The following is a 111,323-nucleotide window of genomic DNA, read 5'->3' as shown; positions in this document are numbered from 1 at the left end:
TAGGTTCATCTCGGCCGCTACGCGCTGCATCCACGTCTCGTCCGGGAACGTGTCCGCGTCGAGCACGACGACGCCGGCCGGGTTGCCGCCGAACGGCCGGTCGGTGAACGCGTCGATGATCCTTATCCGCATACCGGCACCTTAACCTGGTCGTCGTCGGCCGCGGCACGGCCAATCGCGTGTCGGTGGACCGGTCCGTGTCGCCGCGCCGGGCCGGGTCAGCCGTCCTGCTGCCACAGCTCGATGTCGTCGTGCCCGGCCCGCGACTGCGACAGGTCGGGCGCGGGGCGCCCGGATCGGCGGGCGAACTCGGCCACGGCCGCGGCGAACCCCTCGTCGCTGTCGAGGACGGTCAGGTAGTGGCCGTACACGAGGTCGACGGTCAGTTCGAGGTGGTCGATGTCGGCGATCTCGACCACGAACCGGGAGACCGAGGCGCGGTGGACGTCGCGCCATTCGACCTCGAAGATCGAGCCGTCGTGCTCGACGCGTACGCCCCGGTCGTCGACGGCCACCGCGCGGCGCGGCGGCGGCGCCGGGTCGGGCCGGGTGCCGGTGCGCAGCGGGCGGTAGTAGGAGTCGACGGCGGGCTGGCCGGTGTAGTTCGGGCCGGCCTGGTCGTCGGCTCCGGCGTACTCCAGCGGCAGGTCCAGCACGGCCGGGCCGGTGCGGGTGACGATGCGGCGGCGGGCGTCGTAGGCGACCCCGGCCTCGCGCAGCAGCCGCCGGACCAGCTGCGTCGCCGGTGTCCCGTCGACCAGCCGGATGCTCGCCAGGTCCAGGTGCGCGGCGAACACGCCACCCGGCGCCAGCCAGGTCAGCGCACGGGCCAGCACGCCGAGCTTGTCGCCCACGTAGTGCAGCCCGTGCACGCAGGTGATCAGGTCGAACGTCCGGTCCGGCTGCCACTGCGAGAGCGAGGCGGTGACCAGAGTCAGGCCGTCCACCCCGGTCGCCTGCGGGTCGAAGTGGTCGACCAGGTCCACGCCGACCAACTCCAGGCCGTCCGGCGCCTGCCGGGCGGCCTGGGCCAACGCCCGGCCCTGGCCGCAGCACAGGTCCAGCCACGCCGCCGCACCGTGCTCCGCGAGGCGCGACCGGAGCCGGTCCAGCGGATGCAAGCCCAGGTCACGGGCGTAGCTGTTGACGCCGTCGAGCCCGCGTTCGCGGTTCATCGCGTTGTTCGCCACCACCGAGGACCGCTGCAGGGCCTCGTCGTCGAGAAGACGCATGGCCGCAGATCATGCCACGGTCGTCCGGCGGCCGCGCCCCGCGCGGGGCGACGGTCAGCGCCAGCGGCGCAGCAGCCACCGGCGCAGCAGCGGCGGCACGACCCACGAGTAGACGCACAGCGCGAACCACGCCAGGCCGGCCACCGTCGCCAGCGGGTACAGCCCGAGCGCACGCAGGCCGTAGATGACGACGATCGCGGCGATCCACGTCTTGACCGCCCCGAACCGGGCGAAGGGGCGCACCGGCAGCATCAACGGGTGCAGCGCGATCCGCGCCTCGTATGCGGCCTTCGCGTAGTCGCGGTCGGCCGGGTCGTTCGCGACCGCCTGGCGCAGCCCCGAGTAGGCCGAGCGCACCTGCCCGCGGGCCGCGCTGGTGCCGCCGAGCAGGGCGTGCGCCTGCGCGTTCTCGGGATGCGCGGCGACGAACTCGCGACTGATCCGCTGCGCGAGCGCGTCGTCGCCGCTCGCGTGGGCGAGCTGCACCCGGGTCGCGTACACCGTCGGGGCGTCGGGTTGCTGCGCCGCGGCCAGGTCGACGAGGCGGCGGGCCTTGTCGAGCTGCCCGTGCTCCAGGCACAGCCGGGCGTACACGCACAGCAGGCTGACGTCCTCCGGCGCGATCGCGAGCCCGTCGAGCAGCGCCCGCTCGGCGGTCTCGTGCCGGCCCAGCCGGTACTCGGCGAAGCCGAGTTGGCAGAGCAGATCCGGGTCGGGGCCGCCGGCGGCGAGCCCGGCCCGGGCCGCGTCGCCCGCCTCGGTCCAGCGTTCGAGCTGGAGCAGCGCGGCCGCGCGCAGCTCGAACACGATCGCCGACACGGCGTCGGACTCGGGCAGCACCGCGAGCTCGCGCAGCGCCTCCTCGGGCCGGTCGGCCGCCAGCAGTGCGTGCGCGCGCATCAGCGCCGGGGCGTAGGCGTGCTCGGTCATCAGTCCACCACCACTGCGATCAGGATGTTCTCGAGGATGCCGCAGCCGATGACGGCGGCCAGACCGGGGCCGAAGAGGCTCGCGGGTTCGCGGTCGCCGTACTCGTACGCCCGGAATGCCTTCTTCTGGGTCGCGGCCACGACGCCCCAGACGGCGAGCCCGAAGAGGGTGCCCAACGTCCGGGCCCCCGCCTGCCCGCCGAACAGGCCGGCCACGACCAGCCGGGCGACGACGGCGGCCAGCCCTGCCGCGGCCACGGCCAGCTGCTGGTTGCGGCCCAGCGCCAGGCGGCGCGCGTTGAGCACCCCGAGCACCGTCACGGCCAGCGGGCCGCCGAAGAACGCCGGGTAGACGATCGAGGAGGGCCGCCACGGCGGCACGGCGAGCACCTGGCGGGAGCCGATGGTCGGCTGGAACAGGTCGTCGTTCATGAGGGGTCCTAGGGCAGGGGCGTTGCCGGTTCGAGTCGGCACAGCATAATGGCACGCCATGAGCTCCTCGCTGATCGAAAGTCTGCTCGCGGCCGTCGCCGCCCGCCCCGACGACGTGCCGCTGCGGCTGCACGTCGCCGAGCTGCTGGTCGCCGCGGACCGGTCGGGGGAGGCGATCGCGCAGCTCGCGGCGGTGCTGGCGCAGCAGCCGCAGCACGAGCAGGCGCAGGCGCTGATGGCTCGCGCCCTCGGCGGCCCCGGACCCGCTGCCGTGCAGACGCCTGCCGACGTGCAGCCCGGTCCGTCGGAGCCGGACACCGATCGTGCCGAGGGCGGGCGGCCCGCCGCATCGCGCGGCGACCTGGACTGGAAGGCGTACGAGGAGCAGTTCGCCGACTCGGTGCCGCCGCGTTTCGCGGCCGCCGACGACGAGCCCGAGGCTGTGCAGGGCGACGGCGACCGGGTCATCGACGTCGAGACCAGCGACGTGCGGCTCGCCGACGTCGGCGGCATGGTCGACGTCAAGAAGCGCCTGGAGCTGGCATTCCTCGCGCCGATGAAGAACCCGAAACTGCGCGAGCTGTACGGCAAGAGCCTGCGCGGCGGCCTGCTGCTCTACGGCCCGCCCGGCTGCGGCAAGACGTTCCTGGCCCGCGCGGTCGCCGGGGAGATGGGCGCGAAGTTCACCACGATCTCGCTGGTCGACGTGCTGAACATGTGGATCGGGGAGTCCGAGCGCAACCTGCACGAGATCTTCGAGACGGCCCGGCGCAACGCCCCGTGCGTGATCTTCCTCGACGAGGTCGACGCGCTCGGCCACAAGCGCAGCCAGATGAAGTCCTCGGCGATGCGCACCCTCGGCAACCAGCTGCTGGCCGAGCTGGACGGCATGGAGGGCGCCAACGAGGGCGTGTTCGTGCTGGCCGCGACCAACGCTCCGTGGGACGTCGACCCGGCCCTGCGCCGCCCCGGCCGGCTGGACCGCACCGTGCTGGTCGCCCCGCCCGATGCCACCGCCCGCCGGTCGATCATCGAGTACCACCTGCGGCAGCGGCCCATCGCGGGCATCGACCTGAAGAAGCTGGCCGCGTCGACGGAGCAGTTCTCCGGCGCGGACCTGGCGCACCTGTGCGAGACCGCCACCGAGTACGCCATGCACGCGTCCATCACCAGCGGCGACCTGCGGATGATCGAGCAGCGCGACTTCGAGGCGGCGCTGCGCGAGGTGCGCCCGTCCACGGGGCCGTGGTTCACCACCGCCCGCAACGTGGCGATGTTCGCCAACGAGGGCGGCGCGTACGACGAGCTGGTCACCTACCTGAAGAAGCAGAAACTGCTGTAGGCGCACTGGCGCCGGGCGGCTACGGTCGGCGTCTACACCGGCTGGACGCATCGGGGGCTCGACGGCGTGCATCACTTCGGGACGACTTTGCGCCATGCGTTCCTTGAACAGCCCGGCGTGCCGCGGAGCGGTCGAGCATGAGTCGGTGGTGGACGCCGATTCGTGAGTGGAGCTTCGTGGGCACGGCTTCCGGGTTCTGCTTCCTTTGCTATGTCTGCCTTCACCTGTTCGTGCCGGACGGGTTCGTGCGGTCCCACCTGTTTCTGCCGCTGATCGCGGCCATGCTCGGCCTGGGATCCGTGCAGCGACATCTGTCGGACCGTGAGCCGATCGAACCTTCGCCCCGTCCGGGGTCGACGCCGCTCCGCAGGTACGGAATGTGGGCGGTTCCGGTGCTGTACACGCTGGGAATCGTGCTGATCGACCGGCTCGTGCCCCTCGCCGAGGGCGGGGTGTGGCGCGAAACGCTGGCGCTGGTGCTCGCGGTGATCGCGCTCGGCGCGGTGGCGCTCGCGGCCTACCGGGCGATGGCGGCCACGCGCCCGCGCCCGGCCAAGCCGCTGGAGCCGGCGGCCCCCGTCGCGGAGCGGGCGAAGATCGTGCGAGAGCCGCTGGCGAAACCGCATGTCGTCCGGGTCGTGTCATGGCGGGCGACGCCGGTGAACCAGGACGGCGGCGGGGTTCTGACGTGGGACGACGGCACGCGATGTCGTAAGGTGCGGACTTCTGCGCAGCTGCAGGCAGAGTTGTTGCGGCTGCACCTGAGCACGGTCACCCTGCCGAGGTTCGCCGAGTTCACACCCGACGAAGGCGTGACGGTGCGGATCAGCCTCGGCGTAGAGCGGAGTGTGCTGGTGACCGAGCCGGGCGACCTACGGCGGCAGCAGGTGGTGACGATGGACGGGTTGAGCACGTTCTGGGTGGCCTTCGCCGACACGCGGGTGCATGTCTATCCGCCGGAGGCGTACCTGCCCATGGAACTCGCGATGGAAGTCCTGCGCAGGTACTGCGCGACCGGCGAACTGCCGGGCGTCACGATGGAGCCGGCGGTCGGCGAGCGGGCCGAGTAAGTCGGCGGATCCGCCTGTCAGTCCGTGGCGAGGGCGGCCGCGATGGCGAGGGTGTGCTGGTATTCCCGCCACCGGGCGATGCGGCCGTCGCGGACGCGCAGCACGCCGATGAACGGCGCGGACGCCCGTGCGCCGGTGGTGGTGATCGTGCCGCCCAGCTCGTACTCCACGACGATGACGTCCGGGTCGGCGGTCCCGTGCGCCGCGGTGATCAGGCACTGGTCGAACCGCACCGGCAGCGCGGCCCGTCCGGCCTCGGCGAACGCCACGAACGCGGCCCGGCCCTCGACGCGGTCGGGGTGGCCGGGCGCCGCGAACGGCATCTGCACGACGACGTCCTCGGTGAACAGGTCCGGGTCGAGGGTGGGCTGGTCGGACAGGAACCACTGCTGCCGCAGTCGGGCGAACGCTTCGTGGGGCGTGGACATCGGACACCTCCGGCTAAGATGAGCGGCGACTCGACTTCGTACGATAATGAGTGGCGACTCACTTTTTCAAGGGGGAGGGCCGTGCCGTCCGACGACAAGCCGCTGCGCGCCGACGCGCTGCGCAACCGCGTCCGCATCCTGGAGGCCGCCGAGCAGGTGTTCTCCGAGCGCGGACCGGCCGCGTCCACCGAGGAGGTCGCCAACCGGGCCGGGGTCGCCATCGGCACCGTCTTCCGGCACTTCCCGACCAAGGGCGACCTGCTCCGCGAGATCATGAAAAGCCTGCTGGCACGGCTGGTCTCCGATGTGGAGACGCTGCAGCGGGACAGCCCGCCGGGCGCGGCCCTGTTCGCCTTCTTCACCGCCCTGGTCGCCCAGGCGGCACGCCAGAAGACCGTGCTCGACCTGCTCGCCCAGGCGGGCACCGAGTTGAGCATCCCCGATGCGGTCGGCATGCTCGAACGCTCCGTCGACGGGCTGCTGCACTCGGCGCAGGACGCGGGCACGGTCCGCCGCGACGTCCGCCTGCCCGAGGTGATGGCGCTGCTCAGCGCAGTGTGCCAGGGCGCGGTCACGGGCGGCTGGGACGAGCGGCTGCAGACCCGTACGCTCGCCGTGGTCTTCGCCGGGCTGGCTCCGTGACGGAGCTGCCTGGTACGAAGGCGGCATGAGCATCCGCCGGGACCATTACCACGACCCTGACGCGCCGACGGCCGCCCGCATCGTGCCCGGCGGGGTCGCCGTCATCGTCGACGAGCAGGCACGGGTGCTGCTGCAGCGGCGCGCCGACTCTGGCAACTGGTCGCTGCCCGGCGGCACCATGGAGATCGGCGAGACCCTGGAGCAGTGCGTGGTGCGCGAGGTGCGCGAGGAGACCGGCCTCGACATCGAGATCACCGGCCTGGTCGGCGTCTACACCGACCCCGGGCACGTCATCGCGTACGGCGACGGCGAGGTGCGCCAGCAGTTCAGCCTCGTGTTCCGCGCCCGGGTCGTCGGCGGCGTCCTGGCGCTCAGCGACGAGTCCACCGACCTGCGCTACGTCGACCCGGCCGAGTTCGACGCGATGCCGATTCACGAGTCGACCCGTCTGCGGCTGCGTCACCACCTGGACCGCCGCCCGACCCCCTACCTGGGGTGAGGCCATGCCACGCGATGACACGCTCGTCGGCGAGGTGACGGCGCTGGCCGGCTGCGTCGGCGTGCCGGTGCCGGCCGACCTGCGCGACGAACACCAGCGCTGGCCGCTATACCAGCAGGCGATGTGCCGCCCCGAGTGCCACGGGCAGCTGATGGCCACGACCGCGGCCGACCCTGTCCTGGTGATGTCGGTCGTGGTGCAGATGCTCGCGATCGATCGCGAGCGCCGGGACCGCTGGGTGGCGCTGGCGCGCGACGACAAGGACCGCGCGTACGCCTCCCGCCGCGCGGCGGAGCACGCGATCCTCGAAGTGCGCGGCGACGTGCCCGGCCTCGGCCCCGAACTGCTGGCGACCTGGAGCGACTGGTTGCAGCGCGGTCTGTCCGAAGGCTCGACGATGCCCGCGGTGCTGGACCTGCTGGCGCGGCACGGCCGCACGAGGCGGATCCGGAACACGGCGTCGAGCAGGAGCGGCGCGGCACCGGTGCGGGTGAGCAGGTTCCGGCAGACGGTGGTCACCAGGTGCGTGGAACACCTCGGGACGGCGTACCGCAGTCCGGTGGCGCCGAATCGTTCGTTCGTGACCGCGGCGGTGGACCGCCTGCCCTATCGCGATCTGTGTCACGAGCTCGCGGCGCTCGGCCGGGTCGCCGACGACACCGACGTCAACTGCGACGTGTCGTTCACGCTGGTGCTGCACGGTCCCGAGCCGCTGATGGTCAGGCTGTCCATGGTCGGCCCGTACGCCGTGGTGCTGCACGTCGGGGATGCGCTCGCGTCGGGGCGGCTGCTGCTGCCGCGGCGACGCGGGAACAGCGAGACCGCCCAGCACGTGCTGCACCTGCTCTCCCGGCACGGGCTGATCCTGCTCGACGAGGGCGAGTTGGCCACCCGGGTGCCGCTGGCGCTGACCGGACCCGGCACCGACGCCACGCTGTACGCGGCCCTCTTCGAACCCGAGGCCGACCTGCCTTGGCTCCGTTAGTGCCGCAGGCCGTCCCGGGTCGGGCCGCGTTGCGGCACCCGGGTGCCGCGGGGATCAGGCGAACGTGACGCCGTCGATGTCGATCGTGACGAGTTCGATGTCGCGCGCCACTGCGCCGTCCTTGCCCAGCGGGTGCACGCGCCGCCTGGTGGGGACCATGATCCCGTCGAACTCGCGGTGGTCGGAGCAGTAGTGTGCGGCCGGCCCGGCGTTGATGACCTCGGCCGTGTAGTCGTGTCGGCGGAGCAGCCCGTCCTGGTCGTAGTAGAACGTCTGCTCGCGGCAGTGGGTGGCGATGTGCTCGGGGAAGGTGACCTTGAGGCGGTGCCAGGTATGCCCGTCCTCGGTCACCGGGGTCAGTTCCTCGGTCTGGAAGTCCGGCGTGACGAACGAGAACGGGGCCGTCAGGTACGTCCACATGGCATAGCCGGCGAAGTAGGCGACGTGCAGGTCGTCCCAGGGGGTGTGCAGGGTGTGCCCGGCGAAGGCGGCGCGGGGGTGGAGGCGTTCGGCCTTCACATCGCCGGTGTCGCTCTCCACGGCCACGCGCTGCGCCGTGAACGAGGTGTGCAGGTCGGGCGCGGTGAAGGGGCGGTGGCCGGCGTGCTGCCGGTGCAGGTCGACCCGCACGTCGGCCTCGTTGAAGATCCCCTCCTGGCCCTTGATCGCCCACAGTGCTCCGCCCGAGCGGAAGTGGGCCGTGGCCGAGCGGAACTGCCGGTAGCGGTCCAGGCCGCCGTGGGCGTTGATGGCGAATTCCGTCAGGTCGTGCACGGTGCTGCCTCCGTTGTCAGGTGAGCCGGCCCGGCTGTCAGGGTCGACAGCGCAAATATGACCGGTCGTCTTAGCGGGGGCAACGAGGGCTGGATCACGGTGGGCAAGCCTTGACGCTGGCGAGACGACCGGTCATATTGAGCACGGAGGTGCTGCTCATGGGCAGGAAGAGCATGCGCGAGGAGATCGTCACGGCTGCGCTCGATCAGTTCCATCGTCGCGGCTACCACGCCGCGGCGGTCAAGGACATCACCGATGCCGCCGGGGTGCCGAAGGGGTCTTTCTACAACCACTTCGACAGCAAAGAGGATCTTGCCGTCGTGGCGCTCGAGCGGTACGGCGCGGGCCGCCGGCTCGAAGACCTGGCCGACCCCGGCACGCCGCCGCTCGACCGGCTCCGGGCGCACTTCGAGTTCCTGCGCGATGACGTCGTCCGGCACGGCTACCGGCGCGGCTGCCTCTACGGCAACTTCGGCGCCGAGATAGTCGACCACATGGACACTGTCCGCGACGCCGTACGCGGCAGTTTCGAGACATGGGCGGCCCTCATCGAGGCGACCCTGAGCGAGGCCCAGCGGACCGGGACGATCCGCGCCGGCCTCGATCCCGCCATGACCGCCGGCTTTCTCCTCAACGCGTGGGAGGGCACCCTTATCCGGGCGCGCACCGACCGTTCACCCGCCGCGTTCGAGGCCTTCCTCACCACTGTGTTCGACACCCTGCTCGCCCCGGCCTGAACCCGGACCGGTGTCACCCGGTACGCGGCTTCGGCGGGCACAGAGCGTCGCCGGCCGGGCCGCCGCAGGGGCGCAGCCGGATCTCGGTGATCGCGTGCCGGTCCACCGACGTCACCTGTGCGGTCCAGCCGTCCAGGTGCACGATCTCACCCGGCCGGGTCGGCACGTGCCCGAGCATCGCTATGACCAGCCCCGCGATGGTGATGTAGTCGCCGCCGGGCCGCTCGTCCAGGTTCACCCCGATGTCGGACAGGTCGTGGATCGGGAACGTGCCGGGCAGCAGCATGTCGCCGTCGTCGCCCTGCTGCACCGCCTTCACGTCGCGGTCGGTCTCGTCGTAGATCTCGCCGACGACCTCCTCCAGCAGGTCCTCCAGCGTCACGATGCCGTCGACCGCGCCGTGCTCGTCGACGACCAGCGCGAACTGCTGGTGCTCGACCTTGAACCGGCGCAGCGCGTCCGCGGCGTGCAGGGAGTCGGGCAGCAGCAGGGCCGGGCGGGCGAGGTCGGCCAGGCCGGCCGCGTCGTCGGCCAGCAGGTCGCGCAGGTGCACGACGCCGAGGGTGTCGTCCAGGTTGCGGCGGCGCACCACGGGCGCGCGCGAGAATCCGGAGCCCGCGAGTTCCTTGCGGGCCACCTCCACCGGCAGGTCGGCGTCGAGGGTGAACACGTTGCGGCGGGGGATCAGCACCTCACGCAGGACCCGTTCGGTGATCTCCACGGCGCCGGCGATGATCAGGCGCTGCTCGGCGGTGAAGCCGCGGTGCACGCTGACCATGTCGCGCACCTCGGCGGGGGTGATCTCGTCGCCGCGGTGCCGGTGCGGGTCGCCGCCCATGAGGCGTACGCCCAGGTCGGTGGCTTTGCTCAGCACCCAGACGAACGGCCGCGAGATGCTCGCGAGCACGGTCAGCGGGCGGCCCGCGACGCGGGCCCACCGCTCGGCGTGCTGCATCGCGACGCGTTTGGGCGCCAGTTCGCCGAAGACCAGGGTGAGGAACGTCAGCAGCAGGGTCACCACGATGACGGCGACCGGCCGCGCGGCGCGGCCGAGGAAGCCCAGCGCGGGTTGGAGCACCTCGGCCAGTGCGATGGCGGCGGTCGCCGAGGCCAGGAACCCGGCCAGGGTGATGCCGATCTGGATGGTGGCCAGGAACCGGTTCGGGTCCCGGGCGAGCGCCGCGGCGGCCGCGGCGCCGCCGCCCTGCTGCTCCATCCGGCGCAGCTGGCCCTCACGCAGCGAGACCAGCGCCATCTCGCTGCCGGCGAACAGCGCGTTCAACACGATCAGTACGGCTACCAGAACGAGTTGGATCCAGTGGTCGCCCACCATCGATCACCTGAGGCCCGCCTGGAGTGCCGGCCGGTACGCGCAGGCCGGGCATCGGCCCGGCCCGGTATCACAGCCTTCCATTCGGTCAACGGTAGCAGCAGGTCACGGCCCTGGGGCCGGGTCTGCGGGACCGGGTCAGCGGCCGCCGCGGGGCTGGTTGCCCTTCTTCAGGCGCATCACGCCGGACTGGCCCACCGACAGCTGGGTCCGGGTGGCCTTCTCTCGCGCCGCCATGGCGCGCTGGCGGGACTGCTCCTGTGCGTGCTCGGAAGCCCAGGCGGCGTGCTCGCCGGGCGCGTGGTCGTGCTCGGCGTGCGGCGTTCCGGGCTGGTCCTGCTCGACACGCGGCTTGTCCTGGTGCGGGTGCCGGCGGGACTGGTTGTTCTTGGGCATCGCTCCTCCTCGACGGATCACTTCCACGCTAGGAGCGCGGGCGGCGGGCCGCAGGCGGTTGGCGAATCAGCACTCGATCAGGCGGGACGCAGCAGGTCGGGAAGGGCGTCGAGGCTGTCGACGATGGTGGCGTGGCGGGCCGCCTCGGGCTTCTCGGAGCCGAGGTAGCCCCACGGGCCGCGGCGGACCAGCACGGGTTTCATGCCGGCGCGGGTGGACGGCAGCACGTCGTTGTCGACCCGGTCGCCGACGTAGCAGATCGCCGCCGGGGCGAGGTCGGCGACTTCGGCGACCTTGGTGAAGAAGCTCGGGTGGGGCTTCTCGATGCCCCACTCGGCCGAGGTGTAGATCGCGTCCACGGGCAGGTCCATGCGCTCCAGGGCGGACTTGGCCTGCGGCGGCTGGTTGCCCGCGATGATCACGGTGAGGCCGCGGCGGCGCAGCTCGGCGAAGGCCGGGCGCACGTCGGGGTAGAGGTCGACCTCGTCGAAGTTCTCGCGCAGCCCGTCGGGCTCGTCGGTGGCCCAGGCGGCCATCTCGGCGTCGACGTCGAGGCCGGGGCGCAGCAGCGCGAACGCGTCGCCGTGCGGGCGGTCCATCGCGGCCATGCCGCCGAGCAGCCCGAGCATCGCGAAGCGGGGCACGCCGAGGCGGTCGGCCCAGCGGCTCCAGATGCGGGTCTCGTCGATCAGCGTCTCGCCCACGTCGAACACCACGGCCTTGATCATTTGACCAGGATATCGGGCGCGAGGGCGCATACCCCGCACGGGTGCGGCGCGGGTGCCGCCGGTCACCGGCCGCCAACGGCTGGTGCGCCGACCCGGGGACGCCGAGCCGTCTAAGCCGCCAGGTTCGGGCGGCCGGCGTCCCCGGGTCGGCGCGAGGTGTCCGTGGAGCCGGCCCCTCCCCCGAGTGGCCCGGCTCCACGGCGTCTCAGCGCCGCCCGGCCAGGGCGGTCAGGGAGCGGGCCGCCGTGGCGGCCGCGGTGTTCACGAGCGTGTCGAGCAGCTCCCGGTATGACATGCCGGCGGCCTGCCAGATACGCGGGTACTGCGATGCGGCGGTGAACCCCGGGAACGTGTTGACCTCGTTCAGGACCGGCTCGCCGCCGTCGGCCGGCAGGAAGAAGTCGACGCGCAGCAGGCCGCGGCATTCGAGGGCGGCGAACGCCTGCAGGGCCCGGCACTGCAGCAGCGCGGTGACCCACGGGTCGAGCCGCGCCGGGATGTCGAAGATCACTTCACCGGCGGTGTACTTGGCGTCGTAGTCGAAGAAGCCGTGCCCGTCCGCGACCCGGATCTCCAGCGGCGGCCCGGCCTGCAGCGAGCCGTCCGGGTGCTCCAGCACCGCCACGTCGACCTCGCGCCCGACGACCCCGGCCTCGACGAGGACCTTGCCGTCGCACTCACGGGCGGCGGCCAGCGCCGCGGGCAGCTGTGCCCAGTCGTCGACACGGGTGACGCCGATGCTGGACCCGGCGCGTGCGGGCTTGACGAAGACGGGCAGGCCGAGGCGTTCGCGGTCGGCCGGGCTGACGTCGTCCTGGCCGGGGCGCAGCACGACGCCGTCGGCCACCCGCAGCCCGTCGGCGGCCAGGATCTTCTTGGTGAACTCCTTGTCCATGCCGGTGGCGCTGGCCAGCACGCCGCTGCCGACGTACGGCACACCGGCCAGCTCCAGCAGCGACTGCACCGTGCCGTCCTCGCCGTAGGGGCCGTGCAGCGCGGGGAAGACCACGTCGGCGCGGCCCAGCGTGCGCAGCGCGTCGCCCATGCTCACCGGGATGCCGTCGACGTGCCAGGCGCCGTCGCGGCCGATGACGACCTCGGTGATGTCGTACCGGGCGCGGTCCAGGTGGGCCAGGATGCTGCGGGCGCTCTTGCACGAGACGTCGTGCTCCCCGCTGCGCCCCCCATAAATGACGGCCAGCTTCATCGACGCTTCCTTCCATGGTGCAGGAAAGGAAGGGCGCCTTCTACACGGACGTCCGCTGTGAAGGCGCCCTTCCCATCGTGGCGGCGGGGCACGCGGGTGCCGATGCCGGTGAGGATCTCGTGGGGGTTGGTGCCAGCCCAGGCCGCCCAGTCGGCGGCGGTGGGTTCGCCGGAGTCGCCGGGGCCGAGGACGGTGACGGGGTCGCCGATGCGTACGTCCAGCTCGCCGGCGTCGACGACGCACTGGTCCATGGCGACGCGGCCGATGATCGACAGTCGCCGCCCCCCGAGCAGGACCTGTGCGTGGCCGTCGACCCCGCGCGGGATGCCGTCGGCGAAGCCGAGCGGGATCAGGGCGAGGGTGGTGGGGCGGGTCGTGACGTGGGTGTGTTGGTAGGAGACCCCGGTTCCGGCGGGCACCCGCTTGGCCATGATCACCTGGGTACGCAGGGTGAGCGCCGGACGCAGCCCGAAGGCGCGACCGGGCACGGGCTCGACGCCGTACACCGCGATGCCGGCGCGGACCAGGTCGAAGTGGGTGTGCGGGGCGGTGAAGGCGGCGGCCGAGTTCGCCAGGTGCAGCAGCTCCGGGTCCAGCCCGGCGTCTCGGGCGTACGCCACCGCTTCGGTGAACGCGGCCGTCTGCGCGGTCACGCCGTAGGGCGAGGAGTCGGCGGTGGCCAGGTGCGACCACACGCCCCGCACGGCGAGCACGCCCTCGCGCTCGTACTTGCGGGCCCAGGCGACCAGCTCCGGCCAGTCCTCGGCGGTGGCGCCGTGCCGCGACATGCCAGTGTCGATCTTGAGGTGGACCTGGGCCGTGCGCCCGGCGCCGCGGGCCGCGGCGGCGACCGCGTCGAGCAGCTCCGGGGCGGCCACGGAGACGTCCACCTCGGCGGCGGCCAGTGCGGCGAAGTCGGTGCCGGGGCCGTGCAGCCAGCTCAGCACCGGCGCGGTGAGCCCGGCGGAGCGCAACTGCAGCGCCTCGGCGGCGCTGGTGACCCCGAGCCAGGTCGCGCCGCCGGCCAGCGCGGCCCGGGCCACCGGCACCGCGCCGTGGCCGAACCCGTCCGCCTTCACCACGGCCATCACCGCGGCGGTCGTGGCCCCGGCGATCCGCTCGACGTTGCCCGCGATCGCCGCGAGGTCGACTACCGCCTCCGCCAGCTCTCCAGTCACGTTCGGTAGCCAACAACAGGGCATGTGAGGGTGCCGAGAGGGATTTCACTAACGCTGCGCTAACAACGCCCGTGCATACTTGCGATCGGTCGGTCGAGGAGGTGGCGGGGTGCGGGTCCTGGTCGTGGAGGACGAGGAGCTGATGGCCGAGGCCATCGCCGAGGGGCTGCGGCAGGAGGCGATCGCCGTCGACGTCGCCTACGACGGGGCTGCGGCGCTGGAGAAGCTCGCCGTCAACGCGTACGACGTCATGGTCTTGGATCGGGACCTGCCGCGGGTGCACGGGGACGAGGTGTGCCGGCAGGTCGTGGCGCAGGGCCTGGACGTGCGGGTGTTGATGCTCACGGTGTCGGTGACGGTGGCCGAGCGGGTCGCCGGGCTCAGCCTCGGCGCCGACGACTACCTGCCCAAGCCGTTCGCGTTCGCCGAGCTGGTGGCCCGGGTGCGGGCGCTGGGCCGCCGGGCCCGCCCGGCCACGCCGCCGGTGCTGGAGCGGGCCGGGATCCGGCTCGACCCGCACCACCGCGAGACGTACCGCGACGGGCGATATGTCAGCCTGTCCCGCCGCGAGTTCGCGGTGCTGGAGGAGCTGCTGCGGGCCGAGGGCGCGGTGGTGTCGGCGGAGACGCTGCTGGAGAAGGTCTGGGACGAGCACATGGACCCGTTCACCACCATCGTCCGGGTCACCATCAGCGGCCTGCGCCGCAAGCTGGGCGACCCGCAGCCGATCGAGACGGTCACCGCCGTCGGCTACCGGATCCGCTGATGGGCGAGTGGCGCGGCAACCTGCGGGTACGCCTGACCGTGGTGTTCAGCCTCGTGTTCGCCCTGGCGGGCGGGTCGGTGCTGGCCGGCATGCTGATCATGGTCAACAACGCCATGGAGTACAGCATGAGGATCGTGTTCGCCGACCAGTACTCGCGTTTCAAACCCGGCGATTACCAGAGCACCGAGCAGGCCTTGACCTCGCTGGAGGCGTCCAAACAGACGATCATGGACTCGATGCAGGCCAACCTGCTGTTCAAGGGCGGCCTGACGCTGCTGGCGATGTGGGTGGTGGCCACCGCGGCGGGCTGGTTCGTGGCCGGGCGGCTGCTGCGCCCGCTCAGCATGATCACCGCGACCGCGCACCGGATCGCCGGACGCACCCTGCACAAGCGCATCGACCTGGACGCCCCGCCCGGCGAGGTGAAGAGCCTCGCGGACTCGTTCGACAGCATGCTCGACCGCCTCGACGAGGCCTTCGCCGGCCAGGGCCGGTTCATCGCCAACGCGGCCCACGAGCTGAAGACCCCGATCGCGCTGAACCGCACCCTGGTCGAGGTCGCGATGAGCCGCGCCGACAGCCCGCCGCAGGTGCACCAGCTCGGGCAGAACCTGCTCGCGGTCAACCAGCGCCACGAGCGGCTCATCGACGCCCTGCTCACGCTCGCCCGCGCCGAGGACGCGGTGACCGAGCGCCGCCTGGTCGACGTCGCGGAGCTGGCGAACATCGCCGCCGACACCACCGAGGGCCTGGCCCGGCGGCTGGGCGTGCAGATCGGCCGCGAGCTGACGCCCGCGCCGGTGACGGGTGACCCGATCCTGCTGGAGCAGATGATCCGCAACCTGATCGACAATGCGACCCGGTACAACGTCGAGGGCGGCTGGGTGCGCGTGCAGACCGTCGCCCGGCCCCGCCACGCCGAGATCGTGGTGAGCAACACGGGGGCGGTGATCTCGTCGTACGAGGTGCCGACGCTGTTCGAGCCGTTCCGGCGGCTCACCGACCGGGTCGGCTCGTCGCGCGGCAGCGGCCTCGGGCTGTCCATCGTGCGCGCGGTCGCCCAGGCCCATCGCGGCGACGCCGTCGCCGTGCCCCGCCCCGGCGGCGGCCTGGTCGTGCGCGTGATCCTGCCCCGCTCCGCCCACCCCTTGGCCGAGCCAGTGATCATCGCCCCGGCCCACCCCGAAAACCACGAGCCCGCCCACCCCTGAGGCTGCGCTGACCGGCCGGGCTGGGCCCGGGGGCGGTGGGCAGGGTTAGAGCAGGCCGAGGCCGAGGGTGAGGGTGCCGGCGGCAAGGGATGCGCCGCCGAGAGGGACGAGCCAGATGAGTTTGTTGGGCTTGGTGTCGGCGGGGCGGACGACGGACAGGAAGAAGCCCAGCGACATGACGATCGGCGGGGCCACCAGCAATGCCCGGACCAGGGTTTGCGTGCTCGCGCTGTAGCCGGTCTCGTCGAGGTAGGGCAGCGCGACCAGCGCGAAGATCACCAGGACGCCGGCGTGTGCGTGCCCGGCGGTCCAGAGTGCCCGGCGGACCGGGTTGTCGAGGTAGCCGGGGATGCGCTTGACGATGCTCATCAGCAGCGACAGCCCGCCGAAGACGATGGTCGACACGGTGACGAGCAGGATCCCCGCGGTGAAAAGGGTGGCGTTGGACATGGCGACCTTCCTGGATAGCGGATAGTTTCACTATCCAGGAAGCCCGCACGCCCGTCAATCGACTACCGGTCCTGCTCGGTTGCCCACCCGGCTAGATCGTCCGACTTGCCGGGCACCTGTGCGTATCTTGAGGCGACATTCGCCCAGGTGCCTGGCAAGTCGGTGGATCATGGGCCGCGCCGCGCTGCGCCCCGTCTCGGCGGGGGCGGGGCGCGGGGGAGAGGTCAGCGGCCGCCGGAGACTTTGAGGGTCGCGCCGGTGGTGTACGACGCCTCGTCGCTCAGCAGCCAGACGATGGCGTTTGCGACCTCCTCGGGCTGCCCCGAGCGGCCCAGCGGGGCGGCCGGACCGAGCCGGTCCGCGCGGCCGGGCTCGCCGCTGCCGGCGTGGAATCCGGTGTGGATGACGCCGGGGGAGACCGTGTTGACCCGGATCCCGGCGGGGCCGAGCTCCTTGGACAGGCCCACGGTCAGCGTCTCGACGGCCGCCTTCGACGCGGCGTAGTGCACGTACTCGCCGGGGCTGCCCAGGGTCGCGGCGGCCGAGGAGACGTTGACGATCGCGCCGCCGGGGCCCATCCGGCGGGCCGCCTGCTGGGCGCAGAGGAACGCGCCGACGACGTTGACCTCGACCACGCGGCGCAGGTCGGCTTCGGACAGCTCGGTGAACGGCCCGATGGCGCTGCTCACCGCGGCGTTGTTGACCAGTCCGGTGGGCGTGCCGAGCTCGGCCTGCGTACGGTCGAACAGCTCGCGCACCTGCGTGCCGTCGGACACGTCGACCCGCACCGCGACCGCCTTCCGTCCGGCCGCCACGACCTTTGTGACGACCTCCGCCGCCGCGTCGGCGTCGCCGCGGTAGCCGACGACGACGTCATGTCCCGCCGCGGCGAGCTTTACGCAGGTGGCGGCGCCTATGCCGCGGCTCCCGCCGGTCACGATGATGATCCCCATCGCTCCATTAGAGCAACCGCGGTGCGGCCGTGACAGACCGCGACAATGTCACCGCCGACACACCCGGTGCGCGGATCGGGTGGGTGCTGCGAAGATGTCCCCACTTTCTGCATGGTGTCAGTGCCGGTGTTGTCGGTGGGCTCTGATAGAACATGCGTATCAAACATGTGTTCGGCGAGGGTGTGGGAGCGCGGTTATGGCACTGTCGACTCAGGAGTTGACGCAGATCCAGGAGACGCTTGCGACCGGCAAGCGGCCCAGGGTCATGTTCACCGAGGCGGCCGGCCAGATCGCGGGCCAGCTGGGACAGGTCGTGCAGCTCGACGACCCGGCCACCCACGATGAGTGGATCATGGTGAAGTTCGGCAGCGACGTGCTGCCGTTCGCGCCCGGCGATCTCATCATCGCGCCCAAGGGCGCCACGGGCCGCAAGCCCGCGCCCGAGCCGGTTCCGGAGCCTGTCGCCCCGCCCGAGCCCGAGTTCATGATCATCCGTGAGAAGCCTGTCCGTCAGGAGCGACCCGTGTCCGTAAATCCCGAGGTGTCCGAACAGGAGACGCCCGCCGTGGCGCCCGCCCCGCGCAGGCCCGCCGCCGGCAAGGGCCCCAAGGTCAAGCCGCCGGCCGGGTTGACCGTGACGCTGGCGTACACCGAGGGCGAGTGGACGGTCGGCGCGGTCCAGGGCACCAAGGCGCTCGCCAAGCCGTACATCATCAAGGCGCAGGAGGCGCTGAAGATGGTGTCGATGCTGGACGTGCCGGGTGTGCAGGAGGCCGTGGAGCACATCCTGGCCGCCGAGCGGGCCGAGGCCGAGGCGCACGCGCTGAAGCTGCGTGCCGAGCTGGCCGAGCTCGAGGCCAAGCTCGCCGAGCTGGGCGCGGCAGGCGCCTGAGGTTTCCCGGAAGCGGGGTGGCCGTCACGGCCACCCCGCTTCTTCGTGCGCGTGATCAGCGCACGTCGCGCCCGGCGGGTAGGCCGCCGTGCGGCGGGTGCATCCTGGTGTATGCACCCGTCCCGAGCTGCATACGGATCACAGTGCCGTGCAGGTCACCGTGGTGCCGGCCGGCACGCCGTTGGCCTGGAAACCGAACTCCGTGTAACCGCCCGCGGCCAGCTTGCCGTTGTAGCTCAGGTTGCTCACCTGGACCGTGCCGGTCGTCCCCGTGAACTGCCCGTTCCAGCCGTTGACCAAGGTCGCCCCGGACGGCAGCGCCAGCGCGACGCGCCAGCCGTTGATCCCGCCGCTACCCGCGGTGACCCGCACCGCGGCGACGAACCCGCCGGTCCAGGCGTTGCTCACGGTGAACGCCGCCGTGCAGCCGCCGGTCGCCGGCGGCGAGCCGCTGGGTGAAGGCGACGGTGACGGCGACGCGCTGGGCGACGGCGGCCGGGACGGCGAGGGCGACACCGACGGCGACGCGCTGGGCGACGGCGGTGTCGACGGGCTCGCCGACGGGCTGGTTGTGGTGTTCAGGCCGAAGAAGGCGACCGCCGCGCCGTACTGCACCGGCAGGTTGTGCGGGGTGTTGGCCATGCTGACGGCCTCGACCAGCACCTGCCCGGAGCCGTTGGCGTAGCGGGTGCGGGTCCAGCCCGACTGCGGGGTGTCGGTCGAGGTCGGCGTCTGGCTCAGGCCGTGCACGTTGGTCCACTGCTCGATCGCCTCGCCGAAGTTGACGTACGACAGGACCTCGTCGTTGACGCCGTGCCACAGCTGCATCCGCGGTCGTGCCCCGGTGTAGCCCGGGTAGGCGTTGCGGACCAGGTCGCCCCACTGCTGCGGGGTCTTGACGACCTGCCCCTGGGCGCAGGCGCTGTTCCAGCTCTCCGTCCCGGCGAAGCAGCCGAACGGCACCCCGGCGAAGGCCGAGCCGGCCCGGTAAACGTCCGGGTACGCGCCGAGCAGGACGTTGGTCATCATGCCGCCGGACGAGACGCCGGTGACGTAGGTGCGGGCCGGGTCGGCTTGGTGGGTCTGCTGCACGTACTTCGTCATCGAGACGATGCTCAGTGAGTCGCCGCCGCCGTTGTGCGTGAGCGTGGCGGCCGAAGCGACGTCGAAGCAGCCGTCGCCGCGGGTCACCGACGGGTAGACCACGATGAAGCCGTACTGGTCGGCGAGCCGGGCGTAGTCGGAGCCGTTGTACATCGCGGGGCCGTCGCCGTGGCACCAGTGCACCGCGACCAGCAGGGCCGGCCGGGGCGCGACGGTGTTCGGGACGTACAGGAACATGCGCAGGCTGCCGGGGTTCGCGCCGAAGCCGGTGACCTCGGTCAGGGTCGCGGCGGCGGCGGGGGAGGCCACGGTGAGGACCACCGCGGCGATGAGGGGTACGACGGCGAGCCACAGGGCGTGCAGGGCTCTGCGTGGGGTCATCGAGCTTGCTCCTTGCCGAGGAGACGCGCACGTCCCGGCCGGATCTGCCGTGGGCCGGGACACGCAGGGGGTCGCTGCCGCCACGCGGGCTCGGCCCGGTGCGCCCTCGGCAGGCGGATGATGCCGTCCACCCGGGTGGACGGTCGTTGCTCCCGATCCGCGAGTGTAGTGGCGGCGATGAATGTCCGTCAGCGCCGCATCGGCGAGCGGCGGCCCCCCTGCGCCGAGCGGTCCGAAGGAAGGGCACCTTCACATCGCCATGCGTTGTAGCAGGTGCCCTTCCTGGCGCTGCACGTCCGTGAGCTGCGCCGCGTCGGCCGTGTTCAGGTTGCGCGGCCGCCGGCGGCGGGCACCGGGGCCGGTTCCTCGGGGATCTGGCTGGTGCCGATCCGCTTGCGGAACACCCAGTAGGTCCAGCCCTGGTAGAGCAGCACGATCGGGGTGAAGACCAGGGCCACCCAAGTCATGATCTTGAGGGTGTACGGCGTGGACGACGCGTTGGTCACGGTCAGGCTGTTGGTGAGCGGGTCCACCGTCGACGGCAGCACGAACGGGTAGAGGTCGGCGAACAGCGACGCCACGGCCAGCGCGATCGCCGCGGCGGTGCCCGCGAACGCCCAGCCCTCGCGGCGGCCCTGCGGGTCGGTGCGGGACGGCATCCGGTTCGCGATCAGGCCGCCGACCAGGCACAGGGCGGCGAGCACGGCCAGCACGACGGCGGCCGGGGTGGCGCGCCGCAGCAGGGTCACGCCGAGGAACAGCACCGCGGCGATCGCGGCGCACACGCCCAGGCGTTCGGCCAGCAGGTTGGCCCGGTGCCGGATGTCGCCGGTGGTCTTCAGCGCCACGAAGATCGCGCCGTGGGTCAGGAACAGCGCGACCATGGTCAGGCCACCGAGCAGGGCGTACAGGTTGAGCAGGGTGAACAGGCTGCCGGTGTAGTCGTGGCCGGCGTCCAGCGGCACGCCGCGCACGATGTTGGCGAAGGCGACGCCCCACAGGAACGCCGGCACCACGGAGCCGAACACGATGCACCAGTCCCAGCGGCGCTTCCACGACGCCGCGGGACGCTTGCCGCGATACTCGAACGCGACCCCGCGCAGGATCAGCGCCAGCAGGATCAGCAGCAGCGGCAGGTAGAAGCCGGAGAACAGGGACGCGTACCACTCGGGGAAGGCGGCGAACATCGCCCCGCCCGCGGTGATCAGCCAGACCTCGTTGCCGTCCCAGACCGGGCCGATGGTGTTGATCAGCACGCGGCGTTCGCGGTCGTCGCGGCCGAGCACGGGCAGCAGCATCCCGACGCCGAAGTCGAAGCCCTCCAGCACGAAGTAGCCGATGAACAGCAGCGCGATGAGCAGGAACCACAGCGTCGACAGCTCCACGGCGATCTCCTAGTACGCGAACGCCAGCGGCCGGTCCTCGTCGGACTCGGTGGCCGGTGGCGGGGTGACGTCGGGCAGCCCGGCGCGGGCGAAGTGCAGCAGCAGGCCCACCTCGACGACGGCCAGCGCGCCGTAGAGCAGGGTGTACACGATCATCGAGGTGATCACGTCGCCGGAGGAGGCGGCGGGTGACGCCGCGATCGCGGTCTTCATCTGGCTGAACACGATCCAGGGCTGCCGGCCCATCTCGGTGAAGATCCAGCCGAAGGAGTTCGCGGCCAGCGGCAGCAGCGGCAGCGCGATCATGCCCCACATGAGCAGCCGGGTGCTGGGCTTGTGCGGCGCGGGGGAGCGGCCCTTGCGGATGGACCACAGCGCCCACAGGGCCAGGAGCGCGGCGAGGACGCCCAGTCCGATCATGAGGCGGAACGACCAGTAGGTCACCGGGATGTTGGGTTTGTAGTCGCCGGGGCCGAACCTGGCCGTGTACTCGGCCTGCAGGTCGTTGATCCCCTGCACCCGGCCGTCGAAGGTGCCGGTCGCCAGGAACGACAGCACCCGGGGCACGTCCAGCGACCAGACGGGCCGGCTGCCGTCGAGCGTGCCGATGGTGAACAGGGAGAACGGGGCGGGCTGCTCGGTGCTGTAGAGGGCCTCGGCGGCGGCCATCTTCATCGGCTGCACCTCGGTCATGATCTTGCCTTGGATGTCCCCGGTGATGAACAGCAGCGCCATCGCCACCAGCGACGTCCACGAGCCGAGCTTCACCGCGCTGCGGAACGCCTCCGTGTCGCGCCCGGGACGGCGCACCAGGTGCCACATGGCGACCGCGGCCATCAGGGCGCCCGCGGTCAGGAACGCGCCCGTGACCGTATGCGGGAGGGTGATCACGGCGACCTTGTTGGTCAGCACCGCCCCGAAGTCGGTCAGCTCGGCCCGGCCGCGTTCCGGATTGATCCGGAAGCCGACCGGGTTCTGCATCCAGGAGTTCGCGGCCAGGATGAAGTACGCACTGAGCACCGTGCCGACCGCGACGATCCAGATGCAGGCCAGGTGGATCTTCTTGGGCAGCTTGTCCCAGCCGAAGATCCACAGGCCGAGGAACGTCGACTCCAGGAAGAACGCGAGCAGCGCCTCCAGGGCCAGTGGCGCGCCGAAGATGTCGCCGACGAAGCGCGAGTACTCGCTCCAGTTCATGCCGAACTGGAACTCCTGCACTAGGCCCGTCACCACGCCCATCGCGAAGTTGATCAGCAGCAGCTTGCCGTAGAACTTCGTCAGTTTGAGCCACTTCTCGTTCCCGGTGCGCGACCAGGCCGTCTGCAGCCCCGCGACGAGGAACGACAGGCCGATCGTGATCGGGACGAACAGGAAGTGGTACACGGTGGTGATGCCGAACTGCCAGCGGGCCAGTTCCGTCGCGTCCATGCCGTGGACCCCCCACTTGCCGGATCGATCCCTTTTTGCCGACCATACGCACAGCTCGGCGGCCCGGTGGGCGACTTCGGGGACCCTGCGTCGAACAAGTGCCCGGGCCCGTGACGGCGCATGGCAGGATCGTGCACCGTGAGCCCCTCGACGAGCTGGTCCCCGCCCCCGCTGCTGCGTTTCGCGATGCTGCTCGCCGAGGGCGTGGTGCGGCTGCTGACCCGCCTGGAGGTCACCGGGGACATCCCCGCGGGGCTGCGCGGCCGCCCGCTGATCCTCGCGGCCAACCACATCAGCCCCTTCGACCCGATCGCGGTCGCGGCGGCGTTCCGCAGGCTGGGCGTGTACCCGCGGATCATGGCGAACGCGGGCCTCTTCCGCACCCCGGTGATCGGGCCGCTGATGCGCTGGCAGGGCCACATCCAGGTGGACCGCGGCGAACCGACCGCCGGCAACGCCGTCACCGACAGCGTCACCGCGCTGAACGGCGGCGCGCCGCTGATGATCTACCCGGAGGGCCGGATCGGTCTCGACCCGGCCATGTGGCCCGAGCGTGGCCGCACCGGCGTCGGCCGTCTCGTGCTGGCCACCGGCGCGCCCGTCGTGCCGATCGCGATCTGGGGCAGCCACGAGGTCATCCCGTACGCCGCGCCCACCGGGATGTGGCCGATGATCTGGCGCTCGGTGCGGCGCCGCCCGCGGGTGCGCGTGCACGTCGGCCCACCGGTCGACCTGTCCGGCATCGACGCAGCGCGGCCGGGCGCGGCGCAGCGCATCGCCGACCGCATCATCGACGCGATCACCGTCGAGTTGGCCCCGCTGCGCGCCGACGAACCCGACACCCCGCGCTTCACCGACCCTTCCCGGCCCACCGAGACCCGGCGCGCCCGGCCGCGCAGCGCGCGCTGACCGAGGTCAGGCCGGTGACGGCCGTCGCGGGCTACCCCCGGCGCGAGCGGTAGGCGGCCACCAGTTCACGGGTGGTGGCCAGGCCCAGCTCCTGGCGTAGGTCGGCGATGCGCCGGTTGGCCGTACGCAGCGACAGGTACTCCGCGGCGGCCGCCGCGGCTATCGTCGCGCCGTCAGCCAGCCGGTCCAGCAGTGCACGCTGGACCGGGGACAGCTGTCGCAGCCAGTCCACAGGGTCGTCGTCGGCCACCTGAGCACCCCTTCAAAGCATCAACTCCGCTAGTGGCTCGTCCCTGCGATCCGTCTGGACGGCGGATCGCCGAGGACTTCCCACCAGCGGCCCCGGAGAGATCGATTTGTTTCGACGCGGTGGTGCGGACATTCTCACCGATGTCGCCCGTTGTTGGCGAGCGGTCAGTACGCGGGCCATCCATCCGCACCCGGCAGTGGCAAGCTTTCCCAGATGGAGACGCCGCAGGGTCACCCCCATCCGTATCTCGCCGCGCCGCCGCTCGCCTTCGCCCATCGGGGTGGCGCGGCGGAAGGCGACGAGAACACCGCCGACGCCTTCGACCGGGCGGTGAAGGCCGGCTACCGGTACGTCGAGACCGATGTGCACGCCACCCGCGACGGGATCGCGGTGGTGCTGCACGACGCGAACCTGCGCCGGGTCGCCGGTGACCCGCAGGCGGTCGCCACCATGACCTGGGCGGACCTGAAGACGGTGCGCGTCGGCGGGGCCGCCGCCGTGCCGCGGCTGGACGAGGTGCTCGACGCCTGGCCGGAGATCCGGTTCAACATCGACATCAAGGCCGACGCGGCCGTCGCGCCGACCGTGACCGCGGTGCACGAGCGGGCCACCCCGGATCAGGTGCTGCTGGCGTCCTTCTCCGACGCGCGGCTGCAGCGGGCGCGGGAGCTCGCCGGTCCGGCGTACGCCACCTCGCTGGCGCAGCGGGAGACGGCGCGGCTGTGGCTGGCCTCGCGGCTGCGGCGGCGCATCGTGCTGCCCCCGTCGGCGGTCGCGGCGCAGGTGCCGATCCGGTTCGGCGCGGTGCGGCTGGTGGATCGCCGGTTCGTGGACCACGCGCACGCGCTCGGGCTCCAGGTGCATGTGTGGACGGTCGACGATCCTGCCGTGATGGAGGGGTTACTTGATCTCGGTGTGGATGGCATCATGACCGATCGCATCGACGTGTTACGGGAAGTTTTCACGCACCGGGGCCTCTGGAAGGACCATGCATGAGCGAGCGCAGCGAGCGAATCGACGGGCTTAGCCATGCCGCCGACGAGCGAAGCGAGGAGAAGGCATGACCGCTGATGTCAGCGCACCCCCCGCGCCTGCCGAAGGGTATGGCGAGAGCACCAAACGTGAGCGGGTCGGCTGGTACTTCTACGACTGGGCCAACTCGGCGTTCTCCACCACGGTCGTCACCGCGTTCCTCGGCCCCTACCTGACCGCCATCGCCGAGAACGGGGCCGACGCCGCGGGCGACGTGCACCTGCTGGGCATGTCGTTCAAGGCGGGCTCGCTGTTCGCGTACACGACGTCCTTGTCGGTGCTGCTGCAGGTGCTGCTGCTGCCGGTGGTCGGCGCGATCGCCGACCGGGCCGCCAGCAAGAAGATCTGGCTCGCGATCTTCGCGTACGCCGGTGCGGCGGCCACCTGCGGCCTGGTGTTCCTCACCGGCGACCGCTACCAGCTCGGCGCGGGGCTGTTCCTCGTGGCGAACCTGGCGTTCGGTGCCAGCATCGTGGTCTACAACTCGTTCCTGCCGCAGATCGCCGACGAGAACGAGCGCGACGGGGTGTCCAGCCGCGGCTGGGCCTTCGGCTACCTCGGCGGCGGCCTGCTGCTGCTGCTCAACGTGATCGTGGTGCTGATCGGCGGCGACGAGAACCAGGGCGAGATCGCCCGCTGGTCGCTGGTGTCGGCAGGTCTGTGGTGGGCGGGCTTCACCACGCTGCCGCTGCTGTGGCTGCGCGACCGCCCGTCGCCGGCGGGCACCGCGCGCGGCTCGGTGCTGATCGACGGGTTCAAGCAGCTCGGGCACACCCTCAAGGAGATGCGGGCGTTCCCGCTGACGCTGTTCTTCCTGGGCGCGTTCCTCATCTACAACGACGGCATCCAGACGGTCATCGCGATGGCGGGCACGTACGGGTCCAAGCAGCTCGGCTTCGACAACACCGTGCTCATGCCGACCATTCTCATGGTGCAGTTCCTGGCGTTCGCGGGCGCGATGCTGCTGGGCCGGCTGGCCAAGACGTTCGGCGCGTGGAAGACCGTGCTCGGCAGCCTCGTCGGCTGGACGGGCATCCTGATCGCGGCGTTCTTCCTGCCGTACGGCCAGGCGGTGCCGTTCGTGATCCTCGGCGGCGCGATCGGCATCGTGCTCGGCGGCAGCCAGGCGCTGAGCCGCTCGCTGTTCAGTCAGCTGATCCCGCGCGGCAAGGAGGGCGAGTACTTCGGCCTCTACGAGATCTCCGACAAGGGCACCAGCTGGCTCGGGCCGCTGCTGTTCGGTCTCGCGTACGACCTGACGGGTTCCTACCGGGTCGCGATCATCTCGCTGATCGTGTTCTTCGTCGCCGGGTTCATCATGCTGATGATGGTGCCGATGGCACGGGCCATCGCCGCCGTCGGCAACACCCCGCCCGAGAAGCTCTGACACGCCCGGCGGCCTGCGAATCGCCGTCATGGATTCCCGATAACGGAGGGGTAGCCACTAGGCTGCCCCTCCGTGACCGCTGCTGACGAACCCACCATCGCCCCGGCGCACTGCCAGTCCGCGGGGGACGGCCGACTGCGCCACGGGGCCGCGCTGAAGTTCTTCTGGGGCCCGATGGACTGCGGCAAGTCGACCCTGGCCCTGCAGATGGATCACAACCACGGCCGCCAGGGCCGCCGCGGGCTCGTGCTGACCCGCAACGACCGGTCGATGGGTCCGCAGGTCACCACCCGGATCGGGCTGGCCCACGCGGCCGTCGAGGTCACCGACGACATGGACCTCATCGCACTGGTGCGCAAGGAGTGGGGCGACGGGGCCCGGATCGACTACCTGATCTGCGACGAGGCGTGCTTCTACACCGTCGAGCAGATCGAGCAGCTGGCCGACCTGGTCGACTCCTACGACGTCGACGTGTACGCCTTCGGCCTGGCCTCCGACTTCCGCTCGTTCCTGTTCCCGGCCGCACAGCGGCTGTTCGAGCTGGCCGACGAGGTGAACCGGCTGCAGGTCGAGGTGCTGTGCTGGTGCGGCCGCGAGGGCCTGCTCAACGCGCGCATCGTCGGTGGCGCAGTGGCCCGTGAGGGCGAGCAGGTCGTCATCGGCGACACCGCTGCCGCCGACCAGTCAGAGGTCCGGTACCAGGTGCTCTGCCGCCGTCACTACCGCTCCGGGGACCTCGGCCGGTAGCCGCCCCACCCGGGGTCTGCGGTGACCCGTGCGGCGGCCATGGCGCCGTTTCGGCCCGCGGCATCCATGGTTCGGTCACTATGGTGACGAAACGGACTTTGTGAGGTGACGCGGGATGGCCCAGCGCGAGCCGGCGGACGACGAGACGACCGGCGACGCCCAGGCGGAGCAGCGTGGCCGCACCGAGCGCGACGCGTACCGGATGAAGGTGCAGGAACTGCGCGCGCTGCTGCGGGAGAAGGGCGTGCCGGGGACCTCGCAGATGCACAAGGACGAGCTGGTCCGCGAACTGGTCAAGACCATGCACTCCGACCAGCGGGCGCGCCCCATCGCGAAGGTCGCCACCGGCAAGAAGAGCGTGGTGCCGCCCGACGACCAGGCGCCCAGCTCGCGGGTGCCGAAGCCGCCGCGCCCGGCCAAGCGCGTGCCCGCCGCGGCCCACCCGTCGCCGCCGCCCTTCGACCCCGGCGACGTGATCGACGTGCTGCTGGTCCAGCACCAGCAGCTCGGCGACCTGTTCGACGAGCTGGAGGCCGCGCGCGGCGCGCGCCGCCGGGACCTGTTCGCCGAGCTGGTACGCCTGCTGGCCGTGCACGAGAGCATCGAGCAGCTGCTGGTGCATCCGCTGGCGCGGGCGCGGCTGTCCGACGGCGACGCCGTGGTGGACGCCCGCACCGAGGAGGAGGACCAGGCCGAGCAGGACCTGCTGGAGCTGTACGAGCTGGGGTTGGCGCACGACGACTTCGCGGACAAGCTGGCCAACCTGCGGGACGCCGTGATCGAGCACGGCGAGCTGGAGGAGGAAGAGGAGTTCGACGCCCTGCGCGGGCAGGTGCCCGCCGAGGAGCTGCGCCGCCTGGCCGCGATCGCGATGGCCGCCACCGAGGCGGTCACCTCCGCCGACGACACCGCCGCGCCGGACGAGATCTTCGCCCTCGCCCGCGAGTCCTTCCCCGAGCCCTGACCCTCGACGCGGGCGATCACTGTGCGCGGTGTGCTGGTCGCGCACGCAGAGTAATACATCGGTATCTATTGACTTCGGATCCGTCCACAGTAAAGTCTGTTTCTTGAGAGCGCTCTCACGCCCTGATCCGTCCTACCCCTGAAGGACTCGACGTGAGACTCACTGCGCTGACCAGCGCGGCGGTGCTCGCCGTGGCGCTGATCGCCCCCGCACCCGCCTACGCCGCCCCCACCCCCGACCCCGCCCTCGGCATGCAGCAGGCGCTGCAACGTGACCTGGGCCTGACCGCCGACCAGGCCCGCGTCCGACAGGCACACGAGGCCGCCGCGCCCGTCGTCGAGCGCGACGTGCGCGCCCGCCTCGGCAGCCGGTTCGCCGGAGCCTGGTACTCGCCCGACGACGGCCGCCTCAAGGTCGGCGTCCTCGACGAGGTCGCCGCCGCCCAGGCCCGTGCCGCGGGCGCGCTGCCCGTCCGGGTCGACCGCAGCGAGCGGCAGCTCGACGCCGTCAAGGCCAGGCTCGACGGCAAAGCCGCCGCGGCCCCGCGACGTGCACGGCTGGTATGTCGACGTCGCCGCCAACACCGTCACCGTGAGCGCGGCGACCCCGGCCGCCGCGGGCCGGTTCATCCGGGATGAGAGGACGGTGCGCTGCCGTGTACCCGAGCTGTGGATCTGCGGCGCGGGTCAGTGCGTCGCCGCGGGGACTCCCGCCCCGTCCAGCAGTTCGTGCAGCGTGGCCGCGTCGAGTGCGGGATTCGCCGCGGCGTGGCGCGCCAGGCCGGTCCCGAGCAGCTTGCGCAGGCGGTCGGCGGGCAGGCGGGGATGAGCGGCCGCGGCCGAGCGAACCCGGCCGTCCGGATCGGAGACGAACCGGTCGACCAGGTCCGGTGGCACCTCGGGGTCGAGCAACGCCAGCAGCCGTAGTGCCGGGTCCGGGTCGCGAGCGAAGCGGACCAGGTCGGTGACCGGGAAGCCGGGGCGGGTCGTCAGGTGCAGCCGGTCCGGCCCGTCGTAATCCAGGTAGCTGCGCAGGAGCAGCGCGGGCGGTGGGGCCGGGTGGCGGAGCGCGAGCCGGACGCGTACGCCCTGATCCGGGTCCTCGGCCAGCCGGACGGCGACGGCCTGCGGTAGCCGGGTGTCGCTCGCGGCGCGGCGGCGCAGCAGCAGATTCACTGAGTAGGCGTGGGCGATGCTGACCGCGAGTTCCGGTATCAGCCCCGGCTTGATCCGGTTGAACGAATCCTGCGGCCAGCGGTCGACCGCGATCGCCGCCCGCTGGGTCTCGCTGAGCCCGGGATGCGTCGACACCGAGATCCGCACCGACTTGTCCTCATCGACGGTGAGGCGTTTCAGCTGATCGGCGGTCAGATCGTCACGGTCGGCGGCGGTGCAGCGGACGCCTGTGTCCGGATGGGACATCAGCGTCTCCACCACGTCCGGTGGCAGGTGGGGGTTGTACGCCAGGAATTGGAGATCGCGCTCGTCGCCGTGGGCGATCAGATGGTCCAGCAGCGCCCGCGAAAGGCGCCGGCTCTGCAGCAGTTGCCAGTGATAGTGGCCGCGATACGGCGGCAGGTCGGCGGGTTCCATCACCTGTGCGTAATAGGCGATCGTGTCGGCGGTGGCCGCGCGTACCTGCGGGTCAGGATCGCGCTGGAGGGCGAGCCACCGCTCGTCTGACAAGGCACGCCGGTATCCGCACGCCGCAGCACGGATCACGGGCAGCGGATGGGTCGCCGCGACCTCGCAGGCCTGCCGTCCGAAGAGCGTGAATGTCAGCTCGTCCAGCAGCTCCCCGGGGGACAGCAGCGGGTGAGGGGTGCCGAGCAGCCGCCGGATGACGTCGTCTGGCAGGGGCCGCGGGCTGGTCCCGGCGGGCCACTGCCGTGGATCGCGGATGATGGCGACGGCGGTCATCGGATCCGGGTGGTCGATGAGACGCGCTCGCTGCCCCGGGCCGAGGTGGGGGTTGTGGGCGATGCGCTTGCGCACGTGGCGGTCCGGGTGGGCCAGGACGGCGTCGAGGAGCTCTTCAGGCAGGTCGCGTTCTGTGCACAGGATGTCCCAGCATGCCTGTGCCTCGGCGGCCAGCAGGCGCAACAGCACGTCGACAGGCGCCCCGGGGTTGGCCGCCACCCCGCACAGGATCTCGTCGTGCACCCGGCTCCCTCCCCGCTGATCTCAGCGGGCAAGTGTCGCACCCAGGTCCTGTCTCCGCTGTCCCCATGACGTGGCGGACCCCGCGCGGGGCGGGTAAAGGCCGGACGGGGTGTCGCGCGTAGTCCATGCGAGAGTTCCCTTCCCCGGCCACAGGTGGTGTCGATGGACGATTTCGGCGAGTTCTACGCGGCGCGCAAGGACGCCGTCTACCGGGCGCTCCTGGTCGCCACTCGCGGGCAACCCGGTGCCGAAGACGCCGTCGCGGAGGCGTTCACCAGGGCGTACGCCCGCTGGGAGACGGTGGGAGCGCATCCCAACCCGACGGCGTGGGTGCTACGCACCGCGCTGAACGAGCAGCGGACCTGGTGGCGACGGCTGCGCCGGGAACTGCTCGGCGACCCACCCGACGTCGGCGGCGTCGCCGACCGCGACCCGGGCGGGCTCGACGCACGGCTGCGCGTGCTGGTCATGGCGCTGCCCACCCGGCAGCGCCAGGTGGTAGCGCTGCGACTGCTGGCGGACCTGTCGGCGGAGGAGACGGGGCGGACGTTGCGCATCGGCGCGGCCACCGTGCACGTCCACCTGCACCGCGCGCTCGCGACCCTGCGCGCCCAACTCGCCGTCGCGGTCGGCGACGGTTCGCTCGTCGGGGAGGAGCTGTGATGACGGAGTTGGACGACGAGCGTCTCGCGGACCTGGTCCGCGCGGCGCACCGGGACACGCACCTTGCCGTGCCGCTGGCGCGGATCATCGGGGCCCGTCCGCGGCTGCGGCCGGCCGCGGTGTTGGCGCTGGCCGTGGGGGTGCTGGTCGGGGTGGTCATGCTCGGCGCGGCCTTCCTGCTGCTGGCCGCGCCACGGTCGCACGAGGAACCCGCGGTGCCGCCGCCCTCGGCGTCGGTGCAGGGCAAACCGCCCCGGCCCACCAGCAGCGCGACGACGGCGCAGGGGCGTTGCACGGACTACGCCGCCGGCGAGCTGTCCCAGGCGGGGCTGACGGAGCTGCCGCCGCTGCGCTTCGAGGTGGAGCCGGTGCCGGGGCGGCTGCGGCTGCTGATGTACGCCGACGACAGCGGCAGCACCGCGTGCTGGCTGGGTTCGGAGCAGCACGCGGTGCAGATCGGCCTCTCCGATCTGACCACCACGATGCGGCCGTCGCACCCGCCGGGCCGGTTGAGCAACGCCTCGTCGGCGTTCGGGTCCGAGCCCGCGGCGGCGTACACCTTCGGGCGCGCGCCGGCGGGCGTCACCCGGGTGGAGGTCCACTTTCCCGGCGGCGTGGTGCGCGAGGCGCAGGTCGACGGCGAGTGGTATCTGCTGACGGGCGCGGCCCAGGAGTCCTACGACTTCTCCGAGATCACGAAGATCGTCGCGAGCACGCCGGACGGCCCGAAGGAGCTGCCGATACAGCACGGCTGACGGCGCAACGTGACAGGTGGGGCGTGGCCACGGCCGCGCCCCACCGGTCTGTCGAGGTGAGCGCGCGTCCGGCCTGGTGCCGCCGTGACACACTGTCGCCCCGCGGACAGTTCATGTTTCGCGTTCACCCCCGGAAGAAGGACACCCCCTCGTGGATCTGGCCACCCTGCAGGCTCAGCAGACGCTGTTCATCAAGCAGCGCTTCACCATGATGATCAACCGGTACGAGGTCACGTCGGTGCAGCCCGACGGCACCCCCGGCACGCAGCTGGCGTTCGTCGAGCAGAAGCGCATGGCCTTCAAGGAGCAGGTCACGCTGTACCGCGACGACAGCAAGACCGGCGTGTTCGCCGCATTCAAGGCCCGCAGCGTGATCGACCTCGGCGCGACCTACGACGTCACCGACGAGAACGGCGCGCCGATCGGTCTGTTCAAGAAGGACTTCGCGAAGTCGCTGCTGCGCTCGACCTGGCACGTGGAGCCCGCCGGTGGCGCACGCATCACCGGCCAGGAGCGCAGCCTGCCCATCGCGCTGCTGCGCCGCTTCGCCGACCTGACCTTCTGGCCGTACCACTTCGACTTCGTGCGCGACGGTGTGCCGGTGTTCTCCGTGGTGAAGAAGTTCGCGCTGGTGCGCGACAAGTACACCGTCGAGATCCACGACCCGGCCATCGACCGCCGCCTGGTCGTGGCGATGGCGGTGGCGCTGGACGCGCTCCAGGCGCGCTGACCTCGTGCCGCCCTGCGTGGGGACGTCGGCTGCGGCCGGCGTCCCCACGTCCGTATGCAGCATGTTTCGGCGGTGGCCGAATAGCCTCGACCGCAGGGGCTGGGTCGAGCATCATCGCCTGCGGGGAACCGGCGCATGGTCGGGCGCCGCCGGGTCCCGCCGCGGCGCTCGACCCTCGCGGGCTTGGCCGCTACGGGGGAGGCCAATCCCGCGCGCCGGGTCACGCCGACGGCAGCGGTGACCTCGGCATGGCGGTGTGCGCCCGCCCGAGCGCCGGGAGGGCACGACCATGCTGCGGATCCATGTCACCGCGCAGGACCTCTCCCGGGTCCGGGTGGTCCGGCTGGGGCCGCTGGCACTGGCGCAGCTGGCCGCGCCCGCGATGGCGGCCCGCGACGACGACCACCTGTACGGGCGGTGGCGCGCCGAGGCGAGGGCACGGCTGACCCCGCGGGCGGTGGACACCGCGACCTGGCTGTTCCCGTACCGGGAGATGCAGGTCGACCTGATCACCCTCGCCGGCGCGGAGGCGACCGCCGAGGAGGCGGCCGAGAACCTGCTCGCCCTGTCGCAGCCGCAGCTGAACGCCGAGCTGGGGCTCGCCCGGTTGCGCGGGCGACGGCCGCCGTCGTGGCTGCGGCACCTGGTCGCGGGTGACCACGAGGCGCGTCGCGACCTCGTCCTGGCGCTGCAGGAGCTGCGGCACGCGGCGCTGGCGGGCGCCGACGGCCGGGTCGGCGGGCTCGTCGACGTCGAGCAGGCCGAGTTCGGGCGAGTCCTGCTGGCCGAGGGCGTGGGGGCGGCACTGGGCCGGCTGCACCCGCTGGTGCGCTGGGACCCGCCGGTGCTGGAGATCCCGTCGCATGGCGACGGCGACGTCACGTTGGCGGGCGGCGACCTGCTGCTGGCGCCGTCGGCCTTCTGCTGGCCCGCGCCGCACCTGTACGTGTCGCTGGATCAGCGGACCAGGGTGCTGGTCTACCCCGCGGTGCGCGATCTGCGGCAGGCGGCGCAGCTCTGGGGCGACCCGTCGGGCCCGCCGCACGCGGCGCTGGCGGCGCTGTTGGGCCGGACCCGGGCCGCGGTGCTCGAAGCGGTCGCGGCGGGGCCGGTTAGCACCACCGTGCTGGCCCGGCGGGCGAACGTGTCCGCGCCGAGCGCGAGCCAGCACGCCACGGCGCTGCGCGCCGCGAACCTGATCGTGTCGCGGCGGTCCGGGACGTCGATGCTGCACTCGGTCACTCCGCTCGGCAGGTCGATGCTCGACGGCGTCACCGTCGGTCACGAGCTGCCGCTACTGCGGTGAAGACCCGGCATCGGGTCAAGGTTCGGTAACGCGGTCGGACGTATCGGACATCTCGGGCGGGGACCTGTTGAGTTGCCGCGCCCGGCGACCTACTTTTGATCGCCAACGACCCGTTGAGCTGCGCCCCGAGCGGCTCGTCATGCGGCGTTGTCGATACGAGGGGTCCGCATGCTCAACGATGAGGCGCTCGTCGAGCGCTGGCTCGTGTCCGGCGGGCCGGAGTTGCAGTCCGAGGTCATCCGCCGGCTGCGGGCGGGGGAGCGCCTCGACGGCCTGGCCCTGGACCGCATCGACGGCCGCTGGGACCTGCGCGGGCTGGGCGCACCCGAGCCCCGCGCCGCCGAACCGGACAGCGCGACCCGGCAGGCCGGCGGGATGACCTTCACCTTCGAGTTCTCCGACGTCGCGGCGACGCTGGAGTTCCAGCGCGCCCGCCTGGTCGACCTCGACCTGCGCGGCGCGCACCTGCCGCGGCTGCGGCTGTTCGGCTGCGTCGTCGACAACAGCCTGTTCGACGGCGCGCACTGCGTCGGCCTGCGGATGTGGGCCACCGACGTCAGCGACACCTCGTTCCTCGCCGCGGACCTCGCCCGCTCGTCGGTCGGCGGCTGGTACGCCGGGCGCGCCAACCGGCTGCGCGACGTCGACTTCCGGCACGCCGACCTGTCCCGGCTGGGCTGCGGCGTCGCCTCGTTCACCGACGTGGACTTCGCCCACGCCCAGCTCGAATGCACCAACTTCTGGCAGGCCAGCCTGGTCCGCTGCCGCTTCGCCGGGGTGCTGCGCGAGGTCGTGTTCGACGGCCGGGTGCTCGAGCCCGAGCGCGACCTGGCGCCCAACCCCATGCAGGACGTCGACATGCGCGGCGTGACCGTCTTCGACGACGTCGACTTCCGCGGCGTGAACTTCGACCGCGTCAACCTGCCCGACCACCCGGCCCTGGTCGTGGTCAGGGGCGTGGCGCGCGTCGAGGCGGGCCTGCAACGGCTGGCCGACCGTGACGACCACGCCGCCCAGGAGGCCCGCGGCCGCCTGCAGCACCTGCGCAAGTTCATGGGCGTCGCCGGCGGCGCCGACCAGGCCCTCATCGACATGCGCACCCTCATCGACCCCGAAGCCGCCCTCCTCCTCCGCGTCCTGCTCACCTGACCGGCCCCTGCCGCAACTCTCAGAGACTCGCGGCCTCCGGGGAGCCCGGAGACCGCGACGGTTTAAGAGTTGCGGCAGGGAACAGGTCAGCCGTCGAGGCGGCGGATCATGTTCATGATGGTTTCCAGTTGGAGGCCGCCTTTGATCGGGTAGTTGGTGTAGCCGAGGTAGCCCCACCAGTCCCAGCAGCCGTAGGGGTTCACGGCGGAGGCGGTGGCCTGGGGGTACAGCACGACGGTCTTGTTGGTGTCGGCGTACTGGTTGAGGTTGGCGCGGTCTACGAACGCCGTGCCTACCGCGTCGTAGCCCTGGGAGCAGCCGTGCAGGGTGACCAGCAGGCGGCAGCTCTGGCCCGCCGCGCAGCTGCTCGGCACGTACGCGAAGCCGCTGCTGCCCATGCTCAGCCCGCCCGCGAAGCCGTTGACCGCGAACGTGTTCTGGTCGAAGCGGATCAGCGAGCCGGTGAGCGGGCCGGTGTTGCGGGCGCTCACCGAGCCGTAGAGCTTGGCGAACATGGCGTTCTGCGGGTCGGTGCCGCAGTCGTTGAGATACGGCGACGCGGTGGCCGTGCAGCCGCCCGTGCCGTACGGCGTGACCCAGGCGTGCCCGGCGGAACTGCCCGAGTTGTAGGACACGCTCGCGCCGAAGTGCTGGTAGTAGCTCACCAGGTCGTCGGTTACGGACTTCTTCACGGTGCTGTCGTTGTTGCCGTGGAAGACGTACACCGGATCGCCGGACAGCTGCGACGGCGGGTCGATCCAGCCGTAACTCGACCACAGCGAGGTGTACGACTCCAGGCTGCTCAGCTGCGTCGACCAGAGGTTGTCGCCGCACGCGTAGAGCGCCCGGCTCGCGTTGTACTGCGCGCAGTAGTAGGGCCCGGCGGCGAACACGGCCGCGCCCTTGATCCGGCCCGAGTAGGCCACGTGCAGCTGGGTCGCCATGTAGCCGCCGGAGGAGACGCCGGCGACGTACACGCTGGAGATGTTGTAGGTCTTCAGGGTGCCGGCGACGGGTGGCACCGTGTAGGGCGTCGCGGCGGCGGCAGGTGCGGCGGATCCGAGGACGACCAGCAGCGCGGCGGCGACCGCGGCGGCAGCGCGGGCACGTGGTGACATGACCGACTCCTTCCGGTAACAGGGGTGGCGTCACCGTAGGCGCGGGTCACGCCCGCCTCCAGCCGCGCCGCGCACACACTTCGATGGATCCGCATGGCGCGCACCACTACCCGGCGGCGGCCGTGAAGTGAATTCGGTGGCCCGCGCCCTGTGCGCCCGTGCATCCTGTGGGCCATGGGAGTGCTCGACAGCGTCGCGACGCGGGTCGTCGCCGGGGCGACGGTGCGGTTCCGGCCCACCGGTAACTCGATGGTGCCGCTGATCCGGAGCCGGGACCTGGTGACCGTCGCGCCGGTGGACCCGGCGGCGGTCCAGGTCGGCGACATCGTGTTGGCGCGCGTCGCGGGCTCGGTCTATCTGCACCTGGTGTCTGCGGTGGACGCCGCGGGTGGTCGGGTGCAGATCAGCAACAACCGAGGCCGCGTCAACGGCTGGACCGGCCATGCCCGCGTGTTCGGCATCTGCACCGAGGTGGACGGAACGGCGCGGCCGCGGCTCGACGGCAAACTCAGGTAGCCGCTGTGCTCACCGAGCCGTTTCGGACCTGCGACGGCGTCGACTTACATCGAGAGATGCAAATCTGGCATTGACCGCGCGGTTCGGCAGGCCCAGTATTAGGAAAGTTTCCTAATAACAGGAGGGCACATGCGCAAGATCCGCTCCCTTGCCGCGATCCTCGTCTTAGCCGTCAGCGGCGCGACCCTGGCGCTGCCCGGCGTCGCGTCGGCCGCGCCGGCCGGGCTCACCGCCACGTTCTCCAGCGCGAACAACGGATCCTGGTTCATGGACAAGTTCGTGGTCACGAACCCCACCTCCGCCGCGATCACCGGCTGGACCCTGGAGTTCGACCTGCCGGCGGGCGTGACCATGAGCAACTTCTACAACGGCACGGCCAGCCAGAACGGCAGCCACGTCACCGTCGTCAACGCCCACTACAACGGCACGGTCGCGGCCGGCGCCAGCACCGAGCCCTACAGCCCCTGGTTCATCGCGTACGGCTCCGGCGCGGCCCCGCTGAACTGCCGGATCAACGGCAACAAGTGCGACGGCAGCGCCGACCGGGCCCCGGGCACGCCCACCGGCGTGACCGTCACCAGCCGCACCACCCGCACCGTCTCGCTGGCCTGGACCGCCGCCGCGGTGACGGACTTCCCGATCGCGGGATACGACGTCCTGTCCGGCAGCACGGTCGTGGCCACGAGCACGACCACCGGCGCGACGGTCACCGGCCTGACCCCGAACACCGGTTACACGTTCACCGTGCGGGCCCGCGACACCCGCGGCAACCTGTCCGCGCTCAGCGCGCCGGTCAGCGCCACCACACTGAACCCGGCCAACGACACCACCCCGCCGACCGTGCCCGGCAACCTGCGCTCGACCGCGAAGACCGCCACCTTGGTCACCCTCGCCTGGAACGCCGCGACCGACGCCAACGGGATCGCCGGCTACGACGTCTACACCGGCACGACCCTGCGTGCCAGCGTCACCGGCACGACGGCGGTGGTCTCCGGGCTGTCGCCGATGACCGCGTACACGTTCACGGTCAAGGCCCGCGACACCTACGACAACGCCTCCGCCGCCTCCAACGCCGTCACTGTCACCACCGACGACGTCGTCGGCGCCGGCAGCTACGCGAAGGTCGGCTACTTCGTGCAGTGGGGCATCTACGGCCGGCAGTACTTCGTCCGCAACCTCGACACCAGCGGCTCGGCGGCCAAGCTGACCCATCTCAACTACGCCTTCGCCAACATCGACCCGGTCAACCTGACCTGCCTGCAGGGTGTCACCCGCGGCACGACCGCCAACCCGCAGGACCCGGACCAGGGCACCGGCGCCGGTGACGCCGACGCCGACTACGGCCGCCCGATGGCCGCGTCGCAGTCCGTCGACGGCGTCGCCGACACCGGCTGGGAGCCGCTGCGCGGCAACTTCAACCAGCTGCGCAAGCTCAAGGCCAAGCACCCGCACCTCAAGGTGCTCATCTCGATCGGCGGGTGGACCTACTCCAAGTACTTCTCCGACGTCGCGGCCACGCCCGCGGCCCGGGAGAAGTTCGTCCGGTCCTGCATCGACATCTACCTCAAGGGCAACCTGCCGGTGTACAACGGTGCGGGCGGCCCGGGCAGCGCGGCGAACATCTTCGACGGCATCGACCTCGACTGGGAGTGGCCGGGCGCGGAGGGCCACCCGGGCAACCACGTCAGCCCGGCGGACAAGGCCAACAACACGGCGCTGACCGCCGAGTTCCGCCGCCAGCTCGACGCGCTGACCGCGACCACCGGCAAGCGGTACCTGATCACCGCGTTCACCCCGGCGGACCCGGCGAAGATCGCGGCGGGCTGGGACATCGGCCCGAACGGGGTGTTCAACTACATGGACTTCGCCAACGTGCAGGGCTACGACTTCCACGGCTCCGGCTCGGACAACTCGTGGGAGCCGAACCGCACCGGCCACCAGGCCAACCTGTACCGCGACACGCAGGACCCGTACGCGTTCGAGTTCAGCGTGAACAAGGCGATCCAGACCTATCTGGACGCCGGGGTCAGCCCGCGGCGGCTCACCATCGGGGTGGCCTTCTACGGCCGCGGCTGGCAGGGGGTCGCCGCGGGCGGCGTCAACGGCGAGTGGCAGACCGCGACCGGCGCCGCCCCGGGCCAGTTCGCCGAGGAGGCGGGCACCCGCGGCTACGCCAACCTGCTGTCGAGCGTGCCGGGCTGCACGGTGTACCACGACGTGCAGTCGGTCTCCAGTTACTGCTACACCGGCGCGGGCGGGCAGTGGTGGAGCTTCGACGACACCTGGTCGATCGGCCAGAAGACCGCCTGGATCAAGCAGAAGGGACTGCTCGGCGGCATGATCTGGGAGATGTCGGGTGACACCGGGTCCGGCACCCTGATGTCCGCGGTGCACTCAGGTCTGTGACGGACCGCCGCGCGGCGTGCCTCTGCCCGGACGCACGCCGCGCGGCCCTCCCGACCGGGGTGCTTCGACGCCGGGTCAGCGCCCGGCGCGACGCCGCATGCCCGCGGCCAGCGGGGCCTGGTCCAGGTCGCCCGCCGCGAGGCGCTTGGCGATGGTGCGGCGCACGATCGCGCCGGTCACCGACGGCAGATGCCGGGCCAGCAGCAGTTCGAACCGGCCGCGTCCGGTGGTGGCCACGTCGCGGGGGGCTTTGCGGGCGGTCGCCGCTCGCAGGATCGCGGCCACGACACCCTCCACCGGCTCGTACCGGGACACGCCCTGCAGGGACAGGCCGGCCTGCGCGGAGGCGTCGTGAATGGGGGACGCGACCATGCTCGGGTAGACGACGCTGACGCCGATGTGGGTGCCGACCTCCAGTCGCAGCGCGTCGGCGTACGCGACCAGGGCGCGCTTGCTGACGCCATACGCGGCGGCCAGGGGCAGCGGGAGCAGCGCCATGCGGCTGGACACGAACACCACCCGGCCCCGGCTGCGCTCCAGCGCGGGCACGGCCGCGGCGGTGGTGTGCCACGCCGCCATCAGGTTGACGTCGAGCTGTCGCCGGGCGGCGTCGCCGGGCGGCAGCTCCGCGGGGGCAGGGCCGCCGACGCCCGCGTTGTTGATCAGCAGGTCGAGGCCGCCGAGCGTTTCGACCGCCTGGGCGACCGCACCGGGCACGGTGGCGCCGTCGGTCAGATCGCAGGCGATGACGGGCGACGTACCGACCGTGTCGGCGCGCAGGTCGAGGCCGACGACCCGGGCCCCGGCCAGTTCCAGCCGCGCGACCAGCAGCCGGCCGAAGGTGCCGTTCGCGCCGGTGACGATGACGCGCCGGCCGTTGAGGGTCCTCATCGGGTGTGCTCCTCACTGTTCCAGGTGACGCCCTGGCCGCGGCGGGCCCGGGCCGCGCCGTCGGTCAGCTCCTTCGCGGCGAGGGCGAGGTAGGCGTCGAAGTCGATGCGCATGGCGGGGCGGCGCTCGCCCCAGCGGTCGCGGGCGGCGCGATGCTCGGCGGCGATGTCGGCGGCCTGCCCGGCGGCGTCGGGCAGGGCGTACTGCCCGGCCAGGTGGGCGGCGGCGAGTCGGGCCTGGGCCTCGACCACGGGCAGCGCGGAGCCGGTGGACTGCATCAGGCCGACGAACATCAGCCCGGGGGCCTGCTGGTGGAACACGTGCCGGTAGAGCGGCAACCGGTCCGCGCCGTCGCCGAGCAGGGCCGGGTCGAGGAACGGCAGGTCGATGTCGTAGCCGGTGCACCAGACGACCAGGTCGAGCTCGTCGGCCGCGCCGTCGGTGAAGTGGACGCGGTGGCCGTCGAAGCGGTCGATCGCGGGCCGGACGGCGATCTCGCCGTGGGTGATGCGTGACAGCAGCGAGTCCGACAGGGTCGGGTGGTCCTGCAGGAAACCGTGCTCCGGGGCGGGCAGGCCGTAGGCGGCGGGCCGGCCGACGGCGAAGCGCAGCATGGTCTGGCTGATGCGCTGGCGCAGCCGCCAGGGCAGGCGCTTGGCCAGTGCTCCGTTGAGAGTGTCCGAGGGCTTGCCGAGCAGGTGCTTGGGCACGATCCAGACGCCGCGGCGCAGCGACAGCAGGGTGCGCGGTGCGACGTGGGAGGCGTCGACGGCGATGTCCATGGCCGAGTTGCCGCCGCCGACGACCAGCACCCGCCGCCCGGCGAGCTGCTCGGGGCCGCGGTAGTCGTGGCTGTGCAGCTGCTCGACGCCGATCTCGCCGGGGTAGGCGGGGGAGGGCAGCTTGGGGCGGCTGTTGTGGCCGTTGGCAACCACGACGGCTTCGACGTGCACGGTCGTGGTGCCGTCCGGGCCGAGCGCGGTGACGCGCCAGCCAGCGGCGTCGCGGACCACCTCGGTGACCGTGTGCCGCAGGCGCACCGCGTCGAGCAGTCCGTGCCGCGACGCGTAGTCGTGCAGGTAGCCGGCGATGCGACCGTGGTCGGGGTAGTCGGGCCAGTCCGCGGGCATGGGCAGGTCGGCGAACTCGGTGCGGGTGCGCGAGGTGTTCAGGTGCAGCGTGCGGTATGCCGAGGAGTGCGGTGCGCCGTACACCCACAGGCCGCCGACCTGCGCCGCGGCGTCGAAGGCGACGGCGGGCACGCCCCGGTCGGCCAGTGCCTTGAGCGTGGCCAGCCCGGCCGGCCCGGCGCCGATCACGGCGACACGTGGCGTCATGCGTACCCTCCCCAAAAATCCAACGTTCGTTGGATATTGCGTCGGGAGGGGTCCCCGCGTCAAGCGCCCGCCGCCATGATCGCTCGACTTGCCTGGCAAACGGGCGAAAGGTCGCCCATGATTCGCACGCCTGCCGGGCAAGTCGGACGATCAAGCAGGGGCCGGGGGCGGGTACATGCGGTCCAGCCAGCGGTGGGCGAAGGCGCGGAACTCGCGGCGCTGGCGGGCTCCGTTCGCGCCGGACAGCAGGCCGACGACGTGTGCGTGCACGGACCAGACCAGGCTGCGTACGGCCAGGTGCGGCTGCGGCTCGCTGAGCACCCCGGCCGCGTCGGCCTCGGCCAGCACCTGCTCGACCGCGTGGTAGAGCGGTTCGCTGTAGCGGGCGTCCAGTTCGGCGTGCCGGTCGGGCTCCAGCCAGCGGCGCAGCCACAGCCCGGTGACTTCGGGGCGGTCCTCCAGGAAGTCGATGAACACGTCGACCAGCTCGTGCAGCCCGGCCAGCGCCGGGCCGGGTCCCGCGGACAGGCCTTCCCGGGCGGTGGCGACGGCCCTGGTCAACGCCTCGCTCTCGGCCGCGAACACCCGCGCGAAGCAGCACTCGTACAGTGCGGCCTTGGTGCCGACGTGGTGGTGCACGGTGGCGACGTCCACGCCGCAGGCGGCCGCGACCTCGCGCATGCCGACCGCGTCGAAGCCGCGCCGCGCGAACAGCCCGGCCGCCGCCTCGATGATCACCTCAGGTGTCGCGCGCTGGTCGGCACGCCGGGGTCGGCCCGGTCCCCGTCGGGGTGTAGTCATGCGCTCCATCGTGCCCTACTATCCAGCAAACGTTGGATTACACCCGCGGACGGGCGAGGAGAAGGTATGGACGAGGCGGCGCGGCTCCCCCGCGGCGGCATGCTGGCCTTCGCGAGCGGGTCACTGGGCATGGGCACCTGGGTCACCGTACCCGGCCTGCTGCTGCTCTACTTCCTCACCGATGTGCTCGCCGTCGCGCCCCTGATCGCCGGGTTCGTGCTGCTGCTGCCCAAGATCGCCGATGTGCTGCTGCACCCGTGGGTCGGCCACCTCTCCGACGCCGACCTCTCCCGCCGCGGCCACCGCCGCCGCCTGATGATGCTCGGCTGCGGCCTGCCGCTGGCCTTCGCCGCCCTGTTCCTGGTGCCCGGCGGCCTGATCGGCAACTCCGCCGCCGCCTGGGTGGCCGTCGCGTTCATCGCGGGCAACCTGCTGTTCGCCGCCTACCAGGTGCCCTACCTGTCCACGCCCGCGGATCTCGCCATCGGCTATCACGAGCGCACCCGGCTGATGGGCTTCCGGATGGTCGTGCTCACCGTCGGCATCCTGCTCAGCGGAGTGCTCGCACCGATGATCGCGGGCAAGGAGGACCCGACCCGGTCCGGATACGCCCTCATGGGTCTGGTGCTCGGCGGGTCGATGCTGGTCACCATGCTGATCGGGATCGGCGGCGTACGGCGGCTGACCGCGCTCGCGCCGAGCCCGGCGACCGCCGCACACGGCAAGGCGGGGCTGCGCACCCTGCTGGTCGCCCTGCGCGACCCGCAGTTCCGCTGGCTCGTCGGCTCCTACCTGGCCATGTCCACCACCAGCCACCTGGTGCTGGCCGCCGTGCCCTACTACGCCGAGTACGAGCTCGGCCGTCCCGGCCTGACCACGGTGCTGGTCGCGGCGTTCGTCGCCCCCGCGCTGATCGCCACCCCGGTCTGGGTCGTCGTCGCCCGCCGCATCGGCAAGCAGCCCGGCCTGCTCATCGCCCAGGGCGCGTTCGTCGCGGGCTCGGTCGTGCTCGCCTTCGGCAGCGCTGCGGGCCTGCCCGTGCTGATCGCCGCGGTCGCGGTGCTCGGCGTCGCGTTCGCCGCGATGCAGCTGCTGCCGTTCTCGATGATGCCGGACGTGATCCGGGCGAGCGGCGCCGACGGCACCACCCGCGCCGGCACCTACACCGGCGTGTGGACCGCCGCCGAGGCCACCGGCGGCGCGCTCGGGCCCTACGTGTACGCGGCTTGCCTGGCCATCGGCGGCTTCGCCGCCAGCAGCGCGGGCACCGAGGTCGTGCAGTCCGAGTCCGCGCACACGATGATCCGGCTCGGCTTCGGCGTCGTCCCGGCGGTGCTGATGGTCGTCGCGATGCTCCTGCAGCGCCGCTACACCCTGGACCGCACCCTGCGCTGAACCCGCTAGCCTGTGCGTATGCGAACGGTAGGGCACACCGGTGGCTGACGCGCACGACGTGCGCCGTCTGGCGCTCGCCCTGCCCGAGGTGACCGAGATCGACAGCGAGGGCTTCGACTTCCGGGTCACGAACAAGGGCTTCGTCTGGTCCTACCCCGAGCGCCTGCCCGGAAAGCCGCGCGTCATCCGCACCGACGTGGCCGTGCTGTACGTCGGCGACGAGGCGGAGAAGCAGGCGCTGCTGCTCGGCGAGCCCGACCTGTTCTTCACCACGCCGGGCTACGACGGGTTCCCGCTGGTGATGCTGCGACTGCCCCGGGTGGACGTCGCCCGGCTCACCGAACTCGTCACCGACGCGTGGCGTATGCGCGCCCCGGACGAGCTCGCGGCCCTGCTCGACGAGGCCGATCAGTCGCGCCCGGCCGCGGGCTGAGCGCCGCAGGCGGTGGCGGCCGACGTGGCGGCGGGGCTACCGTGGCAGGGACGCGTCGACCGCCGCGGCTCCCGCGACACGGTGCACCGCGACCACGGCGCTGCGCGGCAGCGGCCCGTAGACGTGCGGGAACACGCCCCGGTCGCGCGACTCCTCCCAGCGCAGCGACTCGGCGACCACCTCGGTGTCGACGGCGACCACGACCAGTTCCGGCTCGTTCCCGAACACCCGCAGTGCGGTGGCGGCCACCTGCTCGCGGGACGACAGGTGGATGAATCCGGACTCGTGGTCGAACGGCGCGCCGTCGAACCGCCCGGCCTGCTCGAACGCGGCCCACTCCGACGGCAGCAGGATCTTGTAGATCAGCACCGCACCACCATGCCAGACGAGCAGGCGGACGCGCCGCTCGTCCATCCCCTGAGACGAATCCGGGTGCCCGCTCCGGGGCCCGCCGCCCTGGTCGGCGCCGCCGTAGCATGAACAGCGGCCTTCGTCGGGGAGTGGTCGGCATGGGATCAGCGGTGGAGCTGCGGACGGCTTCGGCCGTCGACGCGGAGGTCGTCGCGACACTGCACGCGGACAGCTGGCGCCGTTACTATCGGGGTGCGTTCGCCGACGCGTTCCTGGACGGCGATGTCGTGGCCGACCGGCTGACGGTCTGGTCGCAACGCCTGCGGTCGCCGAAGCCGGATCAGGTCACGATCGTGGCCGACGTCGACGGCGAGCCCGTCGGGTTCGTGCACCTGATCCTCGACGACGACGCCGACTGGGGTTCGTTCATCGACAACCTGCACGTCACGAACACGCTGCGGCGCGGCGGGATCGGCTCCTCCCTCATCACGCGAGCGGCGCAGGTCGTGGCCGAGCGAGGCACGACCGGCGGGCTGTACCTGTGGGTCCTGGAGCAGAACACCGCCGCGCAGGCGTTCTACGTCGCGCACGGCGGCAGCCCGGTCGATCGGGCCTACGCCGGCGAACCGGGTGGTGTGCCCGGTCGGCTGAACGGCCGCCCCGCAAAACTGCGCATGGCCTGGCCCCACGCTCGCGACCTGCGCCGGCGCTGACCGAAGTGGACCTGCCTGGTCCCGGTACACCTCTACCGCGCTGACCCCGCCGGGCACGGCCGTGACACCGCCGGCCCGTGCCAGTTCCGGCGCGTTTGTCCCAGCAGGGAACGCCCGCTCCATCGCGGGTGGAACCCGCCCGGTGTTCCGTCGGAGGGCACCGGCATGATCCACGCGGTGGGCGCGGCCGGCGTGTTCACGGCTCAGGGAGGCACGACATGACCGGATCCGCCGCAATGGCACCCGAGACCGCGTTCGAGGAGCTGAAGGAGTTCCTGCTGCTGCCGGAGGAGGACGCCCATCCGGTGCACGAGGTGCGCGGGTGCGTGTGCCGGCAGTGCGGCGGCCGGTCGTTCGAGGTCGCCGTCATGGCCGAGGACGAGGGCTCGGTGCGCCGCACCTGCGTGTCCTGCGGGACGCACGGCTTCATCGCCGACAGCGCCGAGTTCTGGGACGACGACGAGGAGATCGAGGTCTGCGCCTGCAACTGCGGGCACGAGGAGTTCGCCGCGGCGGCGGGCTTCTCCCTGTACGAGGACGGCGAGTCCGACGACGTCCGCTGGGTGTACGTCGCGCTGCGCTGCGAGGCCTGCCAGGAGATCGGCGTCTACGAGGACTGGAAGATCGGCTACGGCCCGAGCGGCCTGCTGCTCGACCAGGTCTGAGCATGCGCCGGACGACGTCGGGGCCTGCCGCGGCAATCGAACCGCGGCAGGCCCTGACGTTCGATCCTGGTCAGACCCGGCCGAAGAACCAGTTGCCGGGGGCGGTCTCGTCGGCTCCGATGTAGAACTGGCGTACGCCGAGCATGAGTTCCTCGATGGTGAGGTAGCCGTCCTCGTCGGCGTCGAGCTTGTCGAAGGCGAGGTTGATCTCACCGACCGGCGTGCCGAAGGCGCGCTGCATGGTGGCGAACTCGTCCCGGCTGACCCGCCCGTCGTCGTCGGTGTCGGCCAGGTGCAGCACCGCCAGCGCGCCGGGGCGGAAGCTGCGGTCGAAGGCGTCGCCGTGCACGAACGCCTCGGTGAACCCCTGACGCCACTCCTGCGGGCTGAGCTTCTGGTCGTGGTCGACGTCGAGCGCTTTGGCCAGCTCCTGCCAGAACGTGGAGAAGTCCTCGGCGATCCGCTGCGCTTTCGGGGCGTCGTGTGCGGTGCCGAACTCCGCCAGCAGGCGTAGGCCGAGGTTGTTGAGATCCTGCTGCTCGACGAAGCCGCTGCGGTCGTTGTCGAGGTGGCCGAAGGCCTTGTCCAATTTGCGGAGCTGCATCTCAGTAGCCATGCCGGAAATCTATTCCGAGTAAGTACATAAAGTCGATATAGGGCAAACCTACTTCATCCGGAAGTGTGGCACGGCCGCCGAACACTTGACCCGCCTGCGGTGTTCGGCGCATGAGCCGCGTCGACGGGTCCGGCCGCGGGACGGAAAGTCGATTGCCGCAGGCCGCGTGCGCCCCGGATGATCCTGCTGGACGTGATGACCTGACGGAGGGGCGAGCAGTGGTGCAGGCGTGGTGACACCCCTGGCGGAGCGTGAGTGGCGGACGCTGGTCAGTGCGGTCCGGCTCGGTGACCGCCGCTACCGGGTCGTCCGGGCCGCCCAGCCGCCGGGCTTCGCCGGCCTCTACGAAGCCCGGCTCGGCGCCCAGTTCTGCGTCGACACGCAGTCGGCGGCGATGTTCGCCATGGCCTGGGGGCTGGCCGCCCGATCGCCGCACACCATCGTCTACCTGCCGTTGCGGGCGTCGGCCGCGGCCGATCCGTGCGACTGGGGCCGACCGCTGGACCTGGTCCTGCTGCACCACAGCCTGGCGTTTCCGCCCTCGCGGTGGAAGGAGGTCCGGGCTCGCCTGGGTCCGGGCAGGCCGCACACCGTCACGCTGCCCGCCGGGGCGTGGCCGAGCCGCCCGGTCGCCGACCACCGCCGGACCTGGCACCGGGAATACCGTGACCATCTGATGTGGTCGGTCGCCGCCGACACGCTGGTGCTCACCGGCAGCCGGGAGGCGTACGAGCTGCAAGCCGGGCAGGTCCGTGAGCTGGTGGAGGGCTGTCCGGCGCACCTCGTCCAGGCACCGGGCTCGCACTGCTGCGCCGAGATCTCGATGGGTCCCTCGTACCGTCACCCGCGCCGTCGCCGCCCCCACGCCGAACTGCACGCCCAGTACTGCCGGTGAGCCTGGTGGCCTGAGGTCGGCGGCGTCCCAGGGCTCAGAGGCCTGTCATTCGCTCCATGTGCTCGGGGTAGCGCGCCCCGGCCACCTCGATCTGTGCGGTGGCCTGCTCGATCTCGGCGAGGTCGGCGGAGGTCAGCCGGATGTCGGCCGCGCCCAGGTTCTCGGTGAGCCGCTCGACCCGGCGGGTGCCGGGGATCGGCACGATCCAGGGCTGCCGGGCCAGCAGCCAGGCCAGCGCGATCTGCGCGGCCGTCGCGCCCTTGCTCGCGGCGATCGTCGCGAGCAGATCGACCAGGGCCTGGTTGGCCTTGCGGTTCTCCTCCGTGAAACGTGGGATGCCGGCGCGGATGTCCGCGCTGGTGAACTCCGTGCTCTGGTCGATCTTGCCGGTGAGGAAGCCCTTGCCGAGCGGGCTGAACGGCACGAACCCGATGCCCAGTTCGGCCAGCGTGGGCAGGATCTCGGCCTCCGGTCCGCGGGTCCACAGCGAGTACTCGCTCTGCAGTGCGGTGACCGGCTGGACGGCGTGCGCGCGGCGGATCGTCTGCGCGCCCGCCTCGGACAGGCCGAAGTGCTTGACCTTGCCCGCTCCGATCAGCTCCGCGACCGCCCCGGCGACATCCTCGATCGGCACGTCCGGGTTGACTCGGTGCTGGTAGAACAGGTCGATTGCGTCGACCCGCAGCCGCCGCAGCGACGCGTCGGCGACCTGCTTGATGTGCTCGGGCCGGCTGGACAGGCCGGTCTGGTGGCCGTCGGCGTCGAACGCGAAGCCGAACTTGGTGGCGATGACGACCTCGCCGCGGAACGGGGCCAGAGCCTCGCCGACCAGCTCCTCGTTGACGAACGGGCCGTACACCTCGGCGGTGTCGAAGAAGGTGACCCCGCGCTCGACCGCGGTCCGGAGCAGCGAGATCATCTCCTGCCGGTCGCCGGGGTTCGGCCCGTAGCTCTGGCTCATCCCCATGCAGCCGAGGCCGATGGCCGAGACCTCCAGGCCGCCGGCGCCGAGCGTGCGCTTGTCCATAGCGATGGCGATTACCCCTGTTCCGAGTGGAGGGGTCCCATCCTAGGGCCCTACTTCTCCGACATTTGTTGGCGAAGTGCCGTTGACCTGGTTACGCTGGCCTGGTGGGAACGGAGATCAGGGCCGCGCAGGGGGACACGCACAGTCGTGACCCGCGGGCCGTACGCACCCGGGCCAGGCTCGCCGAGGCGTTCACCGCCGTCGCGGGCCGCCACCCGGGAGCTCCGGTGTCGGTCAGCTCGATCGTGGCGGAGGCGGGCCTGAACCGGTCCTCCTTCTACGCCCACTTCGACACCACCGGCAGCCTGGCCGTGTACGTCCTGGAGCAGGCCCTGCGGGCCATCTCCGAGCAGGACGTCCAGGTCCGGCTGGTCGGCGCGGCCACCGGCCGGGACGCCTCCCGGATCGTCCTCGGTCACATCCTCGACCAGGTCGAAGGCCAGCGCAGTGAGCTGCTGGCCGTCTTCGGCTCGGCCGAGGGCGGGGCCGCGACGGCACGGTTCGGGCGGCAGCTCGCCGACAACATCGCGTACTACTTCCGGCGCCTGCGTTTCGCGCCGACGCGGCCCGGCGGCGAGCTGGCCACGACCGCCGTGTTCCTCGGCCACGGCCTGGCGGCCGCGATCGTGGACTGGCTCACCGCCGCCGACCCGTGCCCGCGCGACGACCTGGTCGGCATCCTCGTCGGCCTGGTCCCGGCCTGGGTCGACGACCCACGCTGACCACCCGCCCAGATGGGATCGACAGGGGGACTCTCATGGCGAACAACTGGCTCATCACCGGAACATCCAGCGGTTTCGGCTACGAACTCACCCGGGCCGTGCTGGAGCACGGCGACAACGTCGTGGCCACCGCCCGCAAACCCGAAACCCTCGACGACCTGGTACGCAAGTACGGCGACCAGATCCGTGCGATGGCGCTCGACGTCACCGACCCCGCCGCGGCCTGCGCCGCCGTGCAGACCGCGGTCGACGCGTTCGGCCGGCTCGACATCGTCGTGAACAACGCCGGCTACGCCGTGTCCGGGTCGCTGGAGGAGACGCCCGACGAGAACTTCCGGGCCCAGCTCGAGACCAACCTGTTCGGCGTCGTGAACGTCACCAAGGCCGCGCTGCCGGTGCTGCGTGCGCAGCGGCACGGGCACGTCATCCAGTTCTCGTCCATCGGCGGGCGGGTCGGCGGCACGCCGGGGCTCGGGGCCTACCAGACCGCGAAGTTCGCCGTCGAGGGCTACTCCGAGGTGCTGGCCAACGAGGTCAAGCCGTTCGGGGTGAAGGTCACCATCGTGGAGCCCGGCGGGTTCCGCACCAAGTGGAGCGGCGGGGCGGCGCAGCTGGCGGCCCCGGTCGGACCGGACTACGAGCCGACCGTCGGCGCGATGCTGAAGTTCCGCGAGCAGTACGTCGAACCCGGCGACCCGGTCCGCGCCGCGAAGGTGCTCATCGACATCGCCGGGTCCGACGATCCGCCGCTGCGTCTGCTGCTCGGCTCCGACGCGCTGCGCCGGGCCCGCGAGTCCGCAGCCGCCCGCGCCGCCGAGACGGATAAGTGGGCCGACGTGACCGTCTCCACGGACTACCCGGCACAGTCCTGACCGACCGGGCGCCGCCCGGTTCGCGTCGTCAGGCCGTCTCGCACCGTCGACGCCCGCTCATGCGGCGGTGCCGGCCCGTGCCACCGCCGCGGCGAGCTGCTCAGCGGTGATCAGCTCCTCGTGGGTGCCCGCCGCGCCGCACGCGAACGCACCCGACACCGACCCCGCCAGCACGCACTCCTCGATCGGCCGGCCGGTCAGCCAGCGGCTCATGAACGCGGTGCTGAACCCGTCGCCCGCGCCGTTGCTGTCGATCACGGGCCGCTCGGGGGTGACCGCCGGGAACCGGCGGACCGCGAGCGTGTCCCGGGTGGCGACGCGGCAGCCGGCCGCGCCCTCGGTCGCCACGACCACCTGCGCACGGCCGCTGCCCAGCACGGCGCGCAGGATGTCGTCGATGCGGTCGGGCGCCGCCTCGGCGCTGAGGAACACCAGGTCGGCGGCGCGGGCCAGCGGCCACACCCAGTCGAGCTCGCCGTCCCACGCGTGCAGGTCGGTGGAGGTGGTGACGCCGAGCCGGTGGGCGTCGGCGAACACGCCCGCGGCCCGCGGCGCGGCGATGTGGGCGTGCCGGGCGCGTTGCAGGTGGGGCAGGTAGAAGTCTGGCGGCAGCACCAGGTCGTGGGGGTGGCGGCCGTCGAAGAACGAGAACCGGCGGCCCGCCTTGTCGACCAGGTTCACGGCTCGCGGGGTGCCGTTCGGGGCGGTGCGGTGGCTGAAGTCCAGACCCAGCTCGGCGTATCGGGCCAGCACCATCGCGCCGAGCATGTCGTCGCCGAGGAAGTCGACCAGTTTGGTGCGCAGACCCAGCGCGTGGAAGCCCAGCGCGACACCGTTGCCCGAGTGCGCGACGTAGTCGCGGATCGGCGGCACCGGGAAGAAGTCACCCGGCGGCACCGCCAGTTCGGGCACCTGCACGATGGTGTCCACGCCGACACCGCCGAGCACCAGGACGTCGTACTCGGACATGACAGACCGCCTCCCCGATGTGTGTGGCCGTGTGCACCCGGAGCGGCGGGCACGCCCACCCTAACCGCACCTGGATCTTCCCGCAGCCCCCGAGCACGAGGTGCGTGTATCGCGGCCGTCGGCGGTGCGGTGACGCTATTGCGAACGTCGTTCGCGGTTAAAGTGGTGGGGTGAAGGTTGGTCAGCAGGGGCGCGGTCCGTCGATCTGGGCCAGGCCGCAGCGGGGCGCGCGCGGCCCCTCGCCCGAGTACCGCCTGGCGGACATCGCCGCGGCGGCGATCCGGCTGGCGTCCGCGGGCGGGCTCGCCGCCGTCTCCATGCGTGCCGTCGCGGGCGAGCTGGAGACGACCGCCAGCACGTTGTATCGCTACGTCGCCTCCCGCGACGAGCTGCTCGACCTCATGGTCGACACGGCCATGGCCGGGTTCTCCCACACCCCTGAGTCCGGTGCGGACTGGCTCGGCGAACTGGTCGGGATCGCCGAGGCCACCCGCTCGCTCTACGTGGCGCAGCCGTGGCTGCTCGACGCGGTGCCCACCAGCTCCGCGCCTGGTCCGCACACGTTGGCCTGGTTCGAGCACTGCCTGCAGGCGGTGGCCGCGCTCGACCGGACGACGCTGCAGAAGATGGAAGCCGTCGGCGTGCTCAACGGCGTGATCATGCTGTTCGCCCGCAGCGCCGCCGCACCCACGGCCATCGACTTCGGCGCGGTGGATCCGGTCCGCCACCCGCGCCTGACCGCGGCGCTCACCGGCGCCGCCCCCGGCCGGCCCACCGCCGACCTGTTCGAACGCACCATCCGCGCTCTGCTGGGCGGCCTGCTCGACGACCGCGCGGGTTAGCCGCGACCGAGCCGATCGGGCACCTGTCCACCGACGGTGCAATGTGGATTCCGTGCGCTCGGCATCCGGGCAACCATCGGTGCGGCAGGTCGCGTCCTGATGTGCATGGCAGCCTCGACCGTGACCCACCTGGCCGGAGAGTTCGACTCCTTCGTCCGGGCCCGTACGGCCGCGCTGCTGCGGGCGGCGTACTTCCTCACCGGTGACCAGCATCTCGCCGAAGACCTGGTCCAGTCGGCGCTGGCCCGCACCCACCGGGCGTGGTCGAACCTGCACGCGACGGGCGCGGCCGACGCGTACACCCGCAAGACCATGTATCACCTGCAGGTGTCCTGGTGGCGTAGACGGCGAGTGGCGGAGACCCTCACCGAGGACGTCCCGACGCGAGCCACCACCGGGACGGACCTGGCGGATTCGACCGCGCTGCAGGTCACCCTCCGGTCGGTGCTGCTGCGGCTGCCGCCCCGCCAGCGCGCCGTGCTGGTGTTGCGTTTCTTCGACGACCTCACCGAGGCGCAGACCGCCGAAGTCCTGGGCATCAACATCGGCACCGTCAAGAGCCAGACCGCCAAGGCGCTCGCCAAATTGCGGGTGCTCGCTCCGGAGTTGAAGGAGTTCTACGGCGGCGCGGTCGGCGAGGTCAGGCAGGTGGACCTGCGCGATCGGGCGCTCGCCTCGTCGCGACGGCTGGCGAATCGTCGGTCTGCCGCGGTGTCTGCGGCCACCGCGGTGGCGGCCGCGGTGGCGGTGGTCCTGTCGTTGTTCGGCCCCTGGCGCGGTCGGTCCACCCCGCCGGCCGAGCCGACTCCTTCGCCGAGCCGGTCCGCCGTGTCGGCGCCGGGACCGTCGGCGACGCCGGTGCGCAAGTACCTGGACGACAGCCTTCCCGACCTGGGACCCTTCCGCAGCGTAACCATCGAGGTGCCGCCCTGGGCAGGCGCCAGGGGAGCCCTGTGCCCGTCGGGGCAGGTGCGGCTCGACGCCGACGGCACCGCGGCCGGCGGCAGCCTGCCGGTGTGGGTCGACAGCTACACCGAAGCCGATGTGGACGGTGACGGGGACGGCGACCTCGTCGCGATCCTGCGCTGCGGCGAAGGGCCGGAGTCGCCGGGCACCGAAGTGATCGCCTTCCGGCGGGTGAACGGGCGGCCGGTCACCATGGGTCGCATCGTCGGCACCCGCGACGGGTTCGGCGGCATCCACCAGGTCGCGTGGACCGACGTCGGCGTCGAGGTCGAGCTGAGCGAGCACTACGCCGACGGCGGCAAGCAGACCGTGCCGTTCCAGACCCGGACCTACCGGTTCGACGGGACGAAGGTGCGCCAGGTGGCGGGGCCGACGACGTTCGAGACGAAGCCGCGGTACGCCAACCTGCGGGTCGACGCCACCGACCTGACGCTGCGCCGTACGGCGGACGGCAGCTACTCCGGTCATTTGACCGTGACGGTGGCCAACCGCGGCGACGCGGACGTGCGTGACCTGGAACTGCACCTGCGCCTGCGCGGCGACTGGCTCAAACTCGCCGGTCCGGGCTGGGCGATGTGCACCCGCGAGGACTTCGCGGCCCCGACGTCGGTGCACGTGCGGTGCCTCGGGCCCGGGGTGCCGGCGGGTGCGAAGGAGGTCTTCGAGTTCGACTTCGTCGCCGACGTGCTGCCGTCCGACCTCAACCCGACGCCGGACCCCGCGTGGCAGGTGCCGTACTCGGTCGAGGCCGAGCAGTGGCTGCCGAACACGTTCGAGCAGTCGGAACAGCCGACGGTCCCGTTCGCTGTCGTCGTTGCGTAGGCCCGTCAGCTCAGGCATCGCGGTCACCGGAACGGCGACGAATTTCTCACCCGGCATAGGATCGTCGCGGTAACGCGGGCACCGAGGGGGACGATGTGGACACCGTACGGATGGTCTTGCTGGTCGCGGCCACGGTGACGATGGGAATCATGGCGGGCGTGTTCGGCCTGTACTCCCACACCGTCATGCCCGGCCTGCGCCGCACCGACGACCGGACCTTCGTCGCCGCGTTCCAGGCGCTCGACCGGGCCATCATCAACCCGTGGTTCATGCTCGGCGGCTTCCTCGGCGCGCTCGGGTTCACGGCCGCGTCCGTGGCGCTGCTGTTCGGACCCGGCAGTCCGGCGCTGAGCTGGACCATCGCCGCGCTCGTGCTGTACCTGGTGGTCTTCGTCATCACGGTCGCCGTCAACGTGCCGATGAACAACGCGATCAAGGCCGCCGGCGACCCGGACGAGATCGCGGACCTGGCAGGCGTGCGGGCCCGGTTCGACGAGGCCAAGTGGTCGCGGTGGAACCACGTCCGCACCGTGGCGACCACCGTCGCGCTGATCTGCCTTGCCGTCGCGCTCCTGCACTACGGCCGGTGAGTCGGTCGAGCAGCGCCGAGGCGGCAGTGCACAGAAGATCAAATAGGCGGCTGGTGGGTGTCCGGTGGGAGGCCGGGACGGTGATGGGCCACCATGGTGACCATGGCACGTGCACGCAGGAAGCCTGACCCGCAGCCCGCCGTCTGCCCCTGCGGAACCGGGCAGCCCTATGACGAGTGCTGCGGGCGCTGGCACCGGGGCGGCGAGGCGCCGACCGCCGAGCAGCTGATGCGGTCGCGGTTCAGCGCGTTCGCGCTCAGCGATGCGGCATACCTGCTGCGCACCTGGCATTCCAGCACCCGGCCGCGGGACCTGGACCTGACCGGCGGCCCGCGTTACACCGGCCTGGAGGTGCTCGCCACCGACCGCGGGAGCATGTTCGACACGGAGGGGACCGTGCTGTTCCGGGCCCACTACCGCGACGGGGGCCGGCCGGGCGTGCTGGAGGAGCACAGCCGGTTCCTGCGCGAGGGCGGTCACTGGCGGTACGTGAACCCCATCTGAGCGGTGGTTTCGACAATCCGCAGCCTTGCCGGCCGATCTCCAATAAAATCAAGCACGCTTGACTTTTTTGTGGTCCGGAGGAAGGGTGGAGCCGACTGGAGGGAGCACCCCTGATGGCCGAACTCGAGGCGCTGCTGGCTGATCTCGACGCCGAGAGCGCCGACGCCGACCGGCTCGTCGCCGACCTGCCTCCGGATCGATGGACGACACCCACCCCGGCCGCTGGGTGGACGGTCGCGCACCAGATCGCCCATCTGCTGTGGACCGACGAGCGCTCGCTGCTCGCCGCCACCGATCCCGACCGCTTCGGCGAGGCGCTGCAGGAGATCGCGACTTCACCCGATCCGCTGCGCTTCGTTGACGCCGGGGCCGAACAGCTCGCCGTGCTGCCGCCCGAGCTACTGCTCAGCCGCTGGCGGGAGACCCGGGCCAAGCTGCGGGCAGCGCTCGCGGCCGTGCCGCCCGGCACCCGGCTGCCGTGGTACGGCCCACCGATGAGCGCCGCGTCCATGGCCACCGCCCGCATCATGGAGACCTGGGCCCACGGCCAGGACCTGGCCGACACCTTCGGGGTCACCCGGCCGCCGACCGGGCGGCTGCGCCACGTCGCCCACATCGGCGTACGCGCCCGCGACTTCGCCTACGCCGCCCACGGCCTCGACGCGCCGTCGGAGCCGTTCCACGTCAGGCTCAGCGGCCCCGCCGGAGACGTGTGGACCTGGGGACCCGACGACGCCGCGCAACGCGTCACCGGCCCCGCGCTCGACTTCTGCCTCCTGGTCACCCAGCGGCGGCACCGCGCTGATCTCGCCGTCCGCGCCGAGGGGCCTGACGCCGACCGCTGGCTCGACGTGGCCCAGGCCTTCGCCGGCCCGCCCGGGGTCGGCCGTGCCCCCGGCCAGTTCGCGGCGGGGGGCGTCGGATGAGCGAGCGGACCACGGCGTCGCAGGCTGCGCCCGGAGAGCGCGCGGGTGCGCCGCTGCGGATCGCGAACGTCTCCGGGTTCTACGGCGACCGGGCGTCGGCGATGCGGGAGATGCTCGAAGGCGGCCCGATCGACGTGCTCACCGGCGACTACCTCGCCGAGCTGACCATGCTCATCCTCGCCCGCGACCGGATGAAGGACCCGGCCACCGGATACGCCAAGACGTTCCTGCGGCAGCTGGAGCAGTGCCTCGGCACCGTCCTCGACCGGGGCGTCACCGTCGTCACGAACGCCGGCGGGCTCAACCCGGCCGGGCTCGCCCAGGCGCTCGGCGCGCTCGCCGGGCGGCTCGGGCTGAGCCCGCGCATCGCCCACGTGACCGGCGACGACCTAGTCGCCCGTGCCGACGAGCTGGGGCTCGGCGCGCCGTTGGCCGCGAACGCCTACCTCGGCGCGTGGGGTATCGCGCACGCCCTACGGCAGGGGGCGGACATCGTGGTCACCGGCCGGGTCACCGATGCGTCGCTGGTCGTCGGCCCGGCTGCGGCGCACTTCGGGTGGGCCCGCGACGACTTCGACGCACTCGCCGGGGCGGTCGCCGCCGGGCACGTGATCGAGTGCGGCGCGCAGGCCACCGGCGGCAACTACGCGTTCTTCGCCGAGCACGACATCGGCCTGCCCGGCTTCCCGATCGCCGAGGTGCACGCCGACGGCAGCAGCGTCATCACCAAACACCCCGGCAGCGGCGGCGTCGTCACCACCGGCACGGTCACCGCGCAGCTGCTGTACGAAGTGGACGGCCCGCGCTACCTCGGCCCCGACGTCACCACCCGCCTCGACACGGTCGTGCTGACCGACGACGGTCCCGACCGGGTGCGGATCGCCGGTGTGCGCGGCGAGCCCCCGCCGCCGACGCTGAAGGTCGGCCTGAACTCGCTCGGCGGGTTCCGCAACGACGTGACGTTCCTGATCACCGGACTCGACGTCGCGGCGAAAGCCGCGCTGGCCCGTACGCAACTCGAAGCGTCGCTGCAGCGCCGACCGCCCGCGGAGCTGGTGTGGCGGCTCGCCCGCACCGACCACCCCGACGCGGAGGGGCAGGAGGAGGCCAGCGCGCTGCTGCACGCCACCGTCAAGGACACCGACCCGGCCGTGGCCGGTCGCGCCTTCAGTGGGGCGGCCGTCGAGCTGGCGCTGTCCAGCTATCCCGGCTTCACGCTGCTCGCCCCGCCCGGCGACGCCACCCCGTTCGGCGTGTTCACCTCCGCGGCCGTCCCGGCCGGACTGGTCCCGCACCTGGTCGTGCTGCCTGACGGCACCGAGCACCCGATCGAGCCGCTGAGCGCGGACCTCGGGCCTGCCGCGCGCGACACCGAGCAGACCAGCGAGGCGCTCGGCTCGACCGATCCCCGTGCTGCGGCAATCCCGTCGTGGACCGGGTGCGGGCCGACGCGGCGTGCTCCGCTGGGGCTGGTCGCCGGGGCGCGCAGTGGGGACAAGGGCGGCAGCGCCAACATCGGGGTCTGGGCGCGCAGCGATGCGGCGTACGCGTGGCTGGCGGCGACGCTCACCGTCGACGCGCTGGTGAAGCTGCTGCCTGAGGCCGCGGGGCTGCCCGTCGCCCGGTATGCGCTGCCCAACCTGCGGGCGCTGAACTTCGTCGTGGACGGACTGCTCGGCGACGGCGTCTCCGCGGGCACCCGGTTCGACCCACAGGGCAAGGGCCTGGGCGAGTGGCTGCGCTCGCGGTTCGTCGACATCCCGGAGGAGCTGCTGTGATCCTGCGATCCACCCTGGACACCGGTGCGGCCGCCTACGCGGGCAACCGCGGCGCGCTGCTGGAGAAGCTGACCGCGCTCGACGCCGAGCACAGCAAGGCGCTGGGCGGGGGCGGGCCGAAGTACGTCAAGCGGCATCACGACCGGGGCAAGCTGCTGCCGCGCGAGCGCATCGAGCTGCTGGTGGACCGGGACTCGCCGCTGCTGGAGCTGTCGGCGCTGGCCGCGTACGGCACCGACTATCCGGTCGGGGCGAGCGTGGTCACCGCGATCGGGGTCGTCGAGAACACCGAATGCATGATCATCGCGAATGATCCGACGGTGCGCGGGGGAGCGTCCAATCCGTACACCCTGCGCAAGACCCTGCGCGCGATGGACATCGCGCGGGAGAACCGCCTGCCGCTGGTGAACCTGGTCGAGTCCGGCGGCGCGGACCTGCAGAGCCAGAAGGACATCTTCATCCCCGGCGGGCGGCTGTTCCGCGACCTGACCCGGCTGTCCGCGGCGGGCATCCCGACGGTGACGCTGGTCTTCGGCAACTCCACCGCGGGCGGGGCATACGTGCCGGGCATGAGCGACCACGTCGTGATGATCAAGGAGCGGTCGCAGGTGTTCCTGGCCGGACCGCCACTGGTCAAGATGGCCACCGGTGAGGACGCCGACGAGGAGTCCCTGGGCGGCGCGGCCATGCACGCCCGCGTCTCCGGCCTGGCCGACTACCTGGCCGACGACGAGGTGCAGGCCATCGGCATGGGCCGGCGCATCGTCGCGTCCCTGCGCTGGCGCAAGCTCGGCGCGGCCCCGTCGCCGCACGCCGACGAGCCGCTGTTCGACACGGAGGAGCTGCTCGGCATCGTGCCGCCGGACCTGCGTACCCCGTTCGACCCGCGGGAGGTCATCGCCCGGGTCGTCGACGGCTCCCGCTTCGAGGAGTTCAAGCCGGAGTACGGCGCGAGCCTGGCCACCGGCTGGGCCAGCGTGCACGGCTTCCCCGTGGGCATCCTGGCCAACGCGCGTGGCGTGCTGTTCAGCGCGGAGTCGCAGAAGGCGGCGCAGTTCATCCAGCTCGCCAACCAGACCCGCACCCCGCTGCTGTTCCTGCACAACACGACCGGCTACATGGTCGGCAAGGACTACGAGCAGGGCGGCATCATCAAACACGGCGCGATGATGATCAACGCGGTGTCCAACAGCACGGTCCCGCACATCTCCGTGCTCATCGGCGCGTCCTACGGCGCCGGGCACTACGGCATGTGCGGGCGGGCCTACGACCCGCGCTTCCTGTTCGCGTGGCCGAGCGCGAAGTCGGCCGTGATGGGCGGCGCGCAGCTCGCGGGCGTGCTGTCGATCGTCGCGCGGCAGTCCGCCGCGGCGGCCGGGCGGCCCTACGACGAGGACGCCGACCAGGTCGTACGCACCATGGTCGAGAACCAGATCGAAGCCGAGTCGCTGCCGATGGTCCTGTCCGGGCTCGGCTACGACGACGGCGTCATCGACCCCCGCGACACCCGCACCGTGCTCGGCATGTGCCTGTCCGCAGTCCAGTCGGCACCCGACCCCGGCCCGGGTCCCTACGGCGTCTTCCGGATGTGACGAGATGATCTCCCGACTGCTGGTCGCCAACCGGGGCGAGATCGCCCGCCGCGTGTTCCGCACCTGCCGCGAACGCGGCATCACCACCGTCGCCGTGCACTCCGACGCCGACGCCCGAGCCCTGCACACCCGAGAAGCCGACATCGCGGTACGCCTGCCCGGCGCCACCGCCGCCGACACCTACCTGCGCGCCGACCTCATCGTCGAGGCCGCGCTCGCCGCGGGCGCGGACGCGGTGCACCCCGGCTACGGCTTCCTGTCCGAGAACGCCGCGTTCGCGCAGGCGGTCATCGACGCCGGGCTGACCTGGGTCGGGCCGTCCCCGGACGCCATCGACGCGATGGGCTCGAAGATCGCGTCGAAGAAGCTGATGGCCGCCGCGGGCGTGCCCGTGCTGCCCGAACTCGACCCGGCCACGGTCACCGAGGCCGACCTGCCGGTGCTGGTCAAGGCGTCGGCGGGCGGCGGCGGTCGCGGTATGCGCGTCGTGCACACCCTGGCAGACCTGCCCGAGCAGGTCGAGGCCGCCCGCGCCGAGGCCGCCGCCGCGTTCGGCGACCCGACCGTCTTCTGCGAGCCGTACCTGGCCACCGGGCGGCACATCGAGGTCCAGGTCATGGCCGACACCCACGGCACCATCTGGGCGCTGGGCGAGCGCGAGTGCTCCATCCAGCGCCGCCACCAGAAGGTCGTCGAGGAGGCCCCGTCGCCGATGGTCGACCCGGCGATGCGCGAACGCCTGCACGCCGCGGCCACGGCGGCCGCTGCCGCCATCGCCTACCGCGGCGCGGGCACCGTCGAGTTCCTGGCCGCCGACGACGGCTCCTTCCACTTCCTGGAGATGAACACCCGCCTCCAGGTCGAACACCCCGTCACCGAGCTCGTCACCGGCCTCGACCTGGTCGCCCTCCAACTCGACATCGCCGAAGGCGCACCACTTCCACCGACCCCGCCCGCCACCTACGGCCACGCCATCGAGGTCCGCCTCTACGCCGAAGACCCCGCCCACACCTGGCGCCCCCAAACCGGCCCCCTACACACCTTCACCCTCCCCACCACCACCGAGTTCGGCGCGCCCGCGCCGACACCGGTCGGCAGTTTCGGGGAAAGTGCAGCAATCACCGGCACAGTTCCTGCAGTTTCCCCGAAACTGCAAGGCCACGGCGCGGTGGTGGTGCGGGTGGACAGCGGGTTTGCGGGGGGCGACACGGTCACGCCGCATTACGACGCGATGCTCGCCAAGGTGATCACCTGGGCGCCTACGCGGGCGCAGGCGGCGCGGGCGCTGGCGGCGGCACTGGCACAGGCGCGGATCCACGGGCTGGTGACCAACCGGGACCTGCTCGTCAACGTGCTGCGGCATCCGGCGTTTTTGGCCGGGCGGATCAACACGGCGTTCTTCGAGCAGCACGGGCTCGACATGCTCGCTCGGCCGCTGGCCGACGACGACGCGCAGCGGCTGTCGGCGTACGCCGCCGCGCTGGCCGCGTCGGCCGCCGAGCGCGCGAACGCGACCGTCGTGACCGGACTGCCGGGCGGTTGGCGCAATGTCGCCTCCGCGCCGCAGACCCGCGCTTACCAGGCCCCGGCCGGGCGGATCGACGTCGGCTACCGGCGCACCCGCGACGGCGTGCAGATCGAGGGGGAGCCCGAGCTCGTCGTCGGTGAGGTCACGGCTACCCGGGTGGAGCTGGGGCGCGGCAACGTGCGGCACGCGTTCGCGGTCGCGGCGTACCCCGATGTGGTCTGTGTCGACTCGGTGCTCGGGGCGGTGAGCCTGCGGCCGGTCGAGCGGTTCCCGGCCGCGGAGGTCCAGGTCCCGAGCGGGTCGCTGCTCGCGCCGCTGCCCGGAGCCGTCATCCGCGTCGCCGTCGCCGAAGGCGACCAGGTCAGCGCCGGCCAGCCCCTGCTGTGGCTGGAGGCCATGAAGATGCAGCACCAGATCACCGCCCCGACCGGCGGCACCGTGACCCACCTGCCCGTGGCCGTCGGCCGGCAGGTCGAGGTCGGCGCGGTGCTGGCGGTCGTCACCCCCGCCGACCCGGAGGCCCACCCGTGATCCTTGAGAGCGACGAGCGCCAGGCCCTGCGCCGCGCCGTGTCCGACCTGGCCGGCAAGTACGGCCACGACTACTACCTGCGCTGCACCCGCGCCGGGGAGAAGACCACCGAGCTGTGGCAGGAGGCCGGACGGCTCGGCTACCTGGGCGTGCACGTGCCCGAGGAGTACGGCGGGGGCGGCGGCGGCATCGGCGACCTCGCCGCGGTCTGCGAGGAACTCGGCGCGGCCGGCTGCCCGCTGCTGATGATGGTCGTCTCCCCGGCGATCTGCGCGACGGTGATCTCCCGCTTCGGCACCCCCGAGCAGAAGCAGCGCTGGCTGCCGGGTCTGGCCGACGGGACGAAGATCTTCGCGTTCGCGATCACCGAGCCGGACGCCGGATCGAACTCGCACAAGCTCACCACCACCGCGACCCGCGACGGCGACGGCTGGCTGCTGTCCGGTCGCAAGACGTACATCTCCGGCATCGACGAGGCCGAGGCGGTGCTGGTCGTGGGCCGCACCGCCGACGAGCGGACCGGGCGGCTCAAGCCCGTGCTGTTCGTCGTGCCGACCGACGCGCCCGGCTTCACCGCCACGCACATCCCGACGGAGCTGGTCGCGCCGGAGAAGCAGTACAACCTGTTCCTCGACGAGGTGCGGCTGCCGGACGACGCCCTGGTCGGCAGCGCCGACGCGGGCCTGCTGCAGCTGTTCGCCGGGCTGAACCCGGAACGCATCATGGCCTCGGCGTTCGCGCTCGGCATGGCCCGGTACGCGCTGTCGCGGGCCGTCGAGTACGCCAAGACCCGCGCCGTGTGGGGGCCGCCGATCGGCGCGCACCAGGCCATCAGCCACCCGCTCGCCGCCTGCCACATCGAGGTCGAACTGGCCCGGCTGATGACCCGTGAGGCGGCGTACCTCTACGACAGCGGCGACGACCAGGCCGCGGGCGAGGCGGCGAACATGGCCAAGTACGCGGCCGGGGAGGCGACCGTGAAGACGGTCGACCAGGCCATCCAGACCCACGGCGGCAACGGGCTGGCCACCGAGTACGGCCTGGCCACGCTGCTGGTCGCGTCCCGGCTCGGGCGGATCGCCCCGGTCAGCCGGGAGATGATCCTCAACTTCGTCGCCCAGCACAGCCTGGGCCTGCCCAGGTCCTACTGAGCCCCGGGTAGCGTGATCGCCGTGCCGACCACCCCCGTACGCGAGCCGCAGCAGGACCGCAGCCGTGCCACCCGCCGGCGGCTGCTGGAGGCCTCGGTGCAGTGCATGGCGGAACTGGGGTGGTCCGGCACGACGGTCGCCGTCGTCGCCGAGCGCGCCGGGGTCTCGCGCGGCGCGGCCCAGCACCACTTCCCGACGCGGGAAGACCTGGTCACGGGCCTGATCGAGCACATGACCGAGGTGCGCGCCGCCGAGATCGAGACGGCCGCCGCGGGACTGCGCAGCGGCCCCCGGCGCACCGAGCAGGTGCTCGCGGTGCTGGTGGGGCTGTATCGCGGACCGCTGTTCCGGGCCGCGCTGCACGTGTGGACCGCGGCCGCGGTCGACGAGTCGCTGCGCGCACAGGTGCGCCCGCTGGAAGCGGCGCTCGGGCGCACCGCGCACGGCATGGCGGTCGAGCTGCTGCGCGTCGACGAGCAGACCCCGGGTGCGCGCGAGACCGTGCAGGCGACCCTCGACCTGGCCCGCGGTCTCGGCCTCGGCGAGCTGCTGCACGACGACACGGCCCGCCGGGCCCGGGTGCTGCGCCAGTGGGCCGCCACCCTCGACACGGTCCTGCCGCCGACCTCCTGAGCAGGCGTGTCAGCGGCTCCTCGAACAGTTAGCTGCGGTGTCGGCCGGGTCACGTCGCCGTTGACCTCAACTCTGCTTGAGGTTGCAGGCTTTCCGCATGAGCATCACGACCGACACCGCATCCGAGATCGCCGCCATTGAGCAGGTGGTCGCCACCATCGAGCACGCCCAGCGCCACGAACTCGTCGACGACTTCGTCGCGCTGTTCCGCGAGGACGCCATCTGGACCACCGGGGGCGGCCGGCTGCTGATCGGCCGGGACGCGGTCGCCGCGTTCACCCGGCAGGTGCTGCCTGGGGCGATGACCGGGCTCGTGCCCTCGTACGAGGTGGTGCATGTGCTGTTCATCAGGCCGGATGTCGCCGCGGTCAAGGTTCGCCAGCGGTACTTCTCCCCGGACGGAGTGCTGCTCACCGACCAGGGGGAGGGCACGCCGATGTACGTGATGTCCAAGGAGGACGAGCGTTGGCTGCTGGTCGCCAATCAGAACACGGTCGTGGCGGACGCACACGGCTGACGGCCATGGACCGGTGCAGTGGCAACACGGGACACCAGCAGGGTGTGGTCAGCAACGTCGGCAGGCCGCCCCCGCCCGTTGTCCGGACCAGAATCTGGTGATCAGCCAGAAGGCGGTGCCGGTGCCCAAGCCGTAGACCAGATGCCCGCTCAGGTCGTTGGCGAGTGTCTTCGCGTCGTATTCCCAGATCGGCTTGTACAGTCCGGCCAGCGGCAGGACGACGTAGTCGCTGCTCCAGACGGCTGCTCCGAACGGCAGTCCGTAGGCCGGGTGAGGTCGGCGCAGCGATCCGGCCAGGATGCCGTAGAGAGCGCCCCAGCCGGATCCGTAGCCCCAGTGTGCGGCGGTGCTGGCGGGCCAGGCCCAGCGGTCCGGCAGCTCGCGCTGCGTGAACCCCTCCACCACCCGCTTGGCGACCTGCCCCGGGTCGGGCGCCTGCGCCCAGCTTTCGACGGGCGCGAACTCCCAGCCCAGCGGGCTTTCCTTGCCGCCGGACCGGCGGTAGCCCAGGTATCGGAACGTGTCCATGCAGATGGTGCCGACGACCCCGGCGAGCAGCCCCGACACCAGCGCGGCGAGGGGCGTGAGCGAGCGTTCTCGGATCCGCATACCCGGCTCCTGTCGACCCTGGGCGGCGCACCGGTGCCGTGGCGGGCCGCCGACGGCGACCCTGGCGACGGCGTCCCGGGCACATCTGCGCGCCCGACCTCCCCTTACGTCGAGTATCCCGCCTGGCGGCGACGGCCAGCGTCGGAACTGCCAGATCATCGGGCCCCGCGGTCAGACGCCGACCTGTGCGCCGGTCGGCGACTCCGCCACGGTCGCCGGGTCGGCTGCAGGGGTGCGGCGCGATCCGACCCGGCGGGCGATCCACAGCCCGATCGCGAAGATCGCGGCGAGGATGAACACGCCGACGTACTCCGCGGCGGGCACCCGGGGCAGCGTCACCAGCTTCGCCGGGCCGAGTATCGAGACGACCAGGCCGACCGAGCCGACGTAGGCCAGGCCGATCAGCCACCTGACCCGGCGGGACAGGCCCAGCCCGTGCATCTGGGTGACGACGAAGATCGTGGCGAAGCCCCAGCCGAACTGGAACCACAGCTGTTTGGGGCTGTTCAGAGCGACGATCGCGCCGTGGAACAGCACCATGACCTCCAGCGTCACCGTCCACCAGCGGTTCACGTGCGCGCGGGTGAGGAACAGGCTGCCCTGCACCAGGATCAGGAACATGTAGAGGAACCCGATCAGGTGCCCGGTCGTGGTCTCCATCGGGTGGTACCAGAACGTGTAGACCGCGGCCCAGGCGAAGTAGTAGCCGTGGTACTTGCGCGCCCATGCGCGTATGCCGACGCCGCCGGGGGTGGGGACCTTCTTGCCGAAGAGCAGGCCGCGGCGGTCGTTCTCCATGAGGAGCACCCAGACCAGCAGGATGATGACGGAGAACTGCGACGACCAGATCGACACGTCCTGGGCGAGGCCGTCGTACCAGAGCTGGGTCTGTGCGAAGTGGAGCAGCACGAAGGCGGCGTTGAACGCCAGCGCGGCCACGTTGACCAGGTGCAGCCGGCCGGTGTACTTGCCCACGCGCTGCTGGCCGTACCAGATCAGGGCCCAGAAACCGACCTGGTGCAGGGCGTACAGCGCCCAGACGCCCGCCATGATCAGCGTGGAGCGTTCGGGGCGCTGCCAGACATACCAGGAGGAGCCGGCGTCGGGCAGCAGGTCCGGGCGGGCCAGCCACGTGGTGCTCAGCGCGATGAGCCCCGTCATGAGCAGCCCGGCGCCGACCGCGCCGAGCAGCGCCCGGCTCGCCCGCAGGTCGGTAACCTTCATCGCTGACGTCCTCCGTGCCCGAACCCCAGCGCGGATCGACGGGGTTCAGACAGCTTCTTATCCCGAAGCCCCGTGCGCAACCGTTTCGGTGGGGGAAACTCCGTTTGCCGTCCACATCGGGCACGGACCGCCGGGCGCCTGCCGCCCGTGTCCGTTCAGAACGTCACGGCGATGCCGACGACCGGCTTCTTCGGCAGGTGCAGGACGCGTGCCGCCCAGTTGCCCACCCGCGACATCAGGTACTTGCGGGCGATCAGCCGGCGGACGTGCTGGGTGCCGGCGTCGTCGAGGACCCGGGCGGTGCCGTCCACGCGTACGGCGTCGGGCGCGACCCGGCCCCGGACGTCGCACGCGGCCAACGACACCCGGCTCGTCTTCCGGATGCGCTTGACCTTCCACGCGTCGGAGTCCGAGACGATGAACAGCTCGCCGCCGTCGACCGCCAGCCACACCGGCGTGGCCACGGGCGTGCCGTCCTTGCGGTAGGTCGTCAGGCTGACGTACTTGGCGCGGGCGAACTGCTCGGCGGTGGTCACGCCGATCAGCTTAGACACCGCCCACATCCGGGCGCGGCGCGGAACCTGCCCGGCGAACAGGCCGTTGCCACGGAACGGGGGCCGAACGCGTCCCGGCGTTCGGCCCCCGTCCATCCGGCTGCCGTCAGCAGGCGCCCTGGTCGGACCAGACCGCCCAGGAACCCGGTGCGCCGGGCTCCGCGCCGGTCGACCACCAGGTCGACTTCCAGCGGCGGCTGTTGTGCGACACGACGGCGTCAGGTGCGTACGCCGTAATGGAACTCCAGGCCGGCAGGCCGCCGCAGCCGCCACCGCCGCCGGTCACCGTCAGCGTGAACACGGCCGTGTGCGTCGCCGACGTGCCCGCCGCGGTCACCGTCAGCGGGTACGTGCCCGCCGTGGTGCCCGCCGCGACCGCGACCGCCAGCGTCGCGCCGCCGCCCGAGGTCACCGACGCCGGGCTGACCGAAGCCGTGACCCCGGTCGGCGCACCGGACACCGACAGGCTCACCGTCTGCGCGCTGCCCGACGTGGTCGCCGTCGCGACTGCCGCGCTGGTGCTGCCACCGGCCGCGACCGTGGCCGAGGCGGGCGACAGCGAGACGCTGAAGTCGTTGCCGCTCGGCACGCTGGTGACCGTCACCGTGTACGTCGCGCTGTGGGTGACGCCGCCGGTGCCGGTCACCGCGACCGCCGCTGAGCCGGTCGCCGCGTTCGCGCTCGCGGTCAGGGTGAGGGTGCTGGAGCCGCCGGAGGTGACCGACGCCGGGCTGAAGCTCGCCGTCACGCCCGAGGGCAGGCCGCTCGCGGTGAGGTTCACCGTCTGCGCGCTGCCCGAGGTGGTGGCCGTGGTGACGGTGGTGGTGACGGCCGAGCCGCGCTGCACGGTGCCGCTGCCGGGGGTGACCGACAGCGAGAAGTCGTTGCCGGGTGCCGTGCTGCACTGCGCCTCGCCGGACTGCGCGGGCACGCTGACGGCGTCCCAGGCCGCCTTGACGGTGCGGCACTCGGCCGACGAAGCGCCGAACAGGTTGACCGCCGCGCGCAGCGTCGCCGTACGCACGTTGACGTAGCGCCAGGCCGAGGTCTTCAGGTTCAGCGCGGCCATGTAGATCTGGCCCGCCTTCTGCAGGCCGATGCCGGTGACGGTGGAGCCGTTGCAGGTCGGGCTGGCCGGGTTGCCGCCACCGCCGGCCGAGCCGACGGCGGTCAGGTAGAACCAGTGGTTGTTCGGCCCGGCCGCGGCGTGCACCTCGGTGCTCGGGATCGCCGACGAGTAGCAGTTCGGGTCGCCCAGCGCCTGCGGGTTGTACATGTTGCGGATCGGGCCCGACCCGGTGAGGTTGACCTCCTCGCCGACGAGGTAGTCCGGCGGGTCGTTGGGGTTGTTGGCGTACGCCTCGGTGAGGGCCCCGAAGATGTCGCCGGTGGACTCGTTGAGGCCGCCGTTCTCGTTGCCGGACCCGGCCCCGCCCGGCGTGGTCTGGAAGATGGCGTGGCCGTACTCGTGCGCCACCACGTCGATCGGGGTGGCCTGGCCGGTGCCCGCCTGGTTGCGGCCGAAGTTGGTGTAGCTGCCGTTCCAGTAGGCGTTGACCTCGGCCAGGCCGACCCGCGCGGGGAAGCCGCCACCGCTGCCGTTGATGCCGTTGCGGCCCAGCCACGCGCCGAGCATGTCCCACTCGCGCTGCACCGCGTAGAGGGCGTCGACGCACGCGGTCTCCAGGTTGGTGCCGGAGCCGTTGCCCCAGGCGTCGTCGGTGCCGGTGTACGCGGTGCCGCCCTGGCCGCCGCAGCGGATGCCGGGACGGCTGGTGTCGGTCATGGACCAGGAGCTGCCGGAGCCGCTGGTGGTGATGGCGACCTGGCCGTTGTAGTAGCCGCTGCCGGTGCCCATGCGCACGTCATCGCGCACGTCGAGGACCGCGGCGGTGACCGCGTCGACGACGACGTGCAGGCGGCTCGGCGCGCTCGCGCGCACGCCTTCGAGCACGACCTCGTACGCGAGCCGGTCGCGGGCCGGGGTGGCGTGGACGGCCAGCCGCGGCGGGGTGGCCTGGCCGACCTGGTCGAGCTGCCGCCGGGCGACGGTCGCCGCCTGCGCGGCGGACACCTTCGGCGTGGTCGAGGCCAGGCGCACGCCCCGGCCGAGGGCGGACGCGGTGCCGCGCACGTTTCCTGCGGCGTCGGTCACGACGACGGCATCGCCGCCGAGGACGGGCAGCCCGCGGTGGCTGCGCTCGTAGGAGACGTACTGGAACCCGCCGGACCCGGCGACGACGTCGCGGCGTACGAACGATTCGTCGGGGCCCTTGGCCAGCGCGTCGTAGCCGCTGTCGGCGGCCCGGTCGGCGGCTGCGGCAGCGAGCGCGGCCGGGTTGGCGGCGCGCGCCGGTTCGGCGGCCGGTCTGGCGTCGGACACCCCTGGGATCACCAGGGCGAGACCCACGGCCGCGGCGGTGGCCGCGAACGTGATCCGTTTGCCGATGGACTTCACGGGAGGAACTCCTTCTGCTGCTGCGCAGCGGGGGTGGAGGGGTGGTGGCCTGGGCGTCGTGAACGGACACCCAGGCCACCTGAGGGGGAGGTTCAGCAGGAGCCGCGGTCGGCCCAGACGGCCCAGGAGCCGGGGGCGTCGGGCACCGCGCCGGTCGACCACCAGGTCGACTCGTAGCGTCGGGCGTTGTAGGCGACGTTCGCGCCGGGGGCGTACGCCGTGGTGGCGCTCCAGCCGGGCAGCCCGCCGCATCCCGGCGGCGGACCGGTGGGCCCGGCGGTCGGGCTCGGCGGGTTCGTGGGCGGGGTGCCGCCGCTGACGGTCAGGGTCAGGCCGTAGGTCTGCAGGATCTCGTTGACCGGCTGGAAGTACGTGGTGCCGCCGGAGCTGCAGTTGCCCGAGCCGCCGGAGGTCACGCCCTGCGCCTGGTCACCGGCGATCAGCGAGCCGCCCGAGTCGCCGGGCTCGGCGCAGACGTTGGTGCGGATGAGGCCGGTGACGGTGCCCTGCGGGTAGGTCACCGAGCTGTTGAGGGCGTTGACGGTGCCGCAGTGCCAGCCGGTGGTGGAACCCGACCGGCACACCGACGCGCCGACCCCGGCGGCCTGCGAACCGGCGACCGGCACGGTGCCCGGGTAGCGGTTGACCTGCGCTCGGGGCGTGTTCCCGGCGGCCGCCCGCACCCAGGCGTAGTCGTTGCCCGGGAAGCTCGACCCGGCGAACGTGCCGCTGGGCTGCGTGGTGGACGCACCGGCGCTGCCGCAGTGCCCGGCGGTGACGAAACCGCCGGTCACTGCGAACCCGACCGAGCAGCGCGTGCCGCTGCCGATGTAGTAGGCGTTGCCGCCGACGATGTCGATCAGCGGGCGCGGCTGCTCCGTGCTGGCCTCGAACCGGACCACGGCGGTGTCCAGGCCGCCGGCCGCCACCCAGGCGCGGGCCGGGTCGAGCGCGCCGTCGCGGTAGAGCACGACGATGCGGTTGGTGCGCACGTCCGCGTACCAGCCGGGCACCTGCTTCGGTGCGGTGGCGGCGCGGCGGTCGAGCCGGGCCGTGCCGTCGACGAGCCGGGCCTCGCTGTGCGCGACGGTGACCGGGACGGCCCCGGCCGCCCGCACCCGTGCGCTGTCGGCGGCGCTGGTCAGCGCGACCGTCAGCGCCGAGGCGTCGTCGTTGAGGTAGGCCCCGCCGAAGCCGTTGCCGAGGGTGCGGCGCAGGCTCTGCTCGGTACGGGCGAAGGCCGCCTCCCGGCCCAGCCGGGCCAGTGCCTGATCAGGACTGATGCGCAGGGTACGGGCGAGTTCGTGGACCATGCCACGGTCCGCGGCGACGGGCAGCGGCGCGGGGACGGGGGAAGCCGAGCCGGCGGTGGCGGCCGACGTGATCACCATGGCGGAGGAGAGCGCCGCCACGGCGATCAGTGCAGTGAGGATCTTGGATTTGGTGACCACAGGGGGAATCTAGGAAGACCACTGGAAACCTTGTAGTTCCAAACAAGTCATATTCTTTACGATAGGTAAACCCGCCATCAGGGCGTGATAGGACCGGGATGACATCTGCCGGGCCGGAGGTCCAGGCAGCAGGCTCGGGGGATGTCCCTGCCACTGCACCGGCTCACGGTGCCGCAGCCGCTGTCGGTGCCGTTCGCGATCGACACGTGCGCCGCGCTCGGCCCGATGTCGCACGCCCCGTTCCCACACCGGCACACCTTCTACGAGGTGGTGCTGGTCCGCGCGGGCACCGGCGCGCACGTGGTCGACCTCGCCGCGTACCCATTGGAGCCGCCGCAACTGGCGGTGGTGCTGCCGGGTCGGGCCCACCACTGGCAGGACCTGGCGGACCTGGACGGCTGGCTGATCCTATTCGGCGAGGAGTTCCTCGCGGGCTGCCCTCGGGTCCGTGAACTGCTGCACCTGCTCGCGCACCAGCCATGTCGCAGACTCGCGCCCGACGTCGCCGAGGAGGCGTTCACGCTGGTCAGGCACATGCGGCGGGAGTACGGCGAGCCTGCCGCGGACTCGCTCGGGGTGGTGCAGGCATACCTGCGCATCCTGCTGACCAAGGCCGCCCGCGCCGCCGGCACGCCCGCCCCGCCGGTCGCGACCGGGCAGCGGGCCGACCTCGCGGCCCGGTTCCTCGACCTGCTGATGGGGCCTGGCGGCGGGCGGCACTCGGTCCGCGAGAGCGCGTCGACGCTGGGCGTGTCGCAGGGCTACCTCGGGGAGGCGGTCCGTGACGTGACCGGGCGAACGCCCGGCGAGCTGATCCGCCACGCGCGCACTGTGGAGGCGATGCGGCTGCTCGCGGGCACCCGGCTGAGCATCGCGCAGATCGCCCGCGAGCTGGGTTTCGCCGACCAGGCGTACTTCTGCCGGTTCTTCCGCCGGGAGACCGGGTCGAGTGCGGGGGAGTTCCGGCGGGCGGCCTCGTGGACGTGGGGCGTCCCCGAAAACACCACGAACAGCCGATCGCGTCCGTCGAACGGCGGCTATGCGCCGCTCTAGGGTTCCCGTCGACGCCTCACGAAGGAGACCCCATGAACGACGGCGAGGCCCGCATCCCGGGCATCTCGCGCAAGACCCTGCTCCGTACGGCGCTGGTCGTGCCGGCCGTGCCGTTGCTGCTGGCAGGCGTGCCCGCGCTGGCGAGCACGCCCTCCGGGCAGCCACTCACGGTCACGCCCGAGTCCTGCGACGACGACGAGCTCACTCCGCCACAGATGGAGGGACCGTGCTTCAAGCCCGGCTCGCCGCTGCGCACCACCATGGTCGACGGCGCGGGTACCCGGCTCACGCTGACCGGTTACGTGGCCGGCCTGGCGTGCCAGCCCATCGCCGGTGCGCTGCTGGACGCCCGGCGGTGGCGGCACCTGGCAGCCCTACCAGCCGTATACCGTCGGTGCGCAGGTCACCTCCAGTGGCCTGACCTACGCCTGCCAGATCGCCCACACCTCGCTGCCCGGCTGGGAACCGCCGAACACCCCCGCCCTTTGGCGCCGCCTCTGACGGGTCCTGCTGTTTCGGGGGAACCGCACGAAAGAACCACCCGATTGCTGCAGTTTCCCCGAAACAGCAGACCTCCGCCGGGGCCCGTGGGCGAGGGGCGCGGCGGGTCGTGGCCTAGGCTTCGGTCATGATCGTTAGTGGTGAGGTCGTGCGGGACCTGGCTTCGACCGGGGTGTTGCGGGCGTCCATCAATCTCGGCAACCCGGTGCTGGCGCAGGGCACACCGGACGCGCCGAGCGGGGTGACCGTGGACATCGCGCGCGAGGTCGGGGCGCGGCTGGGCGTGGCCGTCGAGTTCGTGTGCTTCGACGCCGCCCGTAAGTCATTCGAGGCGCTGACCTCCGGCCAGGCCGACATCTGCTTCCTGGCCGTCGAACCGGTCCGCGAGTCCGAGGTGGCGTTCACCGCGCCGTACGCCGTCATCGAGGCGGTGTACGTCGTACCGGTGGACTCGCCGATCGGCTCGCCTGACGACGTCGACCGGCCCGGCGTGCGTGTCGGGGTGAAGCGGGGGTCGGCGTACGACCTGTTTCTGTCGCGCACCCTGGAGCAGGCCGAGGTCGTCCGCGGTGAGGAGGGTGTCCAGGTGTTCCGTGCCGACGGTCTGGAGGTGGGGGCGGGCATCCGGCAACCGATGGCCGATTACGCGGCCGCCGATCCCGGCGTACGAGTGGTCGATGAAGCCTTCATGCAGATCAAGCAGGCCGTGGGCACGAGGCGGGACCGGGACCCGCAGACCGTCCGGTTCCTGCACGACCTCGTCGAGGAGCTGAAGGCGTCGGGGTTCGTGGCCGAGTCGCTGCGCCGCTCGGGCCGGCTCGACGCGACGGTCGCCCCGGCGGGCTGAGCGCGGCGGTGGTGACGGCGCGGGAACCGCCGTCACCACCGGGTTCGCTACTGCTTCAGGAACTGCTGGGCGGGACTGCCGTTGCAGTCCCACAGCCGCAGGCGGGTGCCGTTGGCGGTGGAGCCGTTGGGCGAGTCGAGGCAGCGGCCGGACTGCGGGTTGCGCAGCGAGCCGTTGGCCTGCGGTATCCACTGCTGGGACCCGGCGGCACTGCAGTCCCACAGCTGGATCAGGGTGCCGTTGGCGGTGCCGTTGCCGGTGGCGTCCATGCAGCGGCCCAGGGTGCGCAGGGTGGTGGTGTCCCAGGCCCACTTCTGGTCCACGGCGAAGGACTGACAGTCCCACAGCTGGACGGCCGCCCCGTTGACCCCGGTGTCGTCGGCGGCGACGTCGACGCACTTGCCGCCGGGGCCGATGATGTTGCTGGCCGCGGTGGATCCGCCGCCGACCCGGAACACCTGCGCCGCGCTGCTGTTGCAGTCGTACAGCTGCAGCCGCGCGCCGTTGGCGGTGGAGCCGCTGGGCGAGTCGAGGCAGCGGTTCGACTGCGGGTTGCGCAGCGAGCCGTTGGCCTGCTGCACCCACTGCTGCGCGCCGCCGCCGTTGCAGTCCCACAGCTGGATCAGGGTGCCGTTGGCGGTGCCGTTGCCGGTGGCGTCCATGCAGCGGCCCAGGGTGCGCAGCGCGCTGCCGTCCCAGGTCCAGCGCTGGTCGCCGGAGGTCGCCTGGCAGTCCCACAGCTGGACGGCCGCGCCGTTGCCGCCGGTGTCGTCGGCCGCGACGTCGACGCACTTGCCGCCGGGGCCGATGATGCGCTGGCCGGGGGGCGGGCTGGTGTTGAGCGCCTTGGACGCGGCGATGATGCCCTGGTTGGCGGCCCGGACCCGGGCCGCGTCGAACTTGAGCACCTGCCGGTCGTACGTCCAGAAGCCGTTGACCTCGCCCTCGACGTCGAACGGCTGCGTGTAGACCAGGCCGGACAGGCCACGGGTGTACATCAGGTTGGTGGACGAGTTGATCAGGCCCACGAAGCGGTCGGTGATGGACTGGGTGCTGGTGTGCATCTCGTACGCCCCGAAGCTGCCGTTCGGGCTGTACTCGTGGCCGGGTGAGCGCAGGCCCATGCCGCCGTACTCGCCGAGCATCGCGACGCGGGTGGCCGTCGGGGTGGGCGAGTCCGGGCCGACGTACATGTGCCAGTCCATGATGTCGCCGTTGCCGGGATCGCCCTTGGACGCGCAGCAGTTGTAGCCGCTGTGCGGGTTGACGAGCCGGGTCGGGTCCTGGTTCTTGACGTTCTGCGCGACCCGCGACGTGTCGGCGAGGTTCCACTCGCCCCAGCCCTCGTTGAACGGCACGTACACGACCACGGCGGGGGAGGAGCGGTGCTCGTCGACGACCTCGCGCAACTCGGTCTCCCACTGCGCCTGCTGCGCCGCGTTGCCCGGGTCGCCCTTGCTCGGCATGTCCTGCCAGACCAGCAGGCCGAGGCGGTCGGCGTGGTAGAACCAGCGCTGCGGCTCGACCTTGATGTGCTTGCGGACCATGTTGAAGCCGAGGTCCTTGATCTTCTGGAGGTCGCCGGCCAGCGCCGCGTCGGTCGGCGCGGTGTACAGGCCGTCGGGCCAGAAGCCCTGGTCGAGGGTGCCGTTGTGCATGACGAACTGGCCGTTGAGGGTCGGCATCAGCTTGCCGTTGATGACGGCCTTGCCGACCTCGCGCATGCCGAAGTAGTGCATGGTCTGGTCGACCGTCGTGCCGCCGCTGTTACGCAGCGACAGCCGCAGGTTGTAGAGGAACGGGTCGTCGGGCGACCAGCGCCGCGCGCTGGGCACCGGCACGGTGAACTCGGTGAAGCCGCCGGTGGCGGTGCCGACCACGGTCGTGCCGTTGAGCGCCTCGGCGTACACCGAGTGCCCGGTGACGTCGCCGCGGGTGAACACCCGGATCCGCAGGGTGTTGTTGGCCAGGTTGGCATAGAGGTCGGCGCTGTAGATGGACGAGGTCGGGGTCGGCTCCATCCAGACCGTCTGCCAGATGCCCGAGGTGGGGATGTAGAAGATGCCGCCGGGGTTGCGGACCTGCTTGCCGCGAGCCGGGTTGCTGCCCTCGGCGCCGGAGTCGGTCGGGTCGAAGACCCGCACGATCAGCTCGTTGGTGCCCCCGTTGAGCTGCGCCGTGACGTCGAACTCGAACCGGTCGTAGCCGCCGGTGTGGGTGCCGACCTGGACACCGTTGACCCATACCGTGGTGCGCCAGTCGACCGCGCCGAAGTGCAGCTGCACGCGGCGTCCGGCCCAGCCGGCCGGCACGGTGAAGGTGCGGCGGTAGGTCAGGTAGTAGCGGTTGTCGTTGGCGGCGCGCTTGATGCCCGACAGCGCGGACTCGACCGGGAACGGCACGTTGACCCGCTCGGGCAGGGTCTGGCCGAAAACGGGTGCGCCGTTGGTGGTGGACTGGCTCAGCTGCCACTCGCCGTTGAGGTTCAGCCAGTCGGGGCGGGTCATCTGCGGGCGCGGATACTCCGGCAGCGGGGTGCCGTTGAGCGCCTGGCTGGTCCACGGCGTGGTCAGCGGGGACGGCTGCGCGGGCGCGGCCGCGGCCGGAGCCGTGGCGGCGGTGAGGCCGCCGATGACGGTGAGGATGCCGAGGGCGCCGTGGAGGACGGCGGTCCGCAGGCGACGTCGATGACGTGCTGGGTGCATGGGGTCTCCCAGGGTCGTTACCGGGCCTGACGAGGCGTCGCCGAAAGCCTCATCGCGGTCGGGAAGGCAGACGTCGACGCTCCGTAGTGGATCGTCGCCGTCGCTGAGCACATCGGCTCTATAACGTTATTTGCAGCTAATTGATACTCGTAGAGATACACGACTGTCAAGGTCTGGACATCGCCCGGACACATGCCGGCGGGCGGCTCGCGGCTGCGATCAGGCGCGGCGCGAGGACAGCACGCAGAACTCGTCACCCTGGCCGCGCCCGGTCAGCCGATGAAAGACTCGGGGCCGAAGCGACCCCACGCCACGAAGCCGGCCAGGACGAGATAGACCAGGTCCACGATCATGAGGGTGTACTCGCGACGCCGGATGCGGGTGATCGCCGCCCCGGTCATGATCATCATCAGGCCGACGGCGGCCAGCGGCACCAGAATCGGCGCGATGTCGAGCACGGCGGGCAGGATCAGGCCGACCGCGGCCAGCACCTCGAGTGCTCCGATGGTCTTCACGGCACCCGCGCTGAAGTCCTCGACCCATTTCGCGCTGGGCCCGAAGGCGGCGATCCGCTCCTTTGGCAGGATCAGCTTGCCGGCGCCGCTGAACAGGTAGGCGGTGGCGAGCAGTCCGGCGACGATCCACAGCGCGAGGTTCATGAGGTCTCTCCTCGAAGTCGAGCCTCTCCGGCCGCACGGCGGGAGTGGCGACGGGGTCCCGGCCGCTTCGGGCCGAGCTGTTTCGGACATGGGATGCCGATGGCGTGGCATACGTGACAGCGCGCCCGCGTGACGCGCGTCACGAATCGGGGCTGTCGCAGATCGGCCGCGTCCGGCGTCTCGTGTTTGCCGACAAGTCAGACAGGAGACCGCAGATGAACGAGGACGGCGGGCCGGGCCCGGCCACCGAGGTGTTCGTCGCGCACCGCAACCTGCTCTTCACCGTCGCCTACGAGATGCTCGGCTCGGCGGCGGACGCGGAGGATGTCCTCCAGGAGACGTGGCTGCGCTGGGTGGGCGTCGAGTTCGAACAGGTACGGGATCCGCGGGCGTACCTGGTCAGGATCACCACCCGGCAGGCGCTCAGCCGGCTGCGTGTCCTCGGCCGGCGCAAGGAGTCCTACATCGGTTCCTGGCTGCCCGAGCCGCTGCTGACCACGCCCGACGTGGCCGAGGACGTCGAACTCGCCGACAGCGTGTCGATGGCGATGCTGCTGGTGCTGGAGACGCTCGGGCCAACCGAGCGGGCGGTGTTCGTGCTGCGCGAGGTGTTCGATCTCGGATACGACGAGATCGCGGAGGCGGTGGGCAAGAGCCCGGCCACGGTCCGCCAGATCGCCCACCGGGCTCGGGCGCACGTCGCCGCACGCCGACCGCGTGACATCGTCTCCCCGGCCGAGACCCGGGCCGTGCTCGACGCCTTCCAGCGGGCGGTCCAGACGGGTGACATGCAGTCCCTGCTGGACCTCCTCGCCCCGGACGTCGTCGTGCTGAGCGACGGCGGCGGACTCAGGCAGGCTGTGCTGCGGCCCGTGGTAGGGGCCGACAAGGTGGCTCGCCTGCTGGCCGCCGGCTGGAAGAAGGTCGGCGCCCAGCTCTCGTTCGAGCCGGTTCAGGTCAACGGCTGCCCGGGTCTGCTCATGCGGCTCGACGGGGAGCTCGACACCGTCGTGGCGGCGCGAGTGGAGGGCGGGGCCGTCACCGGGCTCTACTTCGTGCGCAACCCCGAGAAGCTGTCGCGGGTGCAACGGGAGACGAGCCTGAGCCGCTGAGTGCCGAAAGGGCTCGCCGACCTCGGGCCGGGCCACCGGTTGCGCGGGTCTGCTCGCGGTCGGCGTGGTTTTCAGCGTCTGCCCAGCGTGGCTGGCTACCGTGGGTGCATGGACGAGAACCGTGCTCGGCGAGTGGTCGACCGCCTGCGTGACCGTGGAGTCCCCGCGCACCTGTCCCTCGGGGGAGGGCACCGCAAGGTCGGTGTTCGGATCGCCCTGCCCGACGGCCGCGAGGCGCTCTGGGACACCGACGGCACCGCGGGCCTCGAGGCGCAGGTGCTACGCGACGGGATGCTCGTCGGGTTCGTCCCACACATCCCCGGCTCCGAGGACTTCACCGAGGAGCAGGTCATCGACGCGATCGCGCGCACCGACTACGACCAGCCGATCGCCCGCCAGCGCGCCGTGGCCCCGCCGCCCGCAGCCTCGCTGCCCATGGAGGGCGGCTTCTTCCGGCGGCTCCGCGACGGCTTCCGCTGACGTCCGACGGCGGATCAGACACGCATGGGCCTGTCGGACGCCGCTCCTAAGCTCACCGCCATGGCGAACGCGTACACGGTCCTGTGGACCCACGACACCTGCCGCGAGCTGCGCAGGGCGGGCCGGATCGGGCAGCGCCCGCCGGTCGCGTTCAGCGGGGTCCACAATTCGCTTCCCCGGTGGAGCAGGCCCGGTGTCGGGGACGACGTCTTCGCGCTGCACGTGAACCGGCGGGTGCTGTACGTGGTGAGTCGGCTGCGGGTACGCGACAAGCAGCGCGGCGAATGCTGCGGCGCGGATCCGCTGAGCTGGCGTGACCCGGCGTTTCCTGGGCACGCGGACTGGGCGATGCTGGGCGCCGACGGCTGCGGAGCCTCGGCCGTGCATGTGGACGCCACGCCGGTGCGGTTCGACCTGGCCGTTCCCGGCGAGCTGCTGGCGGAGCTGACGTGGCGCAACGCCCGCGGGGTGATCCGTGGGCTCAAAGGCGTCGCAGACGGGATGCTCGAGAAGTCCAACAGCCTGCAGGGTGGCGTCTACTGGCTCACCAGCGAGTCGGCGGACGCGCTCACGGCGCTCGTCGCGGGTGCCGTGAGCCCGGCGGACCGTGCCGAGCCGGCGGTCGCGGGTGGGCTCCGGGCCTAGTCGGGAGTGTGAGGGACCTTCACGGATCGCGGCGTACAGTTGTCCGGGATCGCCGTTGTCGGCTCCCTCCCCCGATGGACCGGCACACACCCCCGTGACCTGGTGAGGAATGCATGCCCTCCTTCCCCCGCCCCGACCTCGGCCCGCTGACGCGCCGGTCTGCCCTCGCCGCCCTGGGCCTGACGGGCGCCGCGATCGGCCTGGCCGCCTGCACGGGCAGCAAGTCGCCGTCCGGGACGGGCTCGCCCGGCCAGAGTCCGGAAGGTCCGCCGCCCAAGGCCCACGTCACGATCACCGAACCGGCGGCCGCCGCGACGGAGGTCCCCGCATCGGCCGAGATCGTGTTCGCCGCGACCGACGCGGTCTCCACGCAGGTCATGCTCAAGGACGCGGCCGGCGCCGAGGTGACGGGGGAGCTGCACCCCGACGGCAAGGGCTGGCTGCCGGCCAAGTCCCTGGCGTACGGGACGGCCTACACCGTCACGGTCACCGCGACCGGCGACGACGGCAGGCCCGCCACGGCGACGTCGACGTTCACGACCATGGCGCAGCCGGACAAGGTCGTCAGCATCGTCAGCTTCCTGCCCGACGACGCCGTGATGGGTGTCGGCATGCCGCTGATCTTCCGGCTCAGCCGCAAGATCCCCGAGGCGCAGCGGGCGGTGCTGCAGCGACGGCTGCTGGTGCAGACGACGCCGGCGCAGGAGGGCATCTGGACGTGGTACACCCCCGATGAGCTGCACTGGCGGCCGCGGGAGTTCTGGCAGACCGGCACCAAGGTCTTCGTCGACGTGCGCGCGGGCGGCCTGCCGCTGGGCGACGGCTACTTCGGCAAGCGCAACTCGACGCTGACCTGCGCCGTCGGCCGGTCGCTGGTCATGACGATCGACGACAAGGCCAAGCCGAAGGTGATGAAGGTCGTCAAGGACGGCGTCACCGTGCGCACCATCCGGGTCAGCCTCGGCCGGGCGAGCATGCCCTCGTCGAGCGGCACCACCGTCATCATCGAGCGCCTGGCCAAGACGGTGTTCGACACGACGAACGACCCGAATCCAGCAAACCGGTACCGGACCAACATCGAGTACGCGCAGCGGCTGACCTGGGGCGGCGAGTTCATCCACGCGGCCCCGTGGTCGGTAAAGGACCAGGGTGTGCGCAACGTTTCGCACGGCTGCGTCAACATGTCCCTGGCGGATGCCAAGTGGCTGTTCGAGCAGACGATGATCGGCGACCCGGTCGTCACCAAGGGCACGCCGCGCAAGCTGCAGTACGGCAACGGCTGGACCGACTGGGACAAGCCCTGGGACGAGTACGTCAAGGGCAGCGCGATCCCGTACACGCCCGCGGAGGCCGCACCCTCGTCCTCGCCCTCGCCGGTCGCCTGACCGGCGTGTTGTCCCTCCTTCCGTAGGCCCGGCTCGGGGCCTGCGGATGTGAGCGTGCTCGCGCGGACCGTCCTGTTCGGACAGACCGCGTGGAGCGGGCGGGGGTGCCGCTCTCACCGCATGAAGTGCCACCCCCGCCCGCCGTCGAGCTGCCGACGCCGGCCGGGCGCACGGCATGTCCGCGGACTCGATCCGGTCGAACGCCGGACTCGGTTGCAGCGATAGTGTTAACGCACACATCGGTCCGCGTCAAGGGATGCCCGATGACGGGCCGCACATCCGCCATGCCGCCTGCGTGAAGTGTCGCGCGAATTCTCGGGCCGTTCGGTACCGGCCGCCGTTACGTATCTGTTGCGTTGGCGTGTCTTGACGCACCTTCATGTGAGCGCTAACACTGTGTGCCAGCAACCGAGCGGAGGAAGACATGAGCGACCGGTACGTCGTCGGCGTCGACTACGGCACGCTGTCCGGCCGGGCCCTGGTGGTCCGTGTCAGCGACGGCGCCGAGGTCGGCACGGCGGTGCACGAGTACCGCCACGGCGTCATGGACGGCGTGCTCGCCGCCTCCGGCTCGCCGCTGCCGCCGGACTGGGCGCTGCAGGACCCCGACGACTACCGCGACGTGCTGCGCAACGCGGTCCCGGCGGCGCTGGCCGCGGCGGGCGTGGACCCGGCCGACGTGATCGGCATCGGCACCGACTTCACCGCGTGCACGGTGCTGCCGGCGCTGGCCGACGGCACGCCGCTGTGCGAGGTGCCGGAGCTGCGCCACCGTCCGCACGCGTGGGTGAAGCTGTGGAAGCACCACGCCGCGCAGCCGCACGCCGACCGCATCAACGCCCTGGCCCACGAGCGCGGCGAGCCGTGGATCGGCCGCTACGGCGGCAAGATCTCCGCGGAGTGGCAGTATGCCAAGGGTCTGCAGCTGCTGGAGGAGGATCCGGAGGTCTACGACCGGGCCGAGCGCTGGATCGAGGCCGCGGACTGGATCATCTGGCAGCTCTGCGGGGTCGAGACCCGCAACGTCTGCACCGCCGGCTACAAGGGCATCTTCCAGGACGGCAGCTACCCGTCCAAGGACTACCTGGCCGCGCTGAACCCCGGCTTCGCCGGCTTCGTGTCGAAGCTGGACGGGCCGCTGCTGCCGCTGGGCGGCCGGGCGGGTTCGCTGACCGCCGAGGCCGCCGCATGGACCGGGCTGCCGGCGGGCATCGCGGTCGCGGTCGGCAACGTCGACGCGCACGTCACCGCCGCCGCCGCGCAGGCCCTCGACCCGGGCCGGCTCGTCGCCATCATGGGCACCTCGACCTGCCACGTCGTCAACGGCACGGTCCCGGCCGAGGTGGCCGGCATGTGCGGCGTCGTGGACGGCGGCATCAGCCCGGGCGCCTGGGGATACGAGGCCGGGCAGAGCGGCGTCGGCGACATCTTCGGCTGGTTCGTGGAGCACGCCGCCCCGGCGGGCTTCGACTCGCACGAGCGGCTGTCCGAGCTGGCCGCCGCGCAGCCGGTCGGCGGCCACGGCCTGATCGCGCTGGACTGGTGGAACGGCAACCGCTCGCTGCTGGTCAACCACGACCTGTCCGGCCTGATCGTCGGGCTGACCCTGGCCACCCGCCCGGCGGACGTCTACCGGGCACTGCTGGAGTCGACCGCGTACGGCACCCGCATGATCATGGAGGCGTTCGCGGTGGCGGGGGTGCCGGTCACCGAGTTGGTGGTCGCGGGCGGCCTGACCTCGAACCGGCTGCTGATGCAGATCTACGCCGACGTGACCGACCGGCCGCTGAGCATCATCGGCTCGGCGCAGGGCCCGGCGCTCGGCTCGGCGATCCACGCCGCGGTCGCCGCCGGGGCCTACCTGGACGTGCACGAGGCATCGGAGGCGATGGGCCGCGTCGAGCGGGGCGTCTATCAGCCCGATCCGGACCGGGCCCGCGCCTACGATGCGCTCTACGCCGAGTACCGCACGCTGCACGACCACTTCGGACGCGGGGCGAACGACGTGATGTCGCGGCTGCGCGCCATCCGCAACGCCGCCCAGCTGGGCTCGGCCGACGAGCCGACCGTGGCGCTGGAGGTGGCGGCATGACCGAGGTCCTCGCCGCGCTGCGGCAGACCGTCTCGTCGCTGCACGGGGAGCTGACGCGATACGGCCTGGTGGCCTGGACCGCCGGCAACGTGTCGGCTCGGGTGCCGGGGCAGGACCTGCTGGTCATCAAGCCCAGCGGGGTGTCCTACGACGACCTCAGCCCGGCGAACATGATCGTCTGCGATCTGGACGGCGTGGTCGTCGAGGGCGACCTGTCGCCGTCGAGCGACACCGCCGCGCACGCCTACGTCTACCGGGCCATGCCCGAGGTGGGCGGGGTCGTGCACACGCACAGCACGTACGCCACGGCGTGGGCGGCGCGGGGCGAGGCCATCCCGTGCCACCTGACGGCGCAGGCCGACGAGTTCGGCGGGGAGATCCCAGTCGGGCCCTTCGCACTGATCGGCGGCGACGACATCGGCAAGGGCATCGTGGCCACCCTGTCCGGGCACCGCTCGCCGGCGGTGCTGATGCGCAACCACGGGGTGTTCACCATCGGCAAGGACGCCCGCGCCGCGGTCAAGGCCGCGGTGATGTGCGAGGACGTCGCCCGTACCGCACACCTGGCCCGGGCACTCGGGCAGCCGCTGCCGATGGCGCAGGCGGATGTGGACTCCCTCTACGACCGCTACCAGAACGTATACGGCCAGGCCGCGACAGGCCAGACCGGACGCTAGACCCCCGCCGGTTCGGCGCCGGCGGTCGCACCACCCGGATCCTCTCACCGCAGTATCACCGCTCCACCAGCACCACAGCGCAGGCCGCGCGCCGACGTCCCACACGGCGCGCGGGGGTAGGCCCATCCTCATTCCAAGGAGATCGCATGCTCACCATGGGCAAGGCCATCACGCGACGCCGCGCCGTCGCGGTGTTGACCGCAACTCTGCTCGCGACCGGTTTGGCCGCGTGCGGCAACAGCGACACCGGCGGGACGCCGGCCGACGACGGCAAGCTGACGCTCGGCTTCTCGCAGGTCGGCGCCGAGAGCGGCTGGCGCACCGCGAACACCAACTCGATCAAGGAGTCCGCCACGGCGGCCGGCATCGAGCTGAAGTTCGACGACGCGCAGGGCAAGCAGGAGAACCAGATCACGGCCATCCGCAACTACATCCAGCAGAAGGTCGACGTCATCGCCTTCTCGCCGGTGGTGGAGTCGGGTTGGGACACCGTGCTCAAGGAGGCCAAGGACGCCGGCATCCCGGTGATCCTGACCGACCGCTCGGTGGACTCGGCGGACAAGTCGCTGTACAAGACGTTCATCGGCTCGGACTTCGTCAAGGAGGGCAAGCTCTCCGGTGAGTGGCTGGTCAACGAGATGAAGTCGGCCACGGGCGCGGTGAACATCGTGGAGCTGCAGGGCACCACGGGTTCGGCCCCGGCCAACGACCGCAAGAAGGGCTTCGCGGACGCCATCGCGGCCAACCCGAACCTGAAGGTCATCGCGTCACAGACCGGTGACTTCACCCGCGCCGGCGGCAAGGCCGTCATGGAGCAGTTCCTGAAGGCGAACCCGAAGATCGACGTGCTGTTCGCGCACAACGACGACATGGGTCTGGGTGCGCTCGAGGCGATCACCGCCGCGGGCAAGGTGCCGGGCAAGGACATCAAGATCATCACGATCGACGCGGTCAAGGACGGCATGCAGGCCCTGGCCGACGGCAAGTTCAACTTCATCGCCGAGTGCAGCCCGCTGCTCGGGCCCCAGCTGATGGACCTGGTCAAGAAGGTCTCGAAGGGGGAGACGATCCCCCAGCGCATCGAGACCGAAGAGGGCACCTTCACGCCGGAGCAGGCCAAGGCGGCTCTGCCGAACCGCAAGTACTGATTTCACCCCGGGGCCGCCGCACGTGCTGTGCGGCGGCCCCGTCCTCCAGTCCTCACCGCAGACGGAGCCGGACCCGCGGGCACGTCCCGCCCCTTCGGCCGACGTCCTCGCCGCCGTGCCGACCCTGGTCCGCTGCCGGACGGCCGCGGCGGTCCATGCCCAAGAACTCAGCGAAAGGTCGGATGGGATGTCGGGTAGGCAACCGGTCCTGACGATGACCGCCATCAGCAAGTCCTTCCCGGGGGTGCGCGCGCTCGACGGCGTGGACTTCCGGCTTTTCCCCGGCGAGGTGCACGCCCTGATGGGCGAGAACGGCGCCGGCAAGTCCACCCTGATCAAGGTGCTCACCGGCGTGTACGGCAACGACGCGGGCGTCATCAGTCTGGCCGGCCAGCAGGTGTCGTTCAGTGGCCCCATGCAGGCGGCCGCCGCCGGGGTCAGCACCGTGTACCAGGAGGTCAACCTCTGCGCCAACCTGTCGGTGGCGGAGAACATCTTCATCGGGCGCGAGCCGCGCACCCTGGGCGCGATCCGCTGGGGCGAGATGCGCCGCCGGGCCCGTGACCTGCTGGTCAAGCTCGACCTGCACATCGACGTGACGCAGCTGCTGGGCACGTACTCCCTCGCCGTGCAGCAGATGGTCGCCATCGCCCGCGCCATCGACATCCAGGCCCGGGTGCTCATCCTCGACGAGCCCACCTCCAGTCTCGACGCGACCGAGGTGGAGCAGCTGTTCCGCATCATGCGCCAGCTGCGCGACGAAGGTATCGCGATCATCTTCGTGACCCACTTCCTCGATCAGGTCTACGGCATCGCCGACCGGATCACCGTGCTGCGCAACGGCCGCCTGGTGGGGGAGTACCCGACCGCCGAGCTGCCCCAGCTCGCCCTGGTGGAGAAGATGATCGGCAAAGAGCTCGACGTGCTGGAGAGCCTGGACGAGCACGCCAAGCGCGACCTGGCCGCGATCGAGGCGAACACGCCGTTCCTGCAGGCCGAGGAGCTGGGCCGCAAGGGTTCGGTGGTGCCGTTCAGCCTCACCATCCACGCCGGTGAGGTCGTCGGCCTGGCCGGGCTGCTCGGCTCCGGCCGCACCGAGGTGGCCCGGCTGCTGTTCGGTGCGGACCGTGCCGACCACGGCAAGGTCGCCGTCGACGGCAAGCCCACGTCGCTGCGCAATCCGATCGCCGCCATCGGCCACGACATCGCGTTCTGCTCCGAGAACCGGCGCACCGAGGGCCTGGTCGGCGAGCTGAGCGTGCGCGAGAACATCATCCTCGCCATGCAGGCGGCCCGCGGCTGGCTGCGACCGATCCCGCGCCGCCGCCAGGACGAGCTGGTCGACAAGTACGTCAAGGCGCTGAGCATCCGCCCGGCCGACCCCGAGATCCCGGTGCGCAACCTGTCCGGCGGCAACCAGCAGAAGGTCCTGCTGGCCCGGTGGCTGATCACCGAGCCGCGGCTGCTGATCCTCGACGAGCCCACCCGCGGCATCGACGTCGGTGCCAAGGCCGAGATCCAGAAGCTGGTCGTGCAGCTGTCCGACGGCGGTATGGCGGTGCTGTTCATCTCCGCCGAGCTGGAGGAGGTGCTGCGGCTCAGCCACAAGATCGCCGTCATGCGCGACCGGCAGCTGGTCACCGAGCTGGCCAACGACCACACGGTGGACGCCGACCGCGTCATGCAGACCATCGCCAGCGGCACGCACCACGAAGGGCCCGAAGCATGAGCACCTCGAAGGCACGGTGGGCCGCCGTCACCGGTCACTCGCTCTTCTGGCCCGTCGTCGCGCTGATCGCGCTGCTGGTGGCCAACACCATCTACCGGCCCGGGTTCCTGTCGGTCGAGATGAAGGACGGCCACCTCTACGGCAGCCTCATCGACATCCTGCGGCTGGCCGCTCCGCTGATCCTGGTCGGGCTCGGCATGACGCTGGTCATCGCGACCGGCGGCATCGACCTGTCGGTCGGCTCGGTGTGCGCGATCAGCGGCGCGATCGCCTGCCTGCACATCAGCCAGCAGCCCGACCAGAACGCACTCGGCGGCGTGCTGGTGGCGCTGGCCCTGGGCGTCGGGCTCTCGCTCGTGCTCGGCGTGTGGAACGGGGCACTGGTCTCGATCATCGGCATCCAGCCGATCATCGCCACGCTGATCCTGATGGTGGCCGGTCGCGGACTCGCGCAGCTGATCACCGAGGGCCAGATCATCACCATCAACTCCGAGCCGTACAAGGCCGTCGGCGTCGGCTACCTGCTCACCCTGCCACTGGCGATCTTCATCGCGGCAGGCGTGGCGCTGGTGGTCGCCGCGGTCACCCGGCGCACCGCACTCGGCATGATCATCGAGTCGGTGGGCGGCAACGCCGAGGCCAGCCGCCTGGCGGGCATCCGCTCCGGCCGCATCACCTTCCTGGTGTACGTCATCAGCGCCGTGTGCGCGGGCATCGCCGGCTTCATGATCACGGCGAACGTGTCCAGCGCCGACGGCAACGCGGCCGGCCTGTGGATCGAGCTCGACGCGATCCTCGCGGTCGTGATCGGCGGCACCTCGCTGGCCGGCGGGCGGTTCTCGCTCGGCGGCACCATCCTCGGCGCGCTGCTCATCCAGACCCTGACCACGACCGTGTACGCCATGAACATCTCGCCGCAGACCTCGCTGCTGTTCAAGGCCGTCGTGGTGATCGCGGTCTGCCTCATCCAGGCCCCCGCGTTCCGGGCCCGGTTCGCGCGACGCCGACCAGCCGCCCCCGCCGCGCCGACGGCGGCCGACCAGCCGAAGGAGCAGGTGCCGGCATGACCACGACCTCACTCACCCCCACCCGCGACTGGTGGCGCATCCCGCAGCGGTACGTGCCGGTGCTGGCCACGCTCACCCTGCTGCTGGTCATGTACGGCGTCGGCGTCTCGCAGTACCGCGCCTTCTCCAACGTCCAGGTCATCTTCAACGTCTTCATCGACAACGGCTTCCTGCTCGTCGTCGCGGTCGGCATGACCTTCGTGATCCTCACCGGCGGCATCGACCTGTCCGTCGGCTCGGTCGTCGCGATGACCGCCATGATGTCGGCGTCGCTGCTGCAGGGCGGCGTGCACCCCGCGCCGGTGCTGGTGATCGCACTGCTCGTCGGACCGATGCTGGGCTTCCTGATGGGCTGCGTCATCCACTTCTTCGAGATCCAGCCGTTCATCGTGACGCTGGCCGGGATGTTCTTCGCCCGCGGCATGTGCACGTTCATCAGCAAGTCGTCGATCCCGATCACCGACCCGTTCTGGACCTCCATGGCCCAGGAGCGGATCGGCGACCCGAAGGGCAACTTCGTGTCGATCAGCGTGCTGGTCGCCTTCGTGGTCGTCATCGTCGGCGCGTTCGTGCTCGCGTACACCCGGCTGGGCCGCAACGTCTACGCCCTCGGCGGCAACCAGCAGTCGGCGCTGCTCATGGGCCTGCCAGTCGGCCAGACGAAGATCGCGGTGTACGCCATCAGCGGGCTGTGCTCGGCGATCGGCGGCATCCTGCTGTCGTTCTACACGCTGTCCGGCGCCCCGCTGATCGCCGTCGGCATGGAACTCGACGTCATCGCCGCCGTCGTGATCGGCGGAACGGTGCTCACCGGCGGCTCCGGCTATGTCTTCGGCACCGTGCTGGGCGTGCTCGTCCTCGGCGTGATCCGGACCCTCATCACCTTCGACGGCAGCCTCAACTCGTGGTGGACCAAGATCGTGATCGGTGGGTTGCTGTTCGCGTTCATCCTGCTCCAACGCCTCATCGGCATCCGCAAGAAGTAACCCCGACCCGTTTCGCGGAAGGCACGAACATGACAACGCATCCCCAGCCCGAGGTCTGGTTCCTCACCGGCAGCCAGGGCATGTACGGCGAAGACACCCTGCGTCAGGTCGCCGGCCAGTCCCGGGAGATCGCCCGCATCCTCGACGAGTCGCCGGGCATCCCGGCGCGGGTGGTCTGGAAGCCCGTCCTCACCTCCAGCAGCGAGATCCTGCAGGTGTGCCGCGAGGCCGCCGCGCAGGGCGCCGTCGGGGTGATCGCCTGGATGCACACCTTCTCCCCGGCGAAGATGTGGATCTCCGGGCTGGATGCGTTGACGACACCGCTGCTGCACCTGCACACCCAGGCCAACGTGCTGCTGCCCTGGGACGAGATCGACATGGACTTCATGAATCTCAACCAGGCCGCGCACGGCGACCGCGAGTTCGGGTATATCCAGACCCGGCTCGGCGTCGCCCGCAAGACCGTCGCCGGCCACGTGTCCGACCCGCGGGTGGTCGCCCGGGTCGGCGCGTGGACCCGCGCGGCGATCGGCTGGTCGGCGATGCGCTCGCTGCGGCTGGCGCGCTTCGGCGACAACATGCGCGACGTCGCGGTGACCGAGGGCGACAAGGTCGAGGCCGAGCTGCGCTTCGGCGTCTCGGTCAACACCTATGGCGTCAACGACCTGGTCGACGCGGTCGAGGCGGTGCCCGCCACCCAGATCGACGAGCTGGTCAAGGTGTACGAGGACAGCTACCGCATGGCCGCCGAGCTGCGGGCCGGCGGCGAGCGCCACGAGTCGCTGCGCTACGCCGCCCGCATCGAGGCCGGCCTGCGCAACTTCCTCGAGGCGGGCGGCTTCCGCGCGTTCACCACCAACTTCGAGGACCTGGGCGGCCTGCGGCAGCTGCCCGGCATCGCGGTGCAGCGGCTGATGGCCGACGGCTACGGCTTCGGCGGCGAGGGCGACTGGAAGACCTCGGTGCTGGTGCGCACGCTGAAGGCGATGTCGGTCGGCACCACCGGCGGCACCTCGTTCATGGAGGACTACACCTACGACCTCACCCCGGGCCAGGAGCTGGTGCTCGGGGCGCACATGCTGGAGGTCTGCCCGACCATCGCCGCGGACACGCCCAACGTGGAGATCCACCCGCTGAGCATCGGCGGCCGGGAGGACCCGGTCCGGCTGGTGTTCGACGCCCAGCCCGGTCCCGCCGTGGTGATGGGCCTGGCCGACATGGGCGAGCGGTTCCGGCTGGTGGCCAACGAGATCGACGTCGTCGCCCCGCCGCAGCCGCTGCCGAAGCTGCCCGTCGCCCGCGCGGTGTGGCGTCCCCGGCCGTCGCTGGCCGGCTCCGCCGAGGCGTGGATCACCGCCGGGGCCCCGCACCACACCGTGCTGTCGCAGGCCGTGGGCGTCGAGGAGCTGCACGACCTGGCCGAGATGGCGCGCACCGAACTGGTCGTGATCGACGCCGACACCACCACCCGCCGGTTCGCCGACGAGATCCGCTGGAACCAGGCGTACTACCGGCTGGCCCGCGGATTCTGACCCCCGCCCCACCGATGACGACGGATGCGTGTGCCCGAGCGGGCCGGGGCGCGCGCATCCGTCGAGCTGTCGGCCGTCCGCGACGAAAGATGATCAACATGCGATACGATGTGCCGTCAGGGGAGTCGCCATGAGTCAGCAGCCGGCCGCCCGCGCGGCGGTGATGAACGATGTAGCCCGCCTCGCCGGGGTGTCGCACCAGACGGTGTCCCGGGTGCTCAACAACCACCCGAGCGTGCGCGACGAGACCCGTGAGCGGGTGCTGGTGGCGGTCAAGCAGCTCAACTACCGGCCCAACGCGCTGGCCCGCGGCCTGGCCGGGCGGCGCTCACGCGTCATCGGCGTGGTCAGCTTCGACACCATCCTCTACGGCCCCGCAGCCACCCTGCTCGGCGTCGAACGGGCCGCCCGCCACGCCGGATACGGCATCAGCATCGTCGCCCTGGAGAAACTCGACCGCGCCGGTGTCACCGAGGCAGTCAACCGGCTCACCGAGCAGTCCGTGGCCGGTGTCGTCATCATCGCGCCGCTGCTGACGGCCGCCGCCGCCGCGCACAGCCTGCCGACCGGCGTGCCCGCCGTGGTGGTCGAGTCCGACATCGCCGGGGATCTGCCGACCATCTCCGTGGACCAGGTCGCCGGTGCCCGGCTCGCGGTCGAACACCTGCTCGGCCTGGGACATGAGACCGTGTGGCACCTGACCGGCCCGCGTGACTGGCTGGAGGCCCGCGACCGGGTCGACGGCTGGCGGCAGGCCCTCGAAGCCGCGGGACGCCGGGTTCCGGCGGCGATCGTGGGTGACTGGAGCCCGCGCTCGGGCTACGAGGCCGGGCACCGGATCGGCTCCGACGTCACGGCCGTGTTCTGCGCCAACGACCAGCAGGCCCTGGGCATGCTGCGGGCGCTGCACGAACGCGGCATCCGGGTGCCGGAGGACGTCAGCATCGTCGGCTTCGACGACATCCCCGAGGCGGAATACCTGTCCCCGCCGCTGACCACCGTCCGCCAGGACTTCGACGAGGTCGGCCGCCGCTGCCTCGCCGCCCTCCTGGACCTCCTCGACGCCCAGGACGCCCCCGACGCGCCACCCCACCCCCGCGTCGCGCCGGCCCTCATGGTCCGCGCCAGCAGCGGCCCGCCCGCCTGACCCGCCCGCCCCAGTTAGGCCACCGGCCCGCCCGCGGCCGACCTGCGCAAGATCGCTGTTTCGGGTCAAGATCTGCGGTGCTCCCCGAGGTCTTGACCTGAAATAGCGATCTTGCGGCGGGATCGGCTCAGAGGAACCGCCAGAGGCGGTCGGCGGCGGTGCCGTCGTCGGCGGTGACGATCTGGGCGCCTTGGGCCGTCGAGGCGCCGGTGACGGCCAGGACCTTGCCGCCGCCGGCGCATTGGATGCGGAAGCAGCCGTTCGAGGCGTGGCGCAGGCGCCAGCGGTGGTCGGCGGTGCCGTTGTCGGCCCACTGCATGACCCGGGCTCCGCTTGCGGTGGACATGTTCTCCACGCCGAGCACCTTGGCGCTGTTGCCGTTGCGCAACCGCAGGTAGCCGCCGGTGTCGACGACCGCGGTCCAGAGGTGGTCGGCGGTGCCGGTGTCGCCCCACTGCAGCACCAGGCCGCCGTCGGCGGTGGACATGTTCTGCACGCCGAGGACCAGGCCGGAGGCGAGGTTCTGGATGCGGCGCGCGCCCTCGGGCACGAAGCGCCAGAGATTGTCGGCGCTGCCGTTGTCGGGGTCCTGCACGGCCTGCGCGCCGTTGGCGGTGGAGCCGCTGAGGATCGCCAGCAGCTTGCCGGTGTGCACGTTGCGCAGCTTGTGGGAGCCGTCGCCGTTGTCGACGACCGTCCAGCGGTGGTCGGCGGTGCCGTTGTCGGCCCACTGCATCGCGCGGGCGTTGTCGGCGGTGGACATGTTCTCCACGCCGAGCACCTTGCCGCTGTTGGCGTTGCGCAGCCGCAGCGCCGAGCCGTCGACGATCAGCTCCCAGTTGTGGTCGGCGGTGCCGCTGTCGGTCCACTGCACGGCGAGCCCGCCGTCGGCGGTGGACATGTTCTGCACGCCGAGGACCAGCGCGCTGGCCGCGTTGGCCAGCCGGAACACGGCGCCGGCGGTGGTGCCGCCCTGCCCGGAGGCGTTCCAGTAGACCGTGTAGTTGTAGCCGTGCGCGTCGTAGAACGGGGCGAGGTTGACCGTCGCGCCGTTGGCGGTGGCGGTGAACGCCAGCGAGCTGGTGTTGCTGCGGGTCACCGTGCTCGTCGTGAGGCTGGGCAGCGCGGACAGCGAGGTGCTGCCGTAGTTGCCGGCGAGCACGACCGGGCCGTAGGTGACCGCGGAGACGTTGGCGTTGTCGTTGGCCGCTTTCATGACCACCCGCATGGGCAGCTTGACGGTCACGACGTCGCCAGAGGCCCAGGACCGGCTCAGGGTGGCGTACGTGCCCGGCGTCGTGGTGATGCTCTGGACGGCGCCGTTGACGCTGACGGTGGCCCCGGTGGTCCAGGAGGGGATGCGCAGCCGCATCGACCACGATCCGCTCACGCTGCCGGTCACCGTGAGGGTCGTGGTGTCGCTTACCGGGTACGTGGTGGTCTGGGTGACCGTGATCCCGCGGGAGGTCCAGGTCAGCACCGACGGCGTGTACAGGTTCACGGTGAGCGTGGTGCCGTTGTAGAAGTAGATCGAGTCGGCCAGCTTCGTGTTGGTCTCGATGCCCGTGCCCTGGCAGCACCAGAAGGTGGTGTAGTCGGTGCTCCAGGTGCCGCCGCCCCAGGCCGGGCCGACGCCGCGGCGGCCGCCGGGGTTGAGCGGGGTGAAGTACGTGAAGTGCCCGTGGCCGTCGGCCGGGTTCTGCTGGCCGATGAGGTGGTTGAGCAGCGCGCGCTCGTAGAAGTCGAAGTACGCGGCGTTGTCGGGGTTGAGCAGCCACAGCTCGCGGGTCAGCTTGAGCATGTTGTACGTGTTGCAGGCCTCGGCCGTGTCGGTGTTGAGGTACGCGGCGATGGCGTTGGGGGCGCGGAAGTGCTCGGCCTGGCTGTTGCCGCCGATGGCGTACGTGTGCGCGTTGACGCAGATGTTCCACGCGTTGCCCGCGATGTCGCGGTAGCGGGTGGTGCCGGTCGCCTTGTACTCGCGGGCCGCGCCGATCCACTTGGGCACCTGGGTGTTGGCGTGCAGGCCGCTGAGCTGGTCCTGGTTCGAAGCCAGGGGGTTGAAAACCGTGGCGTGGTCGAAGCGCTGTGCAGCGGTCAGCCAGCGGGTGTCGCCGGTCTGCTGGTAGAGGTCGGTCAGCACGGCGTTCATGCCGCCGAACTCGGTGCCCAGCATGGCCTGCATCTGTGAGCTGCTGAGCCGGCCGGTGCGCCAGTCGACCCAGCCGGCCAGGCTCAGCAGCACGTCGCGGGCCTGGGTGCTGCCGATCAGCCGCCACACGTCCAGCAACCCGGCCAGGGTCTTGTGCACGGCGTAGTAGGGCACGTTGCCGTTGCTCAGGGTGCGGGCTTCCAGGGCGGTGAAGTCGGACTCGGGGAAGCCGGACAGGTAGCCGGCGGTGAACCCGGCCGTGGCGTTGTTGGCCTGGCACGCGGCCAGCGCGGTGACCAGCTGGTTGGCCTTGTCGCGGCACGTGGTGTCGCCGAGCACGGCCCAGGCCTGCGCCCACGCGGTGAGGAAGTGGCCCTGGCTGTGGCTGCGGAACGGGAACGTGGGGGCCTCCCAGCCACCGGTGGCCGCGGCCCCGTTGGTGGACAGGCGGTGGTTGGCGCGGAACACGTAGAGCAGCCGGTCGACGTTGACGTCACGCAGGTAACTCAGGGTGCGGTTCTGGTTGTCCAGCCAGCGGCCGGTGGTGAGGCGCACCTGCGAGAGGTCGAAGGCGTACGCCGACACCCCGATGTCGGCGCGGGCCGGGGGGAGCGCCGCGGCGGCGGCTGCGGTGGCGGCGAGGGCGGGTGCGGCCGTGGCCGCGGTGGCGACGCCGGCGGCCTGCAACAGGCGACGGCGGCTGAGGGACGGTGACCACATAGGAGCTCCTTGAAGGGTGGGGTGGGATCAAGGTGGCGTTACCGATCACACGACGTCTCTGCGACGCGTTGGCGGGACAGCAGAACTGCCCACTACGGCGCAGGTTGACGTGTTTACATCGTGCGCCCTCGATCCCGCCCCATGAATGTGACCGATAACAATCGGGGCGTCAAGACGTTCCGAAAATGTTTCCGTCGGGTTGCTGGTGGGCGCGGGGTTCGAGGCTGAAATCCGAAGATCGTGGGTGGGGTACGATGCGCCGACAGGGGGTCACCATGAGTCAGCAGCCGGCCGCCCGGGCAGCGGTGATCAAGGATGTCGCGCGTCTTGCCGGCGTGTCCCACCAGACCGTGTCCCGGGTGCTGAACGATCACCCGAGCGTGCGCGACGAGACCCGCGAGCGGGTGCTGCGCGCGGTGCAGCAGCTCAACTACCGCCCGAACGCGCTGGCCCGCGGGCTGGCCGGGCGGCGCTCGCGGGTCATCGGCGTGGTCAGCTTCGACACCATCCTGCACGGCCCCGCCGCCACCCTGCTCGGGATCGAGCGGGCGGCCCGGCATGCCGGATACGGCATCAGCATCGTGGCCCTGGAGCGGCTCGACCGCAGCGGCGTGGTCGAGGCGGTGAACCGGCTGGCCGAGCAGTCCGTGGCCGGCGTGGTGATCATCGCGCCGCTGCTGACGGCCGCCGCGGCGGCGGGCAGCCTGCCGGCCGGTGTGCCGGCGGTCGTGGTCGAGTCGGACATGGCCGGCGACCTGCCGACCATCTCCGTCGACCAGGTCGCGGGCGCGCGACTGGCCGTCGAGCACCTGCTGGAGCTGGGGCACGAGACGGTGTGGCACCTGGCCGGGCCCAAGGACTGGCTGGAGGCCCGGGACCGGGTCGATGGCTGGCGGGCGAGCCTGGAGGCGGCGGGTCGGCGCGTTCCGCCGGTGCTCGCCGGTGACTGGAGCCCGCGGTCGGGTTACGAGGCAGGCCGTGAACTGGCCGAGCGCGGCGACGTGACCGCGGTGTTCTGCGCCAACGACCAGCAGGCGCTGGGCATGCTGCGGGCGCTGCACGAGCGCGGCGTGCGGGTGCCGGAGGACGTGAGCGTCGTCGGGTTCGACGACATCCCCGAGGCCGCCTACCTGTCGCCGCCGCTGACCACGGTGCGGCAGGACTTCGACGAGGTCGGCCGGCGCTGCCTGGCGGCGCTGCTGGAACTGCTCGGCGTCGACCGGCCGCTGGGCGTGCCGCGCCACCCGCGGGTGCCGCCGTCGCTGGTCGTGCGGGCCAGCAGCGGTCCACCGCCCGCGCGCTGAAGGCGCTCAGCGTCCGTCGACCAGCCGCAGCTCGACCACCCCGATCGCGTCGTCCAGGCGGGTAACGCCGTCGAGGGCGAAGCCGGCGCGCTGGTAGAAGCGGATCGCGCCGACGTTCGGCTGATACGCGTACACGCAGACGGGCCGGTGGCCCCGGGCCCGCAGATCGGCTACGGCATGGCTGAACAGCTGCCTGCCGAACCCCGCGCCCAGGTGGTCGGGTTCGACGTACAGCCCGTACACCTCACCGGCGTGCGGGCCGAGGTCCGGATCGTCGACGGCCGGGCCCGTGCGGCAGAAGCCGACGACGGAACCGTCCACATCGGCCACCCACAACCGGTGTCCGTCCGGCACGGCGGTCACGTATGCGGCCCAGTCCGCGGCTTCCCGGCCCGGGTCGAGCGCGCCGAGCAGCGATGCGGGCATGAACTCCGCATACGCCGAGTTCCAGGAGCGGACCTTGATCCGGCCGATGGGGGCGGCATCCTCGACACCTGCAGAACGGATCACCAGCACAGATTAAGGATGATCCGGTGCGGTGGTCGAGTTGCTTTCGCCATATTCATGCACCGAGGGTGCAGAAATCGCGACGGATCGGTTACCGTGACGCCGTGACGGAATCGTGGACCCACGCCATCGCACGTGACGACCTGTCCCGCACGAACCTGGTGCGGCACCCGGCGCCGGAGCCCGCCGACGGCGAAGCCCTGCTGCGGGTGGACCGGGTCGGCATGACCGCGAACAACGTGACCTACGCCGTACTCGGCGACGCGTACCGCTACTGGGACTTCTTCCCGGCCGCCGCCGCGGGTCTCGACGAGCGGTGGGGCCTGGGGCCGCTGTGGGGGTTCAGCGAGGTCGTGGCGTCGCGCGCGGACGGGGTCCCCGTCGGGCAGCGGGTCTACGGCTACCTGCCGCCCGCCGGTCACCTCGTCGTGCGACCCGGCCGGGTCGACGAGCGCGGCTTCCGCGACACCAGCCCGCACCGGGCACAGTTGCCGTCGCCCTACAACGCGTACGCGGCGACCACCGGCGACCCGGCGTACGACGCGGACCAGGAGGACCTGCTGATCCTGTTCCGGCCGCTGTTCGTGACCTCGGCGATGCTCGCCGACCGGTTGCAGGACAACGGCTTCCACGGGGCCGGCACACTGGTGCTGTCGTCGGCGTCGAGCAAGACGGCGTACGCCGCCGCGTTCGAGCTGCAGGGCAAGGGCCCGCGCCTGATCGGCCTCACCTCGCCGGGCAACGTGGCGTTCACCCGTGAGCTGGGCTGCTACGACGCCGTGCTGCCGTACGACGGGATCGGCGAACTCGACCCGACCGCCCCGACGGCATACCTCGACCTGTCGGCGAACCCGGCCACCCGCGCCGCGCTGCGCGCCCACCTCGGCGACCGCCTCGTCCACGACGTCGCCGTGGGCCTGACCCACCAGGAGCGGGCGACCGACGCGCCCGCGGTGTTCTTCGCCCCGGACCAGCTCCGCAAACGCACGGTCGACTGGGGCCGCCCGGAGCTGGACCGACGGCTCGCCGAGTCCTGGCACCGCTTCGCCGCCGTGGCCGAACGCTGGGTCGACATCACGGTCAGCCACGGCCCGGACGGGCTGCGCGAAGCCTGGCTCGGCATGCTCGCCGGCACGACCCCGCCGCGCGTCGGCCACATCATCGCGGTCTGATACGGGGCATGTGCTCAGGGACGCGGGCGCCTGCCGGCGGCGAGGTCTGCGATCGCCTTGCCGAGGCGGGCCGTGCGGGTCTCGGGATTCGCGGCCTTGAGCAGCGGGAGCATCACCAGGTATTGGTCGGTCTTGCCGAGCTGGGCGAAGAAGTCCCCGGCCGCCCGATCCGCCGCCAGCGCCGCGGCCAGGTCCGCAGGGACGGTCGCGTCGCTCTGCTTGACGTATGCGGCGTCCCAGCGCCCGTCTGCCTTGGCGGCCTCGACCTCGGCCAACCCCGGCGCGCGCACCCGCCCCTGTGCCATGAGCGCCTCCACGCGCTCCACGTTGACCTTCGACCACGAGCCCTTGGGCCGGCGGCGGGAGTATCGCTGCAGGAAGTGGTCGGCGTCGAGGGCCTTGCGGACGCTGTCGATCCAGCCGTAGCAGTGGGCCACGTCGGCGGCCTCGGTCACGCTGATCGCGGGCTGCCGTGAGTTCTTCTTGCGGACCTTCAGCCACGCGCCGTCGGGGCTGGCGTGGTGCTCGGCCAGCCAGGCCTCCCACTGGTCCGGGTGCTCGAAACTCAGGATCTCCACACCGGCGACTGTAGGCGCTGCCGCCGACACGCGATCGAGACGCCGGCCTCCGGCCGGTCCAGGTCGGACCGGCCGGAGGCTCGGATCAGCGCGTCGTGCAGAGGTTGCCGTTGAGCTTGAACAGCGGCGGGAGGACGTTCGGTCCCTGGTAGTTGCCGACGTAGCCGACGTTCACGGTGGCGCCCGGCGCGATGACCTTGTTGAAGTCGGCGTTGGACACGGTGACCGCCGAACCGGTCTGCGTCCAGGTGCCGTTCCAGCCGCTGCCGAGCTGCTGCCAGGCGGTCGGCCAGCTGAACGCCAGGGTCCACGTGTCCACCGGGTTGGTGCCGGTGTTCGTGATGTCGATGCTGCCGACGTACCCGTTGCCCCAGTTGCTGGCGTCGGTCAGGGTGACCGCGCACGGTGCGGCGGTGGGCGTGCCGGTCTGGAAGGTCACCGGCGGTGACGCCCAGGACACCCGGCCGGAGCCGTCCCGCGCGATGACGTTGGCCGTGTAGCGGGTGCCGGGCGCAAGGTTGTGCACGGTGAACGTGGTTCCCGTGGTCTCGCCCCACTGCTCGCTGATCGTGCCGAGCTGCCGGTGGATCTCGTACTTGAGCCCGGCGGCCCCGGCGGGCCAGGTGAGCGTGACGTCGCCGGCCGTGACGGCGGAGGCGACCGGTCGGCCGGGCGTCGCAGGACGGGCTGTCGAGCCCGCCGGACGCAGGACCAGCGTCGTCAGCGAGTTCGGGGCGAGCGTCACCGAGGTGGCACTGCCGGAACCCGTCGTGATCGCGGTGTCGCCGTTGCCGAAGGTGTGCACCTGGGCGGTCGCGGCGGGGGAGTATCCGGCGTAGCTCAGGCTGACCTGCTTGCTCGCGGCTTCGTCGGTGTTGGCGAGCAGCACCGCGAGATCGCCGTTGGCGCGCCGGGCGGCGTGCGCACGGATCGCCGGGTCAGTGGTGCCCGCACGGATGAGCTGGTCACCGGTCTTGACGAAGCGCGAGGTCATGGCCAGCCCGAAATACGGCGCGAACGGGGTGTTCATCGGGGGTTCGCAGACGGTGCCGTCGGCGTTGCAGGAGGCGCTGGAGAGCAGGCCGAAGTCGCCGTAGTCGGTGTGCCCGGCGACCGTGGACACGGTGCCGATGCCGTTGTGCACGTTCCACCAGTCGATGTTGAACACGCCCGCGGCGAGCAGGCTCGCGTAGGCATCGGCGGCGAACAGCGCGCCGGGCTGGGTGTTCTGGCCGTAACCGGTGTTGATCTCGGTGAGCGCGATGCCGAGGTTCTTCCCCGCGTACCGGTCGATCTGCCGGCGGGCCAGCCAGACCGCGTCGGTCACCTGCGCGGTCTTGGACAGCGCCTCGGCCGACGAGGAGCCGCCCGGATACCAGTGCAGGATGGCGAAGTCGACGGACGGGCCCGCGATGGACAGCACGACCTGGTTCCACGTTCCGGCGTCGCCGCCGCCGACGATGCCGTCGGGCCAGTTGCCCGGCGTGGTGAGCACGATGCCGATCTTGACGGTGGGGTCGACGGCCTTCATCGCCTCGGCGTACCGCTTGGCGACGGTGGCGTAGCCGGCCGGGCTCTTGTCGGCGTGGTCGTCGGCCTCCCAGTTCGCGCCGTAGTGGCCGTTGCCGTAGAGCTCGTTGCCGATCTCCCAGTACTTCACGCCGTAGTTCTTCTCGACGTTGGCGTAGCGCACCCAGTCGGCCGCCTCCTGCGGCGTGCCGGTGCCGTAGTTGGCGATCACCATGGCCTGCGCCCCGGCCCGCTGCACGCCGGACATGAAGTGGTCGAAGTCGGTGTCGGGGGCGACGTAGCCGCCGGGCGCGGTGTTGTCCTTCCAGTGGTAGATGTCCGAGTAGGACCCGCCGGGGTAGCGCATGGTCTGCACCCCGGCGTTCTTGAGCAGGTCGGCGACCGCGTTGGTGCCCAGTTGCGAGTCCCAGACGGCGTGGTTGACGCCGATCGCGGCGTCGCCGACCGTCTCCAGCCCGGCGCGGGCGTTGACGGTCACGGAGACGGCGGGGTCGGCGGTGGCCGGGGTCGGGACGGTGAGGGTTGCCGCTGCCAGCGTGAACGCCAGCAGGGCGATGCGGCTCTTTCTCATCGTCGGACCTCCTTTCGGGAGTGGTGATTGGAAGCGCTCCCAAGAGTCGTACGCCCATCGATCGATGTCAACCGTGCGGCCCGGACGGTTCCGCTGGCAGATCAACGTCGCTGCATCGAACGATGGCGATGGGTGCCCTAGATTGACGGGACCCTGTCTCACCTAGTCGGAGGTACCCCCGTGAAACTCCGTCGCGCCCTCGTGGCGCTGCTGGCCGCCGTCACGGCGGCCGGTGCCGCAGGCGTCGTGCAAGCCCCGGCCGCGCACGCTGCCACACCCGACCGCTGGGCGTTCGCCTTCATGGACAACCCCGTCCCACCGGCCGCCTACCTGATGGACCCGACCCGGCAGTGGAAGAGCGACAACATCCCCAACAGCACGGTCAGCCCGCTGGTGGTCGGCCGCTACCGGGTGAAGTTCCCGAGCATCGCCTCGGCCAACGGCGTCGCCCACGTCACCGCCGTCGCCGGTGACCCGCGCTGGTGCCAGGTCTGGAACTACTACGCCGCCGGGGCCGACCAGATCGTCGAGGTGCAGTGCTACAAGTACACCGGCGCGGTGATCACCCCGGACTGGTCGGCGTTCACGGTCATGTACTCGACCAGCTCCGGCCTGCTCGCGGGACCCGGCACGTACGCCTATGTGCAGGGCAAGTCCACCGGCGGCACCAACACGTCGTACAACCCGGTCGGGGGAGTCAACACGGTCACCCACGGCGGGATCGGCACCGGTGTCTACAAGGTCTACCTGCCCGGCGTCAGCACCGGACTGTACGACGGCAACCTGCAGGTGACCGCCCAGCACCCGAACAGCCCGCGCCGCTGCAAGATTGACAACTGGATCCCCGGCGGGGCCGGGCTGGACATCGTCGTGCGCTGCTACGACCACGTCGGAGCGCCCGCCGACAGCTGGTTCGACCTGACCTACCACCGCGCCCGCTCGGTCTACGGGTCGTTCAACCCGCCGAAGTACTTCGGCTACCTGTGGACACCCGGGTTCCCCGGCCCGTCCAGCTACAACTCGGTCGGCTCGGTCAATACCTCGACCCCGGTCGGTCCGGGTCTGCAGTACGTCGAGTTCCACAAGGTCGGGTTCCGCGAGGGGCACGTGCAGGTCAGCGGACACCGCAGCGGCGCGAGCTACTGCAACCTGCAGAACGTCTGGCTGCTCTCCGGCGGCGTCGTGATCGTCCGCAACGTGATCTGCTGGAGCGCCACGGGCGCGCCGGTGACCCCGGAGTTCTTCATCAGCTACAGCTCGCGGGTCTGAACTCCGCGGGCCGTCCGGTGGCGGGCCGCCCCGCCACCGGACGGATTGCCTACTCCTGATTCGACCCTGAGCCCAGCACTGCTCGCAGCGCCCAGAGCACGCCGATGGTGATACCGCCGATGGCGGCGAACTTGCCCACGTGGTCGGAGCCGGTGATCGCCAGGATGGCGATGGTGGCGCCGTAGACGATCGACAGCGCGACGAGCGCCCGGGAGGTGAAGGTCTGCATGTCCGGCACTGTCTCATATGGAGGCCGGCCGTGCAGCCCCCGGACTCAGGTTCTGGACGGCGACGGCGTCGGCACGGCCGGCGGCGCGGGCGTCACCGCAGGCGGCCTGGGCGGCACTGCGGGCGGCACCGGGGCCGGTGGCGCCGGCGGGAAATGCCGGTCGCGGTCGTACCACTCGGGACGCTCGTGCCACCGGTCGCGGTCACGGTGCCAGCCGTCCTCCATGCGCTCGTGGCGCACGGCGTGGGCCGCCGCGACGAGGGCCGCGCCGACGCATCCGGTCAGGCAGGAACCGGCCAGGAAGGCCCCGACCAGTGCGAGAGCGAACCTGCCGGACGGGTCGCGCCTGGCAGGGCTTGCCGCGACAGGCTCGTCGGCAGTTCTCGCAGGGCGTGCCGCGACAGGCTCGTCGGCGGTCGTGCCGGGCTCATCGGTCATGCCTCCATCGTGGGGCAGATCGGTCGCCGGGTCAGGCGGCGTCGTCAGATGGCCCGGGATTTAGCGGCTGGTGTGGCGTGATGAGACCAGCGTGACGGGGCTGCGCGCCGCCGTGACCGCTCGCGAGGGCGGAGGCGCCGCCGCGCCGCCGGGAGTCGTCCGGCGGCGCGGCGGGTGGGCGGGCGGCGCGCTGGCCGCTGCCGTCGCCGGGGGCGGTCGGCGGCGTGGGCCAGGTCGCGCTCGCGACGGCCGGTCCGCCTTCCGTTGCTCGTTCCACGGTCTGGGCCGTCAGTGGGCGTGTTCCTCCTCGCGGGCCTGGCGGGGGAGCAGGAATGCGGCCAGGAACGTGACGGCCAGCAGCGCGACCTCGACCCAGAGCACCAGGCGCATCGCGTCGCCGAAGGAGGCGGGGTCGGGGCCGAGCGGGCCGAAGCTGACCGTGTTGAAGAACAGCGTGCCGAGCAGGGCGATGCCGACCGCGCCGCCGAGCTGCTGCACCGCGGTGAAGGTGCCCGAGGCCGAACCGGTCTCGTGCGGCTGCACCCCGGCCAGGATGATGTCGAAGAACGGCGCCATCACCAGGCCCATGCCGACGCCGAACACGCCGAGCGCGGGAGCCAGCTGCCACGGGGTGACGCCGACCCCGGCCTGGTCGAGGGTGATCACGAAGCCGATCGTGGCGGCCGCCATCACGGCCAGGCCCAGGTGCAGCAGACGGCGGCCGAGCTTGCGGGTCAGGCCCGCGCCGCCGGCGATGCCGAACCCGACGACGATGCCGAGCGACTGCGGCACGCTGGCCAGACCGGCCTTGAGCGGGCTGTATCCCAGGCCCAGCTGGACGTACAGGCTGAAGGCCAGGCCGAAGCCGATCATGCCGGCGAAGAAGGCGAGCCCGGCGACCAGGCCGCCGGTGAAGGCGCGGCGTCGGAACAGGGACGGCTCGACGAGCGGGTCGCCACCGCCGCGACGACGGGCGGCCTGCTGGCGGCCGAACAGGAGGAAAACCGGCAGGCTGGCGGCCATCATGACGAAGGTCCAGGCGGGCCAGCCCAGCTCACGGCCCTGGACCAGGGGGTATAGCAGCAGCAGCGCGCCCGCGCTGACCAGCGCGACCCCGCCCAGGTCGAGCCGGGAGGCGTGCGCGGAGCGCGACTCGGGCAGGAACTTGGCCGCGCCGAACAGGGCGAGCAGGCCCAGCGGCAGGTTGATCAGGAAGATCATGCGCCAGCCGGTGCCGAGCAGGTCGGCGTCGACCAGCCAGCCCGCCAGGATCGGGCCGCCGACCGCGGACAGGCCCATGACCGGCCCGAATGCGCCGAAGGCGGCACCTGCCTCCTTGGGCGGGAACATCTCCTTGATCATGCCGAGGCCCTGCGGGAGCAGCACGGCGCCGAGCAGGCCCTGCAGCACGCGAGCGCCGATGAGCAGCTCGGGTGTGGTGGCCGCGGCGCACAGCGCCGACGCGACGACGAAGCCGGCCGCGCCGATCATGAACATGCGCTTGCGGCCGTAGAGGTCGCCGAGGCGGCCGCCGGTGATCAGCCCGACCGCCATGGCCAGGGTGTAGCCGGCGCCGAGCCATTGGATCAGGCTCTCGGAGCCGCCCAGCTCGGCCTGGATCGAGGGGCCCGCGATGGTGGTGACCAGCGCGTCGAGCAGGTCCATCACCTCGGCGGCGAGGATGACGAACAGGGCTGCCCAGCGCCAGCGGTACGCCGCGGGCTGGGTATCGGGTGGGGCGGTGTCGGGCAGGACGGTGGTCACGGGGAGCCTCCGAGATCGGGCGAACGGTGTTCGTTTAACGAACAACGTTCTACAGACCGAACGGCGTTCGCGTCAAGTACGATGGGCGCCATGTCCGAGATCCCGGCCCCGCCCTGGCGTGCTCAGCGCCGCAGCACCCCGGCCCGCAAGCCGCTCAGCCGGGACGCGATCGTGGACGCAGCGCTGGCCCTGCTGGACCGCGAGGGCCTGGACGCGGTGAGCATGCGCCGCGTCGCCGAGGAGCTGAACACCGGAGCCGCATCGCTGTACGCGCACGTGGCGAACAAGGATGAGCTGCTGGAACTGGCATATGACCGGGTGCTGGGCGAGATCGAGCTACCCGAGCCGGACCCGGCCCGCTGGCGTGAGCAGATCCTGGAGATCGCCCGGGAGTCCTACCGGGTGCTCGGCGCGCACAGCGACATCGCCCGGGTCAGCCTCGCCAACGTGCCGACCGGCCCGAACTCGGTGAAGGTGGCCGAAGCCATGCTCGGCGTGCTGATCAGCGGCGGCGTGCCGCCACAGCAGGCGGCCTGGGCGGTGGACCGGATCGCGCTGTACATCAGCGCCGACGCCTACGAGGGCTCGCTCTACCAGAGTCGGCAGCGGGCCAGCGGCAAGCCGGTCGACGAGTTCGTCGCCGACTTCTTCGGCCAGGTGCACGACTACTACCGCACGCTGCCCCCGGACCGCTTCCCCTACCTGAACCGGTACGCCGACGTGCTGGTGCAGGGGGACGGCGAGGTGCGGTTCGAGTTCGGGCTGGAGCTGCTGATCAGGGGCCTCGACCGCTACCTGCCCGCGGCCGACTGAGCCGAGCGGCGGCGCTTCGGCGGGCGGCTGCTCGGCTGCGGTGCCGCGGGGGGCAGCCCCAGCGCCTCGCGTTCGGCGGGCGTCAGCATGCGTTTGCCGGTCACGGCGACCGGCACCGGCTCAGGCGCGGGCGGCGGCGCCGTCTCGGCCTCGGGCGTGCCCTTCGCCTTCCTGGGCTTGGCGGCCGCGGCGGCGGCCTTCACCCGCTCGGTCTCCCCGGCCAGGCTGATCAGCTTGCGCACCCGCGGCACGGTTGCGAGGTTGGTCTTCGCGGCCACCTGGTCCACCGGCATGCCGGAGACCACGAGGTCGGCCACGGCCCGGCCGCGCGCCCGCTGGATCGCCGCGACGATGCCGTCGAACAGGACCTGCTGGTGGGTGAGGTCGGCGTAGCGCTGCAGCGGGTCGGGCTCGCTCAACGCGTACGCGCAGAGGTTGCGCACCATACCCTCGATCTCGGCGGCGGTGACCGTGTATCCCTCGGTCGTCGGGTCGGACATCGTCGGCTCCTTTCACCGCGCGACGGTGAGTCCTCGTCCGGCGGCGAAGGGACTGTATCGGCAACCGCCGACCTTGTCAGCGGCCGATCATCCCGAGGGCAGGTCGACGTCCGCGCGGTCGCGCCCGCCCTCCCGGTTTCGGCGGTCCGGGAGGTCGGGTGTCACGGGCGCGATACATCAATCATTTTCGAAACATCGACACGCCTCACGGCCTGTCATGGGCGAGCAGCTGGAACAGGATGTGGTCCTGCCAGACCCCGGCGATCTGCAGGTACTTCTCCGCCAGGCCGAACTGGACGAAACCATGGCGTGCCAGCACCTTCTGCGAGGCGATGTTGTGCCGCAGCGTGCCCGCCTGGATGCGGTGCAGGCCCTGCTCCTCGAACGCCACCTGGATCATGCGCGTCACCGCCGCGGAGGCGACGCCCCTGCCGTTGACGTCCTGGCTCACCCAGTAGCCGAGGTGGCTGTTCAGGAACGGGCCGCGCACGATGTCGTTGAGGTTGATCCGGCCGACGATGCGGTCGTCGAGCAGGATCACGTGCGGCACGCACTCGCCGCGCGCGTGCCGTTCCAGCGCGGTGCCGATCACCTCGCGCTGGCCCGAGGGTTCGAAGTACCCTGAAGCCCGCACCGGCTCGAACGGGCGCAGGAACTCAAGGTTCGCCAGGTAGAGGGCGCTGACAGCGGGTACGTCGTCGAGGGTCACGAGCCTGGTGCTGACGGTCATCCGCCCATGATCGCAAATGGGAGCGGGCCGTGGCCGCGCGGTCCCGCTGGGATGATCGCCGCTGACCTCGGTGCCTTCGGTCGCACAAATTGGCCGATTGATGTCGCAGAAAGTGGGCATCATCGAAGGATGCTGGAAAAGCTCGACACCGTCGGCTGGGGCGGGCTCACGCACGCCTTCGGCACGGCCGAGGAGATCCCCGCTTTCATCGCCGCGCTGCGCGCCGACGACCCGCAGGTGCGCGGCGACGCCCGCGACGAACTCTGGAGCAGCCTGCTGCACGAGGGCAGGCGCTACGAAGCGGACGTCTACACGGTGCCGTTCCTCACCGACCTGGCCGTCGACCCGGCGACGTTCGACCGGGCCGCGATCGTCGACCTGCTGACCGCCCAGGCGATCGGCTCGGACCACCCCTACCTGGTGACGGGCTTCCCGATCGAGCGGCTGCGGCCCTCGCCGGACGCGGTGGACGAGTCCTGGCACCTGCTCTACAGCGAGTGGAGCGGCCGTGCGGCCGACGAACCGCCGATCCCGGGCGAGGCCGACGAGCTGCGGGCGTACGACGCGGTCCGGGCCGAGCTGCCGCGGATCGTGACCCTGCTCGACGACACCGACGGCGATCTCATCGAGGCGGCGGCATACCTGCTGGCCTGGTTCCCGGAAGCGGCGCGGGACACCGTCGTGCCGCTGCTCGCCGTGGCCGGGCGCCACGGTTGGCGGCGCGACGTGCGGGTGACCGCGCTGCTCGCGGCCGGCCTGGCCGCTCGCGGGCCCGTGCCCGAGTCGGCAGTGATCGCGAGCATGGTGCACGACGCCGACGAGGAGGTGTGCTGGGCGGCCGCGGTGGCGTGGACGCTGACCGCGGGCGCGACCGTGCCCGAGGAGCCGCGTGCCGTGCTGCGCGCGCGGGCGAGCGGCGGCCTCGGCCCGGACGAGCCCGTGCTCGCGCCTTGGGGGCTGACCCGGGCCGAGTGGTCGGTGCGGCTGCTGGAGCACCTCGGCGATCTGGGTGCCGCCGACGCGCGCGCGGCGCTGGTCCGGTCCGAGGTGACCGGACGGCTCCACGGCCCGTGGGCCGAGCGCCTGGGCGAGGCCTTCTACCTGGCGTTCGGGGACGACGCGCGGACCAGCCCGCTGGGGTACGCCGATCTCACGCCCGCGCAGCGCTGGCTCGTCGACCACCTGGTCCGCCACCCGGACGCGCTGATCGCCGAGCCCGACGAGGTGACCGAGCTGCTGCGCTGGTACGGGCTGCCCGACAGCCATCCGGCGCTGAGCGCGTACTCCGCCTGAGGCGACCTCGCCGCGCTAGGCGCCGGTGGTCAGGAAGTCGTACACGGCGACGATCTCGAGGACCTCTCTGACCGTGCCGGAGGCACTGGTGAGCCGGAACGTCCCGCCGTGCCGCACCGCCATGGCATGTGCCTGGAGCAGCACCCGGATGCCGCTGGAGTCGATGAAGGTGACGTCGTGCATGCCGACCTCCACGGCACGTCCTGGACCGGCCTGGATCGCGTCGGCGAGCCAGCGGGTCAGCTCCTGCTCGTTCGCCAGATCGAACTCTCCGGCCAGGGTGACCCGGACACGGTCGGCCAGGACCTCCAAGTCATGTGTGGCCTGCGGCGGATTGCTGGCTCGATCCATGGAGGAAGCCAATCACAGACGTCTGACGGCCACAACGGCGACGTCGTCGGCGTGGGGTGGGTTGGTCAGCTGCTGGAGCAGCCGGTCGCAGTAGCGGTCGAGGTCGGCGTCCACGGTCCCGGCGACGCGGCTGAGGTCGGCTATGCCGTCACGGATCGTGATGTCGCGGCGCTCGATGAGCCCGTCGGTGTAGAGCAGCAGGGTGCCGCCGTCGGGGATGACGAACTCCAGGTCGTCTGACCGGGGGTGGTTGATCCCGAGCAGTGGCGCGCGGTGCCAGATCTCGCTGACCTCTCCGTCGACGATGAGCAGTGGCGGCAGGTGGCCGGCGTTGGCCAGGCGGGCACGGCCGGTCCGTGGATCGAGGAGCAGCAGGCAGAGAGTCGCCATCTCCCCGGGCAGCAGCCGGACCATCAGCTCGTCGACGAGGGTGACGATGCGGCCGGGGGAGTGGCCCTCGATGGCATACGCGCGCAACGCATGGCGGATCTCGGCCATCACGGTCGCGGCGTGCAGGGAGTGCCCGACGACGTCGCCGATGGCGATGAGCAGCTGGTCGTCGAGTATGGACAGCTCGTAGAAGTCGCCGCCGATCTCGGCCTGCGTGCTGGCGGGCTCGTAGCGCACGGCGAGGTCGATTCCGGGCACGGCGGGCAGGTGCCGCGGCAGCAGGCTGCGCTGCAGCGTGACCGCGATCCGGTGGTCCTGGTCCTGCGCCCGCTGGGCCTCGGCCGCCGCGCCGAGCGCCTGGGTCAGCTGCGTCAGCAGCCGGGCCTGGTCCTCGTCGGCGGGGGCGGACGTGAACAGGTAGAGCGGCGGCCGGTCGGCGCGCAGCCGTGCGGTGGTGACGGTGATGTCGCCGGAATCGGGCCAGCCCGCGGGCAGCCGCCAGTGCGCGGCCTGAGCGCCGAGCATGCGGGATCCGATCGGTACGTCGTCGTCGGGCGGCTCCCAGCCGGTGACCGTGATGTTGTCGGAGGCGGTCGCCAGGGCCACGGACCAGCCCGTGTCGAGCGTTTCGGTGGCGACGGCGGCGGCCGCGCCGAAGAGGCGGACCGCGCCCACGGCGGCTTGGCCGAGCAGTTCGGTGAAGTCGCGTGCCATGGTGACCGCGAGCGTCGTCTCGGCGAGCCGGGCCAGGCCGTCGGCGAGCTGTTCGGCCTTGCGGCGGGCCTGGTAGTAGCGCAGCACGGCCTGCACCGTGGCCACCAGCTCGTGCGGGTCGATCGGTTCGACGAGGTAGGCGTCGGCGCCCCCGACCAGCCCCAGGGTGCGGTCGGCGGCGTCGACGGCGTGCGCGGAGACGTGGATGACGGGGGTGCTGGCGGTGCCGGGGTCGGCCTTGATCTGCCGGCACACGTCCAGCCCGCTCATGTCGGGCAGTTTGACGTCCAGCACGACCATGTCGAAGGGGCGCTGCTGGACCTTCTCGAGGGCCTCGTGGCCGTCCTCGGCTTCGGTGACCACGAATCCGGCGCGGGTGAGCCAGTTCTTGAGCAGGTAGCGCTTGGGAGCGCGGTCGTCGACCACGAGGATGGTCGTTTCGGCGGGGGCGGTCATGAAACTCTCGCGACCGGCAGGGTGACGGTGAACGTACTCCCCCTGCCCGGCTCGCTGACCATGGTCATGTCGCCGCCGAGGATGCCGACGAGGCGGCGGGCGTACGGCAGCCCGAGCCCCGTGCCGTGGACCTTCTGGCGGCCGGGGAGCTGGACGAACTCCTCGAAGATGCGTTCGTGCTGGGCGGCGTGGATGCCGATGCCGGTGTCGGCGACGGTGATCGTCCAACGGCGGCCGTCGCAGCGGGCGTGCATGGTCACCTGACCCTGCTCGGTGAACTTGACCGCGTTGTGCAGCAGGTTGCGCAGCACCTGGGTCAGCAGCGCCTCGTCCGACTCGATCCATGCGCCGTCGTCGGGGGTGTTCACGATCAGCTCGACGTCGGGATTGGTCAATACCGCTCTGAGGGTGCCGCGCAACTGTTTGAACAACTGGCTGAGATCGACCAGCGCCCACCCGGGCTCGAGGTGGCCCGACTCCGCCTTGGCCAGGTCGAGCAGATCGTTGACCAGCGACAGCAGGTCGGAAGCCGAGCCGCGCATCAGCGCGATCTGCTCGGCCTGGGCGGCGGTGAGCGGGTCGGAGGCCGGGTCGGACAGCAGCCTGATCAGCCCGATGACCGCGGTCACCGGAGCGCGCAGCTCGTGGCTGACGTTGGCCAGGAAGCGTGTCTTGGCTTCGCTGGCGGCGCGCAGTTGCCCGGACTTCTCGTCCAGTTCCGCGTACAGGGCCACCACGCCGCGGTTGGTCTCCTCGAGTTCGGAGCTGAGCTGGAGGTAGAGGGCCATCACGCCGCGGTTGGTCTCCTCCAGCTCGTCGTTGAGCGCCTTGAGACGGTCCCGTTGCTGACGGGCTTCCTCCAGCGCCGACAGCAGGTGCTCGTTCTGGGAGGCGAGCTCGTCGAGCGGACTGGCCACGGTGGACGCGGCGAGCGTGCGACGAGCACGTTCGACCTGGTCTGTGGTGAGCAGGTCCGGGGCGGGAAGGCGGCGTGACAGCATGACCACTGTCTCATGCCCGTCATCGGCGACTTCCAAAACATCGACGAGGCGGCCCGCGGGTCGCAGCGCCTGGTGGTCCACCGAGCCGGGCACGGCGAGGTCGATGCGCAGATTCTCCGGTTGCCCGTGGACCCGGAAGGTGACCTCCACCCCGGCCGCCTTGGCCAGCAGCTGGCGGCCGACGTCACTGAGGGCGGTGGCGAGCCGGATCTGGTCCTGGTGTTCCAGACCCAGCGCCGCGGCGGCCTCGCGGCCGCGCTGCCTGACGGCGAAGACGTCCTGCTCGCGGCGTAGCACCAGGTGCAGCAGGATGATGTCGGTCATGGCCGGATCCTGGCCACCAGCACGCAGGCATCGTCGCGGCGCACGCCCGCGTCGCGCAGCACCGTGGCGGCGATGAGCAGCGGTGACCGCGTGCTCAGGCCCGGACTGTGCTGCAGGCTCCACTTGTCGCTGACGCCGTCGGAGTGCATGACCAGCAGCGACTCCGCGCCGAACGGGTACTCGAACTGCTTGATGACGGCCCGTCCGTGGCCGGCGATGCCGGGCATGGACACCGTGCTGCGCCGCTCGTCGCCGGTGAGGACGGTGGCCGCGACGTTGCCCATGCCGCACGTGCGAAGGACGGCGGCGTCGGGGTCGATCTCCGCGACAGTCAGCGCGGCGCCGCGGGTGTGGGACATGCCGCGGTGCATACGTTCCACGAGCATCATGGGCGGTTCGTCGGGTGCCGTGTGGAAGATGTTGAAGGCGGTCTGGGCGGCGGCCGCGGCGAGCGGGCCGTGGCCGAGCCCGTCGCAGACCATGACCTGCCGCCTGCCACCGGCGGTCCGCACGGCGTAGCAGTCGCCGCTGACGGTCTCGCCGGTCAGCGGACGGGTCAGCCCGTCGGCCCAGGCCGGCGCCGGCTGCGCCTCGCGCCACAGCTGGGCGGTGAGGATCGAGCCGCGTCCGGGCACGGAGAACCCCTCCGACCGGTGCGCGAGCCTGGACACGGCACCCAGCCCTATGCCCAGGGTGCCGGTCGTGGAGCGGCCGTCCTCGCGCATGGCGTCCAGGTCGGCCATGCCGGGCGCCGAGTCGATGCTGACGATCTCGACGCCGACGTTGTCGTCGTGCCGGACCGGACGCACCAGCAGCGTCCCGTCCTCGGCATGTTTGACCAGGTTGGAAGCGAGTTCGGTGACGATGATCGCGATGTCGGCGGCTTTGCGCTCACCGAGGTCGACGGCGTTGGCCAGCTCCACGGCGAACCGCCGGACCGTCCCCACGGAGCTCTCGTCGTCCAGCCGGAACCATGTTGCGGTGGGGGTCAGCGAGCTCAGCGTGCCCACTTGACCACCGCCACGGTGGTTCCGGCGCCGACCGCGGTGTCCAGTTCGAACTCGTCCACGAGTCGCCGGGCTCCGCTGAGGCCGAGACCGAGGCCGCCGCCGCTGGTGTAGCCGTCGGTCAGCGCCAGGTCGATGTCGGCGATACCGGGGCCGGAGTCACTGAAAACGACTCGCACTCCGCGCCGCACCCCGTTGTCGACGGTGGAGACGGCGGCCTCGCCGCCCCCGCCGTAGACGAGCGTGTTGCGTGCCAGTTCGCTGGCCGCGGTGACCACCTTCGTCTGATCGACCAGCGACAGCTTGGCCGCGACCGCGACGGTGCGGACCAGCTGGCGAACCCGGACGACGTCCTCGTCGTTGCCGATGGCCTGCACCTGGTGATCGAGGCCTTCGCTTCCCGTCACGGCGAGGTCGTCTCAGGATTGCCGAGGAGGTAGAGATCGTCGATGGTGTCCGGTTCGGCGTTTCTGGCCAGCAGTTCGAGGCCGCGTTCGACGTTGAGCGCGGTGCGGATCCCGTTGAGGGACAGACCCAGTTCCACCAGGGTGATGGCGACCGCGGGCCGCATCCCGACGACGATCGTCTCGGCGTCCAGCACCTTCGAGATCGAGGCGATCGTCGACAGGGTGCGCCCGACGAAGGAATCGACGATGTCCAAGCCGGTGATGTCGATGATGACACCCTTGCAGCCGGTGTCGACGATGCGCTGGCCGAGGTCCTCCTGCAGCTGCAGCGCCATCTGGTCCTGCATGTCGACCTGGATGGAGACCAGCAGCACCGAACCGATTTTGAGGATCGGCACCCGTTCCATCACGCCTCCCGCTTGCCGGCGGTGCCGCGCCGGATCGCGTGCCGCAGCGCGTCGGCCAGGGTGGCTTTCGTGGCGATGTCGCCGAACTCGATGCCCAGCGCCACGATGGTCTGCGCGATCTGCGGGCGAATGCCGGAGATGATGCACTCCGCGCCCATCAGCCGCGCCGCCATGACCGTCTTGAGGACATGCTGCGCGACCTGGGTGTCGACCGCCGGCACACCGGTGATGTCGATGATCGCGTACGGCGAACCGGTGTCGACCAGCGCCTGCAGGAGCCGTTCCATCACGACCTGCGCCCGTGCGGAGTCCAGGGTGCCCACCAGCGGGACGGCGACCACGCCCTCCCAGAGCTTCACGACCGGGGTGGACAACTCCAGCAGCTGCTCGCTCTGCTCGGTGATGATGTGCTCGCGGGCGCGGGAGAAGGCTTCGAAGGTGAACAGGCCCAGCTCGTCGATGAACGCCGACCAGGCCACATAGTCGCGCAACGCCTTCTCGTCGCCCTTCTCCACCTCGCCGATCTCGTAGAGCGCGGTCTTGAGGGCGAAGATGCTCGTGGTGGTCTCGGTAGCGGTGAAGCCCTGACGCGCGCGGCCGCGCGAAAGCTCGGTGAGCACCGCACGCAACTCCGCGGTATGCGGTCCGTCGAGATGGGTGGCGCCGTCGCTGAGCGACTTCTGCAGCTGCACCTGCAACTCGGTCGTCTGGCGGCCGGACTCCGCGACGGTCAGTCGGCCCTTCAACGGCGCGGCCGCGACCTCTGCCCAGCGCTTGGAGATCTTCTCCGAACGCTCCGACAACAGCTTGCCGAGTCGCTCGCTTTGCTCTGCTTTCAGCGCCATTGTCATCCTCTGCCATTTATATGTTTGGTCGGCCCGGCCGGGTGCGAACTGTACCACCGCTGTTCGGGCAGGCCAGGTGCTGCGAGGGGAGGTGGGAAGTGCTCGGATGCGGTCCCCGCAGGGTGGCCGTGTACCCGGCTCGGCCCGGCGAAATCATGCGCGTTCGGCAATGGGTTTCCGGGGCGACCGGCTTGCCACCGGGCAGTCGTGGCCTGATACCGGTGCCACGGTTTCGACCGCTGCCGGGCGGGGCAGTCAGTGGCAGGTGGTCGGTGGGGCCGCCGTCGAGAAGGGAAGACCGATGGGCGACATCTCGAACAAGGCCGAAGAGCTCAAGGGCAAGGCCAAGGAGGTCGTGGGCGACCTGACCGGCAACGAGAGCCTGGAGGCGAAGGGTCTGGCCGAGCAGGCCACGGCCAAGGCCAAGCAGGCGGCCGAGAACGTCAAGGACGCGGCGGAGGACGCCACCAACAGGTGACGGCGGCCATGCGGGCATGATCGTCGTCAAGTCCCGTAGACACTGATGCGAGAGTGCCACGCCGGCCCCGGCTGTGGCACTCTCTGCGTCACCGCCACCGGCGGCGGGCGATGCGCGCGCCACCGAGGCCCATCAGCTCACCTCGAACATCCACCTCGGGCCCGCGGAGGAGTCTTGCGCCAGGCAATCAGACCGTTCGCGCAGCCACCGTCGGGCGCGGCGACGATCTCGTTCACCACTGCCGACGACCTCGCGGCGGTACGGGAGTTCGTCGGCACGCACGCCCACGCCTCCGGGCTCGCCGCGGGCCGCATCCCCGCGCTCAAGCTGGCGATGAGCGAACTGGTCACCAATACGCTCCGGCACACCACCGGCGGTGGCGTCGTGCGGGTGTGGGCCGACGGTGACACGGTCATCAGCGAGCTGACCGACGGCGGCACGTTCCGCGGGACGACCGCGACGCCCGCCGCGCGACCCACGGCGTCGGGTGGCTGGGGGCTGTACATCACCGGCGAAGTCAGCGACGAGTTCCTCTATTACAGCCGTCCCGGCCATACCGTGTGGCGGCTGGTGTTCAACCGCTGATCGCGCAGAAAAAGGGTCTTGGGTCGGGGCGCGCGTCCCGACCCAAGACACTTTTAGGGGGTCGGCCGGGATAGAGGGTCGTCCGGG

110 protein-coding genes and 1 pseudogene (1 of these 111 only partly in view) are annotated in these 111,323 nt (G+C 71.6%); 63 read left to right on the top strand and 48 right to left on the bottom strand.

What is annotated here, in order from left to right; translation table 11 throughout:
• From F9C41_RS25695 to F9C41_RS25680, 4 genes are all read right to left on the bottom strand, one after another.
• A protein-coding gene (locus tag F9C41_RS25695; RefSeq protein ID WP_155389401.1) for a PhzF family phenazine biosynthesis protein crosses the window boundary here: on the bottom strand, nucleotides 1-132 show its beginning. Its footprint begins 672 nt before the window's first position; 132 of the gene's 804 nt are visible here — the first part of the coding sequence; its start codon is at nucleotides 130-132; the stop codon falls past the left edge of the window.
• Nucleotides 133-218: 86 nt separating this feature from the next.
• Complete coding sequence (locus F9C41_RS25690) at nucleotides 219-1,232, bottom strand: class I SAM-dependent methyltransferase (RefSeq protein WP_230690013.1); 1,014 nt, start codon at nucleotides 1,230-1,232, stop codon at nucleotides 219-221.
• A 54-nt stretch (nucleotides 1,233-1,286) separates the two neighbouring features.
• Entirely contained in the window at nucleotides 1,287-2,162 is an 876-nt protein-coding gene (locus tag F9C41_RS25685; RefSeq protein WP_155389400.1) for a tetratricopeptide repeat protein, read from the bottom strand.
• Nucleotides 2,162-2,593, bottom strand: a complete 432-nt coding sequence (locus F9C41_RS25680) for a hypothetical protein (RefSeq protein WP_155389399.1) — start codon at nucleotides 2,591-2,593, stop codon at nucleotides 2,162-2,164. Before F9C41_RS25680 ends, F9C41_RS25685 begins: the two co-directional genes overlap by 1 nt.
• A 58-nt stretch (nucleotides 2,594-2,651) precedes the next feature.
• Between F9C41_RS25680 and F9C41_RS25675 the strand changes: the two genes are divergently transcribed.
• Both F9C41_RS25675 and F9C41_RS25670 read left to right on the top strand, forming a co-directional pair.
• Complete coding sequence (locus F9C41_RS25675; RefSeq protein ID WP_155389398.1) at nucleotides 2,652-3,935, top strand: tetratricopeptide repeat protein; 1,284 nt, start codon at nucleotides 2,652-2,654, stop codon at nucleotides 3,933-3,935.
• 176 nt (nucleotides 3,936-4,111) lie between these two features.
• Nucleotides 4,112-5,005: a hypothetical protein gene (locus F9C41_RS25670; protein ID WP_155389397.1), complete on the top strand. Its 894-nt coding sequence runs from the start codon at nucleotides 4,112-4,114 to the stop codon at nucleotides 5,003-5,005.
• A 17-nt stretch (nucleotides 5,006-5,022) separates the two neighbouring features.
• Here the strand turns inward: F9C41_RS25670 and F9C41_RS25665 are convergent, their stop codons facing one another.
• Nucleotides 5,023-5,433 (bottom strand): nuclear transport factor 2 family protein, encoded by a 411-nt coding sequence (locus F9C41_RS25665; protein WP_155389396.1) that lies wholly within the window; start codon nucleotides 5,431-5,433, stop codon nucleotides 5,023-5,025.
• Between the two features lie 81 nt (nucleotides 5,434-5,514).
• Here F9C41_RS25665 and F9C41_RS25660 point away from each other — a divergent pair, with 81 nt between their 5' ends.
• The 3 genes from F9C41_RS25660 to F9C41_RS25650 are packed head-to-tail and all read left to right on the top strand — an operon-like array spanning nucleotide 5,515 to nucleotide 7,559.
• Complete coding sequence (locus F9C41_RS25660) at nucleotides 5,515-6,075, top strand: TetR/AcrR family transcriptional regulator (RefSeq protein ID WP_230690012.1); 561 nt, start codon at nucleotides 5,515-5,517, stop codon at nucleotides 6,073-6,075.
• A 25-nt stretch (nucleotides 6,076-6,100) separates the two neighbouring features.
• Nucleotides 6,101-6,574 carry an NUDIX domain-containing protein gene (locus F9C41_RS25655; protein ID WP_155389394.1) on the top strand — a complete coding sequence of 158 codons (474 nt, stop codon included), beginning with the start codon at nucleotides 6,101-6,103 and terminating at the stop codon, nucleotides 6,572-6,574.
• A 4-nt stretch (nucleotides 6,575-6,578) separates the two neighbouring features.
• On the top strand, nucleotides 6,579-7,559 hold the full coding sequence (locus F9C41_RS25650) for a hypothetical protein (RefSeq protein ID WP_155389393.1): 981 nt from the start codon (nucleotides 6,579-6,581) through the stop codon (nucleotides 7,557-7,559).
• Between the two features lie 54 nt (nucleotides 7,560-7,613).
• Here F9C41_RS25650 and F9C41_RS25645 read toward each other — a convergent pair whose 3' ends face one another.
• Entirely contained in the window at nucleotides 7,614-8,333 is a 720-nt protein-coding gene (locus F9C41_RS25645) for a hypothetical protein (RefSeq protein ID WP_155389392.1), read from the bottom strand.
• Between the two features lie 173 nt (nucleotides 8,334-8,506).
• On the opposite strand from F9C41_RS25645, the gene F9C41_RS25640 reads away from it, so the two are divergent.
• Nucleotides 8,507-9,070: a TetR/AcrR family transcriptional regulator gene (locus F9C41_RS25640; RefSeq protein WP_196279943.1), complete on the top strand. Its 564-nt coding sequence runs from the start codon at nucleotides 8,507-8,509 to the stop codon at nucleotides 9,068-9,070.
• Nucleotides 9,071-9,083: 13 nt separating this feature from the next.
• Here the strand turns inward: F9C41_RS25640 and F9C41_RS25635 are convergent, their stop codons facing one another.
• From F9C41_RS25635 to alr, 5 genes are all read right to left on the bottom strand, one after another.
• Complete coding sequence (locus F9C41_RS25635; protein ID WP_155389482.1) at nucleotides 9,084-10,400, bottom strand: hemolysin family protein; 1,317 nt, start codon at nucleotides 10,398-10,400, stop codon at nucleotides 9,084-9,086.
• Nucleotides 10,401-10,538: 138 nt separating this feature from the next.
• The gene (locus tag F9C41_RS25630) at nucleotides 10,539-10,796 is read right to left on the bottom strand and encodes a hypothetical protein (protein ID WP_155389390.1); all 258 of its coding nucleotides are present in this window, start codon (nucleotides 10,794-10,796) and stop codon (nucleotides 10,539-10,541) included.
• 77 nt (nucleotides 10,797-10,873) lie between these two features.
• Nucleotides 10,874-11,524, bottom strand: coding sequence for an HAD family hydrolase (locus tag F9C41_RS25625; protein ID WP_155389389.1), 651 nt, complete (start codon nucleotides 11,522-11,524; stop codon nucleotides 10,874-10,876).
• Between the two features lie 205 nt (nucleotides 11,525-11,729).
• Complete coding sequence (locus F9C41_RS25620; RefSeq protein WP_155389388.1) at nucleotides 11,730-12,731, bottom strand: D-alanine--D-alanine ligase family protein; 1,002 nt, start codon at nucleotides 12,729-12,731, stop codon at nucleotides 11,730-11,732.
• Nucleotides 12,728-13,909 carry an alanine racemase gene (gene alr / locus F9C41_RS25615; protein ID WP_230690011.1) on the bottom strand — a complete coding sequence of 394 codons (1,182 nt, stop codon included), beginning with the start codon at nucleotides 13,907-13,909 and terminating at the stop codon, nucleotides 12,728-12,730. Before alr ends, F9C41_RS25620 begins: the two co-directional genes overlap by 4 nt.
• A 109-nt stretch (nucleotides 13,910-14,018) precedes the next feature.
• Between alr and F9C41_RS25610 the strand changes: the two genes are divergently transcribed.
• A complete protein-coding gene (locus tag F9C41_RS25610) occupies nucleotides 14,019-14,675 on the top strand; it encodes a response regulator transcription factor (protein ID WP_120315420.1) in 657 nt (218 codons plus the stop codon).
• Nucleotides 14,675-15,886 (top strand): sensor histidine kinase, encoded by a 1,212-nt coding sequence (locus tag F9C41_RS25605; protein ID WP_155389387.1) that lies wholly within the window; start codon nucleotides 14,675-14,677, stop codon nucleotides 15,884-15,886. The genes F9C41_RS25610 and F9C41_RS25605 overlap by 1 nt, the downstream gene beginning before the upstream one ends.
• Nucleotides 15,887-15,931: 45 nt before the next feature.
• Here the strand turns inward: F9C41_RS25605 and F9C41_RS25600 are convergent, their stop codons facing one another.
• Entirely contained in the window at nucleotides 15,932-16,336 is a 405-nt protein-coding gene (locus tag F9C41_RS25600) for a hypothetical protein (RefSeq protein ID WP_155389386.1), read from the bottom strand.
• 224 nt (nucleotides 16,337-16,560) lie between these two features.
• On the bottom strand, nucleotides 16,561-17,289 hold the full coding sequence (locus F9C41_RS25595) for an SDR family oxidoreductase (RefSeq protein WP_155389385.1): 729 nt from the start codon (nucleotides 17,287-17,289) through the stop codon (nucleotides 16,561-16,563).
• Nucleotides 17,290-17,485: 196 nt separating this feature from the next.
• Between F9C41_RS25595 and F9C41_RS25590 the strand changes: the two genes are divergently transcribed.
• Nucleotides 17,486-18,181, top strand: a complete 696-nt coding sequence (locus F9C41_RS25590; RefSeq protein WP_155389384.1) for a hypothetical protein — start codon at nucleotides 17,486-17,488, stop codon at nucleotides 18,179-18,181.
• A 138-nt stretch (nucleotides 18,182-18,319) separates the two neighbouring features.
• On the opposite strand, the gene F9C41_RS25585 is transcribed toward F9C41_RS25590, so the two are convergent.
• The 3 genes from F9C41_RS25585 to F9C41_RS25575 form a co-directional block, all read right to left on the bottom strand.
• Complete coding sequence (locus tag F9C41_RS25585; RefSeq protein WP_155389383.1) at nucleotides 18,320-19,666, bottom strand: extracellular catalytic domain type 1 short-chain-length polyhydroxyalkanoate depolymerase; 1,347 nt, start codon at nucleotides 19,664-19,666, stop codon at nucleotides 18,320-18,322.
• 323 nt (nucleotides 19,667-19,989) lie between these two features.
• Entirely contained in the window at nucleotides 19,990-21,051 is a 1,062-nt protein-coding gene (gene cydB / locus F9C41_RS25580) for a cytochrome d ubiquinol oxidase subunit II (protein WP_155389382.1), read from the bottom strand.
• 9 nt (nucleotides 21,052-21,060) lie between these two features.
• Nucleotides 21,061-22,479 (bottom strand): cytochrome ubiquinol oxidase subunit I, encoded by a 1,419-nt coding sequence (locus F9C41_RS25575; RefSeq protein ID WP_155389381.1) that lies wholly within the window; start codon nucleotides 22,477-22,479, stop codon nucleotides 21,061-21,063.
• A gap of 120 nt (nucleotides 22,480-22,599) precedes the next feature.
• On the opposite strand from F9C41_RS25575, the gene F9C41_RS25570 reads away from it, so the two are divergent.
• Complete coding sequence (locus tag F9C41_RS25570) at nucleotides 22,600-23,388, top strand: lysophospholipid acyltransferase family protein (RefSeq protein ID WP_407924734.1); 789 nt, start codon at nucleotides 22,600-22,602, stop codon at nucleotides 23,386-23,388.
• Nucleotides 23,389-23,419: 31 nt separating this feature from the next.
• Here the strand turns inward: F9C41_RS25570 and F9C41_RS25565 are convergent, their stop codons facing one another.
• A complete protein-coding gene (locus F9C41_RS25565; RefSeq protein ID WP_230686784.1) occupies nucleotides 23,420-23,638 on the bottom strand; it encodes a hypothetical protein in 219 nt (72 codons plus the stop codon).
• 213 nt (nucleotides 23,639-23,851) lie between these two features.
• On the opposite strand from F9C41_RS25565, the gene F9C41_RS25560 reads away from it, so the two are divergent.
• The 11 genes from F9C41_RS25560 to F9C41_RS25515 all read left to right on the top strand — a co-directional run bounded on the left by F9C41_RS25560 (nucleotide 23,852) and on the right by F9C41_RS25515 (nucleotide 34,533).
• Complete coding sequence (locus tag F9C41_RS25560) at nucleotides 23,852-24,634, top strand: glycerophosphodiester phosphodiesterase (protein WP_155389380.1); 783 nt, start codon at nucleotides 23,852-23,854, stop codon at nucleotides 24,632-24,634.
• A 64-nt stretch (nucleotides 24,635-24,698) separates the two neighbouring features.
• On the top strand, nucleotides 24,699-26,057 hold the full coding sequence (locus F9C41_RS25555) for an MFS transporter (protein WP_155389379.1): 1,359 nt from the start codon (nucleotides 24,699-24,701) through the stop codon (nucleotides 26,055-26,057).
• Nucleotides 26,058-26,129: 72 nt separating this feature from the next.
• On the top strand, nucleotides 26,130-26,804 hold the full coding sequence (locus tag F9C41_RS25550) for a thymidine kinase (RefSeq protein ID WP_155389378.1): 675 nt from the start codon (nucleotides 26,130-26,132) through the stop codon (nucleotides 26,802-26,804).
• 115 nt (nucleotides 26,805-26,919) lie between these two features.
• A complete protein-coding gene (locus F9C41_RS25545; RefSeq protein WP_155389377.1) occupies nucleotides 26,920-27,768 on the top strand; it encodes a hemerythrin domain-containing protein in 849 nt (282 codons plus the stop codon).
• Between the two features lie 152 nt (nucleotides 27,769-27,920).
• Entirely contained in the window at nucleotides 27,921-28,406 is a 486-nt protein-coding gene (locus F9C41_RS40820) for a hypothetical protein (protein ID WP_196279940.1), read from the top strand.
• Nucleotides 28,318-28,596, top strand: a complete 279-nt coding sequence (locus tag F9C41_RS42220) for a S1 family peptidase (RefSeq protein ID WP_196279939.1) — start codon at nucleotides 28,318-28,320, stop codon at nucleotides 28,594-28,596. Before F9C41_RS40820 ends, F9C41_RS42220 begins: the two co-directional genes overlap by 89 nt.
• Nucleotides 28,597-30,092: 1,496 nt before the next feature.
• Nucleotides 30,093-30,593, top strand: coding sequence for a sigma factor-like helix-turn-helix DNA-binding protein (locus F9C41_RS25535; protein ID WP_155389375.1), 501 nt, complete (start codon nucleotides 30,093-30,095; stop codon nucleotides 30,591-30,593).
• Nucleotides 30,593-31,348, top strand: a complete 756-nt coding sequence (locus F9C41_RS25530; RefSeq protein WP_155389374.1) for a hypothetical protein — start codon at nucleotides 30,593-30,595, stop codon at nucleotides 31,346-31,348. Before F9C41_RS25535 ends, F9C41_RS25530 begins: the two co-directional genes overlap by 1 nt.
• A 208-nt stretch (nucleotides 31,349-31,556) precedes the next feature.
• Nucleotides 31,557-32,078 carry an LURP-one-related/scramblase family protein gene (locus tag F9C41_RS25525; protein ID WP_155389479.1) on the top strand — a complete coding sequence of 174 codons (522 nt, stop codon included), beginning with the start codon at nucleotides 31,557-31,559 and terminating at the stop codon, nucleotides 32,076-32,078.
• A gap of 289 nt (nucleotides 32,079-32,367) precedes the next feature.
• Nucleotides 32,368-33,384 carry an ArsR/SmtB family transcription factor gene (locus F9C41_RS25520; protein ID WP_155389373.1) on the top strand — a complete coding sequence of 339 codons (1,017 nt, stop codon included), beginning with the start codon at nucleotides 32,368-32,370 and terminating at the stop codon, nucleotides 33,382-33,384.
• Between the two features lie 168 nt (nucleotides 33,385-33,552).
• Complete coding sequence (locus tag F9C41_RS25515; protein WP_155389372.1) at nucleotides 33,553-34,533, top strand: pentapeptide repeat-containing protein; 981 nt, start codon at nucleotides 33,553-33,555, stop codon at nucleotides 34,531-34,533.
• A gap of 86 nt (nucleotides 34,534-34,619) precedes the next feature.
• Here the strand turns inward: F9C41_RS25515 and F9C41_RS25510 are convergent, their stop codons facing one another.
• The gene (locus F9C41_RS25510; protein WP_155389371.1) at nucleotides 34,620-35,651 is read right to left on the bottom strand and encodes an extracellular catalytic domain type 2 short-chain-length polyhydroxyalkanoate depolymerase; all 1,032 of its coding nucleotides are present in this window, start codon (nucleotides 35,649-35,651) and stop codon (nucleotides 34,620-34,622) included.
• 180 nt (nucleotides 35,652-35,831) lie between these two features.
• Here F9C41_RS25510 and F9C41_RS25505 point away from each other — a divergent pair, with 180 nt between their 5' ends.
• Entirely contained in the window at nucleotides 35,832-36,167 is a 336-nt protein-coding gene (locus F9C41_RS25505; RefSeq protein ID WP_230690009.1) for a S24 family peptidase, read from the top strand.
• Between the two features lie 129 nt (nucleotides 36,168-36,296).
• Entirely contained in the window at nucleotides 36,297-38,573 is a 2,277-nt protein-coding gene (locus F9C41_RS25500) for a glycosyl hydrolase family 18 protein (RefSeq protein WP_155389369.1), read from the top strand.
• A 75-nt stretch (nucleotides 38,574-38,648) separates the two neighbouring features.
• On the opposite strand, the gene F9C41_RS25495 is transcribed toward F9C41_RS25500, so the two are convergent.
• From F9C41_RS25495 to F9C41_RS25485, 3 genes are all read right to left on the bottom strand, one after another.
• Nucleotides 38,649-39,464, bottom strand: coding sequence for an SDR family NAD(P)-dependent oxidoreductase (locus F9C41_RS25495; protein WP_155389368.1), 816 nt, complete (start codon nucleotides 39,462-39,464; stop codon nucleotides 38,649-38,651).
• On the bottom strand, nucleotides 39,461-40,801 hold the full coding sequence (locus tag F9C41_RS25490; RefSeq protein WP_155389367.1) for a flavin-containing monooxygenase: 1,341 nt from the start codon (nucleotides 40,799-40,801) through the stop codon (nucleotides 39,461-39,463). Before F9C41_RS25490 ends, F9C41_RS25495 begins: the two co-directional genes overlap by 4 nt.
• A gap of 150 nt (nucleotides 40,802-40,951) precedes the next feature.
• Nucleotides 40,952-41,602, bottom strand: a complete 651-nt coding sequence (locus tag F9C41_RS25485; RefSeq protein WP_155389366.1) for a TetR/AcrR family transcriptional regulator — start codon at nucleotides 41,600-41,602, stop codon at nucleotides 40,952-40,954.
• Nucleotides 41,603-41,668: 66 nt separating this feature from the next.
• Between F9C41_RS25485 and F9C41_RS25480 the strand changes: the two genes are divergently transcribed.
• Complete coding sequence (locus tag F9C41_RS25480) at nucleotides 41,669-42,997, top strand: MFS transporter (protein ID WP_155389365.1); 1,329 nt, start codon at nucleotides 41,669-41,671, stop codon at nucleotides 42,995-42,997.
• Nucleotides 42,998-43,037: 40 nt separating this feature from the next.
• On the top strand, nucleotides 43,038-43,430 hold the full coding sequence (locus tag F9C41_RS25475) for an MmcQ/YjbR family DNA-binding protein (protein ID WP_155389364.1): 393 nt from the start codon (nucleotides 43,038-43,040) through the stop codon (nucleotides 43,428-43,430).
• 36 nt (nucleotides 43,431-43,466) lie between these two features.
• On the opposite strand, the gene F9C41_RS25470 is transcribed toward F9C41_RS25475, so the two are convergent.
• A complete protein-coding gene (locus F9C41_RS25470; protein WP_230690008.1) occupies nucleotides 43,467-43,844 on the bottom strand; it encodes a DUF952 domain-containing protein in 378 nt (125 codons plus the stop codon).
• A 95-nt stretch (nucleotides 43,845-43,939) separates the two neighbouring features.
• On the opposite strand from F9C41_RS25470, the gene F9C41_RS25465 reads away from it, so the two are divergent.
• Together F9C41_RS25465 and F9C41_RS25460 are read left to right on the top strand one after the other, a co-directional pair.
• A complete protein-coding gene (locus F9C41_RS25465; protein ID WP_155389363.1) occupies nucleotides 43,940-44,494 on the top strand; it encodes a GNAT family N-acetyltransferase in 555 nt (184 codons plus the stop codon).
• Nucleotides 44,495-44,712: 218 nt separating this feature from the next.
• A complete protein-coding gene (locus F9C41_RS25460; protein WP_155389362.1) occupies nucleotides 44,713-45,159 on the top strand; it encodes a hypothetical protein in 447 nt (148 codons plus the stop codon).
• Nucleotides 45,160-45,229: 70 nt separating this feature from the next.
• Here the strand turns inward: F9C41_RS25460 and F9C41_RS25455 are convergent, their stop codons facing one another.
• Complete coding sequence (locus tag F9C41_RS25455; RefSeq protein ID WP_155389361.1) at nucleotides 45,230-45,775, bottom strand: EF-hand domain-containing protein; 546 nt, start codon at nucleotides 45,773-45,775, stop codon at nucleotides 45,230-45,232.
• Between the two features lie 229 nt (nucleotides 45,776-46,004).
• Between F9C41_RS25455 and F9C41_RS25450 the strand changes: the two genes are divergently transcribed.
• Nucleotides 46,005-46,670, top strand: coding sequence for a hypothetical protein (locus F9C41_RS25450; protein WP_155389360.1), 666 nt, complete (start codon nucleotides 46,005-46,007; stop codon nucleotides 46,668-46,670).
• 34 nt (nucleotides 46,671-46,704) lie between these two features.
• On the opposite strand, the gene F9C41_RS25445 is transcribed toward F9C41_RS25450, so the two are convergent.
• On the bottom strand, nucleotides 46,705-47,697 hold the full coding sequence (locus F9C41_RS25445) for an aldo/keto reductase (RefSeq protein ID WP_155389359.1): 993 nt from the start codon (nucleotides 47,695-47,697) through the stop codon (nucleotides 46,705-46,707).
• 104 nt (nucleotides 47,698-47,801) lie between these two features.
• Here F9C41_RS25445 and F9C41_RS25440 point away from each other — a divergent pair, with 104 nt between their 5' ends.
• Together F9C41_RS25440 and F9C41_RS25435 are read left to right on the top strand one after the other, a co-directional pair.
• Nucleotides 47,802-48,419: a TetR/AcrR family transcriptional regulator gene (locus F9C41_RS25440; RefSeq protein ID WP_196279938.1), complete on the top strand. Its 618-nt coding sequence runs from the start codon at nucleotides 47,802-47,804 to the stop codon at nucleotides 48,417-48,419.
• Nucleotides 48,420-48,454: 35 nt separating this feature from the next.
• Nucleotides 48,455-49,291 carry an oxidoreductase gene (locus F9C41_RS25435; protein WP_155389357.1) on the top strand — a complete coding sequence of 279 codons (837 nt, stop codon included), beginning with the start codon at nucleotides 48,455-48,457 and terminating at the stop codon, nucleotides 49,289-49,291.
• 57 nt (nucleotides 49,292-49,348) lie between these two features.
• On the opposite strand, the gene F9C41_RS25430 is transcribed toward F9C41_RS25435, so the two are convergent.
• A complete protein-coding gene (locus tag F9C41_RS25430; RefSeq protein WP_155389356.1) occupies nucleotides 49,349-50,260 on the bottom strand; it encodes a carbohydrate kinase family protein in 912 nt (303 codons plus the stop codon).
• 170 nt (nucleotides 50,261-50,430) lie between these two features.
• On the opposite strand from F9C41_RS25430, the gene F9C41_RS25425 reads away from it, so the two are divergent.
• The 11 genes and pseudogenes from F9C41_RS25425 to F9C41_RS25375 all read left to right on the top strand — a co-directional run bounded on the left by F9C41_RS25425 (nucleotide 50,431) and on the right by F9C41_RS25375 (nucleotide 62,640).
• Nucleotides 50,431-51,102, top strand: a complete 672-nt coding sequence (locus F9C41_RS25425) for a TetR/AcrR family transcriptional regulator (RefSeq protein WP_155389355.1) — start codon at nucleotides 50,431-50,433, stop codon at nucleotides 51,100-51,102.
• 99 nt (nucleotides 51,103-51,201) lie between these two features.
• Nucleotides 51,202-51,723 (top strand): annotated as a pseudogene (locus F9C41_RS41490) (SigE family RNA polymerase sigma factor); the annotation flags it as partial.
• A gap of 1,262 nt (nucleotides 51,724-52,985) precedes the next feature.
• Nucleotides 52,986-53,480 (top strand): anthrone oxygenase family protein, encoded by a 495-nt coding sequence (locus tag F9C41_RS25415; protein ID WP_230690007.1) that lies wholly within the window; start codon nucleotides 52,986-52,988, stop codon nucleotides 53,478-53,480.
• Nucleotides 53,481-53,582: 102 nt separating this feature from the next.
• The gene (locus tag F9C41_RS25410) at nucleotides 53,583-53,984 is read left to right on the top strand and encodes a YchJ family protein (RefSeq protein WP_155389353.1); all 402 of its coding nucleotides are present in this window, start codon (nucleotides 53,583-53,585) and stop codon (nucleotides 53,982-53,984) included.
• A gap of 113 nt (nucleotides 53,985-54,097) precedes the next feature.
• Nucleotides 54,098-54,910, top strand: coding sequence for a TIGR03084 family metal-binding protein (locus tag F9C41_RS25405; protein ID WP_155389352.1), 813 nt, complete (start codon nucleotides 54,098-54,100; stop codon nucleotides 54,908-54,910).
• Nucleotides 54,907-56,688, top strand: a complete 1,782-nt coding sequence (locus tag F9C41_RS25400) for an acyclic terpene utilization AtuA family protein (protein WP_155389351.1) — start codon at nucleotides 54,907-54,909, stop codon at nucleotides 56,686-56,688. The genes F9C41_RS25405 and F9C41_RS25400 overlap by 4 nt, the downstream gene beginning before the upstream one ends.
• Nucleotides 56,685-58,280, top strand: coding sequence for an acyl-CoA carboxylase subunit beta (locus tag F9C41_RS25395; protein ID WP_230690006.1), 1,596 nt, complete (start codon nucleotides 56,685-56,687; stop codon nucleotides 58,278-58,280). Before F9C41_RS25400 ends, F9C41_RS25395 begins: the two co-directional genes overlap by 4 nt.
• A gap of 4 nt (nucleotides 58,281-58,284) precedes the next feature.
• Nucleotides 58,285-60,339 carry an acetyl/propionyl/methylcrotonyl-CoA carboxylase subunit alpha gene (locus F9C41_RS25390; RefSeq protein WP_155389350.1) on the top strand — a complete coding sequence of 685 codons (2,055 nt, stop codon included), beginning with the start codon at nucleotides 58,285-58,287 and terminating at the stop codon, nucleotides 60,337-60,339.
• On the top strand, nucleotides 60,336-61,490 hold the full coding sequence (locus tag F9C41_RS25385; protein ID WP_196279937.1) for an acyl-CoA dehydrogenase family protein: 1,155 nt from the start codon (nucleotides 60,336-60,338) through the stop codon (nucleotides 61,488-61,490). The genes F9C41_RS25390 and F9C41_RS25385 overlap by 4 nt, the downstream gene beginning before the upstream one ends.
• A gap of 21 nt (nucleotides 61,491-61,511) precedes the next feature.
• The gene (locus F9C41_RS25380; protein ID WP_230690005.1) at nucleotides 61,512-62,123 is read left to right on the top strand and encodes a TetR/AcrR family transcriptional regulator; all 612 of its coding nucleotides are present in this window, start codon (nucleotides 61,512-61,514) and stop codon (nucleotides 62,121-62,123) included.
• A gap of 97 nt (nucleotides 62,124-62,220) precedes the next feature.
• Nucleotides 62,221-62,640, top strand: a complete 420-nt coding sequence (locus tag F9C41_RS25375; RefSeq protein WP_155389348.1) for an SgcJ/EcaC family oxidoreductase — start codon at nucleotides 62,221-62,223, stop codon at nucleotides 62,638-62,640.
• A 48-nt stretch (nucleotides 62,641-62,688) separates the two neighbouring features.
• Here F9C41_RS25375 and F9C41_RS25370 read toward each other — a convergent pair whose 3' ends face one another.
• From F9C41_RS25370 to F9C41_RS25350, 5 genes are all read right to left on the bottom strand, one after another.
• Nucleotides 62,689-63,249, bottom strand: coding sequence for a hypothetical protein (locus tag F9C41_RS25370; protein ID WP_155389347.1), 561 nt, complete (start codon nucleotides 63,247-63,249; stop codon nucleotides 62,689-62,691).
• Nucleotides 63,250-63,420: 171 nt separating this feature from the next.
• Nucleotides 63,421-64,473 (bottom strand): hypothetical protein, encoded by a 1,053-nt coding sequence (locus F9C41_RS25365; RefSeq protein WP_155389346.1) that lies wholly within the window; start codon nucleotides 64,471-64,473, stop codon nucleotides 63,421-63,423.
• 155 nt (nucleotides 64,474-64,628) lie between these two features.
• Entirely contained in the window at nucleotides 64,629-65,027 is a 399-nt protein-coding gene (locus F9C41_RS25360; RefSeq protein ID WP_230690004.1) for a PPOX class F420-dependent oxidoreductase, read from the bottom strand.
• 106 nt (nucleotides 65,028-65,133) lie between these two features.
• On the bottom strand, nucleotides 65,134-67,485 hold the full coding sequence (locus F9C41_RS25355; protein ID WP_230690003.1) for a M4 family metallopeptidase: 2,352 nt from the start codon (nucleotides 67,483-67,485) through the stop codon (nucleotides 65,134-65,136).
• A 92-nt stretch (nucleotides 67,486-67,577) separates the two neighbouring features.
• Nucleotides 67,578-68,936: an alpha-lytic protease prodomain-containing protein gene (locus tag F9C41_RS25350; protein ID WP_230690002.1), complete on the bottom strand. Its 1,359-nt coding sequence runs from the start codon at nucleotides 68,934-68,936 to the stop codon at nucleotides 67,578-67,580.
• A gap of 141 nt (nucleotides 68,937-69,077) precedes the next feature.
• Here F9C41_RS25350 and F9C41_RS25345 point away from each other — a divergent pair, with 141 nt between their 5' ends.
• From F9C41_RS25345 to F9C41_RS25335, 3 genes are all read left to right on the top strand, one after another.
• Complete coding sequence (locus F9C41_RS25345; RefSeq protein WP_155389344.1) at nucleotides 69,078-69,989, top strand: helix-turn-helix domain-containing protein; 912 nt, start codon at nucleotides 69,078-69,080, stop codon at nucleotides 69,987-69,989.
• A 333-nt stretch (nucleotides 69,990-70,322) separates the two neighbouring features.
• A complete protein-coding gene (locus F9C41_RS41485; protein ID WP_155389343.1) occupies nucleotides 70,323-70,490 on the top strand; it encodes a carbohydrate-binding protein in 168 nt (55 codons plus the stop codon).
• A gap of 127 nt (nucleotides 70,491-70,617) precedes the next feature.
• Entirely contained in the window at nucleotides 70,618-71,337 is a 720-nt protein-coding gene (locus F9C41_RS25335) for a transporter substrate-binding domain-containing protein (RefSeq protein ID WP_155389342.1), read from the top strand.
• A 47-nt stretch (nucleotides 71,338-71,384) separates the two neighbouring features.
• On the opposite strand, the gene F9C41_RS25330 is transcribed toward F9C41_RS25335, so the two are convergent.
• Complete coding sequence (locus tag F9C41_RS25330) at nucleotides 71,385-74,042, bottom strand: ricin-type beta-trefoil lectin domain protein (RefSeq protein ID WP_196279936.1); 2,658 nt, start codon at nucleotides 74,040-74,042, stop codon at nucleotides 71,385-71,387.
• 272 nt (nucleotides 74,043-74,314) lie between these two features.
• A complete protein-coding gene (locus F9C41_RS25325) occupies nucleotides 74,315-74,701 on the bottom strand; it encodes a DoxX family protein (protein ID WP_155389341.1) in 387 nt (128 codons plus the stop codon).
• 215 nt (nucleotides 74,702-74,916) lie between these two features.
• Here F9C41_RS25325 and F9C41_RS25320 point away from each other — a divergent pair, with 215 nt between their 5' ends.
• The 12 genes from F9C41_RS25320 to F9C41_RS25265 all read left to right on the top strand — a co-directional run bounded on the left by F9C41_RS25320 (nucleotide 74,917) and on the right by F9C41_RS25265 (nucleotide 88,701).
• A complete protein-coding gene (locus tag F9C41_RS25320) occupies nucleotides 74,917-75,813 on the top strand; it encodes an RNA polymerase sigma-70 factor (RefSeq protein ID WP_155389340.1) in 897 nt (298 codons plus the stop codon).
• A 108-nt stretch (nucleotides 75,814-75,921) separates the two neighbouring features.
• Nucleotides 75,922-76,293: a hypothetical protein gene (locus F9C41_RS25315; protein ID WP_155389339.1), complete on the top strand. Its 372-nt coding sequence runs from the start codon at nucleotides 75,922-75,924 to the stop codon at nucleotides 76,291-76,293.
• Nucleotides 76,294-76,353: 60 nt separating this feature from the next.
• Nucleotides 76,354-76,938: a hypothetical protein gene (locus F9C41_RS25310; protein WP_155389338.1), complete on the top strand. Its 585-nt coding sequence runs from the start codon at nucleotides 76,354-76,356 to the stop codon at nucleotides 76,936-76,938.
• Nucleotides 76,939-77,051: 113 nt separating this feature from the next.
• Nucleotides 77,052-78,323 carry a L,D-transpeptidase gene (locus F9C41_RS25305; RefSeq protein ID WP_155389337.1) on the top strand — a complete coding sequence of 424 codons (1,272 nt, stop codon included), beginning with the start codon at nucleotides 77,052-77,054 and terminating at the stop codon, nucleotides 78,321-78,323.
• 424 nt (nucleotides 78,324-78,747) lie between these two features.
• Nucleotides 78,748-80,415, top strand: coding sequence for a ribulokinase (gene araB, locus F9C41_RS25300; protein ID WP_155389336.1), 1,668 nt, complete (start codon nucleotides 78,748-78,750; stop codon nucleotides 80,413-80,415).
• The gene (locus F9C41_RS25295) at nucleotides 80,412-81,092 is read left to right on the top strand and encodes an L-ribulose-5-phosphate 4-epimerase (RefSeq protein ID WP_155389335.1); all 681 of its coding nucleotides are present in this window, start codon (nucleotides 80,412-80,414) and stop codon (nucleotides 81,090-81,092) included. The genes araB and F9C41_RS25295 overlap by 4 nt, the downstream gene beginning before the upstream one ends.
• A gap of 146 nt (nucleotides 81,093-81,238) precedes the next feature.
• Nucleotides 81,239-82,240: an ABC transporter substrate-binding protein gene (locus tag F9C41_RS25290; protein WP_196279935.1), complete on the top strand. Its 1,002-nt coding sequence runs from the start codon at nucleotides 81,239-81,241 to the stop codon at nucleotides 82,238-82,240.
• 187 nt (nucleotides 82,241-82,427) lie between these two features.
• A complete protein-coding gene (locus F9C41_RS25285; RefSeq protein WP_155389334.1) occupies nucleotides 82,428-83,969 on the top strand; it encodes a sugar ABC transporter ATP-binding protein in 1,542 nt (513 codons plus the stop codon).
• On the top strand, nucleotides 83,966-85,036 hold the full coding sequence (locus F9C41_RS25280; protein WP_155389333.1) for an ABC transporter permease: 1,071 nt from the start codon (nucleotides 83,966-83,968) through the stop codon (nucleotides 85,034-85,036). Before F9C41_RS25285 ends, F9C41_RS25280 begins: the two co-directional genes overlap by 4 nt.
• Nucleotides 85,033-86,022, top strand: a complete 990-nt coding sequence (yjfF, locus tag F9C41_RS25275) for a galactofuranose ABC transporter, permease protein YjfF (RefSeq protein WP_155389332.1) — start codon at nucleotides 85,033-85,035, stop codon at nucleotides 86,020-86,022. Before F9C41_RS25280 ends, yjfF begins: the two co-directional genes overlap by 4 nt.
• A gap of 29 nt (nucleotides 86,023-86,051) precedes the next feature.
• On the top strand, nucleotides 86,052-87,554 hold the full coding sequence (araA, locus tag F9C41_RS25270) for an L-arabinose isomerase (protein WP_155389331.1): 1,503 nt from the start codon (nucleotides 86,052-86,054) through the stop codon (nucleotides 87,552-87,554).
• A 130-nt stretch (nucleotides 87,555-87,684) separates the two neighbouring features.
• Nucleotides 87,685-88,701 carry a LacI family DNA-binding transcriptional regulator gene (locus tag F9C41_RS25265; protein ID WP_155389330.1) on the top strand — a complete coding sequence of 339 codons (1,017 nt, stop codon included), beginning with the start codon at nucleotides 87,685-87,687 and terminating at the stop codon, nucleotides 88,699-88,701.
• 127 nt (nucleotides 88,702-88,828) lie between these two features.
• Here the strand turns inward: F9C41_RS25265 and F9C41_RS25260 are convergent, their stop codons facing one another.
• Nucleotides 88,829-91,573, bottom strand: a complete 2,745-nt coding sequence (locus F9C41_RS25260) for a beta-L-arabinofuranosidase domain-containing protein (RefSeq protein ID WP_155389329.1) — start codon at nucleotides 91,571-91,573, stop codon at nucleotides 88,829-88,831.
• Between the two features lie 275 nt (nucleotides 91,574-91,848).
• On the opposite strand from F9C41_RS25260, the gene F9C41_RS25255 reads away from it, so the two are divergent.
• Complete coding sequence (locus tag F9C41_RS25255) at nucleotides 91,849-92,877, top strand: LacI family DNA-binding transcriptional regulator (protein WP_155389328.1); 1,029 nt, start codon at nucleotides 91,849-91,851, stop codon at nucleotides 92,875-92,877.
• A 6-nt stretch (nucleotides 92,878-92,883) separates the two neighbouring features.
• Here the strand turns inward: F9C41_RS25255 and F9C41_RS25250 are convergent, their stop codons facing one another.
• A complete protein-coding gene (locus F9C41_RS25250) occupies nucleotides 92,884-93,387 on the bottom strand; it encodes a GNAT family N-acetyltransferase (protein WP_155389327.1) in 504 nt (167 codons plus the stop codon).
• 101 nt (nucleotides 93,388-93,488) lie between these two features.
• Here F9C41_RS25250 and F9C41_RS25245 point away from each other — a divergent pair, with 101 nt between their 5' ends.
• Nucleotides 93,489-94,556, top strand: a complete 1,068-nt coding sequence (locus F9C41_RS25245) for a DUF2855 family protein (protein WP_155389326.1) — start codon at nucleotides 93,489-93,491, stop codon at nucleotides 94,554-94,556.
• A gap of 14 nt (nucleotides 94,557-94,570) precedes the next feature.
• Here the strand turns inward: F9C41_RS25245 and F9C41_RS25240 are convergent, their stop codons facing one another.
• Both F9C41_RS25240 and F9C41_RS25235 read right to left on the bottom strand, forming a co-directional pair.
• Nucleotides 94,571-95,134, bottom strand: coding sequence for a YdeI/OmpD-associated family protein (locus F9C41_RS25240; RefSeq protein WP_155389325.1), 564 nt, complete (start codon nucleotides 95,132-95,134; stop codon nucleotides 94,571-94,573).
• An 85-nt stretch (nucleotides 95,135-95,219) separates the two neighbouring features.
• On the bottom strand, nucleotides 95,220-97,235 hold the full coding sequence (locus tag F9C41_RS25235; protein WP_155389324.1) for a cellulose binding domain-containing protein: 2,016 nt from the start codon (nucleotides 97,233-97,235) through the stop codon (nucleotides 95,220-95,222).
• A gap of 180 nt (nucleotides 97,236-97,415) precedes the next feature.
• Here F9C41_RS25235 and F9C41_RS25230 point away from each other — a divergent pair, with 180 nt between their 5' ends.
• Nucleotides 97,416-98,504, top strand: a complete 1,089-nt coding sequence (locus F9C41_RS25230; protein ID WP_155389323.1) for a hypothetical protein — start codon at nucleotides 97,416-97,418, stop codon at nucleotides 98,502-98,504.
• 49 nt (nucleotides 98,505-98,553) lie between these two features.
• Here F9C41_RS25230 and F9C41_RS25225 read toward each other — a convergent pair whose 3' ends face one another.
• The 3 genes from F9C41_RS25225 to F9C41_RS25215 form a co-directional block, all read right to left on the bottom strand.
• Entirely contained in the window at nucleotides 98,554-98,733 is a 180-nt protein-coding gene (locus tag F9C41_RS25225; RefSeq protein ID WP_155389322.1) for a hypothetical protein, read from the bottom strand.
• 45 nt (nucleotides 98,734-98,778) lie between these two features.
• Nucleotides 98,779-99,171, bottom strand: a complete 393-nt coding sequence (locus F9C41_RS25220) for a hypothetical protein (RefSeq protein ID WP_155389321.1) — start codon at nucleotides 99,169-99,171, stop codon at nucleotides 98,779-98,781.
• Nucleotides 99,172-99,459: 288 nt separating this feature from the next.
• Nucleotides 99,460-100,935: a DHA2 family efflux MFS transporter permease subunit gene (locus F9C41_RS25215; RefSeq protein ID WP_155389320.1), complete on the bottom strand. Its 1,476-nt coding sequence runs from the start codon at nucleotides 100,933-100,935 to the stop codon at nucleotides 99,460-99,462.
• Between the two features lie 90 nt (nucleotides 100,936-101,025).
• Between F9C41_RS25215 and F9C41_RS25210 the strand changes: the two genes are divergently transcribed.
• Nucleotides 101,026-101,748, top strand: a complete 723-nt coding sequence (locus F9C41_RS25210; protein ID WP_155389319.1) for a TetR/AcrR family transcriptional regulator — start codon at nucleotides 101,026-101,028, stop codon at nucleotides 101,746-101,748.
• Here F9C41_RS25210 and F9C41_RS25205 read toward each other — a convergent pair.
• Nucleotides 101,727-102,248 carry a hypothetical protein gene (locus F9C41_RS25205; RefSeq protein ID WP_155389318.1) on the bottom strand — a complete coding sequence of 174 codons (522 nt, stop codon included), beginning with the start codon at nucleotides 102,246-102,248 and terminating at the stop codon, nucleotides 101,727-101,729. The two genes, F9C41_RS25210 and F9C41_RS25205, sit on opposite strands and share 22 nt — an antisense overlap.
• Nucleotides 102,249-102,453: 205 nt before the next feature.
• Complete coding sequence (locus F9C41_RS25200; RefSeq protein ID WP_155389317.1) at nucleotides 102,454-102,978, bottom strand: GNAT family N-acetyltransferase; 525 nt, start codon at nucleotides 102,976-102,978, stop codon at nucleotides 102,454-102,456.
• Between the two features lie 129 nt (nucleotides 102,979-103,107).
• Between F9C41_RS25200 and F9C41_RS25195 the strand changes: the two genes are divergently transcribed.
• On the top strand, nucleotides 103,108-104,271 hold the full coding sequence (locus F9C41_RS25195; RefSeq protein WP_155389316.1) for a hypothetical protein: 1,164 nt from the start codon (nucleotides 103,108-103,110) through the stop codon (nucleotides 104,269-104,271).
• 15 nt (nucleotides 104,272-104,286) lie between these two features.
• Here the strand turns inward: F9C41_RS25195 and F9C41_RS25190 are convergent, their stop codons facing one another.
• The 7 genes from F9C41_RS25190 to F9C41_RS25160 are packed head-to-tail and all read right to left on the bottom strand — an operon-like array spanning nucleotide 104,287 to nucleotide 110,173.
• Nucleotides 104,287-104,622 (bottom strand): STAS domain-containing protein, encoded by a 336-nt coding sequence (locus F9C41_RS25190; RefSeq protein WP_155389315.1) that lies wholly within the window; start codon nucleotides 104,620-104,622, stop codon nucleotides 104,287-104,289.
• Between the two features lie 12 nt (nucleotides 104,623-104,634).
• A complete protein-coding gene (locus F9C41_RS25185; RefSeq protein WP_155389314.1) occupies nucleotides 104,635-106,182 on the bottom strand; it encodes a fused response regulator/phosphatase in 1,548 nt (515 codons plus the stop codon).
• On the bottom strand, nucleotides 106,179-107,507 hold the full coding sequence (locus F9C41_RS25180) for a sensor histidine kinase (protein ID WP_155389313.1): 1,329 nt from the start codon (nucleotides 107,505-107,507) through the stop codon (nucleotides 106,179-106,181). Before F9C41_RS25180 ends, F9C41_RS25185 begins: the two co-directional genes overlap by 4 nt.
• A complete protein-coding gene (locus tag F9C41_RS25175; RefSeq protein WP_230690001.1) occupies nucleotides 107,504-108,517 on the bottom strand; it encodes a SpoIIE family protein phosphatase in 1,014 nt (337 codons plus the stop codon). The genes F9C41_RS25180 and F9C41_RS25175 overlap by 4 nt, the downstream gene beginning before the upstream one ends.
• Complete coding sequence (locus F9C41_RS25170) at nucleotides 108,505-108,921, bottom strand: ATP-binding protein (RefSeq protein ID WP_155389312.1); 417 nt, start codon at nucleotides 108,919-108,921, stop codon at nucleotides 108,505-108,507. Before F9C41_RS25170 ends, F9C41_RS25175 begins: the two co-directional genes overlap by 13 nt.
• Entirely contained in the window at nucleotides 108,918-109,328 is a 411-nt protein-coding gene (locus F9C41_RS25165) for an STAS domain-containing protein (RefSeq protein ID WP_230690000.1), read from the bottom strand. Before F9C41_RS25165 ends, F9C41_RS25170 begins: the two co-directional genes overlap by 4 nt.
• The gene (locus F9C41_RS25160; RefSeq protein WP_155389470.1) at nucleotides 109,328-110,173 is read right to left on the bottom strand and encodes an STAS domain-containing protein; all 846 of its coding nucleotides are present in this window, start codon (nucleotides 110,171-110,173) and stop codon (nucleotides 109,328-109,330) included. The genes F9C41_RS25165 and F9C41_RS25160 overlap by 1 nt, the downstream gene beginning before the upstream one ends.
• A 301-nt stretch (nucleotides 110,174-110,474) precedes the next feature.
• Here F9C41_RS25160 and F9C41_RS25155 point away from each other — a divergent pair, with 301 nt between their 5' ends.
• Both F9C41_RS25155 and F9C41_RS25150 read left to right on the top strand, forming a co-directional pair.
• Nucleotides 110,475-110,651, top strand: a complete 177-nt coding sequence (locus F9C41_RS25155) for a CsbD family protein (protein ID WP_155389311.1) — start codon at nucleotides 110,475-110,477, stop codon at nucleotides 110,649-110,651.
• A gap of 174 nt (nucleotides 110,652-110,825) precedes the next feature.
• Complete coding sequence (locus F9C41_RS25150; protein ID WP_230689999.1) at nucleotides 110,826-111,236, top strand: ATP-binding protein; 411 nt, start codon at nucleotides 110,826-110,828, stop codon at nucleotides 111,234-111,236.
• Nucleotides 111,237-111,323: the final 87 nt, after the last annotated feature.

Origin of the sequence: Catellatospora paridis (assembly GCF_009720365.1) — a bacterium.
GTDB classification, from domain to species: domain Bacteria; phylum Actinomycetota; class Actinomycetes; order Mycobacteriales; family Micromonosporaceae; genus Catellatospora; species Catellatospora paridis.
This window is presented reverse-complemented; position numbering and strand designations above follow the sequence as displayed.

Excerpts from the sequence above, each read along its gene's own strand:
- F9C41_RS25640 (WP_196279943.1), top strand. The coding sequence starts at position 8,507 with ATGCGCGAGGAGATCGTCACGGCTGCGCTCGATCAGTTCCATCGTCGC.
- F9C41_RS25165 (WP_230690000.1), bottom strand. The coding sequence starts at position 109,328 with ATGGAACGGGTGCCGATCCTCAAAATCGGTTCGGTGCTGCTGGTCTCC.
- F9C41_RS25445 (WP_155389359.1), bottom strand. The coding sequence starts at position 47,697 with ATGGACAAGCGCACGCTCGGCGCCGGCGGCCTGGAGGTCTCGGCCATC.
- F9C41_RS25675 (WP_155389398.1), top strand. The coding sequence starts at position 2,652 with ATGAGCTCCTCGCTGATCGAAAGTCTGCTCGCGGCCGTCGCCGCCCGC.
- F9C41_RS25495 (WP_155389368.1), bottom strand. The coding sequence starts at position 39,464 with ATGAGGACCCTCAACGGCCGGCGCGTCATCGTCACCGGCGCGAACGGC.
- F9C41_RS25655 (WP_155389394.1), top strand. The coding sequence starts at position 6,101 with ATGAGCATCCGCCGGGACCATTACCACGACCCTGACGCGCCGACGGCC.
- F9C41_RS25560 (WP_155389380.1), top strand. The coding sequence starts at position 23,852 with ATGGAGACGCCGCAGGGTCACCCCCATCCGTATCTCGCCGCGCCGCCG.
- F9C41_RS25410 (WP_155389353.1), top strand. The coding sequence starts at position 53,583 with ATGGCACGTGCACGCAGGAAGCCTGACCCGCAGCCCGCCGTCTGCCCC.
- F9C41_RS25235 (WP_155389324.1), bottom strand. The coding sequence starts at position 97,235 with ATGAGAAAGAGCCGCATCGCCCTGCTGGCGTTCACGCTGGCAGCGGCA.
- F9C41_RS25400 (WP_155389351.1), top strand. The coding sequence starts at position 54,907 with ATGAGCGAGCGGACCACGGCGTCGCAGGCTGCGCCCGGAGAGCGCGCG.
- F9C41_RS25465 (WP_155389363.1), top strand. The coding sequence starts at position 43,940 with ATGGGATCAGCGGTGGAGCTGCGGACGGCTTCGGCCGTCGACGCGGAG.
- F9C41_RS25470 (WP_230690008.1), bottom strand. The coding sequence starts at position 43,844 with ATGGACGAGCGGCGCGTCCGCCTGCTCGTCTGGCATGGTGGTGCGGTG.
- F9C41_RS25575 (WP_155389381.1), bottom strand. The coding sequence starts at position 22,479 with ATGGACGCGACGGAACTGGCCCGCTGGCAGTTCGGCATCACCACCGTG.
- F9C41_RS25685 (WP_155389400.1), bottom strand. The coding sequence starts at position 2,162 with ATGACCGAGCACGCCTACGCCCCGGCGCTGATGCGCGCGCACGCACTG.
- F9C41_RS25210 (WP_155389319.1), top strand. The coding sequence starts at position 101,026 with ATGTCCGAGATCCCGGCCCCGCCCTGGCGTGCTCAGCGCCGCAGCACC.
- F9C41_RS25195 (WP_155389316.1), top strand. The coding sequence starts at position 103,108 with ATGCTGGAAAAGCTCGACACCGTCGGCTGGGGCGGGCTCACGCACGCC.
- F9C41_RS25510 (WP_155389371.1), bottom strand. The coding sequence starts at position 35,651 with ATGTCACCACGTGCCCGCGCTGCCGCCGCGGTCGCCGCCGCGCTGCTG.
- F9C41_RS25205 (WP_155389318.1), bottom strand. The coding sequence starts at position 102,248 with ATGTCCGACCCGACGACCGAGGGATACACGGTCACCGCCGCCGAGATC.
- yjfF (WP_155389332.1), top strand. The coding sequence starts at position 85,033 with ATGACCACGACCTCACTCACCCCCACCCGCGACTGGTGGCGCATCCCG.
- F9C41_RS25435 (WP_155389357.1), top strand. The coding sequence starts at position 48,455 with ATGGCGAACAACTGGCTCATCACCGGAACATCCAGCGGTTTCGGCTAC.
- F9C41_RS25590 (WP_155389384.1), top strand. The coding sequence starts at position 17,486 with ATGGCACTGTCGACTCAGGAGTTGACGCAGATCCAGGAGACGCTTGCG.
- F9C41_RS25520 (WP_155389373.1), top strand. The coding sequence starts at position 32,368 with ATGCTGCGGATCCATGTCACCGCGCAGGACCTCTCCCGGGTCCGGGTG.
- F9C41_RS25260 (WP_155389329.1), bottom strand. The coding sequence starts at position 91,573 with ATGTGGTCACCGTCCCTCAGCCGCCGTCGCCTGTTGCAGGCCGCCGGC.
- F9C41_RS25585 (WP_155389383.1), bottom strand. The coding sequence starts at position 19,666 with ATGACCCCACGCAGAGCCCTGCACGCCCTGTGGCTCGCCGTCGTACCC.
- F9C41_RS25290 (WP_196279935.1), top strand. The coding sequence starts at position 81,239 with ATGCTCACCATGGGCAAGGCCATCACGCGACGCCGCGCCGTCGCGGTG.
- F9C41_RS25515 (WP_155389372.1), top strand. The coding sequence starts at position 33,553 with ATGCTCAACGATGAGGCGCTCGTCGAGCGCTGGCTCGTGTCCGGCGGG.
- F9C41_RS25335 (WP_155389342.1), top strand. The coding sequence starts at position 70,618 with ATGATCGTTAGTGGTGAGGTCGTGCGGGACCTGGCTTCGACCGGGGTG.
- F9C41_RS25325 (WP_155389341.1), bottom strand. The coding sequence starts at position 74,701 with ATGAACCTCGCGCTGTGGATCGTCGCCGGACTGCTCGCCACCGCCTAC.
- F9C41_RS25305 (WP_155389337.1), top strand. The coding sequence starts at position 77,052 with ATGCCCTCCTTCCCCCGCCCCGACCTCGGCCCGCTGACGCGCCGGTCT.
- F9C41_RS25430 (WP_155389356.1), bottom strand. The coding sequence starts at position 50,260 with ATGTCCGAGTACGACGTCCTGGTGCTCGGCGGTGTCGGCGTGGACACC.
- F9C41_RS25370 (WP_155389347.1), bottom strand. The coding sequence starts at position 63,249 with ATGCGGATCCGAGAACGCTCGCTCACGCCCCTCGCCGCGCTGGTGTCG.
- F9C41_RS25345 (WP_155389344.1), top strand. The coding sequence starts at position 69,078 with ATGTCCCTGCCACTGCACCGGCTCACGGTGCCGCAGCCGCTGTCGGTG.
- araB (WP_155389336.1), top strand. The coding sequence starts at position 78,748 with ATGAGCGACCGGTACGTCGTCGGCGTCGACTACGGCACGCTGTCCGGC.
- F9C41_RS25265 (WP_155389330.1), top strand. The coding sequence starts at position 87,685 with ATGAGTCAGCAGCCGGCCGCCCGCGCGGCGGTGATGAACGATGTAGCC.
- F9C41_RS25650 (WP_155389393.1), top strand. The coding sequence starts at position 6,579 with ATGCCACGCGATGACACGCTCGTCGGCGAGGTGACGGCGCTGGCCGGC.
- F9C41_RS25200 (WP_155389317.1), bottom strand. The coding sequence starts at position 102,978 with ATGACCGTCAGCACCAGGCTCGTGACCCTCGACGACGTACCCGCTGTC.
- F9C41_RS25625 (WP_155389389.1), bottom strand. The coding sequence starts at position 11,524 with ATGATCAAGGCCGTGGTGTTCGACGTGGGCGAGACGCTGATCGACGAG.
- F9C41_RS25285 (WP_155389334.1), top strand. The coding sequence starts at position 82,428 with ATGTCGGGTAGGCAACCGGTCCTGACGATGACCGCCATCAGCAAGTCC.
- F9C41_RS25255 (WP_155389328.1), top strand. The coding sequence starts at position 91,849 with ATGAGTCAGCAGCCGGCCGCCCGGGCAGCGGTGATCAAGGATGTCGCG.
- F9C41_RS25295 (WP_155389335.1), top strand. The coding sequence starts at position 80,412 with ATGACCGAGGTCCTCGCCGCGCTGCGGCAGACCGTCTCGTCGCTGCAC.
- F9C41_RS25460 (WP_155389362.1), top strand. The coding sequence starts at position 44,713 with ATGACCGGATCCGCCGCAATGGCACCCGAGACCGCGTTCGAGGAGCTG.
- F9C41_RS25225 (WP_155389322.1), bottom strand. The coding sequence starts at position 98,733 with ATGCAGACCTTCACCTCCCGGGCGCTCGTCGCGCTGTCGATCGTCTAC.
- F9C41_RS25155 (WP_155389311.1), top strand. The coding sequence starts at position 110,475 with ATGGGCGACATCTCGAACAAGGCCGAAGAGCTCAAGGGCAAGGCCAAG.
- F9C41_RS25535 (WP_155389375.1), top strand. The coding sequence starts at position 30,093 with ATGGACGATTTCGGCGAGTTCTACGCGGCGCGCAAGGACGCCGTCTAC.
- F9C41_RS25620 (WP_155389388.1), bottom strand. The coding sequence starts at position 12,731 with ATGAAGCTGGCCGTCATTTATGGGGGGCGCAGCGGGGAGCACGACGTC.
- F9C41_RS25545 (WP_155389377.1), top strand. The coding sequence starts at position 26,920 with ATGGCCCAGCGCGAGCCGGCGGACGACGAGACGACCGGCGACGCCCAG.
- F9C41_RS25315 (WP_155389339.1), top strand. The coding sequence starts at position 75,922 with ATGGACGAGAACCGTGCTCGGCGAGTGGTCGACCGCCTGCGTGACCGT.
- F9C41_RS25530 (WP_155389374.1), top strand. The coding sequence starts at position 30,593 with ATGACGGAGTTGGACGACGAGCGTCTCGCGGACCTGGTCCGCGCGGCG.
- F9C41_RS25160 (WP_155389470.1), bottom strand. The coding sequence starts at position 110,173 with ATGGCGCTGAAAGCAGAGCAAAGCGAGCGACTCGGCAAGCTGTTGTCG.
- F9C41_RS25190 (WP_155389315.1), bottom strand. The coding sequence starts at position 104,622 with ATGGATCGAGCCAGCAATCCGCCGCAGGCCACACATGACTTGGAGGTC.
- F9C41_RS25330 (WP_196279936.1), bottom strand. The coding sequence starts at position 74,042 with ATGCACCCAGCACGTCATCGACGTCGCCTGCGGACCGCCGTCCTCCAC.
- F9C41_RS25485 (WP_155389366.1), bottom strand. The coding sequence starts at position 41,602 with ATGACTACACCCCGACGGGGACCGGGCCGACCCCGGCGTGCCGACCAG.
- F9C41_RS25220 (WP_155389321.1), bottom strand. The coding sequence starts at position 99,171 with ATGACCGATGAGCCCGGCACGACCGCCGACGAGCCTGTCGCGGCACGC.
- F9C41_RS25375 (WP_155389348.1), top strand. The coding sequence starts at position 62,221 with ATGAGCATCACGACCGACACCGCATCCGAGATCGCCGCCATTGAGCAG.
- F9C41_RS25490 (WP_155389367.1), bottom strand. The coding sequence starts at position 40,801 with ATGACGCCACGTGTCGCCGTGATCGGCGCCGGGCCGGCCGGGCTGGCC.
- F9C41_RS25595 (WP_155389385.1), bottom strand. The coding sequence starts at position 17,289 with ATGGGGATCATCATCGTGACCGGCGGGAGCCGCGGCATAGGCGCCGCC.
- F9C41_RS25480 (WP_155389365.1), top strand. The coding sequence starts at position 41,669 with ATGGACGAGGCGGCGCGGCTCCCCCGCGGCGGCATGCTGGCCTTCGCG.
- F9C41_RS25680 (WP_155389399.1), bottom strand. The coding sequence starts at position 2,593 with ATGAACGACGACCTGTTCCAGCCGACCATCGGCTCCCGCCAGGTGCTC.
- F9C41_RS25665 (WP_155389396.1), bottom strand. The coding sequence starts at position 5,433 with ATGTCCACGCCCCACGAAGCGTTCGCCCGACTGCGGCAGCAGTGGTTC.
- F9C41_RS25600 (WP_155389386.1), bottom strand. The coding sequence starts at position 16,336 with ATGTCCAACGCCACCCTTTTCACCGCGGGGATCCTGCTCGTCACCGTG.
- F9C41_RS25500 (WP_155389369.1), top strand. The coding sequence starts at position 36,297 with ATGCGCAAGATCCGCTCCCTTGCCGCGATCCTCGTCTTAGCCGTCAGC.
- F9C41_RS25310 (WP_155389338.1), top strand. The coding sequence starts at position 76,354 with ATGGCGAACGCGTACACGGTCCTGTGGACCCACGACACCTGCCGCGAG.
- F9C41_RS25630 (WP_155389390.1), bottom strand. The coding sequence starts at position 10,796 with ATGCCCAAGAACAACCAGTCCCGCCGGCACCCGCACCAGGACAAGCCG.
- F9C41_RS25280 (WP_155389333.1), top strand. The coding sequence starts at position 83,966 with ATGAGCACCTCGAAGGCACGGTGGGCCGCCGTCACCGGTCACTCGCTC.
- F9C41_RS25525 (WP_155389479.1), top strand. The coding sequence starts at position 31,557 with ATGATGATCAACCGGTACGAGGTCACGTCGGTGCAGCCCGACGGCACC.
- F9C41_RS25185 (WP_155389314.1), bottom strand. The coding sequence starts at position 106,182 with ATGACCGCCCCCGCCGAAACGACCATCCTCGTGGTCGACGACCGCGCT.
- F9C41_RS25555 (WP_155389379.1), top strand. The coding sequence starts at position 24,699 with ATGACCGCTGATGTCAGCGCACCCCCCGCGCCTGCCGAAGGGTATGGC.
- F9C41_RS25690 (WP_230690013.1), bottom strand. The coding sequence starts at position 1,232 with ATGCGTCTTCTCGACGACGAGGCCCTGCAGCGGTCCTCGGTGGTGGCG.
- araA (WP_155389331.1), top strand. The coding sequence starts at position 86,052 with ATGACAACGCATCCCCAGCCCGAGGTCTGGTTCCTCACCGGCAGCCAG.
- F9C41_RS25605 (WP_155389387.1), top strand. The coding sequence starts at position 14,675 with ATGGGCGAGTGGCGCGGCAACCTGCGGGTACGCCTGACCGTGGTGTTC.
- F9C41_RS25365 (WP_155389346.1), bottom strand. The coding sequence starts at position 64,473 with ATGAAGGTTACCGACCTGCGGGCGAGCCGGGCGCTGCTCGGCGCGGTC.
- F9C41_RS25405 (WP_155389352.1), top strand. The coding sequence starts at position 54,098 with ATGGCCGAACTCGAGGCGCTGCTGGCTGATCTCGACGCCGAGAGCGCC.
- F9C41_RS25570 (WP_407924734.1), top strand. The coding sequence starts at position 22,600 with ATGGCAGGATCGTGCACCGTGAGCCCCTCGACGAGCTGGTCCCCGCCC.
- F9C41_RS25390 (WP_155389350.1), top strand. The coding sequence starts at position 58,285 with ATGATCTCCCGACTGCTGGTCGCCAACCGGGGCGAGATCGCCCGCCGC.
- F9C41_RS25180 (WP_155389313.1), bottom strand. The coding sequence starts at position 107,507 with ATGACCGACATCATCCTGCTGCACCTGGTGCTACGCCGCGAGCAGGAC.
- F9C41_RS25320 (WP_155389340.1), top strand. The coding sequence starts at position 74,917 with ATGAACGAGGACGGCGGGCCGGGCCCGGCCACCGAGGTGTTCGTCGCG.
- F9C41_RS25455 (WP_155389361.1), bottom strand. The coding sequence starts at position 45,775 with ATGGCTACTGAGATGCAGCTCCGCAAATTGGACAAGGCCTTCGGCCAC.